The sequence below is a fragment of the Psychroflexus curvus genome (assembly GCF_020164585.1).
Classification (GTDB): domain Bacteria; phylum Bacteroidota; class Bacteroidia; order Flavobacteriales; family Flavobacteriaceae; genus Psychroflexus; species Psychroflexus curvus.
This window is the reverse complement of the sequence record NZ_JAIQZF010000004.1, coordinates 288,358-401,654: the sequence shown is the minus strand read 5'-3', so window position 1 is coordinate 401,654 and position 113,297 is coordinate 288,358. Positions and strand designations below refer to the sequence as shown.

103 protein-coding genes, 5 tRNA genes and 1 pseudogene (1 of these 109 running past the window's edge) are annotated in these 113,297 nt (G+C 37.7%); 82 read left to right on the top strand and 27 right to left on the bottom strand.

Features of this window, described 5'->3' with window-relative positions; translation table 11 throughout:
* Positions 1–333 precede the first annotated feature (333 nt).
* The 24 genes from LB450_RS08400 (at position 334) to LB450_RS08285 (ending at position 23,971) form a co-directional block, all read left to right on the top strand.
* On the top strand, positions 334–1,236 hold the full coding sequence (locus tag LB450_RS08400) for a TIGR01777 family oxidoreductase (protein ID WP_224487465.1): 903 nt from the start codon (positions 334–336) through the stop codon (positions 1,234–1,236).
* 50 nt (positions 1,237–1,286) lie between these two features.
* Positions 1,287–1,955: an SGNH/GDSL hydrolase family protein gene (locus LB450_RS08395; RefSeq protein WP_224487464.1), complete on the top strand. Its 669-nt coding sequence runs from the start codon at positions 1,287–1,289 to the stop codon at positions 1,953–1,955.
* Between the two features lies 1 nt (position 1,956).
* Entirely contained in the window at positions 1,957–3,240 is a 1,284-nt protein-coding gene (locus LB450_RS08390; RefSeq protein WP_224487463.1) for a DUF2851 family protein, read from the top strand.
* Positions 3,237–3,467: a PspC family transcriptional regulator gene (locus tag LB450_RS08385; RefSeq protein WP_093367605.1), complete on the top strand. Its 231-nt coding sequence runs from the start codon at positions 3,237–3,239 to the stop codon at positions 3,465–3,467. Before LB450_RS08390 ends, LB450_RS08385 begins: the two co-directional genes overlap by 4 nt.
* A gap of 2 nt (positions 3,468–3,469) precedes the next feature.
* A complete protein-coding gene (gene mnmD / locus LB450_RS08380; RefSeq protein WP_224487462.1) occupies positions 3,470–4,141 on the top strand; it encodes a tRNA (5-methylaminomethyl-2-thiouridine)(34)-methyltransferase MnmD in 672 nt (223 codons plus the stop codon).
* 155 nt (positions 4,142–4,296) lie between these two features.
* Positions 4,297–6,372: an amino acid carrier protein gene (locus tag LB450_RS08375; protein ID WP_224487461.1), complete on the top strand. Its 2,076-nt coding sequence runs from the start codon at positions 4,297–4,299 to the stop codon at positions 6,370–6,372.
* Between the two features lie 9 nt (positions 6,373–6,381).
* Positions 6,382–7,266 (top strand): helix-hairpin-helix domain-containing protein, encoded by an 885-nt coding sequence (locus LB450_RS08370; protein ID WP_224487460.1) that lies wholly within the window; start codon positions 6,382–6,384, stop codon positions 7,264–7,266.
* A 25-nt stretch (positions 7,267–7,291) separates the two neighbouring features.
* Positions 7,292–8,458, top strand: a complete 1,167-nt coding sequence (locus LB450_RS08365; RefSeq protein WP_224487459.1) for an acyl-CoA dehydrogenase family protein — start codon at positions 7,292–7,294, stop codon at positions 8,456–8,458.
* Between the two features lie 544 nt (positions 8,459–9,002).
* Entirely contained in the window at positions 9,003–9,896 is an 894-nt protein-coding gene (locus LB450_RS08360) for a tyrosine-type recombinase/integrase (RefSeq protein ID WP_224487458.1), read from the top strand.
* Between the two features lie 122 nt (positions 9,897–10,018).
* A tRNA-Thr gene (locus tag LB450_RS08355) sits at positions 10,019–10,092 on the top strand.
* Between the two features lie 124 nt (positions 10,093–10,216).
* Positions 10,217–10,298, top strand: a tRNA-Tyr gene (locus LB450_RS08350).
* 51 nt (positions 10,299–10,349) lie between these two features.
* Positions 10,350–10,422: transfer RNA gene (locus LB450_RS08345), tRNA-Gly, on the top strand.
* A 30-nt stretch (positions 10,423–10,452) separates the two neighbouring features.
* Positions 10,453–10,524: transfer RNA gene (locus LB450_RS08340), tRNA-Thr, on the top strand.
* 93 nt (positions 10,525–10,617) lie between these two features.
* On the top strand, positions 10,618–11,802 hold the full coding sequence (gene tuf, locus LB450_RS08335) for an elongation factor Tu (RefSeq protein WP_224487457.1): 1,185 nt from the start codon (positions 10,618–10,620) through the stop codon (positions 11,800–11,802).
* 127 nt (positions 11,803–11,929) lie between these two features.
* Positions 11,930–12,002: transfer RNA gene (locus tag LB450_RS08330), tRNA-Trp, on the top strand.
* A gap of 373 nt (positions 12,003–12,375) precedes the next feature.
* Entirely contained in the window at positions 12,376–12,573 is a 198-nt protein-coding gene (gene secE, locus LB450_RS08325) for a preprotein translocase subunit SecE (protein ID WP_224487456.1), read from the top strand.
* Positions 12,574–12,576: 3 nt separating this feature from the next.
* Positions 12,577–13,128 carry a transcription termination/antitermination protein NusG gene (gene nusG, locus LB450_RS08320; RefSeq protein ID WP_224487455.1) on the top strand — a complete coding sequence of 184 codons (552 nt, stop codon included), beginning with the start codon at positions 12,577–12,579 and terminating at the stop codon, positions 13,126–13,128.
* Between the two features lie 74 nt (positions 13,129–13,202).
* Positions 13,203–13,640 carry a 50S ribosomal protein L11 gene (rplK, locus tag LB450_RS08315; RefSeq protein ID WP_224487454.1) on the top strand — a complete coding sequence of 146 codons (438 nt, stop codon included), beginning with the start codon at positions 13,203–13,205 and terminating at the stop codon, positions 13,638–13,640.
* A 15-nt stretch (positions 13,641–13,655) separates the two neighbouring features.
* Positions 13,656–14,354: a 50S ribosomal protein L1 gene (gene rplA, locus LB450_RS08310; protein ID WP_224487453.1), complete on the top strand. Its 699-nt coding sequence runs from the start codon at positions 13,656–13,658 to the stop codon at positions 14,352–14,354.
* Between the two features lie 9 nt (positions 14,355–14,363).
* Positions 14,364–14,885 carry a 50S ribosomal protein L10 gene (rplJ, locus tag LB450_RS08305; RefSeq protein WP_224487452.1) on the top strand — a complete coding sequence of 174 codons (522 nt, stop codon included), beginning with the start codon at positions 14,364–14,366 and terminating at the stop codon, positions 14,883–14,885.
* A gap of 44 nt (positions 14,886–14,929) precedes the next feature.
* On the top strand, positions 14,930–15,304 hold the full coding sequence (gene rplL, locus LB450_RS08300) for a 50S ribosomal protein L7/L12 (RefSeq protein ID WP_224487451.1): 375 nt from the start codon (positions 14,930–14,932) through the stop codon (positions 15,302–15,304).
* A gap of 159 nt (positions 15,305–15,463) precedes the next feature.
* The gene (gene rpoB, locus LB450_RS08295) at positions 15,464–19,276 is read left to right on the top strand and encodes a DNA-directed RNA polymerase subunit beta (protein WP_224487450.1); all 3,813 of its coding nucleotides are present in this window, start codon (positions 15,464–15,466) and stop codon (positions 19,274–19,276) included.
* Between the two features lie 67 nt (positions 19,277–19,343).
* The gene (gene rpoC, locus LB450_RS08290; RefSeq protein WP_224487449.1) at positions 19,344–23,651 is read left to right on the top strand and encodes a DNA-directed RNA polymerase subunit beta'; all 4,308 of its coding nucleotides are present in this window, start codon (positions 19,344–19,346) and stop codon (positions 23,649–23,651) included.
* A 2-nt stretch (positions 23,652–23,653) separates the two neighbouring features.
* Positions 23,654–23,971: a DUF3467 domain-containing protein gene (locus LB450_RS08285; RefSeq protein WP_224487448.1), complete on the top strand. Its 318-nt coding sequence runs from the start codon at positions 23,654–23,656 to the stop codon at positions 23,969–23,971.
* An 84-nt stretch (positions 23,972–24,055) separates the two neighbouring features.
* Here LB450_RS08285 and LB450_RS08280 read toward each other — a convergent pair whose 3' ends face one another.
* The gene (locus tag LB450_RS08280) at positions 24,056–24,730 is read right to left on the bottom strand and encodes a YceI family protein (protein ID WP_224487447.1); all 675 of its coding nucleotides are present in this window, start codon (positions 24,728–24,730) and stop codon (positions 24,056–24,058) included.
* A gap of 120 nt (positions 24,731–24,850) precedes the next feature.
* Between LB450_RS08280 and LB450_RS08275 the strand changes: the two genes are divergently transcribed.
* From LB450_RS08275 to LB450_RS08265, 3 genes are all read left to right on the top strand, one after another.
* A complete protein-coding gene (locus LB450_RS08275) occupies positions 24,851–25,450 on the top strand; it encodes a nucleotide exchange factor GrpE (protein WP_224487446.1) in 600 nt (199 codons plus the stop codon).
* 6 nt (positions 25,451–25,456) lie between these two features.
* Positions 25,457–26,587: a molecular chaperone DnaJ gene (gene dnaJ / locus LB450_RS08270; protein WP_224487445.1), complete on the top strand. Its 1,131-nt coding sequence runs from the start codon at positions 25,457–25,459 to the stop codon at positions 26,585–26,587.
* A gap of 230 nt (positions 26,588–26,817) precedes the next feature.
* Positions 26,818–27,990, top strand: a complete 1,173-nt coding sequence (locus LB450_RS08265) for a sigma-54-dependent transcriptional regulator (protein ID WP_224487444.1) — start codon at positions 26,818–26,820, stop codon at positions 27,988–27,990.
* Here LB450_RS08265 and LB450_RS08260 read toward each other — a convergent pair.
* The gene (locus LB450_RS08260; protein ID WP_224487443.1) at positions 27,983–28,588 is read right to left on the bottom strand and encodes a hypothetical protein; all 606 of its coding nucleotides are present in this window, start codon (positions 28,586–28,588) and stop codon (positions 27,983–27,985) included. The two genes, LB450_RS08265 and LB450_RS08260, sit on opposite strands and share 8 nt — an antisense overlap.
* 181 nt (positions 28,589–28,769) lie before the next feature.
* Here LB450_RS08260 and LB450_RS08255 point away from each other — a divergent pair, with 181 nt between their 5' ends.
* From LB450_RS08255 to LB450_RS08245, 3 genes are read left to right on the top strand one after another with little or no spacing between them, the layout of a single operon-like run.
* The gene (locus tag LB450_RS08255) at positions 28,770–30,137 is read left to right on the top strand and encodes an MATE family efflux transporter (protein ID WP_224487442.1); all 1,368 of its coding nucleotides are present in this window, start codon (positions 28,770–28,772) and stop codon (positions 30,135–30,137) included.
* A complete protein-coding gene (locus tag LB450_RS08250) occupies positions 30,134–30,358 on the top strand; it encodes a hypothetical protein (protein ID WP_224487441.1) in 225 nt (74 codons plus the stop codon). Before LB450_RS08255 ends, LB450_RS08250 begins: the two co-directional genes overlap by 4 nt.
* A gap of 7 nt (positions 30,359–30,365) precedes the next feature.
* Positions 30,366–30,947 (top strand): phosphatase PAP2 family protein, encoded by a 582-nt coding sequence (locus LB450_RS08245; RefSeq protein ID WP_224487440.1) that lies wholly within the window; start codon positions 30,366–30,368, stop codon positions 30,945–30,947.
* Here the strand turns inward: LB450_RS08245 and meaB are convergent.
* Positions 30,944–32,026, bottom strand: a complete 1,083-nt coding sequence (gene meaB / locus LB450_RS08240; protein WP_224487439.1) for a methylmalonyl Co-A mutase-associated GTPase MeaB — start codon at positions 32,024–32,026, stop codon at positions 30,944–30,946. The genes LB450_RS08245 and meaB overlap by 4 nt on opposite strands.
* Positions 32,027–32,112: 86 nt before the next feature.
* Between meaB and LB450_RS08235 the strand changes: the two genes are divergently transcribed.
* The 4 genes from LB450_RS08235 to ctlX all read left to right on the top strand — a co-directional run bounded on the left by LB450_RS08235 (position 32,113) and on the right by ctlX (position 35,328).
* The gene (locus LB450_RS08235; RefSeq protein WP_262902909.1) at positions 32,113–32,541 is read left to right on the top strand and encodes an Ohr family peroxiredoxin; all 429 of its coding nucleotides are present in this window, start codon (positions 32,113–32,115) and stop codon (positions 32,539–32,541) included.
* 79 nt (positions 32,542–32,620) lie between these two features.
* Positions 32,621–33,304 (top strand): peptidoglycan DD-metalloendopeptidase family protein, encoded by a 684-nt coding sequence (locus tag LB450_RS08230; RefSeq protein ID WP_224487438.1) that lies wholly within the window; start codon positions 32,621–32,623, stop codon positions 33,302–33,304.
* A gap of 58 nt (positions 33,305–33,362) precedes the next feature.
* A complete protein-coding gene (locus tag LB450_RS08225) occupies positions 33,363–34,274 on the top strand; it encodes a dimethylarginine dimethylaminohydrolase family protein (RefSeq protein ID WP_224487437.1) in 912 nt (303 codons plus the stop codon).
* A gap of 121 nt (positions 34,275–34,395) precedes the next feature.
* Positions 34,396–35,328 carry a citrulline utilization hydrolase CtlX gene (gene ctlX / locus LB450_RS08220; RefSeq protein WP_224487436.1) on the top strand — a complete coding sequence of 311 codons (933 nt, stop codon included), beginning with the start codon at positions 34,396–34,398 and terminating at the stop codon, positions 35,326–35,328.
* A 108-nt stretch (positions 35,329–35,436) separates the two neighbouring features.
* Here the strand turns inward: ctlX and recQ are convergent, their stop codons facing one another.
* Positions 35,437–37,623, bottom strand: coding sequence for a DNA helicase RecQ (recQ, locus tag LB450_RS08215; RefSeq protein WP_224487435.1), 2,187 nt, complete (start codon positions 37,621–37,623; stop codon positions 35,437–35,439).
* An 89-nt stretch (positions 37,624–37,712) separates the two neighbouring features.
* Between recQ and LB450_RS08210 the strand changes: the two genes are divergently transcribed.
* From LB450_RS08210 to lptB, 5 genes are read left to right on the top strand one after another with little or no spacing between them, the layout of a single operon-like run.
* Positions 37,713–38,675 carry a KpsF/GutQ family sugar-phosphate isomerase gene (locus LB450_RS08210; RefSeq protein ID WP_224487434.1) on the top strand — a complete coding sequence of 321 codons (963 nt, stop codon included), beginning with the start codon at positions 37,713–37,715 and terminating at the stop codon, positions 38,673–38,675.
* A 1-nt stretch (position 38,676) separates the two neighbouring features.
* Positions 38,677–39,516 carry a twin-arginine translocase subunit TatC gene (gene tatC / locus LB450_RS08205; protein WP_224487433.1) on the top strand — a complete coding sequence of 280 codons (840 nt, stop codon included), beginning with the start codon at positions 38,677–38,679 and terminating at the stop codon, positions 39,514–39,516.
* Positions 39,517–39,522: 6 nt separating this feature from the next.
* Positions 39,523–39,882, top strand: coding sequence for a carboxymuconolactone decarboxylase family protein (locus LB450_RS08200; protein ID WP_224487432.1), 360 nt, complete (start codon positions 39,523–39,525; stop codon positions 39,880–39,882).
* A gap of 15 nt (positions 39,883–39,897) precedes the next feature.
* Complete coding sequence (locus LB450_RS08195) at positions 39,898–40,560, top strand: hypothetical protein (RefSeq protein WP_224487431.1); 663 nt, start codon at positions 39,898–39,900, stop codon at positions 40,558–40,560.
* Positions 40,560–41,315 carry an LPS export ABC transporter ATP-binding protein gene (gene lptB / locus LB450_RS08190; protein WP_224487430.1) on the top strand — a complete coding sequence of 252 codons (756 nt, stop codon included), beginning with the start codon at positions 40,560–40,562 and terminating at the stop codon, positions 41,313–41,315. The genes LB450_RS08195 and lptB overlap by 1 nt, the downstream gene beginning before the upstream one ends.
* A 58-nt stretch (positions 41,316–41,373) precedes the next feature.
* Here lptB and LB450_RS08185 read toward each other — a convergent pair whose 3' ends face one another.
* From LB450_RS08185 to tgt, 5 genes are all read right to left on the bottom strand, one after another.
* Positions 41,374–42,558: an asparagine synthetase B gene (locus LB450_RS08185; RefSeq protein WP_407692573.1), complete on the bottom strand. Its 1,185-nt coding sequence runs from the start codon at positions 42,556–42,558 to the stop codon at positions 41,374–41,376.
* An 82-nt stretch (positions 42,559–42,640) separates the two neighbouring features.
* Complete coding sequence (dnaB, locus tag LB450_RS08180) at positions 42,641–44,185, bottom strand: replicative DNA helicase (RefSeq protein ID WP_224487428.1); 1,545 nt, start codon at positions 44,183–44,185, stop codon at positions 42,641–42,643.
* Positions 44,186–44,351: 166 nt separating this feature from the next.
* Positions 44,352–45,305, bottom strand: a complete 954-nt coding sequence (locus LB450_RS08175; protein ID WP_224487427.1) for an acetyl-CoA carboxylase carboxyltransferase subunit alpha — start codon at positions 45,303–45,305, stop codon at positions 44,352–44,354.
* A gap of 255 nt (positions 45,306–45,560) precedes the next feature.
* Positions 45,561–46,637: an LptF/LptG family permease gene (locus LB450_RS08170; protein ID WP_224487426.1), complete on the bottom strand. Its 1,077-nt coding sequence runs from the start codon at positions 46,635–46,637 to the stop codon at positions 45,561–45,563.
* Between the two features lie 10 nt (positions 46,638–46,647).
* Positions 46,648–47,778 (bottom strand): tRNA guanosine(34) transglycosylase Tgt, encoded by a 1,131-nt coding sequence (gene tgt, locus LB450_RS08165; RefSeq protein WP_224487425.1) that lies wholly within the window; start codon positions 47,776–47,778, stop codon positions 46,648–46,650.
* Between the two features lie 144 nt (positions 47,779–47,922).
* Here tgt and LB450_RS08160 point away from each other — a divergent pair, with 144 nt between their 5' ends.
* Positions 47,923–48,768, top strand: coding sequence for a transketolase (locus tag LB450_RS08160; RefSeq protein WP_224487424.1), 846 nt, complete (start codon positions 47,923–47,925; stop codon positions 48,766–48,768).
* A gap of 110 nt (positions 48,769–48,878) precedes the next feature.
* On the top strand, positions 48,879–49,835 hold the full coding sequence (locus LB450_RS08155; RefSeq protein ID WP_224487423.1) for a transketolase family protein: 957 nt from the start codon (positions 48,879–48,881) through the stop codon (positions 49,833–49,835).
* A 204-nt stretch (positions 49,836–50,039) separates the two neighbouring features.
* On the opposite strand, the gene LB450_RS08150 is transcribed toward LB450_RS08155, so the two are convergent.
* Positions 50,040–50,444 carry a BLUF domain-containing protein gene (locus LB450_RS08150; RefSeq protein WP_224487422.1) on the bottom strand — a complete coding sequence of 135 codons (405 nt, stop codon included), beginning with the start codon at positions 50,442–50,444 and terminating at the stop codon, positions 50,040–50,042.
* Between the two features lie 171 nt (positions 50,445–50,615).
* Between LB450_RS08150 and LB450_RS08145 the strand changes: the two genes are divergently transcribed.
* From LB450_RS08145 to LB450_RS08090, 12 genes are all read left to right on the top strand, one after another.
* Positions 50,616–51,386: a 3'-5' exonuclease gene (locus LB450_RS08145; RefSeq protein ID WP_224487421.1), complete on the top strand. Its 771-nt coding sequence runs from the start codon at positions 50,616–50,618 to the stop codon at positions 51,384–51,386.
* Between the two features lie 33 nt (positions 51,387–51,419).
* On the top strand, positions 51,420–51,791 hold the full coding sequence (locus LB450_RS08140) for a hypothetical protein (RefSeq protein ID WP_224487420.1): 372 nt from the start codon (positions 51,420–51,422) through the stop codon (positions 51,789–51,791).
* Between the two features lie 312 nt (positions 51,792–52,103).
* A complete protein-coding gene (locus LB450_RS08135) occupies positions 52,104–52,718 on the top strand; it encodes a fumarylacetoacetate hydrolase family protein (RefSeq protein WP_224487419.1) in 615 nt (204 codons plus the stop codon).
* Positions 52,719–52,721: 3 nt separating this feature from the next.
* Positions 52,722–53,969, top strand: coding sequence for a competence/damage-inducible protein A (locus tag LB450_RS08130; protein ID WP_224487418.1), 1,248 nt, complete (start codon positions 52,722–52,724; stop codon positions 53,967–53,969).
* Between the two features lie 84 nt (positions 53,970–54,053).
* The gene (rpmB, locus tag LB450_RS08125) at positions 54,054–54,293 is read left to right on the top strand and encodes a 50S ribosomal protein L28 (RefSeq protein ID WP_093367471.1); all 240 of its coding nucleotides are present in this window, start codon (positions 54,054–54,056) and stop codon (positions 54,291–54,293) included.
* Positions 54,294–54,315: 22 nt separating this feature from the next.
* On the top strand, positions 54,316–54,498 hold the full coding sequence (gene rpmG, locus LB450_RS08120; protein WP_003440979.1) for a 50S ribosomal protein L33: 183 nt from the start codon (positions 54,316–54,318) through the stop codon (positions 54,496–54,498).
* A gap of 3 nt (positions 54,499–54,501) precedes the next feature.
* The gene (locus LB450_RS08115; protein WP_224487417.1) at positions 54,502–54,654 is read left to right on the top strand and encodes a DUF4295 domain-containing protein; all 153 of its coding nucleotides are present in this window, start codon (positions 54,502–54,504) and stop codon (positions 54,652–54,654) included.
* A gap of 115 nt (positions 54,655–54,769) precedes the next feature.
* Positions 54,770–55,729 (top strand): signal recognition particle-docking protein FtsY, encoded by a 960-nt coding sequence (gene ftsY, locus LB450_RS08110; RefSeq protein ID WP_224487416.1) that lies wholly within the window; start codon positions 54,770–54,772, stop codon positions 55,727–55,729.
* A 3-nt stretch (positions 55,730–55,732) separates the two neighbouring features.
* Positions 55,733–56,032, top strand: a complete 300-nt coding sequence (locus LB450_RS08105) for a hypothetical protein (protein ID WP_224487415.1) — start codon at positions 55,733–55,735, stop codon at positions 56,030–56,032.
* 105 nt (positions 56,033–56,137) lie between these two features.
* A complete protein-coding gene (gene rimO / locus LB450_RS08100) occupies positions 56,138–57,460 on the top strand; it encodes a 30S ribosomal protein S12 methylthiotransferase RimO (protein ID WP_224487414.1) in 1,323 nt (440 codons plus the stop codon).
* A 233-nt stretch (positions 57,461–57,693) separates the two neighbouring features.
* Positions 57,694–59,307: a bacillithiol biosynthesis cysteine-adding enzyme BshC gene (bshC, locus tag LB450_RS08095; protein ID WP_224487413.1), complete on the top strand. Its 1,614-nt coding sequence runs from the start codon at positions 57,694–57,696 to the stop codon at positions 59,305–59,307.
* A gap of 3 nt (positions 59,308–59,310) precedes the next feature.
* Positions 59,311–60,699 carry a pyridoxal phosphate-dependent decarboxylase family protein gene (locus LB450_RS08090; protein ID WP_224487412.1) on the top strand — a complete coding sequence of 463 codons (1,389 nt, stop codon included), beginning with the start codon at positions 59,311–59,313 and terminating at the stop codon, positions 60,697–60,699.
* 356 nt (positions 60,700–61,055) lie between these two features.
* Here the strand turns inward: LB450_RS08090 and LB450_RS08085 are convergent, their stop codons facing one another.
* The gene (locus LB450_RS08085) at positions 61,056–61,589 is read right to left on the bottom strand and encodes a DUF2911 domain-containing protein (RefSeq protein WP_224487411.1); all 534 of its coding nucleotides are present in this window, start codon (positions 61,587–61,589) and stop codon (positions 61,056–61,058) included.
* Positions 61,590–61,819: 230 nt separating this feature from the next.
* On the opposite strand from LB450_RS08085, the gene gyrB reads away from it, so the two are divergent.
* From gyrB to secDF, 4 genes are all read left to right on the top strand, one after another.
* Positions 61,820–63,760 (top strand): DNA topoisomerase (ATP-hydrolyzing) subunit B, encoded by a 1,941-nt coding sequence (gene gyrB, locus LB450_RS08080; protein WP_224487410.1) that lies wholly within the window; start codon positions 61,820–61,822, stop codon positions 63,758–63,760.
* A 26-nt stretch (positions 63,761–63,786) separates the two neighbouring features.
* A complete protein-coding gene (locus LB450_RS08075; RefSeq protein ID WP_224487409.1) occupies positions 63,787–64,803 on the top strand; it encodes a DUF6588 family protein in 1,017 nt (338 codons plus the stop codon).
* A 26-nt stretch (positions 64,804–64,829) separates the two neighbouring features.
* On the top strand, positions 64,830–65,753 hold the full coding sequence (locus LB450_RS08070; protein ID WP_224487408.1) for a malate dehydrogenase: 924 nt from the start codon (positions 64,830–64,832) through the stop codon (positions 65,751–65,753).
* A gap of 188 nt (positions 65,754–65,941) precedes the next feature.
* Positions 65,942–68,968, top strand: a complete 3,027-nt coding sequence (secDF, locus tag LB450_RS08065; protein WP_224487407.1) for a protein translocase subunit SecDF — start codon at positions 65,942–65,944, stop codon at positions 68,966–68,968.
* Positions 68,969–69,045: 77 nt separating this feature from the next.
* Here secDF and LB450_RS08060 read toward each other — a convergent pair whose 3' ends face one another.
* The 3 genes from LB450_RS08060 to LB450_RS08050 form a co-directional block, all read right to left on the bottom strand.
* Entirely contained in the window at positions 69,046–70,050 is a 1,005-nt protein-coding gene (locus tag LB450_RS08060; RefSeq protein ID WP_224487406.1) for a 3-oxoacyl-ACP synthase III family protein, read from the bottom strand.
* A gap of 132 nt (positions 70,051–70,182) precedes the next feature.
* The gene (locus LB450_RS08055) at positions 70,183–71,490 is read right to left on the bottom strand and encodes an ABC1 kinase family protein (RefSeq protein WP_224487405.1); all 1,308 of its coding nucleotides are present in this window, start codon (positions 71,488–71,490) and stop codon (positions 70,183–70,185) included.
* A 3-nt stretch (positions 71,491–71,493) separates the two neighbouring features.
* Positions 71,494–72,156, bottom strand: a complete 663-nt coding sequence (locus tag LB450_RS08050; RefSeq protein ID WP_224487404.1) for a TetR family transcriptional regulator C-terminal domain-containing protein — start codon at positions 72,154–72,156, stop codon at positions 71,494–71,496.
* 156 nt (positions 72,157–72,312) lie between these two features.
* On the opposite strand from LB450_RS08050, the gene htpG reads away from it, so the two are divergent.
* From htpG to LB450_RS08015, 7 genes are all read left to right on the top strand, one after another.
* Positions 72,313–74,205, top strand: a complete 1,893-nt coding sequence (gene htpG / locus LB450_RS08045; protein ID WP_224487403.1) for a molecular chaperone HtpG — start codon at positions 72,313–72,315, stop codon at positions 74,203–74,205.
* A gap of 266 nt (positions 74,206–74,471) precedes the next feature.
* Entirely contained in the window at positions 74,472–76,418 is a 1,947-nt protein-coding gene (gene thrS, locus LB450_RS08040; protein WP_224487402.1) for a threonine--tRNA ligase, read from the top strand.
* Between the two features lie 60 nt (positions 76,419–76,478).
* Positions 76,479–76,994 carry a translation initiation factor IF-3 gene (gene infC / locus LB450_RS08035; protein ID WP_262501428.1) on the top strand — a complete coding sequence of 172 codons (516 nt, stop codon included), beginning with the start codon at positions 76,479–76,481 and terminating at the stop codon, positions 76,992–76,994.
* Positions 76,995–77,019: 25 nt separating this feature from the next.
* Entirely contained in the window at positions 77,020–77,217 is a 198-nt protein-coding gene (gene rpmI / locus LB450_RS08030) for a 50S ribosomal protein L35 (protein WP_093367423.1), read from the top strand.
* Between the two features lie 82 nt (positions 77,218–77,299).
* Complete coding sequence (gene rplT, locus LB450_RS08025; RefSeq protein ID WP_224454762.1) at positions 77,300–77,644, top strand: 50S ribosomal protein L20; 345 nt, start codon at positions 77,300–77,302, stop codon at positions 77,642–77,644.
* 149 nt (positions 77,645–77,793) lie between these two features.
* Positions 77,794–78,564: an ABC transporter substrate-binding protein gene (locus tag LB450_RS08020; protein WP_224487401.1), complete on the top strand. Its 771-nt coding sequence runs from the start codon at positions 77,794–77,796 to the stop codon at positions 78,562–78,564.
* A 70-nt stretch (positions 78,565–78,634) separates the two neighbouring features.
* Entirely contained in the window at positions 78,635–79,444 is an 810-nt protein-coding gene (locus LB450_RS08015) for an alpha/beta fold hydrolase (protein WP_224487400.1), read from the top strand.
* Here LB450_RS08015 and LB450_RS08010 read toward each other — a convergent pair.
* Positions 79,441–80,145, bottom strand: a complete 705-nt coding sequence (locus LB450_RS08010) for a DUF4197 domain-containing protein (protein ID WP_224487399.1) — start codon at positions 80,143–80,145, stop codon at positions 79,441–79,443. The genes LB450_RS08015 and LB450_RS08010 overlap by 4 nt on opposite strands.
* 147 nt (positions 80,146–80,292) lie before the next feature.
* On the opposite strand from LB450_RS08010, the gene LB450_RS08005 reads away from it, so the two are divergent.
* The 4 genes from LB450_RS08005 to LB450_RS07990 all read left to right on the top strand — a co-directional run bounded on the left by LB450_RS08005 (position 80,293) and on the right by LB450_RS07990 (position 85,705).
* On the top strand, positions 80,293–83,733 hold the full coding sequence (locus LB450_RS08005) for a methylmalonyl-CoA mutase family protein (RefSeq protein WP_224487398.1): 3,441 nt from the start codon (positions 80,293–80,295) through the stop codon (positions 83,731–83,733).
* A gap of 252 nt (positions 83,734–83,985) precedes the next feature.
* Positions 83,986–84,234 (top strand): DUF6364 family protein, encoded by a 249-nt coding sequence (locus LB450_RS08000; protein ID WP_224487397.1) that lies wholly within the window; start codon positions 83,986–83,988, stop codon positions 84,232–84,234.
* Positions 84,231–84,653, top strand: a complete 423-nt coding sequence (locus LB450_RS07995) for a type II toxin-antitoxin system VapC family toxin (RefSeq protein WP_224487396.1) — start codon at positions 84,231–84,233, stop codon at positions 84,651–84,653. The genes LB450_RS08000 and LB450_RS07995 overlap by 4 nt, the downstream gene beginning before the upstream one ends.
* Positions 84,654–85,231: 578 nt before the next feature.
* Complete coding sequence (locus tag LB450_RS07990) at positions 85,232–85,705, top strand: hypothetical protein (protein WP_224487395.1); 474 nt, start codon at positions 85,232–85,234, stop codon at positions 85,703–85,705.
* A 166-nt stretch (positions 85,706–85,871) separates the two neighbouring features.
* Here the strand turns inward: LB450_RS07990 and LB450_RS07985 are convergent.
* Positions 85,872–86,921, bottom strand: a pseudogene (locus LB450_RS07985) (GH36-type glycosyl hydrolase domain-containing protein); the annotation flags it as partial.
* A gap of 560 nt (positions 86,922–87,481) precedes the next feature.
* On the opposite strand from LB450_RS07985, the gene guaB reads away from it, so the two are divergent.
* Positions 87,482–88,948, top strand: coding sequence for an IMP dehydrogenase (gene guaB, locus LB450_RS07980; RefSeq protein ID WP_224487394.1), 1,467 nt, complete (start codon positions 87,482–87,484; stop codon positions 88,946–88,948).
* A gap of 72 nt (positions 88,949–89,020) precedes the next feature.
* Here guaB and LB450_RS07975 read toward each other — a convergent pair whose 3' ends face one another.
* Complete coding sequence (locus tag LB450_RS07975; RefSeq protein ID WP_224487393.1) at positions 89,021–89,563, bottom strand: OmpH family outer membrane protein; 543 nt, start codon at positions 89,561–89,563, stop codon at positions 89,021–89,023.
* Between the two features lie 52 nt (positions 89,564–89,615).
* Positions 89,616–90,068 carry an SRPBCC family protein gene (locus LB450_RS07970; protein ID WP_224487392.1) on the bottom strand — a complete coding sequence of 151 codons (453 nt, stop codon included), beginning with the start codon at positions 90,066–90,068 and terminating at the stop codon, positions 89,616–89,618.
* A gap of 114 nt (positions 90,069–90,182) precedes the next feature.
* Here LB450_RS07970 and LB450_RS07965 point away from each other — a divergent pair, with 114 nt between their 5' ends.
* From LB450_RS07965 to LB450_RS07920, 10 genes are all read left to right on the top strand, one after another.
* Positions 90,183–92,114 (top strand): peptidylprolyl isomerase, encoded by a 1,932-nt coding sequence (locus LB450_RS07965; protein WP_224487391.1) that lies wholly within the window; start codon positions 90,183–90,185, stop codon positions 92,112–92,114.
* Positions 92,104–92,970 carry a hypothetical protein gene (locus LB450_RS07960; RefSeq protein ID WP_224487390.1) on the top strand — a complete coding sequence of 289 codons (867 nt, stop codon included), beginning with the start codon at positions 92,104–92,106 and terminating at the stop codon, positions 92,968–92,970. The genes LB450_RS07965 and LB450_RS07960 overlap by 11 nt, the downstream gene beginning before the upstream one ends.
* On the top strand, positions 92,951–94,387 hold the full coding sequence (locus tag LB450_RS07955; RefSeq protein ID WP_224487389.1) for a peptidylprolyl isomerase: 1,437 nt from the start codon (positions 92,951–92,953) through the stop codon (positions 94,385–94,387). Before LB450_RS07960 ends, LB450_RS07955 begins: the two co-directional genes overlap by 20 nt.
* 1 nt (position 94,388) lies before the next feature.
* Complete coding sequence (locus tag LB450_RS07950) at positions 94,389–95,342, top strand: AAA family ATPase (RefSeq protein WP_224487388.1); 954 nt, start codon at positions 94,389–94,391, stop codon at positions 95,340–95,342.
* A gap of 227 nt (positions 95,343–95,569) precedes the next feature.
* Positions 95,570–97,837, top strand: coding sequence for an aconitate hydratase (locus LB450_RS07945; protein WP_224487387.1), 2,268 nt, complete (start codon positions 95,570–95,572; stop codon positions 97,835–97,837).
* A gap of 67 nt (positions 97,838–97,904) precedes the next feature.
* Positions 97,905–98,480 (top strand): TlpA family protein disulfide reductase, encoded by a 576-nt coding sequence (locus LB450_RS07940; protein ID WP_224487386.1) that lies wholly within the window; start codon positions 97,905–97,907, stop codon positions 98,478–98,480.
* 289 nt (positions 98,481–98,769) lie between these two features.
* A complete protein-coding gene (locus tag LB450_RS07935; RefSeq protein ID WP_224487385.1) occupies positions 98,770–99,006 on the top strand; it encodes a hypothetical protein in 237 nt (78 codons plus the stop codon).
* Positions 98,991–99,293, top strand: coding sequence for a type II toxin-antitoxin system RelE/ParE family toxin (locus tag LB450_RS07930; RefSeq protein ID WP_224487384.1), 303 nt, complete (start codon positions 98,991–98,993; stop codon positions 99,291–99,293). The genes LB450_RS07935 and LB450_RS07930 overlap by 16 nt, the downstream gene beginning before the upstream one ends.
* Before the next feature lie 294 nt (positions 99,294–99,587).
* Entirely contained in the window at positions 99,588–100,427 is an 840-nt protein-coding gene (locus LB450_RS07925) for a methyltransferase domain-containing protein (RefSeq protein ID WP_224487383.1), read from the top strand.
* A 280-nt stretch (positions 100,428–100,707) separates the two neighbouring features.
* A complete protein-coding gene (locus tag LB450_RS07920; protein WP_224487382.1) occupies positions 100,708–101,190 on the top strand; it encodes a glutathione peroxidase in 483 nt (160 codons plus the stop codon).
* 119 nt (positions 101,191–101,309) lie between these two features.
* On the opposite strand, the gene LB450_RS07915 is transcribed toward LB450_RS07920, so the two are convergent.
* The gene (locus tag LB450_RS07915) at positions 101,310–101,801 is read right to left on the bottom strand and encodes a dihydrofolate reductase (protein WP_224487381.1); all 492 of its coding nucleotides are present in this window, start codon (positions 101,799–101,801) and stop codon (positions 101,310–101,312) included.
* On the bottom strand, positions 101,798–102,202 hold the full coding sequence (locus LB450_RS07910; RefSeq protein ID WP_224487380.1) for a 2TM domain-containing protein: 405 nt from the start codon (positions 102,200–102,202) through the stop codon (positions 101,798–101,800). Before LB450_RS07910 ends, LB450_RS07915 begins: the two co-directional genes overlap by 4 nt.
* Positions 102,203–102,253: 51 nt before the next feature.
* Here LB450_RS07910 and LB450_RS07905 point away from each other — a divergent pair, with 51 nt between their 5' ends.
* On the top strand, positions 102,254–103,336 hold the full coding sequence (locus LB450_RS07905; RefSeq protein ID WP_224487379.1) for an aminotransferase class V-fold PLP-dependent enzyme: 1,083 nt from the start codon (positions 102,254–102,256) through the stop codon (positions 103,334–103,336).
* 29 nt (positions 103,337–103,365) lie between these two features.
* Here LB450_RS07905 and LB450_RS07900 read toward each other — a convergent pair whose 3' ends face one another.
* From LB450_RS07900 to LB450_RS07870, 7 genes are all read right to left on the bottom strand, one after another.
* Positions 103,366–104,340: an L-histidine N(alpha)-methyltransferase gene (locus LB450_RS07900; RefSeq protein WP_224487378.1), complete on the bottom strand. Its 975-nt coding sequence runs from the start codon at positions 104,338–104,340 to the stop codon at positions 103,366–103,368.
* Between the two features lie 15 nt (positions 104,341–104,355).
* On the bottom strand, positions 104,356–105,498 hold the full coding sequence (gene egtB / locus LB450_RS07895; protein ID WP_224487377.1) for an ergothioneine biosynthesis protein EgtB: 1,143 nt from the start codon (positions 105,496–105,498) through the stop codon (positions 104,356–104,358).
* A gap of 73 nt (positions 105,499–105,571) precedes the next feature.
* A complete protein-coding gene (locus LB450_RS07890; protein WP_224487376.1) occupies positions 105,572–106,396 on the bottom strand; it encodes a thymidylate synthase in 825 nt (274 codons plus the stop codon).
* A 136-nt stretch (positions 106,397–106,532) separates the two neighbouring features.
* Positions 106,533–108,227 (bottom strand): NupC/NupG family nucleoside CNT transporter, encoded by a 1,695-nt coding sequence (locus tag LB450_RS07885; RefSeq protein WP_224487375.1) that lies wholly within the window; start codon positions 108,225–108,227, stop codon positions 106,533–106,535.
* A 3-nt stretch (positions 108,228–108,230) separates the two neighbouring features.
* A complete protein-coding gene (locus LB450_RS07880; protein WP_224487374.1) occupies positions 108,231–108,848 on the bottom strand; it encodes a bifunctional nuclease family protein in 618 nt (205 codons plus the stop codon).
* 89 nt (positions 108,849–108,937) lie between these two features.
* Positions 108,938–109,906, bottom strand: coding sequence for an electron transfer flavoprotein subunit alpha/FixB family protein (locus LB450_RS07875; RefSeq protein WP_224487373.1), 969 nt, complete (start codon positions 109,904–109,906; stop codon positions 108,938–108,940).
* Between the two features lie 18 nt (positions 109,907–109,924).
* Positions 109,925–110,671: an electron transfer flavoprotein subunit beta/FixA family protein gene (locus tag LB450_RS07870; protein ID WP_224487372.1), complete on the bottom strand. Its 747-nt coding sequence runs from the start codon at positions 110,669–110,671 to the stop codon at positions 109,925–109,927.
* A 154-nt stretch (positions 110,672–110,825) separates the two neighbouring features.
* On the opposite strand from LB450_RS07870, the gene LB450_RS07865 reads away from it, so the two are divergent.
* Positions 110,826–111,803 carry a pyruvate dehydrogenase complex E1 component subunit beta gene (locus LB450_RS07865; RefSeq protein ID WP_224487371.1) on the top strand — a complete coding sequence of 326 codons (978 nt, stop codon included), beginning with the start codon at positions 110,826–110,828 and terminating at the stop codon, positions 111,801–111,803.
* 63 nt (positions 111,804–111,866) lie between these two features.
* Positions 111,867–113,297: the 5' portion of a DUF5686 and carboxypeptidase-like regulatory domain-containing protein gene (locus LB450_RS07860; RefSeq protein WP_224487370.1), read on the top strand. Its footprint extends 1,062 nt past the window's final position; only the first 1,431 of its 2,493 coding nucleotides appear in the window; its start codon is at positions 111,867–111,869; the stop codon falls past the right edge of the window.

The following is a 113,297-nucleotide window of genomic DNA, read 5'->3' as shown; positions in this document are numbered from 1 at the left end:
TGATTATCTCAAGGGCGATATACGTAATTGTTATCAAGGGAAGAACCATACTCTTATTGAGACCCTTTATAATTGATTCTTTAAATTTATAAATCTATATTTATATGAAATCAAACATACGAGGGAAGACGGGAGAAGGGTGTAAGACGTATAGAAACCAGGTCGTGTCTCGTAATTCCTGTTTCTCCTGTTCACCGTTCACACTTCACCGTTTACACTTCACCGTTCACAATCTCCAATCTCCAATCTCCAATCCCGTCTTTCAAGTTAAAACCTTACTAAACCTAAGTTTCAGCTGGACCAATCTCGCTAAATTTATTCAAAATAAGTTTTATGCGCGTTTTAATCACAGGAGCAACAGGATTAGTAGGTCAGGCCCTGGTCGACCTGTTTCATGAGCACGGAATTGACGTGAATTATCTGACCACCAGCCGGTCCAAAATCGAAACGCAATCCAAGTATCAGGGCTTTTACTGGAATCCTTCTACTTCGGAAATAGCCCCTGACTGTTTCGACGGGGTTTCCACCATCATCAATCTGGCCGGCGCGAGCGTGGCCCAGCGCTGGACGTCTTCTTATAAAAAAGCCATTTTAAACAGCAGGATTGATAGCCTGTATACGCTTAAAAAAGCCTTAGCCAATCGCACACACAAAGTAGAGCATCTGATTTCTGCCAGTGCAGTAGGGCTTTATAAGGACTCACTGACCAAATTTCACGAGGAAGACGATTTTGAACAAGGCGATAATTTTCTGGCAGAGGTGGTGGAGCAATGGGAAGCTGCTGCAGATGAGCTCGCAGACCTGGGGCTTGAAGTCACCAAAATCAGAATAGGCGTCGTGCTTTCGGACGAAGGCGGGGCTCTGGAAAAAATAAAAAGTCCTATCGTAAGTTATATTGGTGCCCCTTTAGGAAGTGGAAAGCAATGGCAGTCCTGGATTCATATCTCAGACCTGGCCAGAATTTTTCATCACGTGATGGAAAATCGTCTGGAGGGCGTTTTTAATGGGGTATCTCCCAATCCTGTGACCAATAAAGAACTGACGGAGTGCATTGCCGAAAAACTGGAAAAACCGCTTATTTTGCCCAATGTACCTGAGTTTGTGCTGAAACTGATGCTAGGCGACATGTCGACAATAGTGCTGGGAAGTCAGTTGGTGAGCTCCAGGAAAATCCTGTCAACGGGCTTTCAATTTAGATTTGCGCAGTTAAAACCTGCCTTAACCAATTTACTCTAGTACTGCCTTAGATACCTAAATCTTTCTTATTTTTGAGAATAGCTTTGAATATGAAATCAATACTATCCGGATTAATTCTTTTAGTTATGTCTCAGGCGTTTAGTCAGAAACCTCTTCGTTATTTAGCCTTAGGCGACTCTTACACCATTGGTGAAAAAGTTCCAGAGTCTGAATCCTGGCCGTTTCAACTGACTGCTTACCTAAGAGCGGAAGGTTACGACATTCAGAATCCGGAAATCATTGCAGTGACGGGCTGGCGTACCGATGAGCTGCAGGATTCTATCGCTTCTCAAGACTACAAACCCAATTCTTTTGATCTGGTCTCTCTTCTGATCGGAGTTAATAACCAGTATCAGAAAAAACCTTTTAGAACATTCAAAACCGAATTCGAAGACTTGGTGCAAACCGCGATTGCTCTGAGTGCACATGATCAAAAGGGCGTGTTTGTTGTCGGAATTCCAGACTATAGTTTGTCTGAATTTGCTCAGGATAAAAGCCTAAAGAACGTTTCTTCTCGGTTAAAGCGCTATAACCGCTATATCCAAAAAATAAGTCAGCGTTATGGGGTGGCTTATTACCCGCTTCAACAGCTCAGTAGGCCTTTACACAGAGACAAGGTGATGCTGGCGGAAGATTTGCTGCACCCAAGCGGGGAGCAGTATAAAGCCTGGGTAGAGAGTTTTAAGGAAAACGTAGCCGAACAGTTAAAGCAGTTCTGACATGCAGGAAGCCTTTCTTCATAGCCTGTGGAAGTACAAAAAGCTGAACATGAATCAGCTCAAGACCACGCGTGGAGAAGATCTTCAAATCCTGCACACCGGGCTTCACAACGAAACCGAATCAGGCCCCGATTTTTTTAAAGCTGAAATCCATCTCGAAGGTCAGCACTGGGTCGGTAATCTGGAAATTCACCTGAGGTCTTCAGACTGGTATGCGCATCATCACGAGACGGATCCTGCCTACGATAATGTGATTTTACATGTGGTCTGGGAAGATGACATGAGCATTTTCAGAAAAAATGAAACTGAAATTCCCTGCCTGGAACTGAAAAGCTATGTTTCGAAATCTCAGTTAGAGGCCTATCATGAATTATTGGAGAATAAATCTGACAAATGGATCAATTGCGAGACTCATTTTGATGAGGTTGATGACTTTAAACTAGCTTACTGGCTGGAGCGTTTATATGTGGAACGCCTGCAGGAAAAAAATCAGCTTATACTGAATTTATTGAAAGTGTCCAATAACAACTGGGATGAGGTAGGCTTTAAGCTGATGGCTAAAGCCTTTGGGCTTAATGTGAATGGAGAAGCTTTTTTACAGATGAGTTCTGCTGCCGATTTTAAAGTCTTTCAAAAATGCTTTCAAAATCCTATACAGCTGGAAGCCTTGTGTTTTGGTTTGTGTGGGATGCTTCCCGCTGAAAGCGAGGAAAGGTATGTAAACAACCTTCAAAATGAGTTTAAATTCCTCAGCCAAAAATTTCAGTTGAACGTGCCGGTCACAAGTCAAGTGAAATACTTCAGACTTCGACCAGACAATTTCCCGAGCATCAGGTTATCTCAATTTTGTAATTTATATGCTGAAAAACCTCAGGTGTTCTCAAGGCTAATTCAGTGTAAAACCAAAAAAGAACTCTACGGCTTACTGGAGGCAAAGGCCACAGGCTACTGGGAAACGCATTACAGTTTTGGCAGGAAAAGCAAAGCTAAAATGAAAAAATTAAGTTTATCTTTCAAAGATTTAGTGATCATAAATACTATATTACCTTTGAAATTCGCTTTCAACTCTTATAAAGGTCAGCTGGATTTTGAAGACAGTATTTATCCGATTATTTCAAGTTTAAGACCGGAGATGAACAGGCTGACCAAAGGATTTGAACGCTTAAAGCCCAAACTGGCAACATCAGCTTTGGAAAGTCAGGCTTTAATTCAGTTGAAAACGCAGTACTGTGATATGAATCGCTGTTTGAAATGCCAGGTGGGCTTAGAATTAATACACGCATGAAAAATTTTATATACAACCTAAGAACGTTTTTTGAGAAACACGGCTTTTACGTGAGTTCACGACTTGCCGATACGCTGGGAATGAAAGCCAAATCGGTGCGAATCTTCTTTATCTACATTTCATTTGCAACTTTCGGCTTTGGTTTTGGGTTGTACCTCACCCTGGCGTTTTGGCTTAAATTGAAAGATTTGGTCTATACCAAACGGACCTCGGTATTTGATCTGTAAGTATGAAACGAAGTATTGTCACTACCGAAGACGGTTCGAAAACTATAAGAGTAGAAGACTGGGACGAGCATTACCATTCCACACACGGTGCAGTTCAGGAATCCAGGCACGTTTATATTCAGGCGGGTCTGGATTTCTATGTCGACAAACGTCATCCGCAGTCGATGACAGTTCTTGAGGCTGGATTCGGCACAGGACTCAATGCCTTACTGACTTGTTTGTGGTCTCAAAAGTCTGATATCCAACTGGATTATCTAGGGATGGAAGCCTTTCCTGTCAGTGAAGCGGAGAGAGCGGCTTTGGATTATCACAAAACCCTTGGTGAGGAAAGCGCTCAGGAACTATATGAGCAATTGCATCTGGCCGAATGGGAAAAACACGTCGAAATTTCCAAAACGTTTCGGCTAAAGAAGCAAAAGCTTATGTTTTCAGAACTGGGCTTGCAAAATCAGGTCGATGTGGTGTTTTATGATGCCTTTGGTCCTCGGGTTCAGCCAGAGTTGTGGGAAAAATCTATTTTTCAAAACTTTTATAAGGTCTTAAAGCCGGGTGGGATTTTTGTCACCTATTGTGTAAAAGGAACTGCCAGAAGAGCTTTGCAGGAGATTGGTTTTGAGGTAGATATTATAGAGGGACCTCCGGGGAAGCGCCACATGATGCGTGCTTACAAGTGATGTTAATTTTTTAGGTTTTAAAAATTAGTGTCTTAAAGATTTTAAGCCTCAGGGTTTGATTGCAAACCATATTTTTTGCATCTTGCGGCAAGTTTTTAAACAGTATTGATTTAAATAACAATAATTCTTTGAAAAATTAAACCTTAAATAGCCTTATGGTAAGAAATATCACGCTTCTTGGATTGCTTTTATTTAGTATGTCATTCTTATTTGCACAAAACCTGCAAGTTAAAGTGACAGTCATTAATCCATCTGACAAGATAAATGATGGGCAAATCGATTTAGAAGTCACCGGAGGAACACCTCCTTACACCTATCAGTGGTCCAAAAATGATGTACCGCTTACGTCTAATACGGCCAGTGATCTTACCGAGGGAATTCCTTACAGAGTTAAAGTCACAGATGCCAGTGGAGAAAGTATAGACAAAACGTTTAAAATTGATGCTGAATCCATTGTAGAGAATTTTAACGGGACGTTTCAGCCAGTTGTAGATGCCATGGGAAGCATTTTGTTTTGGGATCCATTCGCTGCAACAGGAATATATGATCCTATTGTATATACGAGTGAAAAATTACTCTTCTCTCCAAAATGGGAACCCAATACAGAGCGTCAGTTTCTTTTAAAAGAATGGCTGGTTACTGAAAATGTCCATGTCAACAAAGGACAGGATGTTGCGGTTATAGATATCGATGGACAAACACTAACCGTTCAGGCAGAAGCTAATGGTAAAATTCAATTTATAACTCCTGAGGGAGAATTCATTTATAATCCAGAGAATGAAGCAGATGTCATCGCTCAGAATGCCCATAAATTTGGTGCAATCACCTATGACGAGCCGATTGCTCTGACAAACCCTAACGGAACTCCACTTAAAAAAGGAATTCCTTTTATTGTGATTTGGTTAATCTTAGGAGCTGCCTTTTTTACATTTAGAATGGGCTTTATCAACATTCGCGGGTTTAAACATGCAATTCAATTAGCCAGAGGAAAATACGACGAGCCTAATGCTCCCGGCAGCATTACACACTTTCAGGCCCTGGCAACTGCGGTTTCCGCTACAGTTGGTTTGGGAAATATTGCTGGTGTAGCAATTGCTGTATCGCTGGGTGGGGCAGGAGCTACATTCTGGATGATTTTAGCCGGTCTTCTGGGAATGTCTTCCAAATTTGTGGAATGTACACTTGGGGTGAAATATAGATTTATTAATAAAGAGGGTAGAATTTTTGGAGGTCCGATGAATTACTTAAGATACGGACTTGAAAAAAGAAACCTTGGTAAATTAGGTAAGTTTTTAGCTGCCTTTTTTGCGGTTCTTGGTATCGGTGCTTCTTTTGGTGGTGGAAATATGTTCCAGGCCAATCAGTCTTTTGAGATTTTATCCAATCAAATCCCTTTTCTGGACAGCGACAGTGGTTTCTATTTTGGAGTTTTCCTGGCGATTTTAGTGGGAGTGGTTATCATCGGTGGTATCAACAGTATCGCTAAAGTGACCGGTAAGGTAGTACCTGTTATGGCTGCTACTTATGTGGTAGGTGCTTTAGTTGTTATCGGTATGAACATCGAAAACATAGGGCCTGCTTTCAGTGCAATTTTCAGTGGAGCTTTTACTCCTACAGCACTTAAAGGCGGGTTTATAGGTGTGCTTGTCGTCGGTTTCCAGCGTGCAGCATTTTCCAACGAAGCTGGTGTAGGGTCTGCTGCTATTGCTCACTCTGCAGCAAAAACCAACCATCCTGCTTCCGAAGGTTTTGTCGCTTTACTCGAGCCTTTTATCGATACCGTTGTGGTCTGTACACTTACCGCACTTGTTCTTATTTTCACAGGGATGCACGAAGTGGAAGGCGTTTCAGGAGTTCAGCTGACTACCCAGGCTTTTGGTAGTGTTATTTCCTGGTTCCCTTATGTGCTTTCTGCAGCCGTCTTTTTGTTTGCTTTTTCAACAATGATCTCCTGGTCTTACTATGGTATGAGAGCCTGGACTTACCTCTTCGGAAGAAGTAACCGTTCTGAAATCATTTATAAAGTTATTTTCTTGTTTTTCGTTGTACTTGGAGCATCCGTAAGTTTAGGAGCTGTACTTGATTTTTCAGATATGATGATCTTAGCGATGTCTTTTCCTAATATTATTGGTCTGTACATCATGTCTGGTGAAGTCAGAAAAGATCTAAGAGAATATATGGCCAAATTAAAGTCTGGTCAGATCTTTCAAAAAGAGGTTTTGAAAAAATAAATTCATCTGATGAATTCCAATAGAAAATTCCGTTTCGGCTACACCAAAGGTGACCGAAACGGAATTTTTATATTTTGTCTCATTTTGATCATAGGCATTGCTTTTAATTACTGGAGTTTGAACTCCATTTCCAATTCTGAAACCAATTCCGAATTTTCAAAAATCGAAGATTCCATTCAGCGCCTTGTAGATTCGTTAAAAAATAAACAAAGCCTTGACAATCAGAGAAGGATTTATCCTTTTAATCCTAATTTTATAACTGATTATAAAGGGTATACTTTGGGAATGAGCGTAGAAGAAATCGACAGGCTTATGGAATCCAGGGCAACAGACCAATGGATCAATTCTAAGGCTCAGTTCCAGGAGGTCACTCAGGTATCCGATGCATGGATGTCTGAATACAGTTCATACTTCAAATTTCCGGAGTGGGTTATGGCTGCCGAAAGCAGTAAGTCACCAGACAGAAGTCGTAAGTCACTGACTTATTCAGAAAAGAAAGATTTGAATTCGGTCACTGAATCGGACTTGATTGAAGTTTCAGGCATTGGGGAAATCCTTGCGGGCAGAATCATCTCCTACAGAGAAAAACTGGGAGGCTTTGTAGATGTCATTCAGTTGAAAGATGTGTATGGGTTAAAAGCTGAGGCTATTCAGAATCTGCAGGAAAAGATGGTTTTAAAGCATCCGGTTAAGGTTGAAAAGCAGAACATAAACACGATAAGCGTGTTAGCTTTATCCGAGCTTCCTTATTTCGATTACGAAATGGCCAGAACGATTGTCAACTTTATAAAATTGAGAGAAGGTATTACAAGTTTTGAAGAATTATCAAAAATTGAGGATTTTCCTAAGTATAATTTAGATAGAATTCAATTATATTTGGAAATTAAAGAATAATATACAAAAATTAGATATATCAGATATGAATCATATGTATTTTAGCGAAGAGCATGAAATGTTCAGAAAAAGTTTACAGGAATTTCTTCAGAAAGAAGTGGTTCCTCACCTTGACAAATGGGAAGAAGAAGGAACTATTGAGCGTTTTATTTGGAAGAAATTTGGTGAAATGGGTTATTTTGGTCTTGCTTATCCTGAAAAATATGGGGGTTTAGATCTGGATTTGTTTTATACAATCATTCTTCTGGAAGAGCTTCAAAAAATCAATTCAGGAGGCTTTGCCGCAGCGATCTGGGCTCACGCCTACCTGGCTATGACTCACGTCAACAAAGAAGGTAGCGAGGAAATCAAGGAAAAATACTTATCTGCTTCTATCAATGGTGATATGATCGGCTGTCTTTGTATCACAGAGCCTTTTGGAGGGTCGGATGTGGCAGGGATGAAAACGACTGCTGTTGAGAAAGAAGATTCTTTTGTCATCAATGGTTCTAAAACCTTTATCACCAACGGTGTTTATGCAGACTATTTAGTTGTAGCAGCCAAAACAGCTCCTGAGAAAGGCGGAAAGGGCATGAGTATTTTTATTGTAGATAGAGAAACGCCTGGTATTTCTGCTACAAAACTTAATAAATTAGGCTGGAGAGCTTCGGATACGGCAGAACTGGCATTTGATAATGTAGAGATTCCTAAATCTCATTTGATGGGTGAACGCAATCAGGGTTTCCCTTACATTATGCAGCATTTTGCCTTGGAACGTTTGATTATGGGGGTGAATGCACACGCGAGAGCAGAGTATGCCCTTGAGTATGCCATTCAGTATATGTCCGAGCGTGAAGCTTTTGGGCAGACCATCGATAAATTTCAGGCCTTAAGACATAAAATAGCAGAGCGAAGCAGTGAAGTTGAAATGGCTAAGGCGTTTAACTATACCACTGCAAAACGTTTGGACGAAGGCGAATATGTGGTGAAAGAAGCGACGATGTCTAAATTGCTTTCTACTAAAATAGCTGATGAGGTCATTTACGATTGCTTACAAATGCTTGGTGGTTATGGTTATATCGAAGATTACCCACTTGCAAGAATGTTCCGTGATAGCCGATTAGGGCCTATCGGAGGTGGGACATCAGAGATCTTAAAAGAAATCATTGCCAAAATGGTCATCGACAATAAAGACTATAAGCCGGCGACTTAATGATTATGAGGCTGGCGAAAAAGACAAAATATTAGAAATAATGTCGCTAAGAGCCTATGGAAATTTAATTTTATTTAATAGAATGTTACGGATTACTCATGTTTTAGCATCGAGCCTGTCTTGATGAACATAAGGGCTATGAATGGCCTTTTCTTTCGTTTAGTTCATTGATACCCTTCTGTTTTGTTTAAGTTTGAGCGGAGTTGAGAACTAACTTCATCTCGACTAAGTTTGTACCGAAGTATTGAAGTACTCGAACATAAACAGTGTATTTTGCTTTAAAATAATTTAGGTAATTGAATTTAACCTAGTAAGTCTAAATTTAAATGAAATTACAGCCAAAATGCTGATTGATAATAAAGATTATAAACCGGCGACATAATCTGAATTCATAGGTGGATTATAGAAGCTGTCTCAAAACTTATAGCCTTGTCATTCTTTATTTATTTCAGAATCTTGACTAATTAGATTATATTGAGATCTTCAAACTCCTGAAGCATCCGGATAAGGTGTCAATTAAATTGTTTTAAAACAGCTCTTTTCTATGGATTACACCACTGCTTTTTTAGATTATCTTCAGTTGGAGAAAAAGTATGCCCGGCATACATTGACGTCCTATGCTTCAGATTTGAATCAGTTTCAGTCTTTTCTTTTGGAAAAATATGACACTGGAGATTTTGTGGAAGTCAATTATCCTATGATAAGACAATGGATTGTGAGCTTTGTTGATAAAGACTTGACGAATAAAACCATCAACCGAAAACTTTCAACACTTAAAACCTTTTTTAAATTTCTTCTGAAAGTAAAAGCGATTGAAGTCAATCCAATGCTTCAGCATAAGTCCCTGAAACTGCCTAAGCGTGAACAGGAAGCCTTTTCATTGCTGGAACTTGAAAAGCTCTCAGCTTATTTTGAGGATTCTTCTTTTGAAGGCCTGAGAGATCATTTGATGATTGAGATGTTGTATTCAACGGGTATGCGTAGGCAGGAGCTGATAGATTTAACCCTGTCTTCAATTGATCTTGAGCAAAACCAGTTGAAGGTTCTTGGAAAACGCAACAAAGAAAGACTGCTTCCTTTGCTGAATTCAACATTGATTCTGATAGGAGATTATCTGGAAAAAAGAAAAGGTTTGGCTCTTGACACCGAAAAGTTGTTTGTAACCAAAAGTGGTAAAGCTATTTATCCGAATTTGGTATACAGGACGGTGAATTCGTATTTCAAAAAGGTATCTACAAAGCAAAAATTAAGTCCGCATTTATTAAGGCATGCGTTTGCTTCGCATCTGTTGGATAAAGGGGCTGAAATTACAGCGATAAAAGAGTTACTGGGGCATAGCAGTCTGGCTTCTACAGAGGTTTATACACACTCTAATTTTAAGGAATTGAGCAAAGTACATGCAGCGGCTCATCCCAGATCTTTAAAGAAAGAGGATTAAGACTTTTTTCTGACTGGTATTTCAATAAAATTTCAGAAAAAAAGTGGAAAATAATTTTCAGATATCAATAATCATTATATATTTGCAACCCGTTACGAAAATGACGTTTGACATACTGATAAGCCGATGTAGCTCAGCTGGCTAGAGCAGCTGATTTGTAATCAGCAGGTCGTGGGTTCGAGTCCCTCCATCGGCTCAAGGGTGCAATGAAGTTCATTACATTCTTTATTGATATTGAGAGATGAGAAGTTTGGGACGAGAAGTTTATCCCGAACGAAGTTGAGGGGAGTCCCTCCATCGGCTCATTTATCAGATTGTTTGGGGAGATACTCAAGCGGCCAACGAGGACAGACTGTAAATCTGTTGGTTTTACCTTCGCAGGTTCGAATCCTGCTCTCCCCACAACCAAGTCGGATAACATCAGACTTTGCATTGACATATTGAATAAAATAAGCGGAAGTAGCTCAGTTGGTAGAGCGTCAGCCTTCCAAGCTGAATGTCGCCGGTTCGAACCCGGTCTTCCGCTCTATTTTTTTAAAAATGCAAGATTCTGAATGCCGACGTAGCTCAGGGGTAGAGCGTTTCCTTGGTAAGGAAAAGGTCACGAGTTCAATTCTCGTCGTTGGCTCAATTTTAAGTCTCAAAACCTGGTTTTGTTGACTTATTACGTTGTTATAAACATTAACACTAATATATAACTAAGATTAAATAATTTACTACTATGGCAAAGGAAAATTTTGATCGTTCCAAACCACACCTAAACATAGGTACTATTGGTCACGTCGATCACGGAAAAACTACACTTACAGCTGCTATTACAAAAGTAATGGCCGACGCTGGATATTCTGAAGCTAGTGCTTTTGATCAAATTGATAATGCACCTGAGGAAAAAGAGCGTGGTATTACTATTAACTCTTCTCACGTTGAATATCAAACTGAAAAGCGTCACTATGCACACGTTGATTGTCCAGGTCACGCCGATTATGTAAAGAACATGGTAACTGGTGCTGCTCAAATGGACGGTGCTATTCTTGTTGTGGCTGCAACCGATGGTCCAATGCCGCAAACACGTGAGCATATCCTTTTAGGACGTCAGGTTGGTATTCCAAGAATTGTTACTTTCTTGAACAAGGTTGACCTTGTTGATGATGAGGAACTTCTTGAATTAGTTGAAATGGAAGTAAGAGATTTGCTTTCTTTCTACGAATACGATGGTGACAATGCTCCTGTAATTTCAGGTTCTGCACTTGGCGCTTTGGAAGGTGACGAAAAATGGTCAAAAACTGTTCTTGATTTGATGGAGGCAGTTGATGATTATATTGAACTTCCAGAAAGAGATGTTGAAAAAGATTTCTTAATGCCGGTTGAAGACGTATTCTCGATTACAGGTCGTGGTACAGTAGCAACTGGACGTATCGAAACTGGTGTTGCCAATACTGGTGATCCTGTTGAGATTAACGGTATGGGAGCTGAAAACTTAAAGTCAACAATTACTGGAGTTGAAATGTTCCGTAAAATACTTGACAGAGGAGAAGCTGGTGATAACGTTGGTATCTTATTAAGAGGTATTGAAAAAAGCCAGATTTCCAGAGGTATGGTAATCGCCAAGCCTGGATCTATCAAGCCACACGGAAAATTCAAAGCTGAGGTTTATATCCTGAAAAAAGAAGAAGGTGGACGTCATACTCCATTCCATAATAACTACAGACCACAGTTCTACGTAAGAACTACAGATGTTACTGGTACTATCAATCTTCCTGATGGAGTAGAGATGGTAATGCCTGGTGATAACTTAACAATCACTGTTGATTTGATTCAACCAATTGCACTTAACGTTGGTTTAAGATTTGCAATCCGTGAAGGTGGTCGTACAGTTGGTGCCGGACAGGTGACAGAAATACTTTAATTCTTTAGAATAAAGTTTTAAAATAGGTTAAGGTGTCTGCCTGTGGCGGATACCTTAACTTTTTAAATTTCCTTTTTTATCTGCAAGAAATTTTGTTTCTTTGCACGCTCTAAAAAATGAAATATTTACGGGTTTAGCTCAGTTGGTAGAGCACTGGTCTCCAAAACCAGGTGTCGGGAGTTCGAGCCTCTCAACCCGTGCAGATTGAATAGTGCAAATGTATGGCGAGAAGTTTATCCTGAGCGAAGTCGAAGGAAGCCTCTCAACCTGTGCAGATTGAATAGTGCAAATGTATGGCGAGAAGTTTATCCTGAGCGAAGTCGAAGGAAGCCTCTCAACCCGTGCAGATTGAATAGTGCAAATGTATGGCGAGAAGTTTATCCTGAGCGAAGTCGAAGGAAGCCTCTCAACCCGTGCAGATTTTAGAGTAAAATGTATGGCGAGAAGTTTGTCCTGAGCGAAGTTGAAGGAAGTCTTTTAATCCGTGCAGATTGTATAGTATAAATGTATGGCAAGAAGTTTATCCTGAGCGAAGTCGAAGGAAGCCTCTCAACCCGTGCAAATCTTAAAGAGATGTCTAATATTATAAGTTATGTAAGCGAGTCTTACAACGAGTTAAAAAATCATGTGACTTGGCCTACGTGGGCTGAAGGACAAAAACTCATGGTCATTGTAGCTGTTTTTTCAATTCTTTTTTCACTTGCTATCTGGGGAGTGGATGAAGTTTTTAGTGCAGCTGTAAAGCAATATTTTAATTGGGTTAAATCGTAATTCATGTCTGAGACAGGTTTAAAAAAGTGGTATGTTGTAAGAGCTATAAGTGGTTCTGAAAACAAAGTCAAAGACTATATAGAGAAAGAGATTTCTCATCAGGGTCTTGGTGATTATGTTGATGACATACTTGTTCCTACTGAAAATGTGGTGCAAATACGCAACGGAAAGAAAATGACTAAGGAAAAAGTATATTTCCCTGGTTATATTATGGTAAACGCCAATTTAGAAGGTGAAGTTGGTCATGTTATTAAAGGAGTGAATGGTGTTATCGGTTTCCTTGGTGAAACCAAGAGAGGAGAGCCGGTCCCAATGCGTAAATCTGAGGTGAATAGAATGCTTGGCAAAGTAGATGAGCTATCTGTTCAGAAAGAAAATGTTGCTATCCCATTCAGTATAGGTGAATCTGTGAAAGTTGTAGACGGACCTTTTAATAGTTTTACCGGAACTATTGAAAAGATTAATGAGGATAAGAGAAAATTACAGGTTATGGTTAAGATTTTCGGTCGTAAAACCCCGGTGGAACTTAGCTATATGCAAGTAGAGAAAGTTTAAATGTTACATATAATATAGAGTTGTTTTTAATCATAATGCTTCCCACTGAAAACAATTCAACTAAATTTTGAAAAATGGCAAAAGAAGTAAGTAAAGTAGTAAAACTCCAGGTACGAGGTGGTGCAGCAAACCCATCCCCACCAGTTGGACCTGCTTTGGGTGCTGCTGGTGTAAATATCATGGAATTTTGTAAACAATTCAATGGTAGAACACAAGATAAGAGTGGAAAAATCCTTCCTGTAGAAATTACAGTATATAAGGATAAGTCCTTTGATTTTGTGATCAAAACTCCACCTGCAGCAGTACAATTGATGGAAGCATCAAAACTAAAGAAAGGATCTGGAGAACCTAATACGAAAAAAATAGGTTCTGTAACTTGGGATCAAGTGAAGGCGATAGCTGAAGATAAAATGCAGGATTTAAATGCATTTACAACAGAATCTGCAATGAAGATGGTTGCTGGTACAGCAAGATCTATGGGTATAACTGTAAAAGGTAATGCACCATTTTAAAAAAACGAAATTAACATGGCAAAAATAACTAAAAAGCAAAAAGAAGCGCAAGGTAAAGTGGATGAGTCAAGGACTTATTCAGTAGCTGATGCCTCTGCTTTATTGAAAGACGTAGCTTACGCTAATTTCGACGAATCTGTTGATCTAGCTGTAAGACTTAATGTTGATCCAAGAAAAGCTAACCAAATGGTTCGTGGTGTTGTAACCTTACCCCACGGAACAGGTAAAGATGTAAAAGTCTTGGCTCTTGTGACTCCAGATAAAGCAAAAGAAGCAGAAGATGCAGGTGCAGATTACGTTGGTCTAGATGAATACCTTGAGAAAATCAAAGGCGGCTGGACAGATGTAGATGTGATTGTAACTATGCCGAGTGTGATGGGAAAATTAGGCCCCTTAGGTAGAGTCTTAGGTCCTAGAGGACTTATGCCGAACCCTAAAACTGGTACGGTAACAATGGATATCGCAAAAGCAGTGTCTGACGTAAAAGCTGGTAAAATCGATTTTAAAGTTGATAAAACTGGAATCGTTCATGCAGCTGTTGGTAAAGTATCCTTCGACGCAGAGAAAATTGCTGGAAATGCAAGAGAATTACTAACGACGCTCGTCAAGCTTAAGCCTCAGGTAGTGAAGGGAACTTATATTAAAAGTATCCATATCGCTTCCACAATGAGTCCAAGTATTGAAATCGATACGAAACGATTTACCGAGCAATAATTTTAAGTTATGACAAGAGAAGAAAAATCTATAGTAATAAAAGATTTAACTACTAAGTTAGCAAATTCATCAAATGTATATTTAGCAGATATTTCAGGCTTGAATGCAACTATAACTTCAGACTTAAGACGTGCTTGCTTTAAAGCAGACGTTAAGTTGATGGTAGTTAAGAATACTCTCCTAGGCAAAGCCATGGAAAGTACAGATAAAGAATTCGGCGAGCTAACCGATACCCTGAAAGGGAGTACTTCGATTATGCTTTCTGAAACTGGAAATGCTCCAGCTAAAGTGATCAAAAGCTTTAGAAAGAAAAATGAAAAGCCTATTTTGAAAGGGGCTTATGTTGCAGAATCAATTTACGTTGGTGATGAGAACCTGGATGCTTTAGTAGACATCAAGTCTAAAGAAGAAGTGATAGGAGATGTCATCGGATTGTTACAATCTCCAGCCAAAAACGTTATATCAGCACTTAAATCTAGTGGTGGAAAACTTTCTGGAATACTAAAAACACTTTCTCAAAAAGAAGAATAAACACGCACAATTACTAATATTAAATTACACTAAAACGATAGAAAATGGCAGAATTAAAAGATTTCGCAGAACAATTGGTTAACCTTACTGTAAAAGAGGTAAATGAGTTAGCTGATATTTTAAAAGAAGAATATGGTATAGAGCCTGCAGCTGCTGCAGTAGCTGTAGCAGGTGGTGGCGGTGCTGCTGCTGAAGAAGCTGAAGAGCAAACAGAATTCGACGTAATTTTGACAGCTCCAGGTGGTTCTAAACTAGCAGTTGTTAAACTTGTTAAAGAATTGACAGGTTTAGGTCTTAAAGACGCAAAAGCATTAGTTGATGGTGCACCAGCTCCAGTTAAGGAAGGTGTTGCTAAAGACGAAGCAGAAGCTCTTAAAGCACAATTAGAAGAAGCAGGTGCTGAGGTTGAGCTTAAGTAAGCTCCCACACACATTTAATACCAGGTTTAGACCACAAGATTTAGTCTTGTAGGTCTAAACCATTTTGCGTATCTATACGCGACGTGTTTATTTTACTTTTTATAAGTTAATATTGCTGATGAATTTACATTGAATTCAAAGCATTAAAATCTTTCTTAGATGTTAGCAATGCATAATGAACGAATTAGTTTTTCTTCTGTTAAAAACAAGCCAGATTATCCAGATTTCCTGGATATTCAAGTAAAATCTTTTCAAGATTTTTTTCAGCTTGAAACTAAACCAGAAGAAAGATCCAACGAAGGATTATATAATACCTTCCAGGAAAATTTCCCAATTACAGATACGAGAAATCAATTTGTACTTGAATTTTTAGATTATTTTGTAGATCCTCCCCGATACTCCATTCAGGAGTGTATCGAAAGAGGTCTTACCTACAGTGTGCCTCTCAAGGCAAGATTAAAACTTTACTGTACCGATCCAGAACATGAAGATTTTGAAACGATCGTGCAGGATGTCTATTTAGGAACCATTCCTTACATGACTCCAAGTGGTACTTTTGTAATCAATGGAGCAGAACGTGTAGTGGTTTCTCAATTGCACAGATCTCCAGGTGTTTTCTTTGGCCAGTCTTTTCACGCCAATGGAACCAAACTTTACTCCGCCAGAGTAATTCCTTTTAAAGGATCTTGGATTGAATTTGCTACAGACATCAACTCTGTGATGTATGCCTACATCGACAGAAAAAAGAAATTACCTGTTACAACACTTTTCAGAGCCATCGGTTTTGAAAGAGACAAAGATATTTTAGAGATTTTTGACCTTGCAGAAGAGGTGAAAGTGTCTAAAACCGGTTTGAAAAAATACCTTGGCCGTAAATTAGCTGCCAGAGTATTAAATACATGGTACGAAGATTTCGTAGATGAAGATACAGGAGAAGTTGTTTCTATTGAAAGAAATGAAATCGTATTAGACCGTGATACAGTCCTGGAAAAAGACCATATAGAAGAGATTTTAGAAACGGGTTCAAAAACGATCTTACTGCATAAGGAAGAAAATTTGACCGGTGACTATGCTATCATATATAACACTCTACAAAAAGACCCTACTAACTCTGAAAAAGAAGCAGTAGAACATATTTACAGACAATTGCGTAATGCTGAGCCGCCTGATGAAGAGACTGCTCGTGGTATTATCGATAAATTGTTTTTCTCAGATCAACGTTACAACTTAGGTGAAGTTGGTCGTTACAGAATGAACAAAAAATTAGGCCTTGATATTAGCATGGAAAGCAAAGTGCTTACTAAGCTGGATATCATTACTATCATCAAGTACCTTATTGAATTGGTTAACTCTAAAGCTGAAGTTGATGATATTGATCACCTTTCCAACCGTCGTGTTAGAACTGTAGGTGAGCAATTATCTCAGCAATTTGGTGTTGGTTTAGCGAGAATGGCCAGAACCATCAGAGAGCGAATGAATGTAAGGGATAACGAAGTGTTTACTCCTATAGATTTAATCAATGCGAAGACCTTGTCTTCAGTGATTAATTCTTTCTTTGGAACCAACCAGTTGTCTCAGTTCATGGATCAAACCAATCCACTGGCAGAGTTAACAAACAAAAGAAGACTTTCAGCCTTAGGGCCCGGAGGTTTATCGAGAGAAAGAGCAGGTTTTGAGGTACGTGATGTTCACTACACTCACTACGGAAGACTTTGTCCGATTGAAACACCTGAAGGACCAAACATTGGTTTGATTTCTTCTATGTCTGTTTACGGAAAAGTGAACAGTATGGGATTCATTGAAACTCCGTACCGTAAAGTTGAAAATGGTAAAATCGATTTTGAATCAGACCCGCTTTACCTCTCTGCTGAAGAAGAAGAAAACAAATTAATTGCACAAGCCAATATTCCTGTTTCTGATGATGGAACTATGACTTCAGATCGAGTTATTGCTCGAATGGAAGGTGACTTCCCTGTTGTAGATCCTAAAGAAGTAGATTATATCGATGTTGCTCCAAACCAGATTTCATCAATTTCGGCTTCACTGATTCCTTTCTTGGAACACGATGATGCCAACCGTGCATTGATGGGCTCCAACATGATGCGTCAGGCACTTCCTTTATTGAGAGTGGATGCCCCTATCGTTGGGACTGGATTGGAAAGACGTGTGGCTCAGGATTCAAGAGTTTTGATCAATGCTGAAGGAGAAGGAACTGTCGACTATGTAGATGCTAGAAAAATTATCATTTCCTACGACAGAACTGAAGACGAGCAACTCGTCAGTTTTGATGATGATGACAAGACGTATGACTTGATCAAATTCAGAAAAACCAATCAGGGTTCTACGATTAACCTAAAACCTATTGTACGTGTAGGCGACAGAGTGACTAAAGGACAGGTGCTTTGTGAAGGTTATGCAACAGATAACGGTGAACTTGCCCTTGGTAGAAACATGAAAGTGGCCTTTATGCCATGGAAAGGTTACAACTTTGAGGATGCCATCGTGATATCTGAACGTGTGGTTAAAGATGATATCTTAACTTCCGTTCATATCGATGAGTATTCTTTAGAGGTTAGAGATACCAAACTTGGTAATGAAGAATTGACCAGCGATATTCCAAACGTTTCTGAAGAAGCGACAAAAGATCTGGATGAGCATGGTATGATCAGAATTGGTGCAGAGATTAAGCCAGGAGATATTCTTATTGGTAAAATCACCCCTAAAGGTGAAAGTGATCCTACACCGGAAGAAAAATTATTGAGAGCTATTTTTGGTGACAAAGCTGGTGATGTAAAAGATGCTTCTTTGAAGGCTTCTCCATCGCTTAACGGTGTTGTTATCGATAAGAAATTGTTTACAAGAGCCGTAAAAGATAAACGTAAGAGAGCACAGGACAAGCAGGAGATAGATGCTTTAGAAGCTAAGTTTCAGGTGAAGTTCGAAGAACTAAGAAACCGTTTAATTGAAAAATTATTTGGTATTGTTGGTGGAAAAACAGCTCAGGGAGTTCAAAATGATTTAGGAGAAGATACCCTGCCGAAAGGTAAAAAGTACACTCTGAAAATGTTGAACTCTGTGGAAGACTTTAGTCACCTGACCAAAGGCACCTGGACGACTGACAAAGCAACCAATGCTTTGGTAGCAGATCTTTTACACAACTATAAAATTAAACAAAACGATCTTCAGGGTAACCTGAGAAGAGAGAAGTTTACAATTACGGTTGGTGATGAACTTCCATCTGGAATTTTAAAACTTGCTAAAATTTACGTCGCTAAGAAACGTAAACTGAAAGTAGGGGATAAGATGGCAGGTCGTCACGGTAACAAAGGTATTGTTGCTAAAATCGTAAGAGAAGAGGACATGCCGTTCTTAGATGATGGAACGCCGGTTGATATCGTATTGAATCCACTTGGTGTACCCTCTCGTATGAACATAGGCCAGATTTACGAAACGGTTCTTGGATGGGCTGGACAAAAATTAGGCAGAAAGTTTGCTACACCAATTTTTGACGGAGCTACTTTAGACCAGATCAATGAACTGACCGATGAAGCAGGTATTCCAAGATTTGGACACACCTATCTATATGATGGTGGTACTGGAGAGCGTTTTGACCAACGTGCAACTGTTGGGGTCATCTATATGTTGAAATTAGGACATATGATTGAAGATAAGATGCACGCCAGATCTATCGGACCATACTCTCTTATTACGCAGCAACCGCTTGGTGGTAAAGCACAATTTGGTGGACAGCGTTTTGGTGAGATGGAAGTTTGGGCACTTGAAGCTTATGGAGCTTCTGCCACACTGAGAGAGATCTTAACTGTAAAATCGGATGATGTGATTGGTAGAGCCAAAACTTACGAAGCTATCGTAAAAGGTGAACCAATGCCAGAGCCAGGATTGCCGGAATCTTTCAACGTGTTGATGCACGAATTGAAAGGTCTAGGATTAGATATCAGATTAGAAGAGTAATAGCAATCCTGCCTTCGGGCAGGAGATGTTATCACATTTATTACAATAATTCTTTAGCACTTGTATTATGACAAGAAATAATGATAAGAATACACAAAAGAGATTTAATAAAATCTCTATAGGTTTATCTTCTCCGGAAAGTATTCTAGCCGAATCCAGAGGTGAAGTTTTAAAACCTGAAACTATTAATTACAGAACACACAAGCCAGAAAGAGATGGACTGTTTTGTGAACGAATTTTTGGCCCTGTCAAAGATTATGAATGTGCTTGTGGAAAATATAAAAGAATACGCTACAAAGGAATCGTTTGTGACCGATGTGGTGTAGAGGTTACCGAGAAAAAGGTAAGAAGAGACCGCGTTGGACACATCAATTTAGTTGTTCCTGTAGCTCACATTTGGTATTTCAGATCATTGCCAAATAAAATTGGATACCTTCTTGGAATTCCTTCCAAGAAACTCGACATGATCATTTATTATGAACGCTATGTCGTTATTCAACCAGGGGATGCGAAGAACGAAGAAGGAGAGCCGCTTAAGAAAATGGATTTCTTAACTGAAGAAGAATACCTGAATATTTTAGATGGACTTCCTCAGGAAAATCAGTACCTAGACGATGACGATCCTAACAAGTTCCTCGCTAAAATGGGAGCTGAATGTTTATTGGAAATTCTAAAGCGTCTAGATTTAGATGAGCTTTCTTATGACCTCAGACACAAAGCAAACAACGAAACTTCCAAGCAGAGAAAAACGGAAGCTCTAAAACGTCTTCAGGTTGTTGAAGCGCTTAGAGATTCTAAAAACAACAGAGAAAATAATCCTGAGTGGATGATCATGAAAGTGATCCCTGTAACTCCACCAGAATTAAGACCTCTTGTTCCTCTTGATGGTGGTCGTTTCGCGACATCAGATTTGAATGACCTTTACAGACGAGTGATTATCAGAAACAATCGTTTAAAGCGATTGATGGAAATAAAAGCTCCGGAAGTTATTCTTAGAAATGAGAAGCGTATGCTTCAGGAATCTGTAGATTCTCTATTTGACAACACAAGAAAATCTTCTGCTGTTAAAACGGATTCTAACAGACCACTGAAATCGCTTTCTGATTCCCTAAAAGGAAAACAAGGACGTTTCAGACAAAACCTTCTAGGTAAGCGTGTGGATTATTCTGCCCGTTCTGTCATCGTCGTTGGACCGGAAATGAAAATGTTCGAATGTGGATTGCCTAAAGATATGGCAGCAGAACTTTACAAGCCTTTTGTGATCAGAAAACTGATTGAAAGAGGAATTGTAAAAACTGTAAAATCCGCTAAGAAAATAATAGACAAAAAAGAGCCTGTAGTTTGGGATATTCTTGAAAACGTGTTAAAGGGACACCCTGTGTTACTTAACCGTGCTCCAACCCTTCACAGACTTGGCATACAAGCTTTTCAGCCAAAATTGATTGAAGGTAAAGCTATACAGTTACACCCATTGGTTTGTACTGCCTTCAATGCCGATTTTGACGGTGACCAGATGGCGGTGCACTTACCTTTAGGACCAGAAGCTATCCTGGAAGCTCAACTCTTGATGTTGGCATCACACAGTATTTTGAATCCTGCTAATGGATCCCCAATTACTGTACCTTCTCAGGATATGGTTCTTGGATTATACTACATGACCAAACCAAGATCATCTACTCCGGAAGAGAAAGTGAAAGGAGAAGGTCTTAAGTTTTACTCTGCAGAAGAAGTCAATATCGCCTATAACGAGAAGCAGGTTGACTTAAATGCTTTGATCACTATCAGAACTAATGATGTTGATGAGAACGGTGAGATTGTCAAGAAAAATATTGAAACGACTGTTGGACGAGTTTTGTTTAATGAATCTATTCCAGACAGTGTTGGTTTCATCAACGATGTCATGACTAAGAAAGCGCTTCGTGATGTTATCGCAAGAGTGCTTAAGAAAACATCTGTCCCTGAAACCGCTGAGTTTCTTGATGAGATCAAAAGTCTTGGATACAACTTCGCCTTTAGAGGTGGATTGTCTTTCTCTTTAGGTGATATTATTATCCCTGAAGAAAAACAATCTATGATTGATGATGCTAACGAGCAGGTAGAAGGCGTTATAGGAAACTATAACATGGGTCTTATCACCAACAACGAGCGTTACAATCAGGTTATTGATATCTGGACGGCGACCAATGCTAACTTGACAGAACTTGCTATGAAGCGAATTCGTGAAGATAAGCAAGGGTTCAACTCGGTATACATGATGCTTGACTCTGGTGCAAGGGGGTCTAAAGAACAGATTCGCCAGTTAACCGGTATGCGTGGATTGATGGCTAAGCCTAAAAAATCTACATCTGCTGGTGGTGAAATTATTGAAAACCCTATTCTTTCCAACTTTAAAGAAGGTCTGTCGATTTTAGAATACTTTATATCTACTCACGGTGCACGTAAAGGTCTTGCCGATACTGCACTCAAAACTGCCGATGCGGGTTATTTAACGCGTAGACTGGTAGATGTTTCTCAGGATGTTATCGTAAGAGAAGAAGATTGTGGAACATTGAGAGGTATTGAAGTTTCAGCATTGAAGAAAAACGATGAAGTAGTAGAAAGTCTTGGTGAACGAATCGTAGGTAGAACAGCATTGAATGATATCGTGGATCCAATTTCACAGGAACTTCTTGCGAATGCTGGTGATGAGATTCTTGAAGATGCAGCTGATAAGGTTGAAGCTTCAGCTTTAAACTCTGTTGAAGTGCGTTCTCCATTAACCTGTGAGGCTAAACAAGGTATTTGTGTGAAATGTTACGGTAGAAACTTATCTACCAACAAAACTGTACAACGCGGTGAAGCTGTTGGTGTAGTCGCCGCTCAATCTATTGGTGAGCCAGGTACACAGCTAACCTTAAGAACCTTCCACGTAGGTGGTATTGCAGGTAACATATCAGAAGAAAATAAACTTGAAGCTAAATTTGACGGTGTAGCAGAAATCGAAGATTTAAAAACTGTTGAAGGTCAGAATAGCGAAGGAAAGAAAATTGATATCGTTATTTCGAGAACTTCGGAAGTTAAAATTATAGATAAAAAATCTGGAATTGCTTTAAGTACAAACGTTATTCCTTATGGTTCTGAATTGATGATTAACCCTGGCGATAAAGTCAAAAAAGGTGATGTCATCTGTAAGTGGGATCCTTATAACGGTGTGATTATTTCAGAATTCTCTGGTAAAATTGAATTTGAAAACATCACACAAGGTCAAACTTTCGAGGTTGAAAGTGATGAGCAAACTGGTTTCCAGGAGAAAGTAATTATAGAATCTAAGAACAAACGTAAGATTCCAACACTTCACATTAAGAATAATGATGATGAAATCATGAGATCTTACAACTTACCAGTTGGAGCTCACTTGATGGTAGATGATGATGAAGAAATCAAAATCGGAAAGATTTTAGTGAAAATCCCTAGAAAATCATCTAAAGCAGGTGATATCACAGGGGGTCTTCCACGTCTTACAGAATTGTTTGAAGCGAGAAACCCTTCAAATCCTGCTGTAGTAAGTGAGATTGACGGTGTGGTATCTTTTGGTAAAATCAAAAGAGGTAATCGTGAAATCATTATAGAATCTAAACTTGGTGAAGTCAAAAAATACCTGGTCAAACTTTCTAACCAGATTCTGGTACAGGAAAATGACTATGTAAAAGCTGGTATGCCATTGTCAGATGGTTCTGTAACTCCAGAAGACATCCTGAACATTAAAGGCCCAAGTGCAGTTCAACAATACTTAGTGAACGAAGTTCAGGAAGTATATAGATTGCAGGGGGTTCAAATTAATGACAAGCACTTTGAAGTTGTCGTAAGACAAATGATGAGAAAAGTAAGAATTCAGGATTCCGGTGATACTATATTCCTAGAAAATCAACTGGTGCATAAAGAAGATTTCATTGAAGAAAACGATAATATTTTCGGAAAGAAAATCGTAGAAGATGCCGGAGACAGTACTGCGCTTAAGCCCGGACAGGTTGTTACTTTACGTGAATTGAGAGATGAAAATTCAATCCTGAAACGCGAAGACAAGCAACTGGTTACGGCACGTGATGCTGAATCTGCAACTGCAGCGCCAATATTGCAGGGTATTACTAGAGCTTCTCTACAGACCAAGTCCTTTATCTCGGCTGCTTCCTTCCAGGAAACAACCAAAGTACTAAACGAAGCTGCGGTAAGTGGTAAAGTGGATTACTTGGAAGGCTTGAAAGAAAATGTAATCGTTGGACATAGAATTCCGGCGGGTACAGGATTGAGAGAGTTTGACGATATCATTGTAGGGTCTAAAGAAGAACTGGCCTCAATGATGGAGAAGAAACAGGAAGTGAATGTAAACTTTAATTAACCATGAGCGATCAAGACGATAAAAAGCAGCAGAAGCTCAATATCCAAATAGATGATGACGTGGCACAGGGGATTTATAGTAACCTGGCCATCATCAATCATTCACAAACTGAGTTTGTTTTGGATTTTGTGAACATCATGCCTGGGTCTCCTAAGAATAAAGTGAGATCTAGAATCATACTTACGCCTCAGCATGCTAAGCGCCTGTTGAGAGCTTTGAATGATAATATCAATCGTTTTGAGAAAAGCCAGGGACCGATTAAAGAACAGGAAAAAACCAATATTCCAATGAATTTTGGTGGACCTACAGGAGAAGCTTAACCTTCTCTTTTAAGTCCGGATATAAAAAAATCCCTCAAATTAAGTTTTGAGGGATTTTTTATTTGAGTTTTTTTGCTTTAACCCCTATTCAGCTTCAAAAGCGGTCAAGTCAAATGCTATTTTCATTTCATCGCTTACAAAGTTATCTCCAAGATTCTCAATAAAAGACTTAGACATAAACTTGATTCCCCACTCAGTTCTGTCCAAAATAATATCATCAGAAAGTAATACAAGCGAATCATCAGCTTCATTCATAGAAACCTGAACTGGGAAAGTGATGTTCTTTGTGGTGTCTTTCAAAGTTAAATTTCCAGATAACATGGTTTGATTTTCAACCGTATTGACGCCTGTAATTTCAAAGTTAGCTTCAGGATATTTCGTGGCATTGAAAAAATGATCTTCCTTACCATTTGAATATCCCATTAAATGGTTTTCCAAATCCTTTTTATCCTGACCTTCCAAGTCCAGTACGTCAACGCTTGTCATGTCAATAACAATAGTGCCGCCTACTAATTCATCACCATTGGCTGTCAAAGTTCCTTCTGACAGAGAAACTGTTCCATTGTGTTCTCCGGCTGGCTTCGATCCTATCCACTTAATCTTAGACTGATCTACATCAACCTTATAAGTTGTTGCCATTTCTGAGGTTTCTGCGGTTTTTTTCTCATCAGAAGTTTCAGTTTTCTTGTCGCTTTTACAACTTAAGGCTAGTGCTATCAATGATAAAACTAACATTGAATTGATTACATTCTTTTTCATTTTTTATTTGTTTTGATTTTAAAACAACTATCCAAAAACATTCCACACTTGCGGTATGTCATTATGGCATTAAAGTGCAATTGGCAACACATTTGCCAATTGATTAATAAATAGTAAGACATGAGTGATAAGAATATAAAATCAGAAGACAAAGAACCAGTTGACGCTAAAGTCGATGAAGGTCATACAGAAACTTCTGAATCTCAAAATGATGACACATCTTCAACTGAAGGTCAGGAAGATACTGCTGAGGCAACTGAAAAACAGCTTTCTAAGGAAGAGCAGTTACAGCAGGAACTCGATGCTAAAGATGACAAGTACCTGAGATTGTTTGCGGAATTCGAAAATTACAAGCGCAGAACTTCTAAAGAGCGTATCGAACTGTTCAAAACTGCAAGTCAGGATGTAATGCAGTCTATGCTTCCTGTTCTTGATGATTTTGATAGAGCTATGCTGGAGATCAAAAAATCTGAGGACAATTCACTTGTTGAAGGTGTCGAGTTAATCAATAATAAACTTCGAGAAACCCTTAAAAACAAAGGTTTAGAGGTGATGCCAGTAAAAGCAGGAGATGTTTTTGATTCTGAATTACATGAAGCAATTACACAAATTCCAGCACCAAGTGACGACATGAAAGGCAAAATTGTAGATGTTGTTGAAAAAGGATATACTTTAGGTGACAAAATCATACGTTATCCAAAAGTAGTCACGGGAAAATAAAAAATTATGAAAGAAGATTATTATGACATATTAGGCTTATCTAAAGGTGCATCACAAGCTGAAATCAAGAAAGCATATCGGAAGATGGCTATCAAATTCCATCCCGATAAAAATCCCGATGACACTGAAGCTGAAAACAAATTTAAGAAAGCTGCCGAAGCTTACGAAGTTTTAGGAAATGAGCAGAAAAGGCAAAAGTATGATCAATTCGGTCATGGTGCCTTTGATGGATCTCAAGGCTTTGGCGGCGGAGGTATGGATATGGACGATATCTTCAGCCAATTTGGCGATATTTTCGGCAGTGGTTTCGGTGGAAGAAGTCAAGGGTTCTCCGGTTTCGGAGGAGGCTTCGGCGGTGGCGGAAGACAAAGAGCTAAAGGCGGCAATCTAAGAATAAGAGTGAGTTTAACCCTCGAAGAAGTAGCTAAAGGTGTAGAGAAAAAAGTCAAAGTTTCTCGTAAGAAAAAGCCATCAGATACAACCTTTAAAACCTGTACAACCTGTAAAGGATCTGGCCAGGTAACGCGGGTAACCAATACTATCTTGGGTAGAATGCAAACCGCTTCACCTTGTACAGCCTGTGGAGGTTCTGGTCAAATCATAGATAAAAAAGGTCAGGGTACCGATGCTCATGGTTTGAAGATGACGGAAGAAACGGTTTCTATCAAGATTCCAGCCGGCGTTGAAGACGGTATGCAATTGAAAGTTGGAAACAAAGGAAATGAACCTGTAGGAGACGGAGTTCCTGGAGATTTGATTGTTTTAATTGAAGTCAAAGATCATGAAACTTTGCAGCGTGATGGTGAAAACTTACATTACGACCTTTACATAAGCTATCCTGAAGCTGCTTTAGGAGGAAGTAAAGAAATTGAAACCGTAGGCGGTAAAGTGAGAATAAAAATTGAGCCTGGTGTACAAGGCGGAAAGATTTTAAGACTTAGAAATAAAGGTCTTCCTAATCTTAATGGTTATGGTATTGGAGATTTGCTTGTCCACATCAATGTATGGACACCTCAAACTCTATCCAAGGAACAAAAGGAATTTTTTGAATATAACTTAAAAGATTCTAATTTTGAACCTGATCCAAAAAAGTCGGACAAATCCTTCTTTGAAAAGGTAAAAGACATGTTTTCGTAACTTAGTTAACAAAATATTATATATATTTGAACACCGCTTTTTTTTAGCGGTGTTTTTCTTTTTCATAGCAATTTTTTTTCCCACCCTGCTTTTTGTAGGGTGGGTTTTGTTTTTTTAAAGCTTTACTATTTAAATTGGTTTCTACTGAGCTTTTAAAATATTCTAAAAAAAGTAAAGTAGATGCTCTATAACTTCTGATATAACTTATATTTAATTCAAAATACACAGTTATGCCAACACTACTCATTATCGAAGATGAAGATGCTATACGTAGAGTTTTAAAAAAAATATTACTTGAAGAAGAAAATAAATATGATATCGACGAAGCTGAAGATGGTTTGTCAGGTGTAGAAATGATTAAAAAAAATAAATATGACCTGGTGCTCTGTGATATCAAAATGCCGAAAATGGATGGTCTGGAAGTCTTATCCGCTTGTCAGAAATTACAGCCAGAGCTCCCCGTTGTTATGATTTCTGGTCATGGAGATCTTGAGACTGCAGTCCAAACCATGAGAATGGGAGCATTCGACTATATTTCTAAGCCCCCCGATCTCAATCGTTTATTGAACACAGTCAGAATTGCTTTAGATCATACCCAGTTAGCAAAAGAAAACAAACAGCTAAAAAAGAAAGTTTCCAAACAATTTGAGATGATTGGGAAGTCAGAGGAACTCGACCAGATTAAGTCGATGATCGACAAAGTGGCTCCTACCGAAGCCAGAGTTTTGATCACTGGAGAAAATGGAACTGGTAAAGAGCTTGTGGCGCACTGGCTCCACGAAAAAAGCGATAGAAATAAAGGCCCTTTTATAGAAGTGAATTGTGCTGCAATTCCCTCAGAATTGATAGAAAGCGAATTGTTTGGTCACGTTAAAGGTGCTTTTACCTCAGCCAATAAAGACAGAGCCGGAAAGTTTGAAGCTGCCAACGGGGGAACTATTTTTCTTGATGAAATCGGTGATATGAGCCTTTCAGCTCAGGCCAAAGTGTTGAGGGCTTTACAGGAGAACAGAGTACAGCGTGTAGGTAGCGATAAGGATATAAAAGTAGATGTGAGGGTTATTGCTGCTACCAATAAAGACCTTAAAGATGAAATCGACGGGAAAAGATTTCGAGAAGATTTATACCATAGATTAGCTGTGATTATTATCCATGTTCCAGCGCTTAAAGACAGACGAGCAGATATTCCTGAGCTCATCAAACATTTTACTGAAAAAATCGCTAAAGAACAGGGGACAAAGCCTAAGGTCTTTGAGCCTGAAGCCATCTCGCTTTTAGAACAGCTCAACTGGACAGGAAATATAAGAGAGTTACGTAACGTTGTCGAACGATTAATCATCTTAGGTGATCACAAAATAACAGAGGCTGATGTGAGAAGATTCGTTCAGATAAAAGCTACTTAGACTCAGGTTTTGGTGGGGTATATCTTAAAAAATACATCGTGTCACCACTTGGGTGTTCCCATTCTTTAAGGACTTTGAAGCCATATCTCCTGTAAGCTATACTCACTTTTCTGATGCGGGTTTCTGCGTAGATGGGAAGCTGTAGTGCTTTAGAAATACGGTACATTTCATCTTTCATTTTGTAAGGAGTCTTATCGCTTGTATTTCCTCGGGCATCTGGTAAAATACCCCAAAACCAGCAGTATAAAAATTCACCTTCGTTTGGTCGCTGTTTCCTGACAAACTTCTGAGATTTTAAAGCTTTTAAGCCTTTTTTGATGCCAGTTACGTTTAAAGCAAGCTTGAGGTCCTGAATTAAACCTGACCAAAATCCGTCACCTTTACCATCCATTTTAAAAAAGATAGCTATGCCTCTGCCATCGTCAGAAACCAATAAGGCATCTTTTTTAATGGCTTTCTCTACCATGTGTCTGGCTAAAAAAAGAAACCTCTGCTCTTTTTTAGAATCGTCTTTTACGATTTCCATGGATGTAGGAATTTCCTGCAACAATGTGGATACATGTTGAATTATTTCTTCCTTGTCAAAATCTTTTTTCAAGTCTCTTTATTTTCAGAATGAATTTTCAAATATAAAGTAAATCTATCATCTTAAAAGCTAAATCTGTTTTCTTGACGAAACTGGCATTTGTAATAAGACTAATATTTAAGAATTAAATCATCAGTCACAATTCTATATTCTAATCTCAAAGTGTACTTTTGCTTTCTGAAAAAAGCAGGCTTTGAACCTATCGATTTACACCAAAGAATTTTCTAAGAACTTTAGTTTAGCCTTGCCTATTATGCTGGGGCAATTAGGTCATGTTTTGGTTGGTTTCGTCGATAATTTGATGATAGGGAAACTTGGAGCAGCCCCTCTGGCAGCCGTCTCTCTGGGTAATACGCTTATCTTTTTCGCTCTTTTTCTTGGTATCGGGTTTAGTTTTGCGATCACACCACTTATTGCCGAGGCCGACGGAGAAGGTGATGCTAAAAAAGGGCGTAGATATTTTCAGCATGGTCTTGTGATGTGCACTGTCAATGGCATAGTTTTATTTCTCTTACTTTTATTAGTAAAGCCAATTCTATACCATCTCGATCAGCCAAAAGATGTGGTTGATTTGGCTTTGCCCTATCTGGATATCGTTGCTTTTTCTTTGATTCCCCTAATGATTTTTCAGGGGTTTAAGCAATTTGCAGATGGACTTTCATTGACCAAATATGCGATGTACGCTACTATTTTATCGAATGTAGTCAATGTCATATTCAATTATTTATTGATATACGGAATTTGGTTTTTCCCTCGGCTGGAATTGGAAGGTGCCGCGATTGGCACATTAATTTCCAGGGTTTTTATGCTGATTTTGCTTTACCTTATCTTAAGCAAAAGACCGAAATTGAAATCTTATTTTATTCTGATGAAAAAGTCTTTGGATAAAGCTATTTTCAGGAGACTTGTCAATTTAGGTTTCCCAACTGCTTTACAAATGTTGTTTGAAGGAGGGATTTTTACAGCAACCGTCCTGCTGGCAGGAACTTTAGGAACCAAAGCACAGGCTGCCAATCAAATCGCCCTTAATCTGGCTTCCATGACGTTTATGATTGCTGTCGGGCTAGGCGTTACTGCTACCATTAGAGTGTCCAACCAAAAAGGGAAGCGGCAGTTTAAAACCTTAAGAGATGTTGCCTTTTCAATTTTCCTGCAGGTATTTTTGATTGAGGGTGTTTTTGCTCTTGGTTTCATTCTTTTGAAAGGCTTCTTACCCACATTATACATAGATGATACTGAAGTCATTATACTTGCTTCACAGTTGTTGATTATCGCAGCGCTTTTTCAACTGAGCGATGGTCTGCAAGTGGCGATTCTTGGTGCCTTACGGGGGCTTCAGGATGTGAAAGTGCCAACGCTTATATGTTTTATTGCCTACTGGCTTATTGGTTTGCCCGTTTCCTATTTCACAGGGAAGGCTGAAGTTTTGGGGAGTATGGGGATTTGGTTAGGTTTGCTTACTGGTCTTACAGCTTCAGCGATTATGTTGTACATCAGATTTAATATGCTCTCCAAAAAACAAATTCTTACTTTTGGAGAAAATAAACTAACAACCACATGAAATTACCGAGATTTATATTAGGTGATAATACAGATTATCCCGAATCGATATTCATTATTCACACAGAATTTCCAAGGTTTATCATCGACTTAAAAACAGATGATATTGAATGGTTTGAAGATTTTGATGTTGAAAATGAAGAAGAAATGGTGGAAGAAACCAATAACTTAATCAAAGAAGCTTCCGAGTTTTACGATAGAGAAGTGGACCGTTACCAATAAATAATATATGCTGGAACAACTTCAGAATTTAGACAGAGACTTATTTCTTTACCTCAATAATCTTGGAGTTAAAGAATGGGACTGGTTTTGGGTGTTTATTACCGAGAAAGAAGTTTCGATTCCTTTATATGGTATTCTTTTACTTATAATTTACAAAAAGACAAAATTAAGGGGTTTAGCAATCACAGTTGTAGTAGTGGCTTTAATGATCACATTCACAGACCAGCTGTCCAATTTATTTAAGGATACTTTCGAGCGATGGAGACCCTGTAACGAAGCCTTTATGGAATATGGTAGGTTTCTGGCAAAACGCTGCGGCAAATACGGTTATTTTTCTGGCCATGCCATTAGTTCTTTTGCTGTAGCCACCTTTATCTCTAATTTGCTTAAGCCTTATTATAAAAATGTATTTTACTGGATGTTTTCATGGGCCATCCTGATCACTTATAGCCGAATTTATATCGGTGTGCATTACCCCGGAGATATTATTACTGGTGGTTTGTTTGGAATAGTAGCAGGGTTTTTATTCTTCAAACTACATCAATATCTAACCGGTAAATTCAATAATGACTACAAGCAAAAATCTTAGGATTTAGCTTTATTTAGAAGATATTCTGCCGCTTCAAAAGGACTTAAGTCCTGACCCTGAATTTTCTGCAGGATTTTCGGAAATTCAGCCTTGATAATTTCATTTTGATAGAATTCTTTTTTCAAAGAATCTTCAATGCTTTGTGTGAGCCAAAATTTATTTTGACTAGCTCTTTTCTCTTCAAAAAATCCATTGCCTTTTGCTTTTGAAAAGTAATCGGAAAGCATATTCCAGACGTTTTCGATGCCTTCGTTTTTTAAAGCACTGGCAAGTTTCACTTTTGGTTCCCAGCCATTAGCCTTTGAAGGATACATATGTAAAGCACGATTGAATTCAACTTTTGCTTTTTTAGCAGCTTTTATATTTTCTCCATCTGCTTTATTGATGACAATAGCATCAGCCATTTCAATAATGCCGCGTTTTATACCTTGCAATTCATCACCAGCTCCAGCGAGTTTTAATAGTAAAAAGAAATCCGTCATGCTATGAACAGCGGTTTCGCTTTGTCCAACACCAACGGTTTCTATGAGCATGATGTCAAATCCAGCAGCTTCACACAGCAAAATGCTTTCCCGTGTTTTTCTGGCTACACCGCCTAAAGACTCCCCGGAAGCTGTTGGGCGGATGAATGCATTGGGGTGCTGAACCAGCTTCTCCATACGCGTTTTATCTCCCAGAATACTTCCTCTGGTCACCGAGCTGGAAGGGTCCACTGCCAACACGGCAACCTTATGCCCTTTTCCCGCCAGAAGTAAGCCTAGTTGCTCTATAAACGTGCTTTTTCCTACACCCGGAACACCCGTAATCCCTATTCTTAAAGACTTATTGGAATGCGGCAAACACGACGATATAATGGTTTTTATGTCTTCAGCATGCCGTTTACTTCGACTTTCAATGAGCGTTATCGCCTGACTTAAGTTAGTTTTATTGCCATTTAAAATACCTTCAATTAATTTTTGAATGTCTTTTGATTCCCTTCTTAAAGCCTTAATCTTTTCTGCGGACGACTGACTCAGATTGAGGTTTGGATCGCTTTTAGTTTCCTTAAGCGCAGATTTTCTATTTTTGGACGAAGACATAATTTACATTTAGTACAAATTTATGAATTCATTTTTTTACTGAGCTCTTGTACTTAGTATATTCGATAAAACTAAAAATAAAACACATGAAAACACTTTATACAGCGAAAGCTACAGCGACTGGAGGAAGAAAAGGTCACGTAAAAACAGAAGATGGTCCTATAGATATGCCATTGAGTATGCCTAAAGGCCTTGGTGGTGACGGAGGCGATGGAGTTAATCCAGAGCTGCTTTTTGGGTCAGCTTACTCAGCTTGTTTTGGAAGTGCTCTAAGTTTGGTGGCAGAAAAGCACAAAGTTGATTTAGGTGATTTTAGCGTTACTGCTCATATTAGTATCAACCAAGAAGAGGACGGGAATCTCCTGTTGTCAGCAGTCTTAGACTCTTACCTTCCTGGTGTAAGTGAGATTGAAACAGCCGAAACCTTAGTTAATGAAGCTCACGTCGTTTGTCCGTTTTCCAGAGCAACTCGAGACAATATCGATGTGACGCTAAATATTTTGAGAGACGAGTAATAATCACATCATTTTGAATACTTTAGAACCCCAATGAAAGTTGGGGTTTTGTTAGTTAAAAACTCAATGCTTATTTTTTATGCTGAATCTGATAAAAAATCACCTCAGTCCTAAGTTTTTCTCCATACTTGGTCCTTCTTATTCTGAGAGTGATTACGTTTCCTTGGACCTTTCAGATCAAAAAACTTCAGAGCTAAACATTGATTTGTCTACTGAATTTGCCCTTCAGGAGTATCTGAAGATGTATCTGACATCCAGAGATGCTAAAGCAGCTATTGGTGGATATTTAGAGAAAAGAAGCCTTTACGACCGAAGCTCCTATTTTGGAGAAAACTCTCGTTCTCATAAAAGAAACATCCACTTGGGTGTAGATGTCTGGGCAGAAGCCGGAACTCCCATTTATACTCCTTTACCCGGTAAAATCCATAGTCAGAGGGATAATTTAAACTTCGGGGATTATGGGCCTACGATAATTCTGGAACATGACTTAGGGGGTCTTAAATTCTATTCACTTTATGGTCATTTATCCCGAGAATCCTTGCTTAATTACAAGGTAGGAGAGGAGGTTTCAAAGGGACATCCAATAGCTTATCTGGGTACAAACGAAGTCAACGGGAATTACGCACCCCATTTGCATTTTCAACTTATTCTGGATATGGACGATAAAACCGGGGATTACCCGGGAGTATCTTCTGAAAGTGATTTGGATTTTTACAGGAACAATTGTCCAGACCCTAATTTCTTACTCAACTTTAAATCTTAAAATTCAACATTAGTTAAAGCTTTTGTTTTTCAGTATATTTGCAAAAAAAATAAAAGACTTGAAACTACATATAATTAACGAGACGTCTAAGTTGAAATCTGTGATTTTAGGCATTGCCAATTCCATCGGCCCACAGCCGAAAATTGAGGAAGCTTATGATCCCAAATCTATACAACATATCAAAGAAGGAACTTATCCTGAGGAAAAGGATATGATAAAGGAAATGGAGCAAGTAGCAGCCGTCCTAAAAAAACACAATGTAGAGGTATTAAGGCCTCAGATTATTGAAGATTATAATCAGATTTTTGCCAGAGATATCGGTTTTGTGATTGAGGATAAATTTATTCATGCCAATATTCTGCCAGATAGAGAAAAGGAGATTAAGGCCATCGGTTATATTTTAAAAAACATCTCTGCTGATAAGGAAATAACACTTCCGGAAGATTGTCATGTAGAAGGTGGCGATGTCATGCCTCACGGCGATTATATTTTAGTTGGGACGTATAGAGGAGAGGATTATTCAGATTTTATTACGGCAAGAACCAATATGGAAGCTGTTGAAGAATTGCAGCGTTTATTTCCTCATAAAACTGTGAAATCCTTTAACCTTAGAAAATCCAATACAGATCCTAAAGCCAATGCTCTCCATCTGGATTGTTGTTTTCAGCCTGTTGGTCAAAACTATGCAATCATTCATAAAAACGGATTTTTAGAAGAAGAGGAATACAACTGGTTAGTCAGTCTCTATGGAAAAGAAAATGTATTCGAGATCAACGCTGAGGAAATGTACGAGATGAATAGCAATATATTTTCCATTTCCGAAACTGTTGTTATTTCAGATGAACATTTTAAGCGCTTGAATGAATGGCTTAGATCAAAAGGAATTCAGGTGGAAACCGTAAATTATAGAGAAATTGCCAAACAGGAAGGTTTATTGAGATGCTCAACTTTACCTTTGATAAGAGAATAAATGAAATCGACCTGATTAAATTAATCCTTACTTATCTAACGTAAAGATTAATTTAATCATCAAAATCACATCTGCACGACTGAACTATTCAGGCAGGGGTGACCATTAAAAAAATAAACCCATGAAACAGATTACAGATACGTTAGTGATGATTCGCCCCGTTAACTTCAGAATGAATGAAGAAACAGCAGTGAATAATTATTTCCAAAAAACAACTGAAGACCTTCAGGAAACAGTTAATAAGAAAGCTCAGGCAGAATTTGACGCTTTTGCAGATAAATTAAAGTCAGTTGGGGTTCATGTTATCGTGATAGATGATATCGCCAGTCAGGATTCGCCAGACTCTATTTTTCCAAACAACTGGGTGTCTTTTCATGAAAATGGAGACGTTGCCTTGTATCCTATGTTTGCCAAAAACCGACGTGTAGAGCGCCGTGAGGATATTTTCGAGAAGATAGAAGCCGAAGGCAGATTCATCAGAAATTTTGTGGATTATACTTCAGCAGAATTGGAAAATGTATTCCTGGAAGGAACTGGCAGCTTGATTTTGGACAGACAAAATAGAAAAGCTTACTGCGCCTTATCGCCTAGAGCTGATGAAGATTTGATCATTGAATTCTGTGAAGATTTCGAATACACCCCTATCATTTTTAATGCTTACCAAAGCCATGAAGGTGAGCGTTTGCCTATTTATCATACCAATGTGATGATGTGCGTTGCAGAAGAATTTGCTGTTATTTGTCTTGATACCATTGATGATAAGAAAGAGCTAAAACTCGTTGCAGACAGTCTTGCTCAGGACGGTAAAGAAATCATTAGCATTTCTGAAGAGCAAATGAATAATTTTGCCGGGAATATGCTTCAGGTGCAGGGTGAAACTGAAAAGTTTTTAGTGATGAGTAAGGCAGCTCATGATTCGCTTACCGAAAAACAAATTCAATCTATAGAAAAGCATTGTAAAATTTTGAGCAGTGATTTAACGACTATCGAGACTCATGGAGGAGGTAGCGCCAGATGTATGCTTGCCGAGGTTTTTATACCTAAGGCTGAATAATCTAAGGCAAATACGTTTATTCTTCAAAGATTTTAGGCTAAATGAAGTAATTTTTTTGGACTTCACTTAATAAAAAAAGCCATCTGTATGAGACAGATGGCTTTTTGCTTAATTCGCTTCTTCGCTTATAAATTTGATTCGATAGAGTCGCAGTTCTTCTTCGTCATAGTCTCCGTCAAATTCTTCAATGGCCTCATTGATGCTGTCGGATTCAGCTTCTAAGAAATACTCGTGAATTTCTTCTTGCTGGTCTTCGTCCAAAATATCATCTAACCAGTAATTGATATTGAGTTTGGTTCCGCTAAAAACTATGGCTTCCATTTGTTTGATGAAATCTTTCATCTCAAAACCTTTACCCTGGGCAATATCTGTAAGCGGTAATTTTCTATCGACGTTTTGTATGATGTAAAGTTTGTTGGCACTATTGGCACCAGTGCTTTTCACAACCAGGTCGTCGGGTCTTAAGATTTCATTTTCCTCAACATAATTTTGAATAAGGGAAATGAATTCTTTTCCAAATTTCTTAGCTTTTCCTTCGCCCACACCGTGAATGTTGACAAGCTCTTCAAGGCTTATCGGGTATTTTAAAGCCATGTCATCGAGCGAAGGGTCTTGAAAAACTACAAAAGGAGGGACTTCTTTCCTTTTAGCAATTTTCTTTCGCAAATCCTTGAGCATCTTTAGCAATTTTTCATCAGTCGCCCCAGTAGGTTGAGAAGAGGAGCTGCTAGATGTTGCTTTGCTAAAATCATTATCTTCTGTCATCATGAAAGAAGTTGGGTTTTTTAGAAAGTCTTCACCTTTAGGAAGGATTTTTACAACCCCATAGGATTCTAACTCTTTTTTGAGCATACCCGATATAATGACTTGTCTTAGCAGAGCTGTCCAGTAACTAGCTGGTTTGTCTTTTCCAGCACCAAAAACATCTAAGCTTTCAGCTTTATTAGATTTAATAAGCACATTCGTTTTTCCGGAAAGGGTATGCACAATTTCTTTAGACTTGAAAAGCTGGCCGGTTTCTTTTACTGTCTTGAGGATAAGTAATACATCCTCCTTAGCTTCTTTTTTGCTTTTAGGATAACGCACATTGTCGTCCATATCGCCGCCTTCACCAGTTTCGTTGTCGAATTCCTCTCCGAAATAATGAAGGATATATTTTCTTCTGGAAATAGAACTTTCAGCAAAAGCAACAACATCCTGCAGCAGCGCATGACCAATCTCCTGCTCAGCAATAGGCTTACCACTCATGAATTTCTCAAGCTTCTCAATATCTTTATGGTTGTAGTAAGCAATACAGTGACCTTCGCCGCCATCTCGGCCAGCTCTTCCGGTTTCCTGATAATAGCTTTCAATACTTTTTGGAATGTCATTATGAATCACAAACCTAACGTCCGGCTTATCAATTCCCATCCCGAAGGCAATGGTAGCTACCACAACATCAATATCCTCCATCAGGAACATGTCCTGATGTTTGCTTCTTGTTTTAGCATCCAGGCCAGCATGGTAAGGAACTGCTTTAATCCCATTGACCTGAAGATTTTGACTGAGTTGTTCTACTCGTTTTCTGCTTAAACAGTAAATAATACCACTTTTACCAGAATTCTTTTTAATAAATTTTATAATGTCAGAGTCTACATCGTCAGTTTTAGGACGAATCTCATAATATAAATTAGGTCTATTGAAAGAAGCTTTAAAGGTATTTGCATTTGGAATCCTCAAGTTTTTGAGAATATCTTCCTGTACCTTAGGCGTAGCAGTAGCTGTAAGTCCAATGATTGGAATATCATCACCAATACGCTCAATAATATTTTTCAGGTTTCTGTACTCTGGTCTAAAGTCGTGTCCCCATTCTGAAATACAATGTGCCTCATCTATAGCTAAAAATGAAATGTTTTCCTCTTTTAGAAAATCGATGTATTCAGTCTTAGTCAGAGATTCTGGAGCTACATAAAGCAATTTAGTGATTCCAGCAGATATATCTTCTTTGACTTGCCTTACCTGAGTTTTATTCAGTGATGAATTCAAAACGTGAGCTACGCCTTCGTGTTCCGAAATGTTTCTTATGGCATCCACCTGATTTTTCATCAGTGCAATAAGAGGAGAAACCACAATTGCAGTTCCTTCTTTTATCAAGGCAGGGAGTTGATAGCATAGTGACTTGCCGCCGCCAGTTGGCATAATGACAAATGTGTCTTCGTTGGCGATGATGTTTTTTATAACACTTTCCTGTAGCCCTTTGAATTCGTTAAAACCAAAGTATTTTTTTAACTCTTGATGTAAATTGATTTGTTCCAATTGAAATATTACTATTTAGTTTTATTTACCTTTGCAAAATTAAATATACGCATTCTTTAAGGGCGTACAATAATTAAATATATTAATTTATGGAAGATGTAGCAATACAATCTTATGCTAAGGAAATTATCGAATTAGAATCCAAAGCAATAGAAAACCTTGGGCGTTTAATTGATACTTCTTTTTCTGATGCTGTAAATATAATATATAAATCGAAAGGTCGAGTTATTATAACAGGCGTAGGTAAAAGCGCTATCATAGCCACTAAGATTGTTGCAACTCTTAATTCTACGGGTACACCAGCAGTTTACATGCATGCTGCAGATGCTATACATGGAGACCTTGGAACAATCCTGAGAGATGATGTTGTGATATGTATCTCCAAAAGCGGCAATACACCAGAAATTAAAGTTTTAGCACCGCTTATAAAGAATTTTAAAAATACGCTGATTGCCATAACAGGTAATAAAGACTCATTTCTTGGACAACAGGCAGATTTCGTTCTCAATTCTTTTGTTGAAAAAGAAGCCTGTCCAAATAACTTAGCTCCAACAACAAGCACCACAGCTCAGTTGGTTATAGGAGATGCCCTGGCTGTTTGTCTATTGAAATTAAGGGGGTTTTCCAGTGATGATTTTGCAAAATTCCATCCTGGAGGGGCCTTAGGCAAGACCCTTTACCTTAGAGTGAGAGATATTACCTCTCAAAATATGAAGCCTCAGGTAACACTCACTACCCCCTTAAAAGATGTTATCGTAGAAATCTCTAAAAACATGCTTGGAGTAACAGCTGTCATAGACCAGGATGAGGTTGTTGGAATTATCACTGATGGTGATCTTAGGCGAATGTTAAGTTCTACAGAGGATTTCACCAAACTCAAAGCAAAAGACATCATGTCCAGAAATCCCAAGACCATAACTAACTCTGCAATGGCCATAGATGCACTAGAACTTTTAGAAGAAAATGATATCACTCAGCTCATCGCTTTAGATTCTGGGAAGTATGCTGGAGTGGTTCACCTTCATAATTTAGTTAAAGAAGGTATTATATAATATGGCAAAGTCTAAGACCAAAAAAAATCCAGACGACATGTCTTTCCTAGACCATCTTGAAGATTTAAGATGGCATTTGCTGCGGGCAACTTTAGCTATAATGATAGGAGGGGCAATAGCTTTTGGGATGAAATCTTTTATCTTTGATGTTGTTCTTTTTGGACCAAAACAATCAGACTTTTATACCTACAGATTGCTTTGCAACATCTCTGAATACTTCAATATGCAGGAAAGTTTTTGCTTTGATGAACTTCCCTTCAGGATTCAGAGTAGAACCATGGCAGGCCAGTTTAGTGCCCATATCTGGACTTCTATAACTGCAGGGTTTATTATCGCATTCCCTTATGTTATTTACCAATTCTGGGCATTTATTGCACCAGGATTACAGTCTACGGAGAAGAAGTCTGCCAGAGGTTTCATCTTTGTCACTTCATTTTTATTTTTTCTTGGGGTCCTGTTCGGTTATTATGTCATCACTCCCTTATCAGTTAACTTTTTAGGAAGCTACACGGTAAGCACAGAAATTTTTAACGACTTCGACTTAAGCAGCTATATAGGTCTGGTTAGGGCTTCCGTTTTGGCAAGTGGTCTTATATTTGAACTGCCAGTTATCATTTATTTTTTAACTAAAGTTGGTTTGGTAACGCCAGAATTTTTAAGAAAAAACAGAAAATATTCACTGGTTTTTATATTGATTATTTCCGCTTTAATCACTCCGCCAGATATTGCAAGTCAGGTGATTGTAGCCATTCCAGTTTTGGTTTTGTATGAAGTAAGTATCTTTATTTCCAGATTTGTAATAAGAAAAGAACGTAAAAAAGAAAAGCAAAAAAACAAATAAATAATTATGATTGATTTAGTTGATGAATTTGAGGCTTACAGAGCCAGAATGAATGGTAAAATTTTAAATGAAAACAATAAGGTCTTAAAGCGCATATTTAATCTGGACACCAATTCTTTTGCAGAAGGTGCTTTAGATGTGAAAACAAAAGAGCTTCTAGGTCTTGTGTCTTCGTTGGTTTTAAGATGTGATGATTGTGTGAAATATCATTTAGAGTCTTCTTATAAAGAAGGTCTTCAAAGAGATCAGGTTGTAGAAGCTTTAAGCATAGGAACACTAGTTGGCGGAACCATTGTAATTCCTCATTTAAGAAGGGCTTTTGAATACTGGGAAGCACTTGAAAATAAGTTTGGCAAAACAGAATAAAATCTAATAGATTGTATGAAATCCTTATACCCACTTATCATAAGACTTTTTGCTTACGCAGGTCTGATGTTTTTAATGTCACTTGTCATTCAGTTTGACTTTGCTGAAGGAGAAGTCAAAGAAGATTCTTTAATCGAAATCACGCAGGAAATCATTTTATTAATCGGCTCTTTACTGTTGATTGGATTCAGCTCAAAGGCAAAAGATTTTAAGATTTTTAATCTTGCGTTAGCCGGTTTTCTCGGAGTTCATGTCGTAAGAGAATTTGATTTTTGGCTAAACACCCAGCTTTTTGATAAAGCGTGGCAGGCGATTTCGCTTGTTATAGTAATACTGGTGTTGATCATGGTTGTGAGGAACTGGAAAAAATTAGTTTTTGAAATTGCTGCAATTTCAAAAACCTATGGATTTGCTTTTTTCTTTTCTGGACTCGTTATCTTACATGTCTTTTCCAGACTTTACGGTCGTAAATTGATGTGGATAGATTTGCTTAGAGATACCCATGACAAGTATGTCATTGAAGAGAATGGGGAGAAAATTATACCTCTGAGAGATTTTATGAGGCCTGTGAAAGATGCCTCAGAAGAAAGTATTGAACTTTTAGCTTATTCCATAATGCTTATAGGTGTGGTGGAGATGATTATCTTTGGAATAAAATCGTCTAGAAAAATAAATTAATGAGCACTCATCAAGCAACTTTAAGAGCAGAAAACCTGGTTAAATCCTATAAAAGCAAACAAGTTGTTAAGGGCATCAGTTTAGAAGTTACCCAAGGAGAAATCGTTGGTCTTCTGGGACCTAATGGAGCTGGTAAAACCACTTCGTTTTATATGATTGTGGGTTTGATTAAACCCAACGGGGGTAAAATATATTTAGATAAAACCAACATCACCAAATATCCCATGTATAAAAGAGCTCAAAATGGTATTGGGTATCTTGCTCAGGAAGCCTCTATTTTTAGAAAATTAAGTATTGAGGATAATATCATGAGTGTTCTTGAGCTTACCGACCTCAACAAAAATGAACGCGAAGAAAAAATGGAAGCGCTCATCAGTGAGTTCGGTTTGAATCACATCAGAACCAACAGAGGAGACTTACTCTCTGGAGGTGAAAGGCGACGCACCGAAATTGCTCGCGCTCTGGCAACCGACCCTAAATTCATTTTGTTGGACGAACCCTTTGCAGGAGTAGACCCTGTGGCAGTTGAGGATATTCAAAAAATTGTCGCTCAGCTAAAAGATAAAAACATTGGAATTTTGATCACCGATCACAATGTTCAGGAAACTCTAGCGATTACCGACAGGACGTATCTTATGTTTGAAGGTGGAATCTTAAAACACGGTGAACCTGAAGACTTAGCCAATGATGAAATGGTAAGAAAAGTGTACCTGGGGCAAAACTTTGAACTTCGAAAGAAAAAAATATTCAAATAAATATTAAACTGAGGTCCATTATTATAATCACAAATTCAAAATAATCGAACTCAGGCTCTTAAGTTTTTTGTTTCTTTTTCTCTGCCGCAGGAAATAAAATATTATTCAAGATAAGTCTGTAACCAGGAGATTTTGGATGTAATTCCAGTTCAGTTTTTGGATCTCCCACACGATGCTGATAATCCTCTGGATCGTGACCGCCATAAAAGGTAAAAAAGCCTTTCCCCATTATACCGTGAATGTACCTTGCTTCATCGTTCAGCTTATTTTTTCCCATCACCAAAATATTAGATTTGATGTGATCTGGGCTGAAAGCTGTGGTTTGTCCCATAAAGCCTTTGACCACTGCCGTATGATTTTGGCATAACATCGTAGGAATCGGATCCCATTTGGCTGAGTAATCCATCAGGGTGAAATAATCTTTAGATTTCGGAATAGTCCTTCTCTCGGTCATGTCGATAGAGGAATATTCGTAAACCATCGGGCTTTTCTCCAAGATAAAATCAGTAAAAGCAAAGGTTTTGGAGTAATCAATTTTGTTTTGATACCCTGCTTCAGACGGATCACCATCAAACATAGGTTCGCAAATGTCTACACCTTCTGCAGAAAGGGCAATATCAAAAGAATCTGTCGCACTACACATGGCAAACATAAAACCACCGCCGACCACATAGTCTTTTATTTTTTGAGCCACAGCCAGTTTTTCCTTGGATACTTTTTCATAACCTAATGAATTGGCTAAAGCTTCAGCTTGCTTTTTTTCCTCAATATACCAGGGGGCGGCTCTGTAAGCCCTGTAAAATTTACCGTACTGCCCGGTAAAATCTTCATGATGAAGATGAAGCCAGTCGTACAAAAGCAACTCATCATTAAGCACTTCTTTGTCGTAAATCGTTTTGTAGGGGATTTCAGCAAATTCCAAAACCATAGTCACTGCATCATCCCATGGCGCATTTCCCTGTGGAGAGTACACAGCTATTTTAGGGGCTTTCTCGAGCAATACAGACTCCATATTTTGAGAAGGACTGTTGATGGTTTTTAAAATTTCTTCTGATGTTGAATCGGATATCACTTCAAAGGAGACTCCTCTGATGGTGCATTCCCGTTTAAGGTTTTCAGAAAAAGGAGAAAGAAAAGAGCCACCTCTGTAATTGAGCAGCCATTGGACTTTCTGATTTTTTTCTAATAACCAGTAAGATATTCCATAGGCTTTTAAGTGATTGTCCTGAGTTTCATAATCCATAGGAATCAAGATAAAGTTGGAAAATCCGTTCCAACTTATCAAAATCATGACAACGCAAATAAAAACTCTCATGTTTTATTATTTAAAAAGGAACTTCATCGTCGTCTTCACTTCCAAAGTTTTGTTTGGGAGGGGTAGAGCCAAAGACTTCTTCGGCATTGGGGAAGGAAGGAGAATCAGCTTTGCCAGAATTCATACTGGAGTTGATTTCAAATGGGGAATCAAAATTTTCCAGATTTTCAAACTTACCAAGATGACCAATGAATTTCAATCGAATATTATCCAACCCACCATTTCTGTGTTTTGCGATGATAAATTCACCCTGACCTTGGGTTGGAGAATGCGAATCATCATCCCATTCATCTATATCATAGTACTCTGGTCTGTAAATAAAAGATACGATATCCGCATCTTGTTCTATTGCTCCAGACTCCCTAAGGTCACTAAGCAAAGGTCTTTTACTGCCACCTCTTGTTTCTACAGCTCTGGAGAGTTGAGAAAGCGCCAGGACCGGGATGCTTAATTCTTTTGCCAAAGCTTTTAAGTTTCTGGATATGCTAGAGATCTCTTGTTCTCGGTTTCCTCCTTTTTGAGAACCACCACCTGTCATCAATTGCAAATAATCCACAACGATGAGTTTGATACCGTGCTGAGATGAAAGTCGTCTGGCTTTCGCTCGTAAGTCGAAAATAGAAAGCGATGGGGTATCATCTATAAACAAGGGTGCTTGTTCTAGTGATTTTACCTTTACATTCAATTGTTCCCATTCGTGAGGTTCAAGATTTCCAGTTCTTAGTTTTTCTGAACTCAATCCAGTTTCAGAAGAAATGAGACGTGTAATTAATTGAACAGAGGACATTTCCAGTGAAAAGAAAGCCACTGGGATATTCTGACCAACAGCAATATTTCTAGCCATTGTGAGCGTGAGAGCCGTTTTACCCATACCAGGACGGGCTGCAATGATGACTAAATCACTTGGCTGCCATCCGGATGTCAATTTATCCAGTTCGGTAAAACCAGAAGGCACTCCGCTTAAACCTTCTTTATTGGAAATTTCTTCGATTCGTTTTTTGGCCTGCATCACCAAATTTTGAGCAGTTTCTGAAGAACGTTTTATATTTCCCTGAGTAACTTCATAAAGCTTGGATTCAGCATGATCCAAAAGATCGAATACGTCGGTACCTTCATCGTAAGATTCTTCTATGATTTCGCTTGAAATTTTAATCAGGCATCTCTGAATATATTTTTGAAGAACAATACGAGAATGGTATTCAATATGAGCTGAAGAGGAGACTTTTTGTGTTAACTGAATCAGATAGTATTCACCTCCAGAGGCTTGTAGCTTTTTGGATTTCTTTAATTCTGTGGAAACCGTTAATAAGTCAATAGGATCGCCTTTTTCGAAAAGCAAAATGATGGCCTCATATATGTTTTTATGAGCCTCTTTGTAAAAGACATCTTTATGAAGAATGTCGATGACTTCATCGACCCCTTTTTTGTCGATCATCATGGCTCCGAGTATAACCTCTTCAAGATCAATGGCTTGAGGGGGGATTTTTCCTTTTTGAAGGCTTATGACATCACCTTTAGATGAATTTTTGAATGAAGATTGAGTCGCGTTTTCCATGTCACGAATGTAAATAAAAGGTTATGAAGTCTGGGCAAAATAATGCAGGTTAACACTCTTGCTTTTCCACAATGCTATGTTGATAACTCAAAATTATTGTGGATAACCTAAAAAATCCAGACAAGGCTTATCTGGATTTTCGTGTAAAAATTAAGTTTTAAAGGGCTTAGTCAGAGTAGACCCCTATGTCGATATATTTTTGCATTCTTTTATTGACTAAATCTTCTGGGGATAACTTTTTCAGTTCATCAAGTTCTGATAGAATAGATTTCGTAATAATTTCGAATGTTTTTTCTCTATTGCTGTGTGCTCCTCCAATCGGCTCCTTTATAATCTTATCTATAATCTTTAATTTCTTCATATCGGTTGCTGTCAGTTTCAAAGCTTCTGCAGCAGTTTTTTTGTATTCCCAACTTCTCCATAAAATGGAGGAACAGGATTCTGGAGAAATGACAGAGTACCACGTGTTTTCCAGCATCATTACAGTGTCACCAACGGCAATACCTAAAGCGCCACCACTAGCACCTTCACCTATTATAATTACGATAATAGGAACTTTGAGCTGACTCATTTCCATGATATTTCTGGCAATAGCTTCACCCTGTCCTCTTTCTTCTGCTTCGAGACCTGGGAAAGCACCCGGAGTATCGACTAAAGTTACAATAGGGAGGTTAAACTTTTCTGCTTTTTTCATCAAGCGCAAAGCTTTGCGGTAACCTTCAGGATTGGCCATGCCAAAATTTCTGTACTGCCTGGTTTTAGTATTGTAGCCCTTCTGCTGACCTATAAACATAAAGCTTTGTTCGTTAATCTTGCCCAGTCCGCCAATCATGGCTTTGTCATCACCAAAATTACGGTCTCCGTGCAGTTCCATAAACGTACTGCCACAAATAGCATTAATGTAATCTAAGGTATAAGGTCTGTTGGGGTGTCTGGACAATTGAACTCTTTGCCAAGCATTAAGGTTGGAGTAAATCTCCTCCTTTTTATTATCTAGTTTTAGCTTGATTTGCTGGCATGTATCTGTGACATCCACTTCGCTATCTTCACCTATTTCGCAAGCCTTTTCATATTGCTCCTGAAGAGCCTTTATCGGTAATTCAAAATCTAAATATTCCATGAATACAGTGTATTTCTTTAAAAGTCAGTTAGCAAATATATGAAAGTATATCTGTTTATTTTGATAATCATAAGTGGTCGACAAAAATAAAGAATTGATTGATAATGCAGTGTGTTTAGATCCTAGAAATTAGATGTAAGATGTAAGAATATCGAATACCGAATACCGAACTTCGAATTTTAAATTTAAATTTTTTATTTTTCTCACCAACTCACCAACTCACCAACTCACCAACTCACCAACTCACCAACTCAACTAGCGTTTAGCCTTGATCAATAGATAAATGGCAAGAATTCCAAATAAGATATTAGAAAACCAGACCGCAATAAGTGGTGAAAATGTTGATTTTTCTGCAATGGTTCCAAATACTTTATCCAAAAAGATATATCCAAAGGCAATCACAATTCCTATAGCTAGATTTACGCCCATGCCTCCACGTCTTTTCATCGCTGAAACTGATACTGCAATAATGGTGAGTATAAAGGCAGAAATAGGAACACTCCAGCGCTTGTAGGCTACGATTTGGTAACTGCTTATGTTGGAAGAGCCTCTTCGTTTTTCGGTAGCGATAAAATCTCTAAGCTCTCCATAATCCAAAGTCTCTGCTATATATTCAACAGGGGTGAGCTCATCGAATTCAAATGGCAGGACTGTATCTAAAGACGTTTGTCTGTAAATAAAGTCTTCGCGTTCTTTTATGGTTCTCTTCTCAAAATTGCTGAGGGTAAATGTAGAGTCCTCAGGGTTGAATTTTAATCTTGAGGCAGAAATTTTAAACTTCATTTCGTTGTCTTCAAAATGTTCCAAGGTAAAATTTCTTGCGGTCCTGGTTTTGGGTTGAAAATTGGTTGCAAAGATGAATTCTTCGTCATTGACCTGTCTGTAAACATTTGTAGTCTCCTGAGCTTGTCTTCCTTTTTTGAAATATTTATACTTGAATTCATTAAACTCCCGGCTTGCGTTGGGAACAAGATACATTGTAAAAACTAAGGCTACACCACAAACTAAAGTTGCACCTATAAGGTAAGGTCTTAGGAATCTCCAAAACGAAATCCCTGAGCTTAAGATGGCTATAATTTCAGTATTGTTAGCAAGTTTGGAGGTGAACCAGATAATGGATAAGAAAAGGAATATAGGGAAAAGTAAATTGGCAAAATAGATGGTGAAATTGCCATAAAAGACCAATACTTCGTCTAAAGGAACTTCATTTTCTTTGATATCATCGATTTTTTCAGATAAATTGACAATGATACCTATGGGGATAAACATTAGTAATAGCGATATAAATGTGGCTAAGTATCGCTTCAGTATGTACCAGTCAATTATTTTCAAAAGCTAATTTTTAGAGTCTTACCGATAATTTTTTTACCATAACATCTTTCCAGGCTCTAAAGGTTCCCGCCTGGATTTGTCGTCTTGCTTCTCTCACCAGCCAAAGATAGAATCCTAAATTGTGAATGGTTGCTATTTGCTTACCCAATAATTCCTTTACAGAGAATAAATGTTTTAAGTAGGCTTTAGAATGTTCTGTATCTACCCAGGTATAACCGGCAGGATCGAGGGGAGAAAAATCATCTTCCCATTTTTTGTTTTTGATATTGATAGTGCCTTCAGAGGTAAACAGCATTCCATTTCTTGCGTTCCGTGTTGGCATGACACAGTCAAACATGTCCACACCTAAGGCAATATTTTCCAAAAGATTGGAGGGTGTACCAACTCCCATAAGGTATCTGGGTTTATCTTCAGGTAAAATTTCAGTCACCACCTCGGTCATGGCATACATTTCATCATCGGGTTCCCCAACAGATAACCCTCCAATAGCGTTTCCTTCCGCACCGACACTGGCTATATATTCTGCAGATTGTTTCCTCAGGTCCTTATAAGTACTGCCTTGAACAATAGGAAACAGAGTTTGATCGTGACCATATAAAGGAGAGGTCTTTTTCATGTGAGTCATGCAGCGGTCCAGCCAGCGGTGTGTCATGTGCATAGAACGCTTAGCATAGTTGTATTCGCATGGATAAGGAGTACACTCATCGAAAGCCATGATAATGTCAGCTCCAATTTCTCTTTGAATATCTACGGCACTTTCCGGAGTAAAAAGATGTGTAGAGCCGTCTATGTGAGATTTAAACTTAACCCCTTGTTCTTTTATTTTTCTATTTGCTGACAATGAGTACACCTGATAACCTCCACTATCGGTAAGGATATTTCTATCCCAATTCATAAACTTATGAAGTCCGCCTGCCTTTCTTAGAATATCGGTTCCCGGGCGTAAATACAGGTGATACGTATTACCTAAAATAATATCTGGATTTATTTCTTCTTTCAATTCTCTTTGGTGGACACCTTTAACAGTAGCGATGGTGCCTACAGGCATAAAAATAGGCGTTTCTATGACACCGTGGTCTGTAGTGATTTTACCTGCTCTTGCTTTAGAGTTGGGGTCTTTACTCAGTAATTCGAATTTCATATGGATTCTAAATAGCCTGCAAAGATACTCAACTCTATCAAAACTTTTTCTTCGACTTAAAGATATTAGGATTGATTCTTCTCAAGCATAGTATCTTATAATAAATCCTTACTTTTGAAAAATTTAAAATTCTTAATTTATCTCATGTCAACAACACAACATTTGCAAGATTTTGTTACACAAGTAAGAAGAGATATTCTTCGCCAGGTGCATCAAGTTAACTCTGGGCATCCCGGAGGATCTTTGGGCTGTGCAGAATTCTTTTCCGTTCTTTATCAGGAAGTTATGGAGTACTCTACAGACTTCGATATGGACGGCAAAAACGAAGACTTATTCTTTCTGTCCAACGGTCATATTTCGCCGGTTTTCTACAGCGTTTTATCCAGATCAGGATTTTTTCCAGTAAAAGAGCTTAGCACCTTTAGAAAAATTGATTCCAGACTTCAGGGTCACCCAACAACTCACGAGGGACTTCCTGGGATTAGAATCGCTTCGGGATCTTTAGGACAAGGCATGTCTGTAGCTATTGGAGCTGCACATACCAAAAAAATGAATAAGGACTCTCATTTGGTTTATAGTCTTCACGGCGATGGTGAATTGCAGGAAGGACAGAACTGGGAAGCCATCCTTTATGCAGGTTCCAAAGGTATAGATAACCTTATTGCTACTGTCGACTATAATAAAAAGCAAATTGATGGAGCTACAGACGATGTTTTACCTCTAGGAAACTTAAAAAAGAAGTTTGAAGCTTTCGACTGGAAAGTTTTAGAACTCAAAGAAGGGAATGACATAGAGGCCATCAAAAACACTTTAGCTGAAGCCAAAAGCTTAACAGGCAAAAAACAACCTATTGTTATTTTGATGGAAACGGAAATGGGTAACGGAGTGGACTTTATGATGGGAACTCATGCGTGGCACGGTAAAGCACCAAATGACGAGCAGTTAGAAACCGCTTTGGCTCAAAATCCGGAAACGCTAGGCGATTACTAGCGCCCCACCTAACCTCCCCAAAGGGGAGGAACTTTAAGGTATGATAAAACGAATTATTAATTAAAAATCACCCCAGAATCCCCCTCCTTTGGAGGGGCTAGGGGAGGCCTATGAAAACATATAAAAATACAGGAAATATTGACACGAGATCTGGATTTGGAGCTGGTTTAACCGAGCTTGGCAAAACCAATCCTGATGTAGTTGCACTTTGTGCGGATCTTACAGGATCACTCAAAATGGACGAATTCAAAAAAAACCATCCAGAGCGTTTCTTTCAAATAGGAATTGCAGAAGCCAATATGATTGGTATTGCAGCGGGGATGACCATCGGTGGAAAAATTCCTTTTACAGGAACATTCGCCAATTTCTCTACAGGTAGAGTTTATGATCAGATAAGACAATCTGTAGCTTACTCAGGAAAAAATGTGAAAATCTGTGCTTCACATGCCGGCTTGACTTTGGGCGAAGATGGCGCAACACATCAAATTCTGGAAGACATAGGAATGATGAAAATGCTGCCGGGAATGACAGTTATCAACACCTGCGATTACAATCAGACCAAAGCAGCTACCTTAGCTATTGCTAAGCATGAAGGTCCGGTGTATTTAAGATTTGGCAGACCTAAAGTGGCTAATTTCACTCCGGAAGATCAAAAATTTGAAATCGGTAAAGCGGTAACACTTACAGAAGGAAACGATGTCACCATCATCGCTACAGGTCACCTGGTTTGGGAGGCTCTGGAAGCAGCTAAAGAGCTGGATGAAAAGGGAATTTCGGCTGAGGTGATTAATATTCATACCATCAAGCCATTAGATGAGGCGGCTATTTTAAAATCGGTGAGGAAGACCAAATGTGTAGTTACTGCAGAAGAGCATAACGTTTTGGGTGGCCTTGGTGAAAGTGTAGCCAGAACTTTAGTACTAAATGATCCTGCACCTCAGGAATTTGTTGCTACCCAGGATACCTTCGGAGAAAGTGGAGAACCGCTTATGCTCCTCGATAAATATGGTTTGAATGCGAAAGCTATTTCAGAAAAAGCAGAAGCTGTTATTTTGAGAAAGGAATAATTTTTAATGGAAGTTTCTCTTTGAACCTTTGAAAATTTTGAAATTTCATTTAATACAAAGTGACGTTTAATCTATGTTTTAGCATCGAGCGGAGTCGAGATGTGGATGGTTCTCGACTCCGCTCGAACTTTTAACAAGATATGTTCTCTACGGAGTTTATACTGAATTAGTGAAGTGCTCGAACTTAAATAACAATTTGAATTTCTAACTTGAAAGCGTTTTGACGAAATCGTATAACACGGTAAGCACAGGATGGTTTTTAATATCTTTTCCTTTAAGGAAAACCTCTTCCAGGTTGAGGTCTTCTTTACCTACAATTTCTTTGATTTGTTTATCACCTACTTCTTTGTAAGCCATAGACCAGTCTTTGAATTGCCTTTCGTCAAGCTCGCCAGAATCTAACAAAATTAAATCTGTATGTCTTTTGTCCTGATTAATAGATTCGTACACTCTGTCAATCTCTTCGGCAGGTCCTTCAATATACTGAACAAATTTTCCCTGAATGAGCAGCAGTATACCTGTAATGGCTAACTGCTTATTTTTTTCTCTTACTTCAAATAAAAAGTCTTCAATACTCTTTTTGGACATGATACGAGACTGAGAGCTCATGTAGGAAACAAATTTTAATGACATCTGTTTGAAATTGATTTCCTCGAAAATAATATTTTTTTTGAAACTTTAAAGAGTTTGACTAAAAAGGACATTAGATAAAAATTTCAAATTTTAGTTAATTTGAGAGTTCTTTAGCCTCAAATATTAACTTTGTAAAAAATATCTATCATGGAATTAAAATTGACGCGTCCTATCTGTTTTTTTGATCTTGAAACCACAGGTACTAATATTTCAAAAGACAGAATTGTAGAGATTTCAATTCTCAAGGTTTTTGAAAACAACAATAAAGAAAGTTATACCTGGAAGGTGAATCCTGGCATTCCTATTCCTAAGGAAACTACAGCTATTCACGGCATCAGTGATGAGGATGTAGCCAACGAACCAAAGTTTGACGAACTCGCTCCAAAAATCAATGCGATGATAAAAGGCTGCGATTTGGCTGGTTATAACAGTAATCGATTTGATATTCCCCTTTTGGCTGAAGAAATGCTTCGCGTAGGAATTGATTTTGATCTGAAAAAGGTCAATGCAGTGGATGTGCAAACCATTTTTCATAAAAAGGAAAAGAGAACCCTGGAAGCAGCCTACAAATTCTATTGCGACAAAGATTTGACCGATGCGCACAGCGCGGAAGCAGATACCAATGCCACTTACGAAGTATTAAAGTCTCAACTGGATCGCTATACCGATCTGGAGAACGATACCAAATGGCTTTCAACTTATAGTGCACACAAGAAATTTGCAGATTTAGCTGGTTTTATTGTCCTGAATAAAAAAGATGAAGAAGTCTTTGGATTTGGAAAATTCAGAGGAAAGAAAGTTGAAGACGTGCTAGAGAAAGAGCCGGGCTATTTTGGCTGGATTCAAAATTCAGACTTTCCGCTTTACACCAAGAAAGTCCTGACAGCTATTAAACTTAGAAAATTAGCGACTAAATAAATTATAATTAGTGTGATTATTTAAAAATAAATTATGCGTTTTATTTTAATTTTATTTGTGGCATTGATATGTGGAAACACATGCTTATTTGGTCAGCAGCAAGCAGCTTTGGACTCAACGCAAAGTTCAGTATTACCAGCTCTAAGCTTGCTTTCGTTAAATACAAACATTTTGAAAACGGATAGGTTTAAAAAACCAAATCTGTCTAATTTAAATTTTAACATGCATTATAGAGACATAAAAGAAGGTTCTTTTGTGATGTCTAAAGATGCTTTTAAAAATTTTGATCAATTTGATTACGAAGTCTTTAAATACACTCCAGCAGATGCACTGAGTAGAATTATGCCTAATTATGACTTAAATAGCGCACCGCTTCCTCCGCCTACCTATTATTCAAATGATTGATTTATGCTTATGAGCTTCATAAAACTGGCTTAATGACTAGGTATAAATATTTTATTATCAGTATTTTTCACGCTAAATCCGCTAAGCTTTCCGCACAGGAACTCGAAATTATAAATTGATATTATCAATGATTTGCGTGTCTTTGCGTTTTTTCTTTGCGAGGTTTGAGTGAAATAAAGCAATGATTTTTAAAAGTTCAAAATAGGCTAATTAGTTATAGTTATTCAAGAAATTATTTTATTCCTTGAGTAATCACTTTTATAGCATTAAGTCATTAATTTTGTAGAGCCTAAATTATTTTAAATTTTCATTATGAAACTCATTTGCATCGGAAGAAATTATGCCAAGCATATTTCTGAATTACACAGCGAAAAACCTGAACACCCCGTTGTTTTTATGAAGCCAGATTCGTCGGTTTTATTGAAAAACAATCCGTTCATTATTCCTGCCTTTTCAGATGATGTGCATCATGAGGTGGAGATTTTGGTTAAAATCAAAAAAGTAGGCAAGCATATTCAGCCTAAATTTGCTCACAACTACTATGACGACATTGGTCTGGGGATTGATTTTACAGCCAGAGATGTACAAAACTATTTGAAAGATAAAGGCTTGCCCTGGGAGAAAGCAAAAGGCTTTGACGGAGCTGCGGTAATTGGAGAACACTGGTTTCCAAAAACTAAATTTCAGGAGGTCAATGCGATTTCTTTCCGATTAGAAAAGAATAAAGAGATAGTTCAGGCTGGATCTACTTCAGAAATGCTTTGGAAAATAGATGAACTCATCGCTTATGTTTCTCAATACTTTACCTTAAAGATTGGTGATATCATTTTCACAGGAACCCCTTCTGGAGTTGGCCCGGTAGAAGAAGGTGATGTGTTGGAAGGCTTTATAGAAGAGTCTTCGTGTTTTTCAATTCAAGTTAAATAAATTATGCAGGCAGAGATAATCACCATAGGCGATGAAATACTCATCGGACAAATCATCGATACCAATTCAGCTTTTATAGCTAAGCAACTGAATAAAATCGGGGTGGATGTGTATCAGATTTCTTCGATTCAGGATGAAAAAGAACATATCCTCAATGCTTTAAAAGAAGCTTCAGGCCGATCCAATATCGTCATTATCACGGGTGGACTTGGTCCGACCAAAGATGATATTACCAAACATACTTTTTGCGAGTATTTTAATGACGAATTGATTCTCGATAAAAAAGTTTTGGCTCACGTCGAAGATATTTTTGCCAAATATGTGTCTACACCAATTCTGGAGGCAAATAAATCTCAGGCCTGGATGCCTTCTCAGGCCATACCTTTGCATAACGAATACGGTACTGCTCCAGGGATGTGGTTTGAGAATGAAGATGTTGTTTATGTTTCCATGCCTGGTGTGCCTTATGAAATGAAGGCTATTTTTACTGAACAGGCTCTGCCAAGGCTTCAGGATAGGTTTAGAACTCCATATATTATCCATAAAACGGTGCTGACCTATGGATTAGGTGAAAGTGCTATTGCCGACCGAATTGAAGATTGGGAAAATCTTTTGCCTCCTTACATTAAACTTGCTTACCTGCCAAGTTTAGGCAGAGTAAGGCTGAGGTTGAGTGCAAGAGGGGAAGACGAAGCAGAGCTGAAGTCTGGCCTCGAAAATGCCGTTGAAAGTCTTAACAGAATTATTGGAGACATTATAAAAGGCTATGAAGATGAGCAAACCCTTGAAGAAAGAATAGCTGAAGCCTTTACGATGAAGGGGAAAACCTTGGTCACTGCAGAAAGTTGTACAGGAGGAAGGCTGGCTGCTAAATTCACAGAGATTCCTGGTGCTTCAGCTTACTTTAAAGGCTCAGTGGTGAGCTATGCTACATCCGCAAAAAATGACGTGTTGCAGATTTCAGAAGAGTTGATTGAAAAATACTCTGTAGTAAGTTCAGAAATTACTCAGGCGATGGCCGAAAAAGCTAATGCGATGTTCAAATCTGATTATGCCATTGCTACAACAGGGAATGCCGGACCAGCCAAAGGTGATAGCGATGCAGAAATCGGTACGGTTTTTATCGCTGTTGCAACGCCAGAAGAAACTCAAGTGCATGAATTTCAGTTTGGTAAACATAGAGAACGCGTCACTCAAAAAGCAGTCAACAAAGCTTTAGAGTTAATCTATGAAGCAATTTTAAAAAAATAAAAATCAGCGAAATTTATTTTTTCTAATTCAGAAAAAAGTCGTTAATTTGCATCCTGTTTTTAATAACACCTAAAAGTATATATAATGTCAAGAGTTTGTGAGCTTACTGGAAAAAGAGCATTGTCTGGAAATAACGTTTCCCATGCATTAAATAGAACTAGACGCAAATTTAGCGTAAACTTGGTTAAAAAGAGATTTTATATCCCTGAAGAAGATAAGTGGATTACCCTAAAGGTGTCGACTTCAATCTTAAAAACCATCAATAAAAAAGGAATTCACGCTGTTTTGAAAGAAGCTCGTGCAAAAGGATTCTTGACGAAATAAGAGATTATAAAGCATTAAGATTATGGCAAAGAAAGGCAATAGAGTTCAAGTAATAATGGAGTGTACAGAGCACAAAGAATCTGGACTTCCTGGAACTTCGAGATACATTACAACTAAGAACAAAAGAAATACTCCGGATAGACTTGAGCTTAAGAAGTTCAATCCTATCATGAAGAAAATGACTGTTCACAAAGAAATTAAATAAGTTATGGCAAAGAAATCGGTTGGTACAATACAGACAAAAACAAAAAGACTTACCAAAGCTATTAAGATGGTAAAATCACCAAAATCTGGTGCTTATGTTTTTGAAGAAAAAATCATGGCTCCAGAGGAGGTTAATGACTTTTTAAAGAGCAAATAAATTTTTGACTTTATTTTTTATGAAGCCGTCGCTAACCATGCGGGGGCTTTTTTGTTTTTGCCTATCTTTGCTCACTCAACAATGAGTCTTGTTTTAATCTTGATAAACGCATAAAATGAGTTTTTTTAAAAAAATATTTTCCAAAGAGAAAAAAGAGAAATTAGACGAAGGTCTTGAAAAATCTAAAACCGATTTTTTTGGGAAGCTAAGCAAAGCTGTTGCTGGGAAATCCAAAGTAGATGAAAGTGTTTTGGATGACCTTGAGGAAATCTTAGTCTCCAGTGACGTTGGTGTCACGACAACCATCAAGATTATAGACAGAATAGAGGCAAGGGTGGCTAAAGATAAATATCTTGGGACCGACGAGCTCAACCTGATTTTAAGAGAGGAAATTGCAGGCTTACTTAGCGAATCTGAAAATGGAGAGTTGGAAAGCCTGGAACTGCCTAAAGGTAAAAAACCTTATGTGATTATGGTAGTAGGGGTGAATGGTGTGGGGAAAACAACAACCATAGGTAAACTTGCTAACCAATATAAATTAAAAGGTAAAAAAGTGGTTCTCGGTGCCGGAGACACCTTCAGAGCGGCAGCCGTCGATCAATTGCAGATTTGGGCAGATCGCGTTGGGGTTCCTATTGTTAAGCAAAAAATGGGAAGCGATCCTGCTTCCGTTGCTTTCGATACCGTACAAAGCGCCATCAAGCAAGATGCCGATGTGGTGATTTTGGATACCGCAGGCAGACTCCATAACAAAGTTAACTTGATGAATGAGCTGACCAAGATAAAGCGCGTTATGCAAAAAGTGACGCCAAATGTTCCTGATGAAGTGCTTTTGGTTTTGGATGGCTCTACTGGTCAGAATGCCTTTGAACAAGCTAAACAATTTACAGCGGCAACCGAAGTGACAGCTTTGGCGATAACCAAACTTGATGGCACTGCCAAGGGAGGCGTGGTTATTGGAATAAGTGATCAGTTCAAAATTCCTGTGAAATATATTGGAGTAGGCGAAGGTGTCGATGATCTTCAGGTCTTTAATAAATATGAATTTGTCGATTCATTCTTTTCTAATAAATAATTTATGACAGAACAAAAGCCTAAGCCGTTTACAGCAGCTAAAAACAAATTGATTATCACGAAAATTGTCGTGATTTATTCAGCCTTTTTTTTACTCCTTAAAATTTCAGCAATCATTCAAGGCGGCTGGGTGGCTGCCAACCTGTTAGTTGCTTTGCCTATAATCCTTTTGGGTCTTCTAGGATATTATTTTCTGAGGTCAGATTCAACCAATTGGGTGTATGCTATCGGAAGTATTGTCGTGATCTCTGCCATGCGGTATTACGAACAAGACCTAATCGTGTGGATTCACAACCTTGTTTAGTAAAAGTAAAAGAGTTATTACCAGTCTTTTAAACAAGCTTTAAGTTAACATCGCCTTCAGACAATTTCATAGATCGTATCTTTACCATTCAATTTTTAGAAATACATGAGAACAAAGTCAATTAAGAAAAATAAAATCAATGTTGTGACTTTAGGTTGCAGCAAAAACATCTACGATTCTGAAGTTTTGATGGGTCAGCTTAAAGCTAGTGGTAAAGATGTTGCTCACGAAACGGAAGGTGATGTAGTAGTGATTAACACCTGTGGGTTTATTGATAATGCCAAGGAAGAATCCGTGAATACGATTTTAGACTATGTTCAAAAGAAAGAAAGTGGAGAGGTAGAGAAAGTATTTGTGACAGGATGTTTGTCGGAGCGTTATAAGCCTGACTTGCAAAAAGAAATCCCAGACGTAGATCAGTATTTTGGAACTACAGAACTTCCGGCTTTATTGAAGGCTCTTGGTGCAGATTACAAGCACGAACTCATAGGTGAGCGTTTAACGACGACCCCAAAGAATTATGCGTTTTTAAAAATTGCTGAAGGTTGTGACAGGCCTTGTTCGTTTTGCGCTATCCCCTTGATGCGGGGCGGACACAAATCCACGCCTATCGAAGACTTGGTGATCGAAGCTAAAAACCTCGCTCAACAAGGCGTGAAAGAATTGATTTTGATAGCTCAGGATTTGACCTATTACGGTCTAGATTTATACAAAAAAAGAAATTTGGCAGAATTGCTGAAGGAACTCGTAAAAGTAGAAGGTATCGAATGGATACGGTTGCATTATGCATTTCCAACGGGCTTTCCAACCGATGTTCTCGACGTCATAAGAGAAGAACCCAAAGTTTGTAACTATATAGATATTCCGCTTCAGCATATTTCAGATCACTTGCTGAAGTCGATGCGAAGAGGAACAACACATAAAAAGACGACAGACTTACTTCATAAATTCAGAAAGGAAGTGCCTGGTATGGCGATAAGAACCACATTGATTGTTGGTTACCCTGGAGAAACTGAAGAAGATTTCCAGGAATTGAAAGACTGGGTAAGCGAAATGAGATTTGAGAGACTGGGTTGTTTCACCTATTCTCATGAAGAAAATACCCATGCTTACAATCTCGAGGATGACGTTCCTGAAGATGTCAAAATCCAGCGTGCCAATGAAATTATGGAGATACAGTCTCAGATTTCCTGGGAACTGAATCAACAGAAAATAGGAAAAACCTTCACATGTGTCATCGATAGAAAAGAAGGGGGGTATTTTGTGGGAAGAACCGAATTTGATTCTCCCGATGTTGATAACGAAGTTTTGATAGATGCTAAAACGCATTACCTGAAGACTGGTGAATTTGCTAAGATTAAAATTAATGAAGCTGGAGATTTCGACTTGTACGGAGAACCTGTTTCTGTAGAAGCTATCTTGAATTAAGGTAAATATACTGCACTCTGTTGATGGTGTCTAGATGTCAAATCGAGCGCAGTCGAGATTTTGTTGATCTTTCAACTCTAGTTGATATTGAGACAGTCGAGTGGTGAAATAAAATCAAAATTCTTTAAGTAACTTTACATATCTGTATAAAACTGATGTTTCATATTAACTTATCTTTTAAAGCATTTTAGTTAACCTCTTCTATATTTGCGCTTATTCTAAACCCTTAAAATATGGCTGACTGTTTACCTTTTCGATCTACAGGATTTTTTAGTGATCTGATATCCGATTACATCGAAGAAAAGCAAAACCTAAAGCCATTTTACAATAGATTTCCTTCTGTTGATAATTTTAAAGATCAACTTGAAGAGAAAAGTAAATCCTATACTAAGGATTATCGCAAAGGTCTGGTTGAAGTCCTTAACAGTCAGTATGCAGGCTTATCGACTTCTGAAGCAACTCAGAGCCATATAAATTCACTTTCAGAAAACTCTGCCTTTACGGTGACTACGGGTCATCAATTGAATTTATTCACAGGACCGCTTTATTTTTTATACAAAATTGTCTCGACCATCAATCTGGCGAAGCAGCTCAAGGAAAGGTATCCAGATTCCAGCTTCGTTCCAGTCTACTGGATGGCTTCAGAAGATCACGATTTTGAGGAAATCAATTTTTTCAATTTCAAACACAAAAAGTTTCAATGGGAGAAAGAAGCTGAAGGTGCCGTAGGGCATCTGTCGACTTCCGGTCTGGAAGAACTGGCCAAAACTATAGAAAAAGAATTTGGAAAAAGTGAAAATGCAGAATACCTGAAGGGACTCTTTAAAGTAGCCTATTTAGAACATGAGACTTTAGCAAGTGCCACTCAGTTTTTGGCCAACGAGCTTTTTGGAGCCTATGGATTGGTCATTTTAGATGCCGATGATGCGCGATTGAAAGCCATGTTTTCCAGGCATATGAAAAATGACCTTCTTTATCATACTGCCTTTCGGCAAACCGAAAAACAAGCTCATAAATTAGCTGATCTCGGCTACAACATTCAGGTAAACCCCAGAGAAATCAACTTGTTTTATATGCACGATGGCATCAGAGAGCGAATTGTAAAGCAAGACGATGACTATTATGTCCTGGAAACTGAACTTCGGTTTTCGGAACAGGAAATTTTGGATTTGGTCGGTGAGCATCCTGAGCGCTTTTCGCCCAATGTAGTGATGCGACCATTGTACCAGGAAGTGATTTTGCCTAATCTTGCCTATATCGGCGGAGGTGGGGAGTTGGCCTACTGGCTAGAATTAAAGTCTTTTTTTGAAGCTGAAAATATCACTTTCCCAATGCTGATGCTGAGAAACTCAGTCTTATTATATTCTGATAAAACTGCCGGAAAGCTTAAAAAATTAGATACGCCTGTTCAGGATTTATTTTTGACTCCTGAAGCTTTGGAAGCCAAACAAACCAGGAAGAATTCTTCTATAGAAATTGATTTCGAAAGTCAGAAAAAACACTTGGAAAAACAGTTTGAGGATCTATTTGATCTTGCAAACAAAACCGATCACTCTTTTTATGGCGCTGTTGCAGCTCAGGAAAAGAAACAAAAAAACGGTTTAGACCATCTCGAAAAACGCCTGCTTAAAGCTCAAAAGCTAAAGCTGAAAAGTGAAAACGAACGTGTTCTAAAACTGCAGCGTATGCTGTTTCCCAACCAATCTTTACAAGAAAGAACATTCAACTTTAGTGAAATTTATGTGGATTACGGGGAGAAACTCATTCCAGAATTACTGGAAGAACTAGATCCCTTTCAATTTGAGTTTCTATGCCTAGAGTTGAGAATTTATAATACAAAATCATAAGTTATGAAAAGCATGCACGCTGTAGACATGGAGACTGTCGAGATGACACTCGATATCATGAAATATGCTATCAATAGAATTTCAAATACATCACCTGAACTTGGCAAACCCAAGCAGGAACACGAATTGCTAAAACTTGTTGGAGACACGGTAACCAAAGAAGGAATAGGAGGGGAGAAGGCTTTTCAATTATTCAGAGATATTTTGGTCAAAGCCGCAGTTCCTGTAGATCATCCGAGGCATTTGGCCTTCGTGCCTGCAGCTCCAACACGAGCAGCGGTCTTATTTGATTTAGTAACTTCTGCAGCCAGTATTCATGGAGCTTACTGGATGACGGGCGGTGGAGGTATTTTTTGCGAAAACAGAGCTATGGAGTGGCTGGTCTCCCTCACGGGAATGCCCGAAGGAACTTTTGGAGTGTTTACCAGTGGTGGCACAGCAGCCAATCTTTCTGCAATTGTGACCGCCAGAGAATACTGGAGATCACTCAACGATGACAATAATAAACTAAAAGGCTTAATCATCACTTCCAGTGGTGCCCACTCATCTGTGAAAGCCATGGCACAAGTCATCGATGCCGATATCATCACCGTAGATAATAACGAAGAGCACAAACTCACCAGGGCATGTCTGGAAAAAGAAATCAGGAATTTATCAGATTTTGACCGTAAACGCTTGTTTGCTGTGGTAGCGACAGGGGGGACGACCAATGCGGGTATTATCGATGATCTAAATGGAGTTGCTGAGGTGACCGAAAGAGAAAAACTCTGGTTTCATGTGGATGCCGCTTATGGCGGAGCAGCTCTGGCAGCGCCATCGGTGAGGCATCTGTTCAATGGCATCGAAAAAGCAGACAGTGTTACCATCGACCCTCACAAATGGATGTTTTCACCCTATGATTGTGGTGCAATTATTTATAAAAACATGGAGTTGGCTAAGAATGCACACTCTCAAAAAGGCGCTTATTTGGATATTTTCAAAGACCAAGGCGCACAGGGCTTTAATCCGTCAGACTATCAAATTCAACTGACCAGAAGATTACGAGGATTACCGCTTTGGTATTCGCTGGCGATGCATGGCACAGATCGCTATACCACTGCTATTGAAAGGGGACTGGAACTTGCCAATAACGCCGCCAAACAAATCAAACAGCTTCCCCACGTGGAACTCATCCGCGAGCCCGGTCTTTCCTGTGTGTTATTTTCAAGAATTGGCTGGACAGCAGAGGATTACAGAGAGTGGACCTATACCAACCACGACAGCGGTTTTGCTTTGGTTACGCCTACTAAATGGAATTCTGAAGATGGAGAAATCACCTGTGCCAGATTCTGTTTTATCAATCCCGATACTACCGAAAAAGACATCAAGGAGATTTTAGGATCAATGGGTTAGGTTGATTATAAATTAGGTTTATTTTGAATTTGAGAAAAGTTAACCCGTAGCTTTACGATACATTTCTTCAGGCATCAGGTTGGCTTAAACATCCAGTTTTTATCTAGATAGATTTAAAATTTACACTATTAAACCTGTCTGTGAGACTACCAAAGGCATTTTGTTTAAGTTCGAACACTTCAATGTTTCAGTATAAACTCAGTCGAAAAGCATTCACATCTCGATACTCCGACTATCGCTCAGGACAGATAAGCTCGTTGCTAAAACAGATAAAAACTTTTAATGTTTAATGAAGTCATAAAACTTTAAAATGCACAGACAGGCAGGTTCAGCAAAAAAAATTATTTGGTCCTGTTTTACTCAGCTTTACGAACAGGGACTTCTACAAATGTATCGTCCCATCCCATCAGTAAATCTGAGCCAACCCTGGTAGACTTAAAAGTAATCGAAAAATCTTCCACCGAAGCCGCTGTGCTTTTTACAGGAACAGCTGTTCTCAGGATATCCAGAGATTTGTCGTAGCTGTAGGCTCCCCAGGTATTGATTTTTTCATTGATGATAAGAGTCCATTTGTCTTTTTCAGGAATGGTGTAAAGCGAATAGGTGCCAGCTTCCACTTCGGTTCCATTGAAGAGGACATCTTCATAAAAAGTAATTTCGGTAGCTTCATTGGCCCCTGTTCTCCAGATTTTGTTGAAAGGAACCAGCTCACCAAAAATGACTCTATCTTTCTTTTTAGGTCTGCTGTAAATAATTCTTGCTAAAGGTGAGTTATCTTGATTTCTGGTGATAACAGCATCCATTGGGCTTTTGTCAATATCGGAGAAATCCTGAGCGGAAGTTGAAAACGCAATCAGAAAAACAATCAAGCAGCTATTAAATAATTTCATATATCAAATTTTAAACAAGTTTAGTTTTTAGTTTTATCTTAACCCCTTTAAATCTTGTTAAAATAATTCTTACTTTAGAATTTAAATTGGATTCTAGGCTGTAAGTCAATTTTTTAGGTCAAACTACTGTTTTTAGTATTAACTACATAAAAAAGGATTTAAAAGCCTTAAGCATATCAAAAACACATCCAATTCATTATATTTGTTCGTTGTTAAACTAATAATAAATTATGAGCGAAGAAGTCAAAAAACATAATTATTCGGCTGATAGTATTCAGGCTTTAGAAGGGATGGAGCACGTAAGAATGCGTCCATCAATGTATATAGGAGATGTTGGAGAAAGAGGTCTTCATCACTTGGTTTACGAAGTGGTGGATAACTCTATAGATGAAGCTATGGGTGGCTATTGTGATAAAATTGACTTAGTCATAAATGAAGATGGTTCACTTACGACCTCAGACAACGGTCGAGGTATTCCTATCGATATTCACAAAAAAGAAGGCGTTTCTGCACTTGAAGTGGTGATGACCAAAATTGGAGCAGGGGGTAAGTTCGATAAGGACTCCTACAAAGTTTCCGGTGGTCTGCACGGTGTGGGTGTTTCTGTAGTGAATGCATTATCGGTAAAGCTTCATGCTCGTGTTTTTAAAGACGGTAGGATTTGGGAACAAGAGTACGAACGCGGTAAAGCTATTTATCCTGTAAAAGCTACTGGAGATACAGAGCTGAAAGGAACCGAAATCACCTTCAAGCCAGATTATGAAATATTTCTGGAATCGGTTGAATTCAAATATGAAACTTTAGCTAAACGTCTTAGAGAGCTTGCTTTTCTTAATAAAGGAATAAAGGTCTCAATTATAGATAAACGTCAGGTTGATGAAAATGGTGAGTATAGACACGATGAATTTTATTCTGAAGAAGGCTTAAAGGAGTTTATACGATTTATAGATGCTAACCGTGATCCCATCATTTCAGAAGTGATTTCAATGGAAGGCGAAAAAAATGATATACCGGTTGAGGTCGCAATGGTCTATAATGACTCTTATGGAGAAAACCTTCATTCTTACGTCAACAATATCAATACACATGAAGGAGGAACTCACCTTTCCGGATTCAGAAGAGGGCTGACAGCAACTTTAAAAAAGTATGCCGATAATTCGGGTCTTCTCGATAAGTTGAAATTTGAAATTACTGGAGATGATTTTAGAGAAGGACTCACAGCAATTGTTTCTGTAAAAGTTGCTGAGCCTCAATTTGAAGGTCAAACGAAAACCAAATTAGGAAACAGGGAGGTTACTTCAGCAGTTTCTCAGGCAGTTACAGAAATGCTTGATATTTATCTGGAAGAAAACCCTAACGATGCCAAAACCATTGTTCAAAAAGTAATTTTGGCTGCGCAAGCCAGACACGCCGCTAAGAAAGCACGTGAAATGGTTCAGCGTAAAACAGTGATGAGTGGCGGTGGTTTGCCTGGTAAGCTTTCAGATTGCTCGGAGACCGATCCTGCTTCTTGTGAAGTATTCCTGGTTGAGGGAGATTCTGCGGGTGGTACTGCAAAACAGGGAAGAGATCGTAATTTTCAGGCTATTTTACCTTTAAGAGGTAAGATTTTGAATGTTGAAAAAGCCATGCAGCACAGGGTTTTCGAAAATGAAGAAATCAAAAACATTTATACCGCTTTGGGTGTAACCATAGGTACCGAGGAAGATAGTAAGGCGCTTAACCTTTCCAAGCTGAGATACCATAAGGTGATCATCATGTGTGATGCCGACGTGGATGGTAGTCATATTGCTACGCTAATTTTGACATTCTTCTTCAGGTATATGAAAGAACTTATCGAAGCAAGTCATATTTATATTGCAACCCCTCCATTATACCTTATTAAGAAGGGAAGTAAAAAGCGCTATGCCTGGAATGAGAAAGAAAGAAACGAGATTGTGAATGAATACAAAACCTCTGTAAGCGTACAACGTTACAAGGGTCTTGGTGAAATGAATGCAGAGCAGCTTTGGGATACCACAATGAACCCGGAGAATAGAATCTTGAGACGTGTAACCATAGATGACCTGGCTGAAGCCGATAGGATTTTTTCAATGTTGATGGGGGACGAAGTTCCGCCTCGTAGAGAATTTATTGAGCAAAATGCGGTCTATGCAAATATCGATGCCTGATGAATAACTAACTAAATAAGAATGATATGAAAAATTCAAAACTCATTTGCTCAATTTTGATGTTGATTTCATTTGTGACTTCATATTCACAAAGCGGAATAGAAGAACTGCTCTCCTCTGGGGTTGATGACGCCAATAAATTTGCAAACGCTTATACCAAACCAGGTTCTGATGCAGTTATTTACGGACTTGCCAGTGGCTGGTACAATACGGCTAAAGTAAAGGGGTTAGGAGGTTTTGAAATTTCTATCATAGGTGGGGTTTCCCAAATCAACGACGATAAAACTTCATTTGTTTTAAATGAAAATGACTATAATTCTTTACAGTTCGATTCAGGTTCTACTGTTCAACAAGTAGCGACTATTTTTGGTCAAAATTCGCCAGATATAAGTATGAGTATTTCAGAGGGAGGTCAAACCCTTGGATCCATTACACTTCCACAAGGCTTGGGTTCTGAGAACATTGAGTATGTCCCAAATATCATACTGCAAGGTAGTGTTGGATTGCCTTTTAGTACAGAGATAAAGTTAAGGTTTTTACCAGAGGTTGATACTAAGGACGTAAGTACTCAGTTTTATGGAGCAGGCTTACAGCATGAATTCTCAGATTGGATTCCAGGTTTTAAGCTTTTGCCTCTTGCTGTTTCTGGTTTTGTAGGTTACACTAAATTTGAAGGAGAATACAGATTTTCTGAACAATCTACTCTGGTGTCAGGATCCAATCAATCAATTGTAACAGATGTGAATTCCTGGCATTATGCTTTAATAGCCTCTACGAAACTTCCGGTAATTAATTTTTATGGAAGTATAGGAGCTGTGTCAGGTTCTGCCGAAACACGATTGAAAGGTGAATATGAGGTGAATACTGGAGTTTCAGGAGTCCAGGGAGATACACTTGTAGATCCTTTATTTTTGGACACGTCAGTTAGCGGCTTTAGAACAACCGTGGGAGCCAAATTGTCATTGGCCTTTTTTAAACTAAATGTGGATTATAGTTTCCAGGAATTCAATAGTTTGATTGTTGGAATCAATTTTGGAATTTAAATATTAATTATAAAAATAAATTTAAGATGAAAATTACAGTAGTAGGTGCTGGTGCAGTAGGCGCTAGTTGTGCAGAGTATATTGCAATAAAAGATTTCGCTTCAGAAGTTGTGCTTCTTGATATCAAAGAGGGTGTTGCAGAAGGAAAAGCTATGGATCTGATGCAGACTGCAACTCTAAATGGATTTGACACAAGAATTACAGGAACTACAGGAGATTATTCTAAAACTAATGACTCTGAAGTTGCAGTGATTACTTCAGGTATTCCAAGAAAACCAGGAATGACCAGAGAGGAGCTTATAGGAATAAATGCCGGAATTGTAAAAGATGTATCTTCTCAACTGGTAAAGCATTCACCTGATGTAACCATTATTGTAGTAAGTAATCCAATGGATACCATGACTTACCTTGCTCATAAAGAATTAAATTTACCCAAAAACAGAATTATTGGAATGGGAGGTGCTTTGGACAGCGCAAGATTTAAGTTCAGACTGAGTGAAGCTTTGGAATGTCCAGCATCAGATGTTGATGGAATGGTCATCGGTGGACATAGTGATACAGGCATGCTGCCCCTAACTCGATTAGCTACAAGAAATAGTGTTCGTGTAACTGAGTTCCTTTCAGAAGAAAGATTAGCCCAGGTTAGTGAGGATACTAAAGTAGGTGGTGCTACGTTAACCAAATTATTAGGCACCAGTGCCTGGTACGCTCCTGGTGCTGCAGTTTCCTCTTTGGTTCAGTCTATTGCCTGTGATCAGAAAAAAATGTTCCCTTGTTCTACTTTGCTAGAAGGCGAATATGGTCTCAACGATTTATGTATTGGAGTTCCAGTTATTATTGGAAAAAATGGAATCGAAAAGATTGTTGAGGTAGATCTTAATGATGGTGAAAAAGAAAAATTGAAAGAAAGTGCAGAGGCTGTGAAAAAGACCAATGCACTTCTGGAATAAGTAAAAAATATCATAAATTTTTAGCCCGACTTAGGTCGGGTTTATTGTTTTATAACAGAAAAAATCAATTTTAGGAAGGTCAAATAAGGTTTCAAAAGTTAAAATTATCTTTAATAAAAAAATTGCCATTTCTATATCGAAAACCTATATTTGCCTGATTTTATAACAGCACACTAATAATTTAAAGAATGCATAATAAAGGATTAATTAAGCTATTTGCTATTTTATTTGGTTTGGTAAGTATTTACCAACTTTCATTTACATTCATAGCTAGCAATGTTGAAAACAAAGCAGAAGCTTACGCAGAAAGACAAATCTCCGAAAGCGAAGAAAATTTTACGCAGAAACGTGCACTTGCTGCAGAAAAATACCTGGACTCTGTTGGTCAAAATCCAATCTTCGCAGGTATTACTTACGATACAGCTAAAGATAAGGAGCTAAATAAAGGACTTGACTTAAAAGGAGGAATCAATGTTATTCTTCAGATTTCAGTTGAGGATCTTTTAAGAGGTTTGGCGAACAATTCTAAAGATCCAGCTTTCAATCAGGCTTTGGCAGAAGCACAAGAAGCCAGAAAAAACAGTCAGGACAGCTACTTAGAGTTATTTTTTGAGGCATTTGAAGCTAAGGATGGTGCGAATTTAGCATCTCCAGATGTTTTTGGAACCAAAGCACTTTCTGATGAGATTAATTTTGAAATGACAAACAGTCAAGTTAGACCTGTCATCAACAGAAAAATAGATGAAAGTATAACATCAGCTTTTGAAGTTTTAAGAGAACGTATTGATAAGTTCGGTGTGACTCAGCCTAACATCCAGCGTTTGGGAGACTCAGGAAGAATTCTAATTGAATTGCCTGGTGCGAAAGATATAAGCAGAATCCAGAATTTACTTCAAAGTACAGCCCAACTTGAATTCTGGGATGTATATAAAGCCAACGAATTTTCAGAGTTCTTAGTAACTGCAGATGCGATTGTTGCTGAAAACATGAAAAGCGAAACTGAAAAGACAGAGAATCAAGAAACTCAATCTACAGACCAAGAGGAAGAAACTTCCGATGAAGACGATTTAGAAGAATTGTTATCGACTGAAGAAAATGCAGAAGAGGATCTATCCAGATCCAATCCTTTATTAAGTCTTGTCCTGTCTGCAGGACAGCCACAAGGTCCTGTTATTGCTTATTTCGCCGTAAAAGATACAGCTAAAGTCAATTCTTACTTAGCTATGCCTCAGGTGAAATCTCAATTACCTTCAGATAAGAAATACGCTGAATTTGTTTGGGGGAAGCCGCCAAAGAATGAGGAAACCATTGGATTATACGCCTTAAAAGGTAATAGAAACAACGAGCCGGATATGAGTGGTGCGGTTGTTACAGACGCACAACAGACTTATGACCAGGTTGGACGTGTTGCTGTGAGTATGCAAATGGACGGTCGTGGTGCTAAGATTTGGGAAGATATGACCGGTAAAGCTTCAGCAGAGGGCTCTCAAATTGCGATTGTTTTAGATAATTTAGTGTATTCCGCTCCAGGTGTTTCAAGTGGTGCCATTACTGGTGGTAGAAGTGAAATTACTGGCGATTTTACACTAGAAGAAGCTCAGGATTTAGCAAATGTTTTAAGAGCTGGTAAGTTGCCTGCTTCTGCTGATATTGTGCAAAGTGAAATCGTAGGACCATCTTTAGGTCAAGAGGCAATCGATAGTGGTGTCTTATCCTTCGCGATCGCGTTGATTTTTGTGCTCCTATACATGATTTTCTATTATGGTCGAGCAGGTCTGTATGCTGACATTGCTTTAGTTGTCAATATCTTATTCATTTTTGGAGTATTGTCAGGACTAGGTGCTGTACTTACACTGCCAGGTATTGCAGGTATTGTTCTTACCATTGGTATGTCTGTGGATGCTAACGTTCTTATCTTTGAGAGAATTCGAGAAGAGCTTGCTAAAGGGAAAACCCAGGCAGAGGCGATAAGCGATGGTTTTAAAAATGCACTTTCTTCCATTTTAGATGCCAACATTACAACTGGCCTTACAGGTCTTATTTTATTTACTTTCGGAACTGGACCAATTAAAGGATTCGCAACTACATTATTAATAGGTATTGTGACCTCATTATTCTGTGCGATATTTTTAACCCGTTTATTTATTGCAGGTGGTGGTAAGAAAGGAAAATCACTACCATTCTCAACTGCAATTACACAAAACTGGTTCCTGAATATCGATATCAATTTTCTTAAAAAAAGAAAAGTTGCTTACATTATCTCAGCTGTAGCAATTATCATAAGTATTGGTTCATTAGCAACAAAAGGTTTAAACCAAGGTGTTGATTTTGTAGGGGGTAGAAGCTATGTCGTTAGGTTTGACCAAACAATTAATCCTACTGAAGTTGAATCTATTTTGATAGAGAATCTTCAAAGTGTTGAAGCCAAAACTTACGGAACCTCAAACCAGCTTAAGATAACAACTAATTACAAAATTGAGGAAGAAGGAACCGTTATCGATGATGAAATCCAGGCTATTCTTTTCAATGATTTACAGGCCTATTTGCCAAATGGAATCACTTTGAGTGAATTTAAAGTAGGGGATAGTGGTTTGGATAAAGAATACGGTATCATGTCGTCTATTAAAGTCAATCCAACCATTGCAGATGATATCAAAACGGCCGCTTATTATGCTATTTTTGGTTCACTCTTTGTAGTTTTCCTTTATATACTGATTAGGTTTAAGAGGTGGCAATTCTCACTCGGGGCAGTATCAGCCGTTATTCATGATGTTATTATTGTTTTAGGATTGTTCTCCTTGCTTTATGACGTATTACCGTTCAGCTTAGAAATTGATCAGGCTTTTATTGCTGCTATTCTAACTGTAATCGGTTACTCCTTGAATGATACGGTAGTTGTATTTGATAGAATTCGAGAATTCTTTAATGAACGACCTAACTGGAAAATGAACAAGCTGATTAATTTAGCGGTGAGTTCTACTATCAGTAGAACGATTAATACCTCTTTAACCACACTTGTTGTATTAGTCGCTATATTTATCTTTGGCGGAGACAGCATCAGAGGATTTATGTTTGCTTTAATTGTAGGTGTGATTGTGGGTACTTATTCATCTGTATTTATTGCAACTCCAGTGATGTTTGATTCTGTGAAGAAAAAAGGAATTGACCTTACTGATAAAAAAATAGAAGACCCGGAAGGTGAAGTAAGCCTTTAGTAGGTTTCACCTTAAATCAAACAAAAAATCCTGTGAATTCATTTCACAGGATTTTTTGTTTTAATCAGCTATTGGAATTACCAGCGTATGATTACACTGCCCCAGGTGAAGCCACTTCCAAAGGCGGCAAGTACCACTAGATCGCCTTTTTTGATTTTACCTTCTTCCCAGGCCTCTGTAAGTGCTATAGGAATAGAAGCAGCAGTAGTGTTGCCGTACTTCTGGATATTGTTAAAAACCTGATTATCCTCCAAACCAAGTTTCTTTTGAATATACTGCGATATTCTTAAGTTAGCCTGATGAGGAATAAACATGTCAATGTCTTCTTTCTTAAGATCATTATAGTCTAGTCCTTCGTGTATGACTTCAGAAAATCTTACTATAGCATTTTTGAAAACCAACTGACCATTCATTTTTGGAAAGTAAGGAATGTCTTCCTGTGGATTTTCAGCTATGATTTCCGGAACCCACTTTTCAGTCGATGGACCTCTCAGTGACAGCTCATCGATATACTCACCTTCAGAATGTAAATGAGTTGAGAGAATACCAGACTCATCATCGCTTCTGGTCAATATGGCTGCGCCAGCACCATCCCCAAAAATGACGGAAACATGCCTGCTTCTATCCGTCATATCAAGACCTCCGCTGTGATTTTCACTGCCAATAACAAGCACATTTTTATACATCCCTGTTTTGATGAACTGATCTGCTACTGAAATCCCGTAGACAAAACCACTACATTGATTTCTGACGTCCAAGGCAGGGCAGGTCTTTATACCGAGCTTTTCCTGAATTTGAACTCCACATCCTGGGAAATAATAATCTGGACTTAACGTTGCGAAAACGATGAGCTCAATGTCGTCTTTATCAATGCCAGCTCGGTCAATAGCTTGTCTTGCAGCCTTCAATCCCATGAGGGCTGTTGAGTTACCATCTCCTTTTTTGATATGTCTGCGTTCTTTTATTCCCGTTCTCTCTTGGATCCACTCGTCTGAAGTGTCCATAAGTTTACTCAAGTCATCATTTGTAACCACTTGTTCAGGAACGTATTTTCCTAATCCTATTATCTTTGATTGATACATTCGTTAATGATTTAGCTATGCAATATAATTATAATTGCTTATCTCGTAATCTTTATAACAAAAAGAAAACGCTCTTTTACTAAATTTCAAAGAGCGTTTTCCAACCAACCTAACCAATCGTCTTAAATAGTTTTACATATATTTCTTGTAGTCGTTGATGTCGACTTTAGCATTTAAATCGTGGAGTAGATTATAAAGCCCAAAAAATGTTCTGTTGATATAAAGAAAGTGTTTGCTTCCTCGGTTACCATTCATTTTTCTTAGCTCCTTATCACTGCTGTATTTTTCACTTAATCCAGAAACCTTGCTCCAAAATTCTTCGCCCCCAAAATCAAAAGTTTCCTCATGAAATGGACTTGTAAATAAGCTTAGCATTTCATGGAATAAAGCTGAAAAATACTCAACTTCTCTTTCAGAGTCATCAGGTCTAATGATTTCCAGCTCTTTCAGTTTCTGAAGGAAAAACACAGGGTCATTGATGTTTTCAGGTTCAGCTAATTCGAAATATGGCGTATAAAATTGATTTGGAATGTTTTTGATACACCCAAAGTCGATTGCAATTAAATTGTGATCCTTATCTATTAAAAAGTTTCCAGGATGTGGATCTGCGTGAACTTCTTTTAGTTTATGAAATTGAAACATATAAAAATTCCAAAGTGTTTGACCAATTTCGTTTCCTACTTTTTCAGAAAACTCTTGTTTTACAAACTCACTTAGGTGCTTGCCTTCCATCCAGTCCATAGTGATAATGCGTTCACTGGAAAGATTTTCGTAATATTTTGGAAATTTCAGACCTGGAATAAGAGCGCAAGCTTCAGAAATACGTTTGCTTTGCTCAACTTCCAATATGTAATCTGTTTCTTCAATCAATTTGTCTTCTATTTCTTTGAAGTATTTTTCAGAGTCTTTACCTTTCAGGTTAAACATCCTTGTAGCCACAGGTTTAACCATTGCCAAATCTGAACTAATACTATCTGCTACACCAGGATATTGAATTTTGATAGCATATTTATTTCCATCTTTTTCAGCTCTGTGCACCTGTCCGATACTGGCGGCGTTAACAGATTCTGACGTGAATTTATCAAATATCTCTTCAGGATATTTGCCGTTGTATTTTTTGAACGTTTTTCTTACCAAAGGTGCTGAAAGTGGAGGAACACTGAATTGTGCCAAACTGAATTTTTCCACATAAGCACTTGGTAAAAGACTTTTTTCCATGGAAAGCATCTGCGCTACTTTAAGTGCGCTTCCCTTCAAATTTTTTAATCCGTCATAAATGTCAGATGCATTTTCTTCATCTAAACTGTCTCTGGTCAATTCGGGATTGAAAGCTTTCTTGGAATAATATTTTAAGTAATTGGCGCCGACTTTGGTTCCGGTTCCAATAAGTTTTGAGGTTCTGCTAAATTTTCCAGTTGGAATTTTATCTATTGTTTTCATGTATTACTTCATTGTTTCTTTGTAAAGAAATTTTCCAAAATCGAAAACTTTCTCTAAGGGTGTATTGTCGAAAACATCAAATATGGTGTTCACCGATTTCTCTATCGCTACATCAGTCTTTTCAAAATCTGCCGATTTATCATCTTTCCAAAATCTGAGTAAAAACAAAAATTGAATCCAGGCCCCTTCAGAATAAATTCGTTCATTTCTTTTGAGGAAACTGTAATTCTTCTCATCGTTGTCATCTTCAATCAACTCTTTAGCGAAAGATTTGATATGACGTCTAAGACCTTTAAGTTGTTTTAGATTTTTTAACTGGTCTTCATTTTCTTCAATGACATAAAGAACATAACTTCTATTGGCAGTTAAGATTTCGAAAAATGTGTAAAAAAAAGTTAGCATTTTCTCTCTGCTGCCATAAGTTTCTACCTCTTCATTTGTGGTCATTAATGTGTGAGCATTTTCAAAAAAGCTTTCCCAAATCTCTTCCCTTAATGCTTCAAAATTTCCGAAATACTTATAAAAGTCTTTTTCCTCAAACTTATGCTTCTTAGCAAATTTGTAAACTGATTTTGGTCTACGCTCATGTTCTAAAACATGATCCATATAATAGGTGATGATATCAATTTTTGATATTTTTTTTTCAGTTTTCGTCTTAGCTGCCATAATGGATTATTTAATTACAAATATAATTATTGTTTAATCTTTAAAACTCAACTTTAAACGAAATCTTTTGTTAAATCTGGAGGCTTATGTCAGTTTGTCATAAACTAATACGCGGTATTTGGTTTGATATCTATTGAAAAACAAAATACAATACATATGGCTACAGGTAATATTAATGTGTCGGTGGAAAATATTTTCCCACTGATCAAGAAATTTCTTTACAGCGACCACGAGATATTTTTAAGAGAACTAATTTCTAACGCAACCGATGCGACTCTAAAGATGAATCATCTAGTAAGAATAGGTGAATCTAAAATAGATATTGGTCAGCCTAAGATTGAAATCAAGATAGATAAGGACAATCAAACCCTTCACATCATTGATGAAGGTGTGGGGATGACCAAAGACGAAGTTGAAAAATACATCAACGAAGTTGCTTTTTCTGGAGCTGAAGAATTCTTAGAAAAATACAAAGATTCTGATGCTAAGGACACAGGCATCATCGGTCACTTCGGGCTCGGGTTCTACTCAGCATTTATGGTGGCTAATAAAGTCGAGATAAAAACCAAATCCTGGAAAGACGAAGCAGCTGCGCACTGGACCTGTGAAGGAACGACTCAGTTCACTCTAGAAGAAGGCGACAAAGCAGATCGAGGTACGGAAATCATTCTTCATATCAATGATGATGAGAAAGAATTCCTGGAAGAGCATAGAATCAACGAACTTTTAGTTAAGTATAATAAATTTATGCCCGTTCCCATCAAATTCGGAACTAAAGAAAAAGAGCTTCCAAAAGCCGAAGATGCCAAGGAAGACGAGGAGCCAAAAAAGGTAACTGTAGATAATATCATCAATAATCCTGATCCAGCTTGGACTAAGCAACCCGCTGAATTAGAAGATGCAGATTATAACTCTTTTTATAGAGAATTATATCCAACTCAGTTTGAAGAGCCGTTATTTCATATTCATTTGAATGTGGATTATCCGTTTAACCTGACTGGTATTTTATATTTTCCAAAATTGACTAACGATTTGTCGATTCAGAAAGATAAAATTCAGCTTTATCAAAATCAGGTTTTTGTCACTGATAATGTTGAAGGCATTGTGCCAGAGTTTTTAACCATGCTGAAAGGGGTAATCGATTCTCCGGATATTCCACTTAACGTTTCAAGATCCTACTTACAGGCTGATGGAGCTGTCAAGAAAATTGCCAGCTATATCACCAGAAAAGTAGCCGATAAATTAAAATCTCTCTTCAACGACAACCGAGAAGATTTTGAAAAGAAATGGAACGACATCAAAGTTGTTATTGAATACGGAATGTTATCTGAAGACAAATTTTTTGAAAAAGCTCAAAAATTTGCCTTGTATCCAACTACAGGAAATCAGTATTTCACTTTTGATGAACTCAAAAATGATATCACTGAGTTACAAACCGACAAGGAGGGAAAACTAGTTGTTTTATATGCTTCCAACAAAGATCAACAACACAGCTACATCAAAAGAGCTGAAGCAAAAGGCTATAAAGTATTGCTTTTAGATTCTCCAATCGTTCCTCACTTGATTCAGAAACTGGAACAGGAAAACGAGCAGAAAGTGTCGTTTGTGAGAGTGGATAGCGATCACGTAGATAACTTAATCAAAAAAGAATCTGAGCAAGTTTCTAAACTTACAGATGAAGAGAAAGAAACCGTAAAAACCAGTTTCGAAACTGTCGTACCTAAAGAAAGATACACGGTTCAACTTGAAGCTTTAGATTCTGATACAGCTCCAGTCATGATTACTCAGCCGGAATTTATGCGTCGAATGAAAGAGATGCAACAAACCGGCGGTGGCGGAATGTTTGGTATGGGAAATATGCCAGAAATGTATAATTTGGTAGTAAACATTAACAATCCTTTGATTTCAAAAATTTTGAAAGCAAAAGAAGATTCCAAAAAGGAAACGCTGATCAAGCAAACATTAGATTTGGCTTTGCTTTCTCAAAATCTATTGAAAGGTGAGGAGCTCACCGATTTTGTGGAAAGAAGTTTTAAATTGATTAAATAAGAAAGCTTTCACGTTTAAAAATAATTTTGTCTCCCTGAGCGCAGTCGAAGGGTTGGAAAAAACGTCTCGACTGCGCTCGACGTGACACATTCAGTTTTCTTAGCTGATATTCAATAATAAGAATATTTAAAACACAAAACCACTTCGATGAAGTGGTTTTGTGTTTTGTAACAATCAGTTCTATTCATACAATAAAGACTTAAACAAACAAGATTTCATGTTGCAAAGAAATATTAACCTAGTATCTTTGCTGAAAATCAATTTAAATGATCAATATTACCTTACCAGACGGAAGCGTAAAGCAACATGAGGATGGCACAACACCTATCCAGGTTGCTTTAAGTATAAGCTCAGGCTTGGCTAGAAATGTGATTTCTGCAAAATTTAACGATACTATTGTAGAAACCACCACCCCGCTTCATGAAGACGGTAATCTGGTTTTGCTAACCTTCAATGATGATGAAGGGAAGCAAGCTTTCTGGCATTCAACCTCACATATTATGGCTCAGGCTATTCTGAAATTGTATCCAAATGTCAATTTGACCATTGGGCCTTCTATTGAAAATGGTTTTTACTATGATGTGGATTTAAATGGAGAGGTTATTTCTGAAAATGACTTTCCTAAGATTGAAGCTAAGATGTTGGAACTTGCAAGAGGGAAGCATGATTTTGAAATGCGTTCAGTATCAAAATCTGAAGCCTTAGACTATTATAAATCCAAAAACAATCCCTTCAAAGTTGAATTGATTGAGAATCTGGAAGATGGCGAAATTACGTTTTGTGATCATGACGATTTTACCGACTTATGTAGAGGAGGGCATATTCCAAATACCGGCTTTGTAAAGGCTGTGAAATTGATGAATATCGCCGGAGCGTACTGGAGAGGTGATGAGAATAATCCACAACTCACGAGGATTTATGGGGTTTCATTTCCAAAGCAAAAAGAACTTAAGGAATACCTCGCACTGCTTGAAGAAGCTAAAAAGCGGGATCATAGAAAACTAGGTAAAGAATTAAAGTTATTTACCTTTTCTCAAAAAGTTGGTCAAGGTTTGCCACTATGGTTGCCAAAGGGAGCAGCGCTTAGAGACCGACTGGAGAAATTCATGAAAGATGCTCAGGAAACGGCTGGCTATCAGCCAGTGGTGTCTCCGCATATCGGTCAGAAAGAGTTATACATGACTTCTGGTCATTATCAGAAATACGGTGAAGACAGTTTCCAATCTATCAAAACTCCACATGAGGGAGAAGAGTATCTTTTAAAACCGATGAACTGCCCGCATCACTGTGAAATTTTTAATTCACAAGCCTGGAGTTACAGAGATTTGCCTCAGCGTTATGCAGAGTTTGGTACGGTTTACCGTTATGAGCAAAGTGGGGAGTTGCATGGACTTACAAGAGTAAGAGGTTTTACTCAGGACGATGCTCATATTTTCTGTATGCCAGAACAACTGGATGAAGAGTTTAAAAAAGTAATCGACTTGGTTTTGTATGTTTTTGGGTCTTTAGGATTTGAAAACTTTACGGCTCAGGTTTCTTTGAGAGACCCTGATAATCCGTCAAAGTACATTGGTTCCGATGAAAACTGGACAAAGGCAGAAGCGGCCATTCTAAACGCGGCTGAAGAAAAAGGTCTTGACTATAAAGTAGAGACTGGTGAAGCTGCTTTTTACGGACCTAAGTTAGATTTTATGGTGAAAGATGCTTTAGGGAGACAGTGGCAGCTGGGAACGATTCAGGTGGATTATAATCTTCCGGAGCGATTTGAACTGGAATATAAGGGGAGTGATAACGAAATGCACCGCCCTGTGATGATACATAGAGCGCCATTCGGCAGTTTAGAGCGTTTTATAGCGATTTTGCTGGAGCATACTGGAGGAAATTTTCCTCTATGGCTGATGCCAGAGCAGGCTACTATCCTATCAATCAGTGAGAAATATGAAAATTATTCTAAAAAAGTTTTAAGTTTACTTAAAAAACACGAAATTCGCGCTAGTTTCGATAATCGAGGCGAGACCATGGGTAAAAAAATCCGTGAAGCTGAGATGAACAAAATTCCTTACATGCTGATAGTAGGGGAAGCGGAAGTTGAAAATGATACCGTTTCTGTAAGAAAACATGGGGGAGATGATTTAGGAGAAATGCCTATTGAAAGTTTTGCCAAGATTTTAAATGCAGAAACAGAGAAAGAAATTTACAAATACGAAGTTTAATTAAAAAAATATTTAGCCATAGCAATACGTAGAAAAAAATCAAGACAGGCACCGAGGCAGATAAAAGAAAACCCTCATAAGATTAACGAGAAGATAAGAGCTCCAAAAGTTCGAGTCGTTGGTGAGAATGTTAAAGTAGATATCTATTCACTCAAGGAAGCTTTGGCCATGGCCGAAGAGCAAGAACTGGATTTAGTAGAAATATCTCCAAAGGCAGATCCCCCTGTTTGTAAAGTTATGGATTACAAGAAATTCTTGTACGAACAGAAAAAGAGAGAAAAACAACTCAAGCAAAAAACAACTCAGGTAGTTGTTAAAGAAATTCGTTTTGGTCCTAATACAGATGATCATGATTACGAATTCAAAAAGAAAAATGCCGAGAAGTTTCTTAAAGATGGTGCCAAGTTAAAAGCTTTTGTATTCTTTAAAGGTCGTTCTATAGTTTTTAAAGACAAAGGTCAAATTTTGCTTTTAAGATTAGCTCAAGATTTAGAAGATATAGCTAAAGTAGAGCAGATGCCAAAATTGGAGGGTAAAAGAATGATTATGATTCTTGCTCCAGTTTCCAAAAAATAATTGCGATAATCCTAAATATATTCAGATGCCTAAAATGAAAACAAAGTCGAGTGCCAAGAAGCGTTTTAAACTTACCGGAACAGGTAAAATTAAACGTAAACACGCATTCAAAAGTCACATTTTGACTAAAAAGTCAAAAAAGAGAAAATTGAAGTTAACTCACAGCGGTTTAGTAGATAAAGCCGATGAGCACAGCATCAAAACTCAATTACGCTTAAAATAAGCAAACAAGGTTAATTATTAATCCATGGAGTAAGGCTCATAAAATGTTACTCGTAACTGCCTACTACAAAAAACTTTAAAATATGCCAAGATCAACAAATTCTGTCGCTTCCAGAGCCAGACGTAAAAAAATAATGAAGCAAGCAAAAGGATACTACGGACGTCGTAAAAACGTTTGGACAGTAGCCAAAAACGCAGTCGAAAAAGCAATGTTATATGCTTACAGAGACCGTAAAACCAAGAAGAGAAATTTTAGATCACTTTGGATCATAAGAATTAATGCAGCTGCGAGATTACATGGTTTGTCTTATTCTCAGTTTATGGGAAAAGTAAAAGCTAACAATATTGAATTGAATAGAAAAGTCCTTGCGGACTTAGCTATGAACAATCCTGAAGCTTTTAAAGCCGTAGTCGACCAAGTCAAATAAATTCTAACTTATTATCGCAATTGAAAAGCACTTGTTTGTAAAACAGGTGCTTTTTGTTTTTACGTATCTTTTGAAGCATCTAAAAACTTTTTTATTTACCTGGGCCTTTTAGTGGATGTGCCTATTTTAATTTAACTTAATTGTTATTTATGAAAGACCAATTAAATAGAACATTGCATTTTGATTCTATCCCAAATCGAATAGTATGTCTGGTGCCAAGCCTCACAGAAATGCTCGTCGACCTAGGATTGGAGCATAAACTAATCGGTGTGACTAAATTTTGTGTGCACCCTAAAACTATAAGAACGTATGCTGAGGTCGTTGGTGGAACCAAAAACATCAAGTTTGATAAAATTCAAGCGCTAAATCCTGATTTTATTTTAGTCAATAAGGAAGAAAATGAATTTAAAGATGTAAAAAAGCTTTTCGAAAATTACCCTGTTTATGTCAGTGATATTAACTCTGTTGAAGATTTGCTTCACTTGATTCGGGATCTTGGTGACATTTTCAGTATACCGAAAAGGTCTAAACAGCTTGTTGATGACCTTAAAATTAATTTTATCAAATTCAGAAAAGATACTGAAGCAGAACCAAAATTGAAAGTGGCCTATTTCATTTGGAAAGACCCCTGGATGGTTGCTGGCTCATCTACTTTTATCAATTATATGTTGAGTCTGAATAATTTTGAGAATGTGTATGACGATCTACCCCGGTATCCTGAAATAGATCTCAACAAACTAAAACCTGTGGATTATGTGTTCTTGTCCTCGGAGCCTTTCCCTTTTAAGAACCAGCATAAAGAGGAGTTTGACATTGATAACGATAAAATAAGTATCGTAGACGGAGAGTATTTTAGCTGGTATGGGTCAAGGCTGCTTAAAGCCTTTAATTACTTCGTTCAACTTAGACACAACTTATAAAGTTTTGCTAGGATTTGCGGACTTATTATGATGAATCAGATATGTGTGTATATTTGTGAAAATTAAAAAATTGATTCATCATTCCATATACAAACACAAATCATCTCAGGATTGGGTGACCTTTGTGCATGGTGCTGGTGGAAGTTCTTCGATTTGGTTCAAGCAGTTAAGGGCCTTCAGGTCTCAATTCAATGTCTTGCTTCTGGACCTGAGAGGTCACGGAAACTCCAATCCTAAACTTCAGGATTCCCTTGATGAAAATTATACGTTTGACGCTATAACCAATGATATCATTGAAGTTTTGGATGTCAATAAGATTCAAAAGTCCCATTTTGTGGGGATTTCTCTTGGTACCATTCTGATCAGGAATTTAGCTGAAAATTATCCGGAACGGGTTTCCAGTATGATTATGGGTGGGGCGATTATGAAGATGAATGTCAGGTCTCGATTTTTGATGAACGTTGGTGTTATATTCAAGTCAGTAGTTCCTTATATGATTTTGTATAAGCTGTTTGCTTTTATCATCATGCCAAGAAAAAACCATAAAAAATCCCGGAATCTTTTTGTTAATGAAGCCAAGAAATTATACCAAAAAGAATTTATAAGATGGTTTAAACTCACTTCAGAAATCAATCCTTTACTTAAATTCTTTAGACAAAAAGCCATCGATATTCCTTCATTATATATGATGGGAGAGCAGGATTATTTGTTTTTACCAGCGGTAAGAAAGATATCTGAAACGCATAAAGAAGCCAAGCTGTTTATTTTGGAAAATTGCGGACACGTTGTCAATGTTGAACAGCCTAATGTGTTTAATACAAAGGTTATCGAATTTATTAAAAGCCTGGAAGATAATACTTACCCTTTAAGGACGGTTTAATCTTGAAGTGCGAAAACCCGTCTCAATAATGCTGTTGACCTTTCATTAAAATCATTTCTTATTTGAATTTCTTCTAGTTCAATCATTTTGTACACTCCCTCTAAAGCTTCATTGGTCACATAATCAGTCAGATTTGGATTCACATTTTCAGTAAAAGGAACTTGATTATATTGATTTATCAGATTTCCCCAAATTCGATCTGCACCAACTTTCTGAAAATTTTCTTTGACTATGGGTTCAAATTTTTGATACAATTCCATCCGCGTTTTTTGTCTCAAATAAGCTGTCGCCGCTGTTTTTTCACCCAGTAAAATGTTTCTAGCGTCTTCAAAGCTCATGTTTTGAATGGCATTCAAGAAGATGGGGGTAGCTTCCTTTACAGCTTCCTGAGCAGTAGTGTTTAGCGCTTGGATGCCTTCATCTGCCAAATTATCAAGACCTAAACTTCGCATTGTGCTTTCTACTGAAGATAATTCTTCGGGAAGTCCAATTCTTACAAGTGAATTGTTATAAAAGCCTTGTTCTTGAGTTAGTTTTGACACCTGCTCTTTCACGCCTTTTGATAAAGCCTGTTGTAAGCCACTCGCAATTTGCTGCTCGCTAAGCATTTCAGATGTTGCAATTTCTCTTGAAATTTGTTGAAGTTCTGCACAGGAAGAAACAAAAAAAGCAATTATTATTAGTAAAATGGAAGGTTTCATTGAATTGAATTTGTATGAATTCTAAATATACACTGTTTAAAGGTCTCATACTTACAACTTTTCGTTATTCTATACTAAAATCCTCAGCTTTAAATTGAATATTTCGTAATTTCACGCTTCAAAAATTATATATAATTCAATATCATAATGGAGCAACAAAAGCCATATACCCCACAACATCAAATACGAATTGTCACTGCCGCCTCTTTATTCGACGGCCATGATGCTGCCATCAATGTGATGCGTCGTATCATTCAATCCACCGGGGTGGAAGTGATTCATCTCGGACACGATAGAGGTGTTGAGGAGGTTGTTAATACTGCTATTCAAGAAGATGTGAATGCCATTGCGATGACATCCTACCAGGGTGGTCACAATGAATATTTCAAGTATATGTACGATTTGCTCCAGGAGAAAGGGGCAGGGCATATTAAAATCTTCGGTGGAGGAGGAGGAGTCATTCTTACTGAAGAAATTGAAGAATTGATGGAGTATGGCATTACCCGAATTTATTCTCCGGATGACGGGCGTGAAATGGGACTGCAGGGAATGATCAATGACTTGGTAAAACAAGCTGACTTCAAATGCCCATCCCTTACCCTTCCCAAAGGGAAGGGAATTCAAGACGCACTTCATCAAAAAGATGTCAATACTATTGCACGTTTAATTTCTTTAGCAGAAAACAGACACGAAGAATTTAAAGAACTTTTCACCCCTCCTTTGGAGGGGTCGGGGGAGGCTACTCCCGTTTTGGGAATTACGGGAACAGGGGGCTCAGGAAAATCTTCCTTGGTCGATGAGTTGGTTCGTCGGTTTTTGGTTGATTTTGAAGACAAACAAATCGGTATTATCTCTGTAGACCCTTCCAAAAGGAGAACAGGCGGCGCCCTGCTAGGGGATAGAATTCGCATGAATGCCATCAACTCACCACGAGTGTATATGCGTTCATTAGCGACTCGACAATCCAACCTGGCTTTATCCAAATATGTTCAGGAAGCAGTGGAAGTCATGAAAGCAGCCAACTATGACCTTATCATATTAGAAACCTCTGGTATCGGACAAAGTGATACCGAAATCTTAGACCACTCTGACGTTTCTCTTTATGTTATGACACCAGAATTTGGTGCAGCAACGCAGCTGGAAAAAATTGATATGCTGGACTTCGCTGATTTGGTAGCCATCAACAAATTTGATAAACGCGGTGCCAAAGACGCTTTGAGAGATGTTAAAAAGCAATACCAGCGCAATCATAATCTGTGGGATGCCAAGCCAGAAACTTTACCTGTTTATGGAACGATAGCTTCTCAATTTAACGATCCTGGAATGAATGTTCTTTACAAAAGAATAATGGATCAATTGTCTGAAAAAACATCGACTTCACTCAAAAGTGATTATCAAATCACCGATGAGATGTCGGAGAAAATATTTGTAATTCCCCCAGCCAGAACCCGTTACCTTTCAGAAATATCAGAAAACAACCGCTCTTACGATGAAAAGGCGAACTCTCAAGTGGAGGTCGCACAAAAGCTATACGGAATTTTCAAAACTTTAGAAAGCACAACCGATTCTAAACTTGAATTGGATAAAAACGGTATCGAAGAAAGTCATTTGGAAGAGGTTACTACTTCAGACAATGAGACTTTGGTGGATCTGCTGAAAAAAGAATTTGACCGCGTTAAAATGGATTTCGACCCTTATAACTGGGAGAAGATTTTAGGCTGGGAAAATGTCGTTCAGAAATATACCGATGAGGTTTACACCTTCAAAGTAAGGGATAAAGAAATCAAAATTGACACTTATTCGGAGTCCCTTTCACATCTTAAAATTCCGAAGGTAGCTTTGCCAAAATACAAGGCCTGGGGAGATTTGCTCAAATGGTTATTGCAGGAAAACGTTCCAGGAGAATTTCCCTACACGGCAGGACTTTACCCTTTCAAAAGAACTGGCGAAGATCCAACGAGAATGTTTGCCGGAGAAGGCGGACCAGAACGTACCAATCGCAGGTTTCACTACGTGAGTGCTGGCTTACCAGCCAAACGTTTGTCTACAGCTTTCGATTCTGTGACGCTTTACGGGAATGACCCTGACCATCGACCAGATATTTACGGTAAAATCGGGAATGCGGGAGTGTCTATTTGCTGTCTGGACGACGCCAAAAAACTCTATTCAGGTTTTGACCTGGCAGATGCCATGACTTCTGTGAGTATGACCATAAACGGACCAGCACCTATGCTGCTTGGCTTTTTTATGAATGCCGCCATCGATCAGCAGTGTGAAAAATACATCAAGGAAAACGGTCTTGAAAAGGAAGTTGAGGCTAAAATCAAAAAGATATATAAAGAAAACGGCAGCGAGCGTCCAACCTACCAGGGTGAACTTCCAGAAGGGAATAACGGACTGGGATTGATGCTGCTTGGCGTGACCGGCGATATGGTCTTGCCGGCAGATGTCTACCAGGAGATCAAGATGGAAACCATCGCCGTAGTTCGCGGAACGGTTCAGGCCGATATCCTGAAAGAAGATCAGGCGCAAAACACCTGTATTTTCTCTACTGAATTTGCCATTCGTCTGATGGGTGATGTTCAGGAGTATTTTATCAATAACAAAGTAAGAAATTTCTATTCGGTTTCTATTTCTGGGTACCATATTGCTGAAGCCGGGGCCAATCCGATCACGCAACTGGCTCTGACCCTCTCCAATGGATTTACATACGTCGAATACTACCTGAGCCGAGGCATGGATATCAATAAATTTGGGCCTAACCTGAGTTTCTTTTTCTCCAATGGCATCGATCCCGAATATGCGGTGATTGGTAGAGTGGCGAGACGAATCTGGTCTAAAGCTATGCGAGATAAATATGGTGCGAATTCGAGAGCTCAAATGTTGAAATACCATATTCAGACCTCAGGACGATCGCTTCATGCGCAGGAAATTGATTTTAACGATATCCGTACGACGCTACAAGCCTTGTACGCGATTTACGATAACTGTAACTCCTTGCACACCAATGCTTATGACGAAGCGATTACCACGCCAACCGAAGAATCGGTGCGACGTGCCATGGCCATTCAGTTGATTATCAATAAAGAATTAGGACTTGCTAAAAACGAAAATCCAATCCAAGGCTCGTTCATCATTGAGGAATTGACAGACCTTGTCGAGGAAGCCGTATTGCTGGAATTTGACCGACTTACAGAGCGTGGAGGCGTGCTAGGGGCTATGGAAACCATGTACCAGCGCAGCAAAATTCAGGAGGAAAGTCTGCATTACGAAACCCTTAAGCACACGGGAGAATTCCCAATTATCGGAGTGAATACGTTTTTGAGTTCCAAAGGATCGCCAACGGTGAAGCCAAGAGAAGTCATCCGCGCGACTGAAGAGGAAAAGGAATACCAGATCAACACGCTTACCAAGTTGCACCATGTTTATGAAGACAGAGCACAGGATCAGCTGAAACGCATTCAGGAAGCGGCTATCAAGAATGAGAACATGTTTGAAGAATTGATGGAAGCTACTAAATACTGTTCTTTGGGACAAATCACCGAAGCCTTGTTTGAGGTTGGTGGGCAGTATAGAAGAAACATGTAAGCAGAGCGCCACCTTCCAATGCCCAAAGCTTTGGGCATTGGAAGGTATGCGAATCGCTTTTCTCGATAGACGATGTGATAACTGAAATTTCTTATAGAAAAGATTTTGCGGCCTAATAACTTCAATCCTTCACGCAGGGCTTGAAGTAAGATTTTCATATACGTGTTTAATTATTGATTTTACGTTAAAAAATCAAACACTGACATTTTGTACGCATTAATTATTTAAATTAGCACGTATAAATAAAACGTAATGGATACAAAACTGACCTTAAAACTTAATCAGGAAGTTATTGAAAACGCCAAGAAATACGCCTCCGATAAAAAAATAAGTTTATCGAAAATCATTGAATTTTACCTTAAATCATTAACATCAGAAAAGGGAAAAGACGATTTTGAAATTTCTCCTTTTATTAAAAGCATTTCAACAGGAAAAAGTATGTCCTCTGATTTGGATTACAAAAAAGAATATTCTGATTATTTAGTGGAAAAATATAAATGAAAAACAGACTTTTCATAGACACAAATATCATGTTAGACCTCCTTGGGGAAAGACATCCATTTTATGAACCCATTGCAAAATTGGCGACTTTAGCCGATAGAGGAAAAATAAAAATGATAGTTTCTCCAATTTCATTTGCAACCGTAAACTATCTAATTGCCAAAAGTGAAAACCCAAAAATCGCTAAGGAAAAATTAAGGAAATTTAAAATTATTAGTGAGATCTGTTCACTAGATGAGCATACAATTGAAAAAGGACTAAATTCTTCTTTTACAGACTTTGAAGATGCACTACAATACTTCAGCGCCTTAGATTCCGATTGCGAAACCATAATCACAAGAAATGGAAAAGACTTTAAAAAATCATTAATTTCAGTCATGACTGCTGAGGAATATTTGAATAGCATCCGAGAGGTGTAATTATTTAAACTTAATGTTTCTTTAAGAGATTAAGGCTTTTTTAGTGCAGGATAACCTCTGCAGTACCTTATGCGGGGCTTTACGAAAGATTCAATTTTTTAAGTTTATAATCAACGAAACTTTTTATAAATTCATGATACAATATATCTTTAAAAAGCAATAGCTTAGACTAAACCGAAGATCTTTTATTCGGTGAGAACGGGAGCCCAGAAAGAGATGACTATAAATTTGAATAAAAACTTGAATTGATAGGCGACATGATCAAAACTGCCTTAAAAAACAAAAGTTAACGCAAAGCAGTTAGGAGAATTGGTTGTCGTTGAAAAAGCACAACTATCAAGGTTAGAAAACAGTACAGGTAATGTGACTTTTGAAACCGAAATGATTTTTTTTGATGCTTTAGCAAAAAAAATTTACTTACTTAAAAATATAACGTTCACTAAACCTCTGTATCAGAATACAAAATCACTATAACACCCAAACAGGAAGAAAGACTACGAAAAAAAATTGCTAAAATTCGTAAAGAACTTGCAGCAGACAAAAAACGCTGGGGCGGTTTTCATGACGATAGCCGTGGGGTGAGGTACTTACCTCCAGAATTATTTGTAAAACTCAAAGACTACAAAGGTGGGTTGAGATATTTAAGATGGTTTGACCGAACTTTTCCTGATGATATGGGACACCCGTTTTTTCTTTTTGATTGGACACTCATCCTTTTTAAGACGGGGAATTTGAAAGAAGCAGAAAAAAAGGCATTTAAAACCTTTTCCTCCAACAAATACATATTTGATAAATTCTTAGGAAAAGAGTTAATGTCACTAGACTTAGGTGAAAATTCAGGTTGGGAGAAGGAAATGGTGATAAAACATTTTAATTACTCAAGGAATCACACAGAATTTAAAGATTTTGCGGAATGGCTTGAAAATTTACAAACCAGTGAAAAGTTCAAAAAGCTTACTGACGAACTCATAGAAATTGACAGGAAATTGATCACAGAGCCGGTAGGTAAAACCCGAACGAAATTAGTAAACAGACGCTATAAACTGATTTAAAAGGAATGAGAAACTTGTTTTACATCTCACATAGCTCACTGCCGGCAATTTCGAATAAAACCAATGGCTAAATTCAGTAAAAACACATTTCAAGCGGAGTAGAGGTTTGATCATTAGCCTATAGAATTCACTTGGATAGCAAAAATTTCACTGTCTTTACTTTAAATTATTGCTTTTTTATTCTCAGCATAATCTCGTGTTTCTGCTTGTCTTTTTTAACTGGTATAATGGCAGGTAATGTTTTGAAAGCTACATCTTCTCCATCAATGTGTCCTTCAAGTTTGCCTGTCTGCAGTCCATCAGGATTTTCTATGGTAATGGAATACTTGGTTTTGTCGCCATCTAGAACCAAATCGATACTATACTTCTGCCAACTTTCAGAAATAGCTGGTTTCAACATAATCGAGTCACCATTCAATTGTAAGCCTAAGATAGACTCCAGTGTAATTCTATACATCCATCCTGCTGAACCCGTATACCAGGTCCAGCCACCCTTTCCTGTGAGTGGCGCTTCGCCATAAACGTCTGCTGCAACAACGAAAGGTTCTACCATATATTTATTTGCGGATTTCTGGTTCAGCGCATGATTAATGGGATTTATCATATTCAAATAACGAACAGCCTTTTCCCCATATCCCATTTCTGCAAATGCTTTTACTGTCCAAAGCGCGGCATGTGTATATTGACCGCCGTTTTCCCTTACGCCTGAAATATAACCTTTTATATAACCAGGATCTTTATCTGTTTTATCAAATGGAGGCGTGAGTAAACGAATCAATTGGTCATCTTCAGAGATAAGGTGTTTTTCCACAGTCTTTAAGACTTGTTTGCTTCGATCTTCAGAAGCAACCTCTGAAAAGATAGACCAGGCTTGGGAGATGGCATCTATTTTGCATTCAGTATTTTCTTTGGAACCCAGTGGTGTCCCGTCGTCATAAAAAGCTCTGAGATACCATTCACCATCCCAACCCACATCGTTGAGTTTTTCTTTAAGCTCTGCTGCCGTAGTTTTGTATTGATCTGCTCTTGGATTGTCATTCATCATCCGGCAAACTTTTTCAAACCGCGTCAAAATATAGTAGATAAAAAAACCTAGCCATACACTCTCTCCCTTTCCTTCTTCGCCTACTCGGTTCATGCCGTCGTTCCAATCTCCTCCACCTATTAGAGGTAGGCCGCGTTCACCAAATTGAAGTGAAACATCAATGGCCTTACAGCAATGTTCATGTCGTTTGTGAAGAGGAGAATTGTTTTACTTCAGATGATATAAAGAAATTAAATTATATGGTAAGATTTCCGAAAAATACAAATCTGGACGTGCGTCAAGGGGATCTGAAAGAGCAATGTTGCAAGAGGACGGAGTGCAGATATTAATATTTTTACCACATTTGAGGAGATGAAAATTGAAGATATGGTTGAGTTCGTGAATTCATCTAGAATCTCGGGTCTTTTTTGTTTGGACTCTTCCCAAATCAATGCATTGGTTTAAATAAATATCTGTCAGGAAAGCAAATTTTGTGAGTTGTCGTTTTTTCAGCAGAATTGAAAATATACTTTGTTCAAACTTTTGTATAAGTCGATAAACTCCTAAGACAGCAATAGCTTAGATGTTGACATTTCCTTTTAAATTAGATTTTATGATTAATTTTAAGAAGTTGTAATCATAGGAAACAATCCAAAAAAAGAATCAAAATTCTTCTTTCTAAACTAAACCATAAAGTTTCAGTTGCTTAGCTATAAATTATGTATTTTTGCATGCAATTAAATCTAATTGCAATGATAAATTCAAAAGTAAAAGGACTAGGCCTTACCTACGACGATGTTCTTTTGGTTCCCGCTTATTCAGACGTTCTTCCAAGGACCGTCAGTATTCAAAGCAAATTCACTAAAAATATAAATCTTAATGTTCCTATTGTTTCTGCTGCCATGGATACGGTAACTGAATCTAAAATGGCCATTGCAATTGCTCAGGAAGGTGGAATTGGTGTGCTTCATAAGAACATGACGATTGAGGAACAGGCACTCAAGGTTAGACGGGTGAAGCGTGCCGAGAGCGGCATGATTATAGACCCGGTGACTTTACCTCTTACTGCAACGGTAAAAGACGCCAACGACAGCATGAAGGAACACAGCATTGGGGGAATTCCAATTGTAGATGATTCTTATAAATTAATTGGAATCGTGACCAACCGTGATTTGCGTTTCGAGCAAAAGAACGATAGACCTATCAAAGAAGTCATGACGGCCAACAACCTGGTTACCGTTAGTGAAGGCACCTCGCTCAAAGAAGCGGAGGTTATTTTGCAAAAACATAAAATCGAAAAATTACCAGTTGTAGATAAAGACAATAAATTAGTTGGTCTTATCACCTTTAGAGACATCACTAAATTAACTCAAAAGCCTTTTGCCAATAAAGATGATTATGGAAGATTACGAGTGGCAGCAGCTTTGGGTGTAACCCATGATATTGTTGAAAGAGCTTCAGCTTTGGTGAGGGCCGGCGTAGATGCTGTGGTTATCGATACCGCTCACGGCCATACCAAAGGTGTGGTAGATGTTTTGAAACTCATCAAAAAAGAATTTCCAAAACTGGATGTTGTGGTAGGAAATATTGCAACTGCTGATGCTGCAAAATATTTGGTAGAAGCTGGAGCGGATGCTGTAAAAGTAGGTGTAGGACCAGGTTCTATCTGTACAACACGAATTGTAGCAGGTGTTGGTTTTCCACAACTTTCTGCTGTTATGGAAGTTTCTAAAGCTATCCAGGGCTCTGGTGTTCCCGTAATTGCCGATGGAGGTATTCGTTATACAGGTGATATTCCTAAAGCTATTGCCGGGGGTGCAGACTGTGTAATGCTAGGCTCACTTTTAGCAGGAACCAAAGAATCTCCAGGTGAAACTATTATTTACGAAGGCAGAAAATTTAAATCCTACCGTGGTATGGGGTCTATAGAAGCTATGGATAAAGGCTCTAAAGACCGATACTTTCAGGATGTGGAAGCTGACATTAAGAAATTAGTGCCAGAAGGAATTGTAGGCCGAGTGCCTTATAAAGGTGAATTGGTAGAAAGCATGGTGCAGTTCATCGGCGGCTTAAGAGCTGGTATGGGATATTGCGGAGCAAAAGACATAAAGACACTTAAGGAGAACGGAGAATTTGTTCAAATCACAGCTTCCGGAGTTATGGAAAGTCATCCACATAGTGTTTCCATTACTAAAGAAGCACCGAATTATAGTCGATAAGAATTTAAAAATAGACGTAAAAAAAGCTCGAAATGTACATCTCGAGCTTTTTGTTTATAATTTAAATGATAATTAGTTGCCAGGGTTTTCCTCTGGAATCACTTCTGCGTTTTCTTTGATTTCAATGCCTAGTCTTTTAAGAACTTTTAATGTCAGGTCAAATCTTGGATCGATGTAAATAATACTGTTGTTTTCATCAAAAACTTGAGTGTAGCCTTCTTCCTTAACGATAGCTTCAAGAGCTGTGCCTATTTTATTATAAAGCGGTCTTAAGTATTCTTCTTGCTGAATTTGAAGCATCTTAGAAGAATTTTGTTGAAGTTTTTTGAGGTCTTCCTCAAGGTCAATAATTTCCTTCTGTTTAATTTTTTTCATGACATCGTTCATGCCTTCTTCTTCCTTTTTGTTGTAGTCTTCAACCACCACCCGATATGCTTCGTATTTTGCTTGGATGGTACTGTCTAGCTCGACACTATAAACTTTTAGTTTTTCTTCAACACCTTTAATTTCAGGCATTTGAGTAAGAATGTACTCGTTATTAACGGTTCCAACTTTTGTTTGTGAAAAAGAAGTTAGGCTCAACGCGAGTAAAGCAATGCAAATAATGTGTTTCATTTTGTAAATTTTTTACAAATAAAGTCAATATTAATTATAAATCAAACCTTACTTAATTTGTTTTCACACGCTTACCATCTTCAACAAAAACTTTGAAATCTTGTTGAACCATCACAGATCTTTTTTTAAATAGGTCTGGAAGCAGTTTGCTGATGAGTTTCATAAACCCGGTAAATTCAAATTCACTGTAGGATGTCCACCTGGTTTTATTTTCACTAAGGGCTTCAAAATAATTTTTTTGAAGGCTTTCCATCCCTTTGGAAGTGTATTTCCCGTGCCATTCCTCGGGTAGATTTTTCTTGATAATGGTTTCTGTCATTTTGATGGACTGACCTTCGATTGTGATGTAAAGTTTTCGTTTACTGCCTACTTCACCACCTTTACCGCTGATGACTCTGCTGCGCTTTAAGCCGCGTTGCCAGTGAGGAAGCAAATCAGGATCTTCAAAAACCTTGAGGATGTCTTCTCTGGGTTTGTCGATAATAATTTCAGTTGTATATTTCATGAAGCAAGTTTAACTTTAATCTGATTGCTAAATGTTTAAGACTCGGTTTTTTTTAAAAACCTTAAACATTGTGTGCAGGTGCATTTTTCTTACTTTTGACATCAAAATAAAAAAATGAAGCATCTTTTTAGTTTTTGCATAACCCTGTTATGTTTTGTTTTTGCAGCAAAGGCTCAAATTGGTCAGGAAACCCTTTTCAAAATTAACGGACAAGAATACAAGGCCGAAGAATTTATAAAATCCTACCAAAAGAATTCTGATATTGTCTCTGCTTCTTCTGAAACTGTTGAAGATCACCTGGAGCGATTTGTTAATTTTCATTTGAAGTTAACATCAGCTTATGACAAACAGCTGGATACATTAGCTTCTTTCCAAAAAGAATTCGGAAGATATTACAAACAGATTGCAGATGACTATATTTCCAATGGTGAAGTTACGGAAGCTGTGGTAAAAGAGACTTACGACAGGACTAAAGTCGAAGTGAGGGCTAGTCATATTTTGCTGAAACTTCCCGAATACGAAGAGGACACTTCCAGTGTCTATCAAAAAGCCTTGATCATCAAGAAGCGCATCGAAAATGGAGAGGATTTTGAAAGCTTGGCTAAACAATATTCTGAAGATCCTTCTGTTAAAATCAATGAAGGAGATATGAATTGGTTCAATACCTTTAAGATGGTTTATGAATTTGAAGACGCGACTTACAAACTAGATGTCGGTGAAGTTTCGAATCCCGTGAGAACAGAATTTGGCTATCATATTATAAAAAAGACGGGTGAGCGGCCTTCTAAAGGTGAACTGGAAACGGCTCATATTATGTTGCGACCCAAGGATTCACTTCAGGACCCGGAAGTAAAAATCCGAAAGATTTACAAGCGTTTACAGGAGAAAGAAGATTTTCATGAACTCGCAAAACAATACAGTCAGGACCCAAATACAGCCAGTAAAGGGGGTTACGTTCTTGCTTTTAGTTTAGGCGGATTAAATTCAAAAGTATATGAGAATAAGGCCTACGAATTAGAAAGCGAAGGGGACTATACAGAGCCTTTCAAAACTCGATTTGGCTGGCACATCGTTAAATTGATTAAAAACACTCCTTTAGAGCCTTATGATGAGGTGAAAGAGGAGTACAAGAAAAGATTTAAAAGTTCTTCACGGTCGAAACTTCTGGTGACCAAAATCAAAGAAGAGTTAGAAGATCTGTATTCTGTTGAAGTGAAACAGGAAGCTAAAGATCACTTTTTGAATTTGATGGATTCAAGTCTTACAAAGGGTAAATGGAAATACGAGCCAGAAGAGAATTCAACGTCCAGTTACGTTATAAAAGTTGAAGACTCTATCATAGATTACAAAACCTTCGGAGAGTATTTGGGAAGACAGCAGCGTAGCCTTTTCGATAAACCAGATCCTAAGGCAGTTATTGAAGATGCTATAGACGATCTGGTGTATAGTCATCTTTTAGCTCACCATAAAACCAGGTTGCCAGAGGTTGATAAAGAGTTTGGTGAGCGAATTGAGGAGTACAAAAACGGTATTCTGATTTTTGATTTCATGAAAGAAAAAATCTGGGAGCCTGTTGCTGAAGACACGCTTTCGCAAAAGATGTATTATGAGGCCCATACAACTGACTTCAGAGTTCCCCAAAAAGTAGTGGGGCAATTGTATACGTCAAAACGTAAGAACTCTTTAAAAGAAATAGCTTCAGAATTAAAAAAGAAAAGCAGTGAAGACACAACAGCCTTTGAACTGCCGCAGGACATTATTGCTGAAGAAGTAAGCCTGCAGAAGTCATCTTCAAAACTTCCTCAAAAATTCAAGTTTGAAGAAGGCTTAAGTAAAATTTATAAACATTCGGATCAATTTTTGATGATGGATGTGAACGCTATTGAAAAAGCTAGAATTCCTGAATTTGAAGAAGTGAGTGGCAAAATCATAAGTATTCTTCAGGAAGAGAAAGAGGAAAAGGTGATTTCAGAATTAAGAAAAAGCTACGATGTGGTAGTTTATGAGGAAATTTTTAAAAAACTAAAAGATAAACTTGAGAAGTAAATATTTTATACTTTCAGCCGTATGTTTAATGACGACTGTTTCCTGTTCTTTTTTCAAAAAAGAGGAGAATACATCTTATGTAGCTAGAGTTAATGATCACTACCTAACTTATGAAGAATTAGAAAATCATATTTCAAATAAGCTTTCAAAAGAAGATAGTGCTGTCACTGCTAGAAGTTATATTAAGGATTGGGCAACGAATAAACTTTTACTTGACAGAGCCAAGTTGAATATGCCGCAGGAGCAACAAAACGATTTTCGAAAGTTATCTGAAAAGTATGAAGAGCAGTTGTTTAAAAAAGCTTACAAAGATGCTTTAATCGAAAGGGAACTGACCGACGGGATTGATTCAGCAAGTGTGATAGAGTATTACCAAAACAACAGCCTCAATTTTAAACTGAACGAGGACTTGGTTCAGTTACGCTATTTACAATTGGATAAAAAAATGAAGTCTTTACAGGACATAAAACGCCAATTTATACGTTTTAATCCTGAAGATATGCTATCATTGCAAGAGAGATCTTTGGAGTTTAAATCTTTATCTTTGAACGATTCGATTTGGGTTCGAGTTTCAGATGTTGTAAAGGAATTCAAAGAGATTAAAAATATAGAGCTAGATAAGTCTAAGCTTTTGAAGAGTAAAAACTTTCTTGAGATAGAAAGTGAAAACGAAAACGATATTTATTTTATATACATAAATTCAGTATTAAATCGGAATGAAGAGGCGCCTTTAAGCTATGTAAGGCCTACTATTGAGCAAATCTTGCTCAATAGAAAGAAGATAAATATTTCTAAGAAAATTGAAAAAGAGATTACTAAAGATGCTACAAAAAATAATGAATTTGAAGTCTATTAAACAACTAGCTTTACTTGGAGTGTTGCTCATTAGTTTTGCAACTACGGCACAGGTTACCATTGATGAAAAGGATAATCTTTTAAAAGAATCTGAATTTAGTCCCGAAATTTTAGCAGCAACCAAAGTCACAAAAGACGGTCGAGTGAAAATCGATGGTGTTGCGGCAGTTGTTGGAGATTACCTTGTGTTGGAAAGTGATATTTCTAAGGCTTATCTGGATATGAAAAATCAGAAAATAGGAGAGATTACTTATTGCGATGTTGCAGAAACTATTATGGAAAATAAGTTATTTGCTCATCATGCTAAACTGGACAGTTTACCTTTTAACCCTGATCGAGTTTCAAGCTATACGGACCAACAAATCAATCAGTTCGTAAGTCAGGTGGGGAGTATGGAAAAACTTCTCGGGTTTTATAAAATTGATACTGAGGCTGAGTTAAGAGAACAGCTTAACGAAATTAATACCCAGCGTATGCTTGCAGAAGAAATGCAAGGTGCTATTGTAGATGAGGTAGAAATCACTCCAGAAGAAACCAGAGATTTTTTTGAAGCTATTCCTGAAGATGAAATTCCTTTGATCAACGACGAAGTTGAATTAGCTCAAATTATAGTAAAACCAGAGGTAGGTGAAAAAGAAAGACAGGCGGTTATCGATAAACTAAATTCTTTTAGAGATGATGTTTTAGCCGGAGGAAGTTTTACTGCAAAAGCAGTCATACATTCTGAAGACAGAGGATCCAGAAGCTCTGGTGGAAAAATCACACTTACCAGGGACGATAATTATGTAAAAGAATTTAAAGATGCAGCTTTTAGTTTGCGAGAAGGTGAAATTAGCAAGCCTTTTAAAACTGAGTTTGGATGGCATATACTTACGGTAGATAAGATAAGAGGACAGCAAGTAGATGTAAGGCATATTCTTCTTTACCCTGAGATTAGTTCAGAAGCTGTTGAAAAAGCGAGAAAGGAAATTGAAAAAATTCGCGGGATGATCGTGAATGGTGAAGTGAGTTTTAAGGATGCTGCAAGAGAAGTGTCGGATGAGAAAGAAACCAGAGAAAGCGGAGGTCAGCTTATCAATTCTGCTACTGGTGACAGAAGATTTGAATTGACTAAAATAGATCCGGCAATTTATGGGCAGGTTATAGATTTGAAAGAAAATGAAGTCTCACCCGTCATTAAAGATACTGAGCCTAGAACAGCAAAAGTTTATTTTAAAGTAATAACCGTAACTAAGAAAATTCCAGAACATATAGCTGAATTCAGCGAGGACTACACTCGTATTCGCGAGCTAGCTTTGCAGCAAAAAAAGCTGAAAGAAATAAATAAATGGAAAGCAGAAAAAACAGAAGATACTTACGTTAAAGTTAACGGTGATTACAAGGCCTGCGAATTTGCTGAGTCTTGGATAAAACAATAATATGTCGGATGTAGCTGATTTAGATGAATTTGTAAAGAAATACAAAACCTTAAAATCTGAAATTGCTAAAGTTATAGTAGGTCAGGATAAGGTAGTCGATACTTTGTTATTGTCTATTTTTTCTGGAGGGCATTCACTGTTAGTAGGTGTGCCTGGTCTAGCCAAAACTTTGATGGTAAATACGATCTCTCAAGCCTTAGGCCTTGAGTTTAAGCGAGTCCAGTTTACTCCAGACCTTATGCCAAGCGATATCATTGGCTCCGAAATTCTGGATGAAAACAGAGCCTTCAAATTTTTAAGAGGTCCTGTTTTTACGAATATCTTGTTGGCAGATGAAATCAACCGAACCCCACCCAAAACGCAGGCGGCACTCTTAGAAGCTATGCAGGAAAAGGCCGTGACCGTTGGTGGCAAAAATTATTTGCTCTCCAATCCTTATTTTGTGCTTGCTACCCAAAACCCAATAGAGCAGGAGGGGACTTATCCTCTGCCGGAAGCTCAATTGGATAGATTTATGTTTGAGGTGAACTTGACTTATCCAACTTTTCAGGAAGAAGTTGATGTTGTAAAAGCGACGACTCAAAATAAAGAGGTGAACATTGAAGCCCTATTTTCAGCTTCAGAAATTATTCAGCTTCAAAAACTGATCAGGAAAATGCCTATTGCTGACAATGTTATAGAATATGCTGTAAAATTGGTTGGTAAATCAAGACCTAATACTGAGCAAAGCTCAGAATTCATAAACACCTATGTGGATTGGGGTGCCGGACCAAGAGCTTCACAAAATCTGGTTCTAGCAGCAAAAACACATGCTGCTTCCAGAGGCAAATATTCTCCAGATATTGAAGATATTCAGGCAGTTACTACTGCTATTTTAAGACATCGAGTGGTAAGAAATTACAAGGCAGAAGCAGAAAATATAAGCATAGAAAACATCATAAGAAAGTTGCTGTAGGTTATCGATACTGAGTCTAAATTATTAGTTCGTGTGTTTAAAACCAGATGAATTCTCTTGATTTTTTATCAATTTATCAATTTTATTTTATATAAAATGAAAATATGATAATTATGTTTATTAAAAATGATTTATCTGTGAAATATTGTTAGGGATTCTGCTCTAATCTTACACATTTTCTAAATTCAAGCAAAAACCTTATTTTTGCAATCTAAATTATTTAAACTATGGCTTTTGATATCGATATGATAAAGAAAGTGTATAGCCAAATGTCTGAACGAGTCGAAAAAGCTCGTGAAACCGTTGGCAAACCACTTACACTTTCTGAAAAAATTATTTACTCTCATTTATGGGAGAATAAACCAAATCAAAAATTTACCAGAGGTAAAGATTATGTTGATTTTGCTCCAGACCGTATAGCCTGTCAGGATGCAACTGCACAGATGGCTTTATTGCAATTTATGCAAGCAGGGAAAGATAATGTGGCTGTACCTACTACTGTGCATTGTGATCACTTGATCCAGGCAAAGCAAGGTGCAACAAAGGATTTGAAAAGAGCTAATGAAACCAGTAATGAAGTTTTTGACTTTTTAGAGTCTGTCTCCAGCAAATATGGTATTGGATTTTGGAAACCAGGCGCTGGAATTATTCACCAGGTGGTTTTAGAAAATTATGCTTTCCCGGGAGGAATGATGATTGGTACCGATTCTCACACCGTTAATGCCGGTGGATTGGGAATGGTTGCCATTGGTGTTGGTGGAGCAGATGCGGTAGATGTGATGGCAGGAATGCCCTGGGAACTTAAGTTTCCAAAGTTAATAGGAGTAAAGCTAACAGGTGCGCCGCAAGGATGGACCGCTGCTAAAGATGTGATCCTGAAAGTGGCAGAAATCCTTACCGTAAAAGGTGGTACCGGATGTATTGTAGAATATTTTGGCGACGGTGCTAAGAATCTCTCCTGTACTGGTAAAGGTACTATTTGTAATATGGGAGCAGAAATAGGAGCGACCACTTCTACCTTTGGTTATGATGACTCTATGGAGCGTTTCCTAAGAGCAACCGATAGAAATGAAATAGCAGATGAAGCTAATAAAATAAGAGAGCACCTGACTGGAGATCAGGAAGTATATGATAACCCTGAAGAATATTTCGATCAGGTTATCGAAATCGATTTAAGTACACTTAGACCTCACCTTAATGGTCCTTTTACTCCAGATTTGGCTACGCCAGTTGGAGAATTGGGAGAAAAGGCTAAGAAAAACGACTGGCCGATTAAAGTAGACTGGGGACTTATCGGGTCTTGTACCAACTCTTCTTACGAGGATTTAACCAGAGCAGCTTCAATAGCTCAGCAGGCAGTTGATAAAAAATTAATACCGAAATCGGATTTTGGTATCAATCCAGGTTCTGAGCAGATTAGATTTACTGCAGAACGTGATGGTTTATTAAAAGTGTTTGAAGACTTAGGCGCTACTATATTCACCAATGCCTGTGGACCATGTATTGGTCAGTGGGATAGAAGTGACAGAAAAGGAGATGAGAAGAACACTATTGTTCACTCCTTCAACAGAAACTTTTCTAAACGTGCCGATGGAAATCCAAACACCCACGCATTTGTAGGTTCACCAGAGATGGTTGCTGCTATTGCGATTTCAGGACGATTGGATTTTGATCCTATGAATGATACGTTGATCAACGAAGACGGAGAAGAAGTTAAACTAGATGCTCCACAAGGTATTGAGTTACCTGAACTTGGTTTTGATGTAGAAGATAATGGATACCTAGCTCCAAAATCAGATGGAAGCACTATCAATATAAAGGTGAATCCAGATTCAAATCGAATTCAATTACTCGATCCTTTCGATCCCTGGGAAGGTGATAATCTGATGGGGGCGAAATTGCTTATCAAAGCGCATGGAAAATGTACGACAGACCACATTTCCATGGCCGGACCCTGGTTGAAATACAGAGGTCACTTAGATAACATTTCAGACAACTGTTTGATTGGAGCTGTGAATGCATTCAACATGAAAACCAACTTTGTAAAAAGTCAGTTGGATGGAAAGTACGATGCAGTGCCTAAAACACAACGCGCTTACAAAGCTGAAGGCATTCCTACAGTTGTAGTTGGTGACCACAACTACGGTGAAGGATCTTCCAGAGAGCACGCTGCCATGGAACCAAGACACCTTGGTGTAAGAGTAGTGTTAGTGAAATCTTTTGCGAGAATTCATGAAACCAACTTGAAAAAGCAGGGAATGTTAGGAATCACTTTCGATAAGGAAAGCGATTACGATCTTATCCAGGAAGATGATACCTTCAACTTTGTAGATTTGGAAGATTTTGCAGAAGACAAACCATTGACCATCGAAATAGTTCATGCTGATGGTTCAAAGGATTCGATCAAAGCGAATCATACGTATAACCATACTCAGATTGGCTGGTTTAAAGAAGGGTCTGCATTAAACATGATTAAAAAACAAAACAAGGCTTAATGCCAAAGGTTTCATTATATTTACAAGAGCCATCTTTATTAGATGGCTTTTTTTATTTACCCGGCTTATGACGAAGAAAAAAAAGAATTTTTTAGAAAAACACTGGAGTAACATCCTTTTCGGATTGCTGATTGTATTGATTATTATACCTCAGACTCGTCAACCCATTCAGGTGTTTCTCAATCGAGTTATTGCCTTTAGTCCTTCTGAAATTGATGAATCGGATCGTGAAACTTTAAAAGATTACGAGTGGTATTTCAAAAACGAAGACAACAAAACTGTAAATTTTGCACAATCTCAAGGAAAACCAGTTTTAGTCAATTATTGGGCAACCTGGTGCGCGCCCTGTATTGCTGAAATGCCAGATCTTCAAAAACTCTACACAGATTATAAAGATGAGGTTGATTTTTACTTTATCACTTCAGAAGAACCCAAAGTTGTTAGATCTTTTCTTGAAAAAGAAAACTTGAATCTTCCAGTTTATTATTTCTTGTCAAGCCCACCTGATATGTTAAAGAGCTCAAGTTTACCGACTACTTTTCTCATCGATGCTGAAGGTGAAATCATCATGAAAAAAACGGGTGCTGCCAACTGGTACAGCAAAACAGTGCGAAGCACAATTGATAAATTAAAGAAACCTTAAGGGGGAGTATAACGCCTCTTATAGAAATATAGCGAGAAGTCTTAGTAAAATAAGCGAGGTTAAATTTATATTAAAAAAAGTCTTTAACTTCTTTTTGATTAATTCCGCTTATGCGAGGGTCTCGCCTGTCTGCCGACAAAGGCAGGCCAGTGTCTGCGAGTTTGCAACTTCGGAGAGCTTACTTAATCTTATCGTTTAAAATCTAAACATTGTTGATGAGTTATATCCAATAAGTTAGACTTAAAATATTAAATTATCTTTGTTATAGTTATATCAAAATAACAGTATTATGGATTTACAGGCAGACATAAAATGGATTACAGAAGAGATTCAAACGCTTAAAGACCCTGAGCTGGTGGAAGCCTTTAAGCAGATGTTGCGTTTTAGGAATAAAGTTTCATCGGAGCGTATTAGTATCGAGCAGTACAATAAGGAGATAGAAGCTTCTATTGCACAAATAGATAAAGGTGAAACTTACACCCATCAAGAAGTAGGAGAGCATATAAAAAAATGGATAAAGCAATAATTTGGACACATCGGGCACAAGCAGATCTATATCAAGCGTTTTTAGATCTTTTAGAGCAATCTAAATCTATTGAAACTACAACAAGAGTTATCTCCGAAATTTATGCTTCAGTATCAATATTAAAGATCAATCCAGAAATTTATAAATTAGATAGACTCAAAAAGAATAATAGAGGAAATATCAGGAGTTACGAAAAGCACAGGTATCGAATATCATATATTATCGAAGAAGATGAAGTTCATATCCTTCGTATTCGGTATGCAAGAAAAGAGCCTCTAGAATATTAAATTCCCCGCTAGCGCGAGCGTCTCTTCTGTCTGCCGACAAAGGCAGGCCCGTGTCTGCGAGTTTTCAACTTCGGAGAGCTTACTTAATCTTATCGTTTAAAATCTAAACATTGTTGATGAGTTATATCTAATAAGTTAGACATAAGATTTTAAATCATCTGTGTTATATCAAAATATGAAATCGTCGTGGCTTTATGCACAAGTTGTTAAATATCTTAATTTTTAGTAACTAAAAGTTTGAGGAAAAGGCTAACTTTAGAAAGTTTTGTAAACGTTTATTTTATTAATAATATTATGAAAGAAAAAGAACATTTTGAAAGACTAAATCACTATTTTGAAAAGTCCAAAACTGGATATGATTTAGTATTATCGGGCTCAAAACATTTTGGATTCTATCCTGATGACCAAAATATTTCTGAAAAAGAAGCTCAAATATTTATGCAAGAACTAGTGGCTGAAAAACTTAAATTGAGCTCAAAAGATTTAGTTCTTGATGCAGGTTGTGGCCAGGGCGTTGTATCTACTTTTTTAGCCAATAAATATGAATGTAAAATCGAAGGAATAACTGTTCTTCCTTTCGAAATTAAAAAGGCAAATCTTCTCGCTGAAAAGTTAAAAGTAAGTGATAAAGTCAGTTATTCATTGATGGATTATAGTAAAACCAAATTTAGAAATAATCACTTTGATTGTATTTACACAACTGAGTCTTTATCACATTCATTAGATATCAGTAAAACATTAAAAGAATTTTTCAGAATTCTAAAAAAAGGCGGAAGAGTTGCCTTCTTTGAATATACTATCTCAAAAGATGAGGAATTTTCAAGTTCTGAAATGAAAATTTTCGATAAAATCGTCAAAAGTTCTGCAATGAGTGGATTAAAAGATTTTAGACATGATGAATTTCAAAATGTTCTATCAGAAGCTGGTTTTACAAATGTTCAAGTCGAAGATATAAGTCAAAATGCTGGACCTTCTCTTGCAAGATTAAAAAAATATGCAATGCTTCCTTATTACGTTTTTGTAAAACCTTTTGGATTACAAGAGAAATTCCCAAATGCTTCAGCTGCAGTTGAATTTTATAATATGGCTGAAAAAGGTTTAATTCGTTACAATATATTTACAGCCAAAAAATAAAAAAAAATTAATGCCTAAACCCTATTAAAGAGCAGGTTTTTTATGTTTAATTAAACCCTTAAGACATACTTTGTTTTCAATTTCAATTTTATGAAAAAGGTACCTTATTTTAAACTCAACTTTATTAAGAATAGGTTTGATTATTATCCTGTCTGCATTTTTCATGTAGTTGATTTTACCTGTAAAACTTTTATTCTAAACCCTAGAGAGCTACAATTGATAAATTAAAGTAAACACTAAAAGGAGATAGTGATATTATTTTACATTTGAAGAAAAAAACATGAGTAACAGTATACATCAGCTTGTCGCTACAGATATAAAAGGGAATACATTTGATTTTTCAACCTTAAAAGGAAATAAAGTAATGATCGTCAATACCGCTTCCAAATGTGGTCTTACACCTCAATATGAGGGTTTGCAGAAACTTTACGATACTTATAAAGACACTAACTTTAAGATCTTAGGATTTCCTAGCAATGATTTTATGGCTCAGGAACCTGGAAGTAACCAGGAAATCTCAAAATTTTGTGTTGATAATTATGGTGTTTCCTTTCAAATGATGGGTAAAATTAAAGTCAAAGGAGAAGATAAGCACGATGTGTATCAGTTTTTAACCGATGGATCCTGGAATCAAAAGATGGATAGTCAGGTAGAATGGAATTTTCAAAAATACCTTTTGAATGAAAAAGGCGAACTTGAAAAAGTCATATCCCCTCAAACTTCACCTCTGGATCAAGAAATCATAGATTGGATAGAAAACTAGAACGCTGAATAATATCACTTTGTGATCTATCGATTTTGATATCAATGACAATTCACTGATCAGTAGATGTTTTTAAAAATGAATAGCAAAAAGAGATTAGAGCTTAGTCGAGTTAAGCTCTAATCTTTTTCTTTAACATAGGTGAGGTACGTGAAATCATAGTTATGACGTTCGTCTTTACCATGGTATTCAGATTGTAAAAGCTTCCATGTTGATTCATCGATTTCAGGAAAATAGGCGTCAGCATCAAAAGTATCATGAACTCTTGTGAGTTCTATTTTATCAGCGTAAGGCAAGGCTTGTTTATAAATTTCACCACCACCAATGATAAACACTTCCTTTTGATCTGAGCTAACTTTCAAAGCTTCGTCCAGGCTATGAACAACTTCAACCCCCTCTTTTTTATAGTTTTTCTGGCGAGTAATGACAATGTGCTTTCTGTTGGGTAGTAATTTCGGGAAGGTTTCAAAGGTCTTACGTCCCATAATGATATGATGATGCGAAGTAATAGCTTTAAAACGCTTAAAATCATCAGGGAGATGCCACACTAAGTCATTGTTTTTACCCAGAGCATTATTTTCTGCTGCTGCAGCAACCATAGTTATTTTCATAAATTTTTATTCTGATCTTTTTTGGGTGTTTCGGTCTCTATGGGATGTTTTTGATCCACTTTTTTCTGAATTTTTCTTACGCGTTCAAGCTGTTTTTCTACCAGCCTGTTCATTTGTTTTTCTTCCCATTCTTTCCCCATTAATTTATTTACCATAAATACATTTATCGCATGGATAATAAGAAAGAATAACCAAATGAGTATGGCCGATACAAACCAATCCATACCAAGTGGTTTGAAGTCTGCTTTGTAACCTATAATCACATTTAAAACAATGAAAATAACAGCACCAGCTATAAAAAACACTAAGTGGGTCATCAACTTTTTCTTTTGCTTGACGCGTTGATGTGCATTTTCATAAAGTTCTCTAATCTCTGGGTCAATTGATTTTTTCGTGTCCATTTTAAAGTATATTAGTCGCTCAAATTTACTAATACTTTTATTGACATGTCTATGCCAAGCCTAAAAAAAGAATTTCCTATCATTTCAACCTATACCTATCTCAACACCCCTTTCACAGGGGTGTTGTCTTCTAGTGTTCAATCTAAAACAAATGAACTTGAGGAAGATTATAGACTGAGAGGTAGCCTCTTTAGCAATGACTATGAAGACTCTATCGTCGAGGAGACTAGACAGCTCATTTCTGAAATTTATAACGCTAAGGTGGATGCTATTGGTCTTTTGAATAACTTTTCAACAGGGCTGAACCTCATATTGAACGGCCTTCCTGAGGAGTCCAAGGTCGTTTTGCTGGCTCAGGATTATCCCTCCGTCAATTTACCGGTGAAGTCCAGAAATTTTAAGGTTTTTGAAGTGGATATCAATCTCAAGCTTTACGATAACTTAAAGCAAAAGTTTGCTGAAGTTAAGCCAGATTTCTTCATATTCAGCATGACACAATATATAAGCGGCTTACAACTCGATTTAAAAGCTTTAAATCAATTAAAGGAAGAATTTCCAGAGATCTGTTTTATTGCCGATGCGACTCAGTATTGCGGAAGTGAGGCTTTTGATTTTGGCAATTCACCCTTTGATGTCTTCGGAACCAGTGGTTATAAATGGTTAAACGCCGGGCTTGGCAATGCTTTTTTTCTTTTGAAACCCAATTTTTTGGAAACGTATCATTTTAGAAGTATTGGAAGTAATTCTCTAACTGTTAAACCAGAAGGAAAACCCCGACTTTCAGGCTTTTTAGAACCTGGTCATTACGATGTGATTGCTGTGGCAAGATTGAAATTTGCCTTAGAATTTCACTACAAAACCCTTGGGATAGAGTTTATAGAATCTAAAATCAAGGAACTTTCCAAACAAGCTAAATCAGAATTTTTGAAGCTGAATTTATTAGATACGGATGTTGTCGACCAGGATTCTCATCAAAATATATTTAGCCTTAAAGGAGAAGAAAGTCACATAGATAAATTGAAAGATAGGGGAATTCTCTCAGCTTTTAGAGGAAAGAGAATCCGGGTTGGTTTTCAATATTTTAATACTGAAAAAGATTTGAAAACTTTGTTAGATGCACTACAAAAACTTTAGAAATCTAATTCCGTTTTTAAAAATTAACTTTAAGATTTTAGTTTCTTGAATGTATAATTTTTGTAAAACCCATTTTCGCTTTCAAAAACTCTATCTATACTCAAGTTGGCTTTTGAAGCAAGCCATTCTACAGTATCGTCATCATATTTTTGAGAAATCTCTGTATGTATGGTTTCCCAGGCCTTAAAGCTGACCTCAAGATTTAGTTTTTTTATCCTCACTTCCTGAGCAGTTTTGCTTACCAGAAAACTCTTGGCCGTACCTGTTTCAGGATCGTAAGTTTCCCAGTGGAAGAATGCATCAAGATTAAAGTTAGCCCCCAGCTCGCTATTGATTCTTTTTAATAGGTTTTTGTTGAAGGCTTCAGTGATACCGCTTGGGTCATTGTAAGCATCGAGTACAGTCTGAGGATGCTTTTTTTGGTCAAACCCCATAAAAAGCAAATCTTCAGAAGACATGTTTTTTTGTATCTTTTTCAGAAAGTCGATAGCATCTTTATGCATTAAATTTCCAATGTTAGACCCTAAAACTAAAATCACCTTTTGTCTCTTATTATAACTGTAAAGTTGATTTAACACATCAAAGTAGCTTCCTTGCAGAAGCTCAAAATCAACTTCCGAAAGTTCATTTTTTAATGCGGTTCCAAGTTTGTCTAATGCATTCTGACTTATATCTACAGGCAGATAAGTGAAGTTAGCCTCAATTTGAGATAAATGATTTAATAGCAACTTTGTTTTTTTACCATCGCCGGCACCCAATTCTATAAGATCGAACCCCTCCTTCAGGTTAAATTTTTCAGCAATATCCGCAGACTGGTTTTTCAAGATGTTGTACTCACAGTCCGTCAGGTAATATTCTGGCATTGCCATGATTTCCTGAAACAATTCGTCTCCCTTTTTATCATATATAAATTTGGAGGATATGTGCTTAGGATGATCTTTAAGCCCTGCGATGACATCTTTTTCAAACGCTGTATAGGTAGTTGGTTTTGTTGTAGATTCCATGTTGTGTTTGTCGTATTATTTTGCCAGCCTTACGCCGCTTTGTTGCCACCTCATCTGTGGATGAAAAAAATTTCTATACGTCTTTCTGGTATGATTGTTAGAGGTGAATGCTGAGCCGCCGCGAAGTACTTTTTGGTTCACCATAAATTTACCATTGTATTCTCCAAGAGCTCCGGGTGCTTTTTGGTAATTGGGGTAAGGTAGATAAGCACTTTCGGTCCATTCCCAGCGTTTCCCCCACGAAAATTGATCTTGTGCTACTTCCCACTCAAATTCTGTAGGAAGTCTATACCCTTTCCATTGCGCAAAGGCAGCAGCTTCGTAATAAGAGATATGACTTAAGGTATCCTTAAAATCAAGTGTGTTAAGACCATTGAGTTTAAATTCCTTCCAGGTGTCTTCGGTTTTTTGCCAATATAAAGGGTGTTCTATTTTTTCGCCTTGAATCCAATCCCAGGCCTCCGCATGCCAAAGCAGGGGATTTTTATAACCACCGTCTTCTATGAATTTTATAAACTCTCCGTTGGTTACCAGGCGGCTGCTTATTTCAAAATCCTGTAGGAACACCTGATGAGCTTTTGTTTCATTATCGTAGCAAAATCCATTTCCCTGATGACCAATATGGTAGAGTCCTTCCTTAATAGTCGCCCAGTTTTGTTTGGCATCTTCAGATGAGTGTTCGTTAAAGTCAGCTTTATAAACCGGAAAAAGGGGATTGTGACCAAAACAATATTTGATGTCCATCAAGAGTAATTCCTGATGTTGCTTCTCATGATGAATTCCGATTTGCACAATGCTCAAAAGTTCTTTTACTGCTGAAACTTTAAGCAGTTCCTTTAAAGCCTGAGTTACATAGGTTCTGTAGCTAAAAATTTCATCGACAGTTGGTCTGGACAAGTTTCCGCGGTGAGCTCTCATTACTCTATCTCCTTTGGCTTCGTAATAACTATTGAAGAGGTAGGGAAAATCTTTGTTGTAAAGCTGATAGTCTTTCTTGAATCTGGTTAGAACAAAAACTTCAAAAAACCAGGTGGTGTGCGCTAGATGCCATTTTGTAGGAGAAACAAATTCAACAGGCTGTATGACATAGTCTTCGGTTTGTAAAGGTTCGCATAATTCTTCAGAATATGCCCTGGTTTCAATAAATTCTTGGATCATAAATTAGATTATTTTTGAATTTACTAAAAAAAGATACAGTTGATAATGACCTAAATAAACAATTAACCAAAGTTTAAATAGCAACCTTCCCTTTGATGTGTGGATGAGGCTTATAATTTTCTAAGGTAAAGTCTTCAAATTCAAAGTCAAAAATCGACTTTACCTCAGGATTTAACTTCATGGTTGGCAAGGCTCTGGGGGTTCTGGAAAGCTGAAGTTCAACCTGTTCAAAGTGGTTGTTATAAATATGAGCATCTCCAAAGGTGTGTATGAAATCGCCTAATTCCAAATCACAAACCTGAGCTACCATCATGGTAAATAAAGCATAAGAAGCGATATTGAAAGGAACACCCAAAAACACATCGGCACTTCTTTGGTATAACTGACAGGATAATTTACCGTCTGCTACATAAAATTGGAAAAAAGCATGGCAGGGAGGTAGCGCTGCTTTTCCGTTGGCTATATTAGTGTCAAAAGATTTTGAAGTATCTGGCATCACGCTTGGATTCCAGGCAGAAACCATCATTCTTCGGCTATTGGGGTTGGTTTTTAAAGTGTGAATTAGTTCTTCGATTTGGTCTATGTCTTCAGAATTCCAGTTTCTCCACTGGTGACCATACACAGGACCCAAATCTCCATTCTCATCAGCCCACTCATTCCAGATTTTCACCCCATTATCCTGCAAATAGGAAATGTTGGTTTCACCTTTCAGAAACCACAAGAGTTCATAAATGATAGATTTGAGATGAATTTTCTTGGTTGTCACCAAAGGAAAACCTTCACTCAGGTCAAATCTCATTTGGTAACCGAATACACTTTTAGTTCCAGTACCTGTTCGATCTCCTTTCTGGACACCGTTTTCAAGAATATGTGAAATTAAATCGTGGTATTGTTTCATGACAAGTAGTGTTTGATGGCTTAAAAATAGAAATTTTATTGATTAAGGATTTAAGATACCAAAGAGAATTTCTTAAAAATTAATTTGTACTGGTTTTCTCATCAGTTAAAATAGAATGCAGATTTAAAAATGTAATCTATCCTATAATCATTCCGGCAATGGTAGCTGACATGAGCGAAGCAAGTGTTCCACCAATCAAAGCACGGATCCCGAATTCGGAAAGCGTTTTACGCTGTCCCGGCGCCAAAGAGCCAATTCCTCCAATTTGTATACCAATGGAAGCGAAATTGGCAAATCCACAAAGCATATAAGTAGCCATGATGACAGATTTCTCAAAATTTAAGCTAAGTACATTTGCTGTATTTTTTAGTTCGGCAAGCTGGATATAGCCCACAAACTCGCTGGCTACAAGCTTAATTCCCAGCAACTGTCCCATCAGCATCACATCCTCCTTGGCGACACCAATCAGCCACATCAAGGGGGCAAAGATAGTCCCTAAAACAGCCTCAAGAGAGAACTTGGAATAGGGCGTGTTTTCTGCTACTATAGAATTCAAGCTTGTCAATTCACCAATCTTTTCGAATCCGTAATTGATAAAGGCAATTAAGGCTACAAAGACCAGAAGCATTGCCGCAACGTTAGCGGCCAGTTTAAGACCTTCTGTGGTTCCGTTAGCTATAGCGTCAAGAATATTAGACCCTATTTTTTCTGAAGATACTTCTGCGTTCGTATTGACTTTAGCTTGTTGAGGATATAGAATTTTTGAAATGACAATGGCACCCGGTGCTGCCATTACCGAAGCTGCTAATAAATGCTTAGCAAAAGCCAATCGCATAACAGGATCATCTCCTCCCAGAAATCCGATATAGGCTGCCAAAACTCCACCTGCAACAGTCGCCATACCACCTATCATGACCAAAAGAATCTCAGAACGGGTCATGCGTTCCAGGTAAGCCTTTATCATTAAAGGCGCTTCCGTTTGACCAAGGAAAATATTTCCTGCGACACTCAAACTTTCAGCTCCAGAAATGCCCAATAGTTTTGTAAGTACCCAGGCCAGAGCTCTTACCACTTTCTGAATTATTCCTAAATAAAAGAGTATAGAGGTTAATGCAGAAAAGAAAATGATCGTGGGTAGAATCTGAAATAAGAAGATGTAGCCGTAAGTACTCGTGTCCATCAAGTCTCCCAACAGAAATTTACTTCCGGCTGCTGTGAAATCTAGTATTTTCACGAAAATGTTTCCGATAAATTCAAAAGCAGACTGAATAAAAGGGATTTTTAAAACTCCAATGGCCAAAATGAGTTGTGCAAGTAAACCAACACCAACCGTTCTCCAATTGATCGCTTTTTTGTTTTTACTTAAAACAAAGGCTATAAGCAGAAGACTTACCATGCCAAGAACACCTCTCCATAAACTATTGAAGCTGAAATTTTGATTGGCAATTATGACTTTAGATGCGCGCTGCTGTTCGGCGGCTATTGCAGTTTTTGTTATTTTATTAAGTTGAACTTTAAACGTATCAGAAGTGAGACTTATTACTGAATCAGAAGATGATTGTATATTGAATCTGATAACATCTAAAGACCTTAACGAAGGGATTAAGCTTAAAGAATCCCGATTTGTTTTAAACCTACCTTCATAAACCAAATCCTTATCAGCATGGGTTATGCTGAATAAAGAATCCTTAAAACTTATGCTTTGGTTATTTTCAAAGTAAAAAGCAGAATCTTGATTATCTTTGAGTTCTATTTCCCACTCACCTTGAAAAGATTGAGCGCATAGAAACGCAGGAAGACACATTAAAAGTGTCCAAATAAAGTTTTTCATTCTTTAGCTTCGTTTAGAAATTTCGTCACGAATTTTTGCTGCTCTTTCGTAGTCTTCATCATTCACAGCTTTTTCTAAAAGTTCGTTGAGTTTTTTGGTAGTCATCTGGCTGAATTCACTTTTAAAAGAGGATGTTTTTTCTTTCTGCTCAACATCGCCAGCATTTTGAATATTATCGGAACTATAAATATCTGTGTCTTGATTTTTGTCACTTAGGAAAATTCCTGCTTTGTCAAGAATATTTTTATAAGTAAAAATAGGAGCGTCAAATCTTAAAGCAAGGGCAATAGCATCACTTGTCCTGGCATCCACAGTTTCTTCAACACCATCTCTCTCACAAATTAAACTGGAGTAAAAAATGCCATCCACAAGTTTATGAATAATCACCTGCTTAACAAGAATTTGAAATCTATCTGCGAAGGTTTTAAATAAGTCATGGGTTAGGGGACGTGGAGGTTTTATCTCTTTTTCCAAAGCAATGGCAATAGATTGCGCCTCAAACGCACCAATGACGATAGGCAGTTGCCTGTCGCTGTCCATGTCACTTAAAAGCAAAGCGTAAGCTCCGTTTTGAGTTTGACTATAAGAAATTCCTTTTATGCTAAGTCTAGCTAAGCTCATACTACATTATATTGAATAAAAAAGCGGTCTAGTTTAAAAGGCTTGCTTAAAAACTAGACCGCCCTTTAAAGAGGCACAATTTATAAAAATTATGAGTTATTTGCTTTAAATTCCTTGAGTTTTTCAATCAATTCAGGAACAACTTCAAAAGCATCACCTACAATTCCATAATCTGCTGCCTTGAAAAACGGAGCTTCTGGATCTGTATTGATGACTACTTTGTTTTTTGAAGCACTTATACCGGCAAGATGTTGGATTGCTCCAGAAATACCTATGGCGATGTATAAATTTGTAGCGACTGGCTTACCTGTTTGTCCAACATGTTCGCTGTGAGGTCTCCACCCCATGTCACTGACGGGCTTGGAACAAGCTGTTGCTGCATTTAGAACATCTGCTAGCTCTTCTATCATTTCCCAGTTTTCAGGACCTTTCATGCCTCGTCCTGCGGAAACAACAATTTCTGCATCTGCAATACTGACTTTATCCTTATTTTTATCAACAGATACCACATCTATTCCGAAATTAGCATCAGATAATTCAGGAGAAAAATCTTCTTCTGAAAGGGATGCTTCATTTTCTTTAAGTCCGAAGGCATTGCTGGACAAACCTAAAACTTTAACATCTGTAGAAATGGAAGTCATGCTGAAAGCTTTGTTGGTAAAAGCAGTTCGTTCTACAACAAAACCTTCATCAAGTTTTGGAAGCGCTACAATATTGGAAGCATAGCCAGCCTCGAGGTTAACAGCCAGTAAGGGTGCCAGGTATTTGGCATTTGCACTTTGACTAACAATCACAATTTTGGAGTCTTCTTTCTTGGAAGCTTGAGTTATGACCTCTGCGTAAGCATCAGCATTAAATTTTGAGAGTTTATCGTTTGAGACTTTTAAAACCTTATCTACTCCGTAATTTTTAAGTTCTTCAACATTGTCAGCATTGATGGAAACAGCTGTTACGCTGGTACTCATTAAGTCTGCAATTCCTTTGGCATAAGAAGCAACTTCAAAAGCTGCTTTTTTGAGCTTGCCATTTTCTGATTCTGTATATACTAAAATTGACATTTTATTAGTTTTTAAAAGTTATATAGCTTTTGCTTCGTTGTGAAGCAAGTCTATCAATTTATCCAGGTTGTCTGCATCTACGAGAGTTATCTCTCCTTTAGGTTTTGGCTTTCTAAAGCTTTTAGCCTCAGTTAAGCTATCTGCAGAAATTGGTTCAACGACATTCAACGGTTTTTTTCTGGCCATCATAATTCCTCTCATGTTTGGAATTTTAAGATCGCTTTCCTCTACAAGTCCTTTTTGTCCTCCTATAACCAATGGTAAAGAGGATTTCAGAGTTTCTTTACCACCGTCTATTTCTCTTACGGCAGTAGCAGTATCACCTTCAACTTCAAGACTTACACATGTATTGATAAAATTAGCACCAATTAATTTAGCCAGCATTCCTGGAACCATCCCACCATTATAGTCGATTGATTCTCTTCCTGCAATAATTAAATCATATTTGCCATCTTTTGCAACTTCAGCCAGTTCTTTGGCCACCTGAAAACCATCTAGAGGTTCTGTGTCCACTCTGTGAGCGGAATCAGCTCCAATAGCCAAAGCTTTTCTTATAGTGGGTTCAGTATCTTTTCCGCCTACGGTTACAACATCCACTGTGGCTCCTTGTTTGTCTTTGAACCACATAGCTCTGGTTAATCCAAATTCATCGTTTGGATTGATGACAAACTGAACTCCGCCCGTGTCAAATTTCGTATCATCTTCAACAAAATTGATTTTGGAAGTCGTATCAGGAACATGGCTAATACATACTAATATTTTCATGATTTTGATTTTTTTACTTTAATTACACAAATATAATAGATTTGACTCAAAAATACTATGCATGCATAATAAAATTTTTATAAGATTCTTATGGGATATAGAATTTTGAATTGCTATTTTTGTCAATCTTTTTAATAGAAGTAAATACACATAAATGAGGACAATTCAATTTAGAGAAGCTATTGTGGAAGCAATGAGTGAAGAAATGCGTGCCGATGAATCTATCTATTTGATGGGAGAAGAAGTGGCAGAGTACAATGGCGCTTATAAAGCATCCAAAGGGATGTTGGACGAGTTTGGAGAAAAGAGAGTTATCGATACCCCAATTTCAGAACTGGGTTTTACAGGGATAGGTATTGGTTCTGCTATGAACGGTAATCGTCCGATTATAGAATTTATGACCTTCAACTTTTCGTTGGTAGGAATAGATCAAATAATAAACAACGCCGCCAAAATGAGACAAATGTCTGGGGGGCAGTTTAATATACCTATTGTTTTCAGAGGCCCTACTGGTTCTGCCGGTCAGTTGGGAGCAACGCATTCGCAGGCATTTGAAAACTGGTTTGCAAATACACCTGGGCTTAAAGTGGTGATTCCGTCCAATCCTTATGACGCCAAAGGACTTTTGAAGTCTTCTATTAGAGATAACGATCCTGTTATTTTTATGGAAAGTGAGCAGATGTATGGCGATAAAGGCGAAGTTCCTGAAGAAGAATATACTATTCCCTTAGGAAAGGCCGATATCAAAAGAGAAGGAACAGATGTAACTATTGTTTCTTTTGGAAAAATTATAAAAGAAGCTTACAAAGCCGCGGAAGAACTTGAAAAAGAAGATGTTTCCTGTGAAATTATAGATTTGAGAACGGTTAGACCTATGGATTATGACGCCATTTTAAAATCTGTAAAGAAAACCAATAGACTTGTGATTCTTGAAGAAGCATGGCCTTTTGGTAATGTGGCAACTGAAATTACCTATAAAGTCCAAAATGAGGCTTTTGATTATTTAGATGCACCTATTGTAAAACTTAATACTGCAGATACTCCCGCACCTTACTCTCCAGGTCTTTTAAAAGAATGGTTACCCAATAGTGATGATGTGATAAAAGCAGTCAAAAAAGTTTTATACATTTAACATAAATCAAATTATTAAATGAGCTTCATTTGCATAAAATTGCATTTGAAGCTTTTTTTATTGATGAAAAATATTCTATCCTTTTTATTTTTATTTCTATCCATTGTTTCTTTCGCTCAAACGAAGGTAAGTGGTTATGTGAAAGACACGTATGGAAACGCTATTCCATACGTGAACGTTTATTTTTTAAATTCATCTGAAGGAACCATTTCTGATGAAAACGGAAAATTCTACCTTGAATCCGAAAAAAACTATTCAGCTTTGGAGTTTTCTTTTATGGGCTTCGAAACTTTAACATTACCTCTAGACCAAAAAACCACTTATAATATTGAAGTTAATCTAGAAGAAAATTCTTCAGAATTAAGTGAGGTGGTTATATATTCAGGAAAAACCTCCAAGAAAAATAATCCAGCGATAGATATTCTTAAAAAAATCTGGAAGAATAAACGCGATAATGGAATCAAGAAATTTGATCAATACCAGTACGACAAGTATGAAAAACTGGAATTTGATCTCAACACCATAGATAGTTCTCTTATCAATTCAAGGGTGTTTAACGGAATGGAATTCATATTTGATGATTTGGATACCAATAATGTAACCGGGAAAACCTATCTGCCTATTTTTCTTAATGAGGCTACTTCCAAAATTTACGGCGACAATATTCTAGATGCTGAAAAAGAAATACTTACGGGAAATAAAAATGCTGGATTCAGTAACAATCAAAGCCTCATTGCTTTTATCAAAGACCTTTATGCGGAGTATAATGTCTATGATAACTATCTGAAGTTTTTTGATAAAAGTTTTGTCAGTCCTTTATCTACAACCGGGGTAGATAATTACAACTATGTCCTGACCGACAGCACCTATATCAAGGATAAATGGTGTTACAATATTGTTTTTTACCCCAGGCGTAAAGGCGAGTTGAATTTTAAGGGTGATTTTTGGGTCAACGATACCACCTGGGCCATCAAGAAAATCAATCTTGCCATGTCGAAAGGAGCCAACATCAACTGGGTAAAAGACGTTTACATAGAACAGGAGTTTGATGTGCTTAACGATTCGGTTTTCTTAATAACCAAAGACTTATTTATGACAGATTTTTCTTTTAGTAAAAAGGAAGAATCGAGAGGTGTTTATGGTAAGCGAACAACACTTTATGACAATTATGTGTTTGATAAGCCCAAAGGAAAAGCTTTTTACAAATACCAGCCAGAGGTTTTTAATGAAGAAATCTATAACAGGAATGATAAATTTTGGACTCAAAACAGACAGGAAGATCTTAATAAGGATGAACGCCAAGTCTATGCGATGCTGGACACACTGCAAACTGTAGACGCTTTTAAACGACTCTACAGTGTCGGATCTATTTTGGCTACAGGATATTGGGAAAGAGAAGGTTGGGATTTTGGACCTGTCTTTTCAACTTTTGGATACAATGAAGTGGAGGGAATTCGCCTAAGAGTAGGAGGTAGAACTTATTTTTCACAAAAC

Coding starts and splice junctions, on each gene's coding strand:
- LB450_RS08090 (WP_224487412.1), top strand. CDS start 59,311: ATGAAAAGCATGCACGCTGTAGACATGGAGACTGTCGAGATGACACTC.
- LB450_RS07975 (WP_224487393.1), bottom strand. CDS start 89,563: ATGAAACACATTATTTGCATTGCTTTACTCGCGTTGAGCCTAACTTCT.
- LB450_RS08130 (WP_224487418.1), top strand. CDS start 52,722: ATGCAGGCAGAGATAATCACCATAGGCGATGAAATACTCATCGGACAA.
- lptB (WP_224487430.1), top strand. CDS start 40,560: ATGAGCACTCATCAAGCAACTTTAAGAGCAGAAAACCTGGTTAAATCC.
- LB450_RS08370 (WP_224487460.1), top strand. CDS start 6,382: ATGAATTCCAATAGAAAATTCCGTTTCGGCTACACCAAAGGTGACCGA.
- LB450_RS08085 (WP_224487411.1), bottom strand. CDS start 61,589: ATGAAATTATTTAATAGCTGCTTGATTGTTTTTCTGATTGCGTTTTCA.
- LB450_RS08395 (WP_224487464.1), top strand. CDS start 1,287: ATGAAATCAATACTATCCGGATTAATTCTTTTAGTTATGTCTCAGGCG.
- LB450_RS08060 (WP_224487406.1), bottom strand. CDS start 70,050: ATGTATCAATCAAAGATAATAGGATTAGGAAAATACGTTCCTGAACAA.
- LB450_RS07880 (WP_224487374.1), bottom strand. CDS start 108,848: ATGAGCTTAGCTAGACTTAGCATAAAAGGAATTTCTTATAGTCAAACT.
- LB450_RS08185 (WP_407692573.1), bottom strand. CDS start 42,558: ATGGATTATGAAACTCAGGACAATCACTTAAAAGCCTATGGAATATCT.
- LB450_RS08250 (WP_224487441.1), top strand. CDS start 30,134: ATGAAATTACCGAGATTTATATTAGGTGATAATACAGATTATCCCGAA.
- LB450_RS08115 (WP_224487417.1), top strand. CDS start 54,502: ATGGCAAAGAAATCGGTTGGTACAATACAGACAAAAACAAAAAGACTT.
- rplJ (WP_224487452.1), top strand. CDS start 14,364: ATGACAAGAGAAGAAAAATCTATAGTAATAAAAGATTTAACTACTAAG.
- LB450_RS07865 (WP_224487371.1), top strand. CDS start 110,826: ATGAGGACAATTCAATTTAGAGAAGCTATTGTGGAAGCAATGAGTGAA.
- dnaB (WP_224487428.1), bottom strand. CDS start 44,185: ATGGAAAACGCGACTCAATCTTCATTCAAAAATTCATCTAAAGGTGAT.
- LB450_RS08280 (WP_224487447.1), bottom strand. CDS start 24,730: ATGAAAAAGAATGTAATCAATTCAATGTTAGTTTTATCATTGATAGCA.
- LB450_RS08375 (WP_224487461.1), top strand. CDS start 4,297: ATGGTAAGAAATATCACGCTTCTTGGATTGCTTTTATTTAGTATGTCA.
- LB450_RS08385 (WP_093367605.1), top strand. CDS start 3,237: ATGAAAAATTTTATATACAACCTAAGAACGTTTTTTGAGAAACACGGC.
- LB450_RS08050 (WP_224487404.1), bottom strand. CDS start 72,156: ATGGCAGCTAAGACGAAAACTGAAAAAAAAATATCAAAAATTGATATC.
- LB450_RS08150 (WP_224487422.1), bottom strand. CDS start 50,444: ATGAGCTCTCAGTCTCGTATCATGTCCAAAAAGAGTATTGAAGACTTT.
- LB450_RS08010 (WP_224487399.1), bottom strand. CDS start 80,145: ATGAAACCTTCCATTTTACTAATAATAATTGCTTTTTTTGTTTCTTCC.
- LB450_RS08365 (WP_224487459.1), top strand. CDS start 7,292: ATGAATCATATGTATTTTAGCGAAGAGCATGAAATGTTCAGAAAAAGT.
- LB450_RS07900 (WP_224487378.1), bottom strand. CDS start 104,340: ATGGAATCTACAACAAAACCAACTACCTATACAGCGTTTGAAAAAGAT.
- LB450_RS08390 (WP_224487463.1), top strand. CDS start 1,957: ATGCAGGAAGCCTTTCTTCATAGCCTGTGGAAGTACAAAAAGCTGAAC.
- bshC (WP_224487413.1), top strand. CDS start 57,694: ATGGCTGACTGTTTACCTTTTCGATCTACAGGATTTTTTAGTGATCTG.
- LB450_RS08195 (WP_224487431.1), top strand. CDS start 39,898: ATGAAATCCTTATACCCACTTATCATAAGACTTTTTGCTTACGCAGGT.
- LB450_RS08140 (WP_224487420.1), top strand. CDS start 51,420: ATGCGTTTTATTTTAATTTTATTTGTGGCATTGATATGTGGAAACACA.
- rplK (WP_224487454.1), top strand. CDS start 13,203: ATGGCAAAAGAAGTAAGTAAAGTAGTAAAACTCCAGGTACGAGGTGGT.
- tgt (WP_224487425.1), bottom strand. CDS start 47,778: ATGAAATTCGAATTACTGAGTAAAGACCCCAACTCTAAAGCAAGAGCA.
- egtB (WP_224487377.1), bottom strand. CDS start 105,498: ATGATCCAAGAATTTATTGAAACCAGGGCATATTCTGAAGAATTATGC.
- LB450_RS08105 (WP_224487415.1), top strand. CDS start 55,733: ATGACAGAACAAAAGCCTAAGCCGTTTACAGCAGCTAAAAACAAATTG.
- LB450_RS08235 (WP_262902909.1), top strand. CDS start 32,113: ATGAAAACACTTTATACAGCGAAAGCTACAGCGACTGGAGGAAGAAAA.
- rimO (WP_224487414.1), top strand. CDS start 56,138: ATGAGAACAAAGTCAATTAAGAAAAATAAAATCAATGTTGTGACTTTA.
- LB450_RS08020 (WP_224487401.1), top strand. CDS start 77,794: ATGAAAGACCAATTAAATAGAACATTGCATTTTGATTCTATCCCAAAT.
- rpoB (WP_224487450.1), top strand. CDS start 15,464: ATGTTAGCAATGCATAATGAACGAATTAGTTTTTCTTCTGTTAAAAAC.
- LB450_RS07935 (WP_224487385.1), top strand. CDS start 98,770: ATGGATTTACAGGCAGACATAAAATGGATTACAGAAGAGATTCAAACG.
- dnaJ (WP_224487445.1), top strand. CDS start 25,457: ATGAAAGAAGATTATTATGACATATTAGGCTTATCTAAAGGTGCATCA.
- gyrB (WP_224487410.1), top strand. CDS start 61,820: ATGAGCGAAGAAGTCAAAAAACATAATTATTCGGCTGATAGTATTCAG.
- LB450_RS08275 (WP_224487446.1), top strand. CDS start 24,851: ATGAGTGATAAGAATATAAAATCAGAAGACAAAGAACCAGTTGACGCT.
- LB450_RS08005 (WP_224487398.1), top strand. CDS start 80,293: ATGGAGCAACAAAAGCCATATACCCCACAACATCAAATACGAATTGTC.
- guaB (WP_224487394.1), top strand. CDS start 87,482: ATGATAAATTCAAAAGTAAAAGGACTAGGCCTTACCTACGACGATGTT.
- LB450_RS08145 (WP_224487421.1), top strand. CDS start 50,616: ATGGAATTAAAATTGACGCGTCCTATCTGTTTTTTTGATCTTGAAACC.
- tuf (WP_224487457.1), top strand. CDS start 10,618: ATGGCAAAGGAAAATTTTGATCGTTCCAAACCACACCTAAACATAGGT.
- LB450_RS08175 (WP_224487427.1), bottom strand. CDS start 45,305: ATGGAATATTTAGATTTTGAATTACCGATAAAGGCTCTTCAGGAGCAA.
- LB450_RS08285 (WP_224487448.1), top strand. CDS start 23,654: ATGAGCGATCAAGACGATAAAAAGCAGCAGAAGCTCAATATCCAAATA.
- LB450_RS07930 (WP_224487384.1), top strand. CDS start 98,991: ATGGATAAAGCAATAATTTGGACACATCGGGCACAAGCAGATCTATAT.
- LB450_RS07905 (WP_224487379.1), top strand. CDS start 102,254: ATGCCAAGCCTAAAAAAAGAATTTCCTATCATTTCAACCTATACCTAT.
- LB450_RS07955 (WP_224487389.1), top strand. CDS start 92,951: ATGAATTTGAAGTCTATTAAACAACTAGCTTTACTTGGAGTGTTGCTC.
- nusG (WP_224487455.1), top strand. CDS start 12,577: ATGTCTGAGACAGGTTTAAAAAAGTGGTATGTTGTAAGAGCTATAAGT.
- thrS (WP_224487402.1), top strand. CDS start 74,472: ATGATCAATATTACCTTACCAGACGGAAGCGTAAAGCAACATGAGGAT.
- LB450_RS07995 (WP_224487396.1), top strand. CDS start 84,231: ATGAAAAACAGACTTTTCATAGACACAAATATCATGTTAGACCTCCTT.
- LB450_RS08135 (WP_224487419.1), top strand. CDS start 52,104: ATGAAACTCATTTGCATCGGAAGAAATTATGCCAAGCATATTTCTGAA.
- LB450_RS08230 (WP_224487438.1), top strand. CDS start 32,621: ATGCTGAATCTGATAAAAAATCACCTCAGTCCTAAGTTTTTCTCCATA.
- LB450_RS07885 (WP_224487375.1), bottom strand. CDS start 108,227: ATGAAAAACTTTATTTGGACACTTTTAATGTGTCTTCCTGCGTTTCTA.
- rplL (WP_224487451.1), top strand. CDS start 14,930: ATGGCAGAATTAAAAGATTTCGCAGAACAATTGGTTAACCTTACTGTA.
- rpoC (WP_224487449.1), top strand. CDS start 19,344: ATGACAAGAAATAATGATAAGAATACACAAAAGAGATTTAATAAAATC.
- LB450_RS08360 (WP_224487458.1), top strand. CDS start 9,003: ATGGATTACACCACTGCTTTTTTAGATTATCTTCAGTTGGAGAAAAAG.
- LB450_RS07950 (WP_224487388.1), top strand. CDS start 94,389: ATGTCGGATGTAGCTGATTTAGATGAATTTGTAAAGAAATACAAAACC.
- LB450_RS08160 (WP_224487424.1), top strand. CDS start 47,923: ATGTCAACAACACAACATTTGCAAGATTTTGTTACACAAGTAAGAAGA.
- LB450_RS08070 (WP_224487408.1), top strand. CDS start 64,830: ATGAAAATTACAGTAGTAGGTGCTGGTGCAGTAGGCGCTAGTTGTGCA.
- LB450_RS07875 (WP_224487373.1), bottom strand. CDS start 109,906: ATGTCAATTTTAGTATATACAGAATCAGAAAATGGCAAGCTCAAAAAA.
- secE (WP_224487456.1), top strand. CDS start 12,376: ATGTCTAATATTATAAGTTATGTAAGCGAGTCTTACAACGAGTTAAAA.
- LB450_RS07965 (WP_224487391.1), top strand. CDS start 90,183: ATGAAGCATCTTTTTAGTTTTTGCATAACCCTGTTATGTTTTGTTTTT.
- LB450_RS07890 (WP_224487376.1), bottom strand. CDS start 106,396: ATGAAACAATACCACGATTTAATTTCACATATTCTTGAAAACGGTGTC.
- LB450_RS07945 (WP_224487387.1), top strand. CDS start 95,570: ATGGCTTTTGATATCGATATGATAAAGAAAGTGTATAGCCAAATGTCT.
- LB450_RS08210 (WP_224487434.1), top strand. CDS start 37,713: ATGGAAGATGTAGCAATACAATCTTATGCTAAGGAAATTATCGAATTA.
- rpmI (WP_093367423.1), top strand. CDS start 77,020: ATGCCTAAAATGAAAACAAAGTCGAGTGCCAAGAAGCGTTTTAAACTT.
- rpmG (WP_003440979.1), top strand. CDS start 54,316: ATGGCAAAGAAAGGCAATAGAGTTCAAGTAATAATGGAGTGTACAGAG.
- LB450_RS08245 (WP_224487440.1), top strand. CDS start 30,366: ATGCTGGAACAACTTCAGAATTTAGACAGAGACTTATTTCTTTACCTC.
- ftsY (WP_224487416.1), top strand. CDS start 54,770: ATGAGTTTTTTTAAAAAAATATTTTCCAAAGAGAAAAAAGAGAAATTA.
- LB450_RS07915 (WP_224487381.1), bottom strand. CDS start 101,801: ATGAAAATAACTATGGTTGCTGCAGCAGCAGAAAATAATGCTCTGGGT.
- LB450_RS07910 (WP_224487380.1), bottom strand. CDS start 102,202: ATGGACACGAAAAAATCAATTGACCCAGAGATTAGAGAACTTTATGAA.
- LB450_RS08400 (WP_224487465.1), top strand. CDS start 334: ATGCGCGTTTTAATCACAGGAGCAACAGGATTAGTAGGTCAGGCCCTG.
- LB450_RS07970 (WP_224487392.1), bottom strand. CDS start 90,068: ATGAAATATACAACTGAAATTATTATCGACAAACCCAGAGAAGACATC.
- rplT (WP_224454762.1), top strand. CDS start 77,300: ATGCCAAGATCAACAAATTCTGTCGCTTCCAGAGCCAGACGTAAAAAA.
- LB450_RS07870 (WP_224487372.1), bottom strand. CDS start 110,671: ATGAAAATATTAGTATGTATTAGCCATGTTCCTGATACGACTTCCAAA.
- tatC (WP_224487433.1), top strand. CDS start 38,677: ATGGCAAAGTCTAAGACCAAAAAAAATCCAGACGACATGTCTTTCCTA.
- LB450_RS08265 (WP_224487444.1), top strand. CDS start 26,818: ATGCCAACACTACTCATTATCGAAGATGAAGATGCTATACGTAGAGTT.
- htpG (WP_224487403.1), top strand. CDS start 72,313: ATGGCTACAGGTAATATTAATGTGTCGGTGGAAAATATTTTCCCACTG.
- LB450_RS07920 (WP_224487382.1), top strand. CDS start 100,708: ATGAGTAACAGTATACATCAGCTTGTCGCTACAGATATAAAAGGGAAT.
- LB450_RS08200 (WP_224487432.1), top strand. CDS start 39,523: ATGATTGATTTAGTTGATGAATTTGAGGCTTACAGAGCCAGAATGAAT.
- LB450_RS08000 (WP_224487397.1), top strand. CDS start 83,986: ATGGATACAAAACTGACCTTAAAACTTAATCAGGAAGTTATTGAAAAC.
- LB450_RS08075 (WP_224487409.1), top strand. CDS start 63,787: ATGAAAAATTCAAAACTCATTTGCTCAATTTTGATGTTGATTTCATTT.
- LB450_RS08155 (WP_224487423.1), top strand. CDS start 48,879: ATGAAAACATATAAAAATACAGGAAATATTGACACGAGATCTGGATTT.
- LB450_RS07940 (WP_224487386.1), top strand. CDS start 97,905: ATGACGAAGAAAAAAAAGAATTTTTTAGAAAAACACTGGAGTAACATC.
- rpmB (WP_093367471.1), top strand. CDS start 54,054: ATGTCAAGAGTTTGTGAGCTTACTGGAAAAAGAGCATTGTCTGGAAAT.
- LB450_RS07925 (WP_224487383.1), top strand. CDS start 99,588: ATGAAAGAAAAAGAACATTTTGAAAGACTAAATCACTATTTTGAAAAG.
- secDF (WP_224487407.1), top strand. CDS start 65,942: ATGCATAATAAAGGATTAATTAAGCTATTTGCTATTTTATTTGGTTTG.
- mnmD (WP_224487462.1), top strand. CDS start 3,470: ATGAAACGAAGTATTGTCACTACCGAAGACGGTTCGAAAACTATAAGA.
- ctlX (WP_224487436.1), top strand. CDS start 34,396: ATGAAACAGATTACAGATACGTTAGTGATGATTCGCCCCGTTAACTTC.
- LB450_RS08055 (WP_224487405.1), bottom strand. CDS start 71,490: ATGAAAACAATAGATAAAATTCCAACTGGAAAATTTAGCAGAACCTCA.
- rplA (WP_224487453.1), top strand. CDS start 13,656: ATGGCAAAAATAACTAAAAAGCAAAAAGAAGCGCAAGGTAAAGTGGAT.
- meaB (WP_224487439.1), bottom strand. CDS start 32,026: ATGTCTTCGTCCAAAAATAGAAAATCTGCGCTTAAGGAAACTAAAAGC.